Below are 115,343 nucleotides of genomic sequence, written 5' to 3' on the forward strand. Positions count from 1 at the left end.
GAACGTTTTCAACTTTCAGCTTATAAGTTAATGAATCAGTTGCTTAGAACAATTGATGTTACCAAAAACAGACCAGAAGACTTTAATGTCTTAGAAAATATTAAAGCGAATATCCATATTGTAGGTGTCGATTCCGATTTGTTTTTCACAGCAGAAGAAAATAGAGAAACGCACAAACAATTAGCATTAACCAACCCGAATGTTACGTACAACGAAATACATTCGGTACACGGTCATGATGCGTTTTTAATGGAATACGAGCAGTTAGAAAAAATTATAGAAGGCATTTTTGTGCCAGATTCAAAAAAGAAAAGAATGAAAGTATTAAAGTTTGGAGGCAAATCTTTAGGCAATGGCGAAGGATTGAATAATGTAATTAGCATTATTGAGAATAAAATAAATAATGGTGATAAAATTTCGGTTGTGGTTTCAGCGCGTGGCAATGCTACCGATGAATTAGAAGCTATTTTAAACCTTGCAGCAAAAGGCATAGACTATAAAGCACAATTTGAAACCTTTAAAAATTACCAAAAGGAACCTTTAAAAACCATCGATTTTACAGATGAATTTACGCTGCTTGATAAATTATTTGAAGGGGTAAGTTTACTAGGCGATTTTAGTGGGAAAATTAAAGATACCATTTTAGCACAAGGCGAATTGTTAGCCATTAAAATGGTTTCGGAATTACTGAATGAAAAAGACATAAAGTCAAATGCCGTAGATTCTAGAACACTTATAAAAACCGATGAAAACTTTGGGAATGCTATTCCTATAGCCAAAGTGTCTAAAGATAATGTAACGGCCTTTTTTAAAGCGCATAAAGATGCTGTAAACGTAATTACCGGTTTTATTGCGTCCAACTTAAAAGATGAAACGACTACTTTAGGTAGAAATGGAAGTAATTATACAGCGGCCTTAATTGCAAATTATTTAGATGCTGAAGAGTTACAAAATTATACACACGTAAACGGTATTTATACTGCAAATCCAGATTTGGTTGCCGATGCTCAAAAAATTAGAGAATTATCGTTTAGTGAAGCGAATGAGTTGGCCAACTTTGGAACCACCATTTTACATGCTAAAACCATAATTCCTTTAGTTGAAAAAAATATCAACTTACGTATTTTAAATACGTTTAACCCTGAAGATGAAGGGACTTTAATTACAGCAAAACCAAGCTCGAAAGAGGTAACATCGCTGTCTGTTTTGGATAATGTGGCGCTTTTAAACCTTGAAGGTCGTGGATTATTAGGAAAAAGTGGAGTAGATGCTCGAATTTTTAGAGCATTGAGTATTCACGATATTAGTGTGAGTATTATTTCGCAAGGATCGTCAGAACGTGGTATTGGTTTAATTATTAACGCCAGCCAAGCCACACAAGCGGTTATTGCTCTAGAACGTGAGTTTGAAAATGATTTCTATTCTCAGGATGTAAATAAAATTGATGTGGTAGACGATGTGTCTGTCATTTCTATTATTGGTATCGAGTTGAGTTCGTTCCATAAACCATTTAATGCGCTTATAAAAAACCAAATTACGCCGTTGTTATTTAACAATACCGTTACCGGAAGAAATATAAGTTTGGTGCTTAAAAAAGACCAATTGCATAAAGCGATGAATGTAATTCATGGTGAGATTTTTGGAATTTCTAAAAAGATAAACATTGCCATTTTTGGACACGGAGGTGTTGGAGGGGCATTGATTAATCAGATTTTAAAATCGAGAAGCGATATTGAAAAACGTAAAGCCATTAACTTAAATGTATTTGCTATAGCGAATTCTAAAAAGCAACTTTTAAGTAAAAATGGTGTCGAAACCAATTGGGAAGAGGCTATTAAAACGGTAGATACAGCAAGTTCTATTGAAGATATTATTGCTTTTGCTAAAGAAAATCATTTAGAAAATTTAATTGCTGTGGATAATACGGCAAGTCCGAATTTCTATCAAAACTATGTGCCTTTAATTGAGGCTGGTTTCGATTTGGTATCTTCTAATAAAATAGCAAACACCATTTCGCACGAGTTTTATAAAGATTTACGTGTTCAGTTAAAAGAGAATAAGAAACAATATTTATATGAAACAACGGTTGGCGCAGGGTTGCCGTTAATTGATACCATTAAATTATTGCACGAATCTGGTGAGAATATTACCAGAATCCGTGGGGTGTTCTCCGGAACGTTAAGCTATTTATTCAATAATTTTTCTGTTGAAAATAAACCGTTTAGTGAAATTATTCAGGAAACTATCGACAAAGGGTTTACAGAACCTGATCCGAGAGAAGATTTCTCTGGAAATGATGTGGCTAGAAAGTTATTAATTTTAGCTAGAGAGTTAGATTTGTATAATGAGTTTGAAGATGTTTCTGTACAGAATTTAATTCCAGAAGCGTATCAAAATATATCGGTAGAATCGTTTTTAGAACAGTTGGATGTTTTAAATGAACAATACCAAGCTATAAAAGATAAGCAAGAGCCAGGGCATGTATTGCGTTACATTGGTGATTTATCGGGAGATTTATCTCAAGATAAAGGCGTTTTGGAAGTGAAGCTCGTATCTATACCAAATGATAGTACGTTAGGACAAATAAAAGGTTCGGATGCTATTTTTGAAATATTTACTGAGAGTTATGGTGAGCAACCTATCGTGATTCAAGGTGCAGGAGCAGGAGCAGAGGTTACAGCGCGTGGTGTGTTTGGTGATATTTTACGATTGTCTAAGCATATTAATTAGGTTTGTTTTTTCATTTCCGCGAAGGCGGAAATCTAAAATCTGGCACACAAAAAAAAGCTTTGGTTTAAAACAAACCATAGCAGATAAGTGCATTAGGGATTGATGCGGCATCCTTTTTTGTTTTTCTCAAAAAAGATACAGCGGAAAGCCCGACCCGATAGGGGAATGCCCAAATAAAAATATTAAAAATAAATCTTTGAGGGTTTTACCTTTATTGAATAGTGAAAATACAATGAGCGAGAACAAAAAACATTTTGAAACAGAAGCGATACGCACACAGAGTGAAAACACACAATTTTCGGAGCATTCGGTACCTTTGTACTTAACGTCCGGATTTGTGTTTGAAGATTCTGAGGAGATGCGCGCGTCTTTTGCCGAAGAGAAACAACGTGATTTATATAGTAGATATAGCAATCCTAATGTAAACGAATTTGTAGATAAGGTTTGTAAAATGGAAGGTGCAGAGGCTGGTTTTGCTTTTGCAAGTGGTATGGCTGCTGTGTTTTCTACATTTGCAACGTTGTTGGATGCTGGAGACCATGTGGTGTCTTGTAGTTCTGTTTTTGGTGCTACGCATGGTTTGTTTACTAAGTATTTTCCGAAATGGAATATTGAATGTTCATATTTCAATATTAATGAAGTTGAAACTATAGAAAGTTTAATACAACCAAACACGAAATTTATTTATGCTGAAACGCCTACAAACCCTGGTGTTGATGTGTTGGATTTGGAGTTTTTAAGTGCTATTTGTAAAAAGCATAATTTATTGCTTGTTATAGATAACTGCTTTGCAACGCCGTATTTACAGCAACCTATAAAATTTGGTGCAGATTTGGTAATTCATTCGGCTACTAAATTAATGGATGGTCAAGGTCGTGTGCTAGGAGGCGTAACGGTTGGTAAAAAAGAATTAATTAGAGAAATTTACTTATTTTCGAGATTAACAGGGCCGTCTATGAGTCCGTTTAATGCTTGGGTGTTGTCTAAATCTTTAGAAACTTTAGCCATTAGAGTTGAAAGACATTGTGAAAATGCCTTAAAATTGGCTACATTTTTAGAGGCACATCCTAAAGTGACATGGGTAAAATATCCGTTTTTAAAATCGCATCCAAAACATGACATTGCTAAAAAGCAAATGAAAATGGGAGGAAGCATTGTGGCTTTTGAAGTTGAAGGCGGTATAGCAGGCGGGAAGGCCTTTTTTGATAGTATAAAAATGTGTTCGTTATCTGCTAATTTAGGAGATACCAGAACTATTGTAACCCACCCAGCAAGTACCACGCATGCTAAAGTTGAAGCATCGGTAAAGGCTGCAGCGGGTATTACAGATGGTATGGTGCGTTGCTCTTTAGGGTTAGAACATATTGATGATATTATTGCCGATATAGAGCAAGCTTTGGGATAGGGATATCATGAAGATGTTTTTAGTGTTGGTTTAATAAAAGTGAAAGTGCGATTTATTTGAATTTTTCGGTACGAACTTTGAGTCAATAGCATTGATTTTCGGACCTATTATGATATAAGTATGGTCTTTAGAAAATTAGAATTTGAATTATTTTAATGAATAACTATGAAATTATTAAACCTATTTTTCGCTTTTTTAGTATGTATAACAATATCTCACTGTTCGTCTAACGATAAAGGAGATGATGATGTTGTTGAAAAAGAAATACCAAAAGAAGAAGTCACTGAGGAAGAAAATAACGAGCCTAAAGGTTTGGATGCTAATTTAGCACCATCTGAAAACTTTGATTTATCTACATGGAATTTAAATATACCCATTAATGAAGGTGATGGCACATCTACCGACATTAGTGTGTCTCAGCTTAATAATAATTATGAGAATTCGAAGTTTTTTTATACCGCTACCGATGGTGGTATGGTTTTTAAATGTCCGATAGCGGGTTTTAAAACTTCAGAAGGCACAAGTTATACTCGTACCGAATTTCGCGAAATGTTACGTGGCACCAATACCGGTATAAAAACCCAAGGCGTTAATAAAAACAACTGGGTTTTTGGTTCAGCTCCAACGGCCGATATTAGTGCTGCTGCTGGTTTTGATGGTGAAATGAGCGCAACAGTTGCAGTAAATTATGTAACCACTACAGGAAATGACGGTCAGATAGGTCGTGTTATTGTTGGGCAAATTCACGCCAATGATGATGAACCCATTCGTATTTATTATAGAAAATTGAAAAATAATACCTTAGGTTCTATTTACTTTGCCCATGAACCGAGAGAAGGATATGGGGCAGAGCAATGGTATGATTTAATTGGGTCTAGAAGTAGTTCTGCCTCTAACCCGGAAGATGGTATTGCTTTAGGTGAAAAGTTTTCGTATAAAATTAAAGTGGTCAGTAATGCGTTAACGGTTACCATTTCTAGAGAAGGTAAGGCTGATGTTATAAAAACTATTGATATGGTGAACAGTGGTTACGATGAAGGTGGACAGTATATGTATTTTAAAGCAGGGGTTTACAATCAGAATAATACTGGAGATGCTGATGATTATGTGCAAGCCACATTTTATGAGCTTGAGAAAAGTCATTCCACAAAATAATACGAACTATTTCTAAAATAAGTATATTAGCAAATGCTTTCTAAAAAAACAAAATACGGACTAAAGGCGCTTACTTTCATTGCGAGAAATAAAGGTGAATTACCAGTTCAAGTTGGTGTTATTGCCAAGAGTGAAAATATTCCGCAGAAATTTTTAGAAGGCATTTTGCTGACTTTAAGAAAAGCAGGGATTCTAGGATCCAAAAAAGGAAAACACGGTGGTTATTATTTGCGCCAAGAACCTTCTGAAATAAAAATGACCGATGTTATGCGTGTTTTAGAAGGGCCTATCGCTATGGTGCCATGCGTGAGTTTAAATTTTTACGAAAAATGCGACGACTGTCCAGACGAGCACCAATGTAGCGTACATAAACTAATGATTATGGTGCGCGATAATACATTGAAAGTGCTTCGGAATAACACATTAGCTGATTTGTCTGGTGTGTAACTATTGATAACTTCATAAAATTAAAGCCTATTATTTTGACTTTTCTACATTTAAACTCAAAAACATTTAATTATTCTAAAAAAATGTTAATGAGTTGTTTGTAATGTAAATAAATGTCTTACATTTGTAATTCCTACTAAAACGGTAGGATTAATATAAAATAAGTCAAATGATAGCGCAAATGTTATTAAAAGGTAAAGAAAAGTCTACATATAAAGAGGATGCGGTAGGAGAAAAGCCAATTAGAAGTGTAGCAAAAGCATTAAGCTGGAGGTTTATTGGTACGTTAGATACGTTAATTGTTTCTTATGTTTTAACAGGAGAAATGACTATCGCAGCTTCGATAGCATCTGTTGATTTTTTAACGAAAATGGTATTGTACTTTTTCCATGAAAGACTTTGGAATTCTATTAAGTGGGGTAAATAATATATAGTAAAGCACGATGATAACAGAAAATCAAATAGAAGAATTAAATAAAGGCTTTGAAAAAGCAACACCAGCTGAAATTATTCAGAAAGCTTTTGAACTTAATACTAAAGCAGTTGTAACTACAAACTTTAGACCTTACGAGGCTGCTATTTTACATGCTGTAAATACGGTTAAAGCTAAAACGGCAGTAGTTTGGTGTGATACAGGTTACAATACACCACAAACATATAAGCATGCAGAACAAGTTATAAAAGACTTAGATTTAAACGTGTTCTTATATGTGCCAAAACAAACATCGTCTCATAGAGATGTGGTTATGGGAATTCCTAGTGTGGATGACCCAAAGCATGCTTTGTTTACAGAACAGGTGAAGTTAGAACCTTTTAAAAGGGCTATGGACGAGCATAAACCTGCAGTTTGGTTTACAAACTTGCGCCAAGGACAAACAGCATTTAGAAATAGCATTGGTATTTTTAGTTTAAGCAAGGATGGTGTTTTAAAGGTTAGTCCCTTTTATTTTTGGAGCGATGAAAAATTAGATAAATATTTGGAAGAAAATAATTTGCCAAATGAGTTTAAGTATTTCGATCCAACAAAAGCATTAGAAAACAGAGAGTGTGGTTTACACGCTTAAAAAAAAATAGAGTAAATGGTTACTGGTGTTTACTTCCAATAACCAATAACAATAATAAAGATTATGAATAAAGACACATCAAATATAAATTCGTTAGAAAACGAGGCTATATACATTATGAGAGAAGTGGCAGCGCAATTTGAAAAACCTGTGTTGTTATTTTCTGGAGGAAAAGATTCTATTACTTTGGTTAGATTGGCTGTTAAAGCTTTTTACCCAGCAAAAATTCCTTTTCCTTTAATGCATATAGACACGGGACACAATTTCCCTGAAACTATTGAATTTAGAGATCGTTTATGTAAAGAATTAGGTTTAGAGCTAATTGTACGTAACGTTCAAGATTCTATTGATGAAGGTAAAGTGAAAGAGGAATCTGGTCGTTATGCAAGTAGAAATATGTTGCAAACTACTACGCTTCTTGATGCTATCGAAGAATTTAAGTTTGATGCTTGTATTGGTGGTGCGCGTCGTGATGAAGAAAAAGCAAGAGCCAAAGAACGTATTTTTTCTGTTCGTGACGATTTTGGTCAATGGGATGAGAAAAACCAACGTCCGGAGTTATTCGATATGTTGAATGGTGATATTGAGCACGGACAAAACGTACGTGTATTCCCTATTTCTAACTGGACAGAATTGGATGTTTGGTCTTATATAGAACAAGAAAACATTGAAATACCATCAATATATTTTGCTCATAAACGTAAAGTATTCTTAAGAGATGGCATGATTTGGTCTGCAGAAGACGATGTTGTTTATAGAGATGAAAGTGAAGAAGTATTAGAAAAAATGGTTCGTTTTAGAACTGTTGGAGACATGAGTTGTACTGCAGCGGTATATTCAGATGCGGTTTCAATTTCTAAAGTTGTAGAAGAAATTAGAGATTCTACTATTTCTGAACGTGGCGCTAGAATCGATGATAAACGATCTGAAGGTGCTATGGAAAAACGTAAACAACAAGGGTATTTTTAGAATGGTTAATAGTTGGTGGTTATTAGTTAATGGTAGCCAATCAAAACTTAAAAGTTCAAAAATTATTAAAAAAAAATATGTTGTTGAAGTTTTATTGGAGATTTAGAGCAGTCTAATAACCAAAAACCAACAACCAATAACAACAAGAATGGAAGTATTAAAAATTGCAACAGCAGGAAGTGTAGACGACGGTAAAAGTACTTTAATCGGTCGCATCCTTTACGATACAAAATCATTAACTTCAGATAAGTTAAAAGCGATAGAAGACAAAAGTGAACAATTAGGGTATGATTACCTAGATTTTTCATTAGCGACAGATGGTTTAATGGCCGAGAGAGAACAAGGTATTACTATTGATGTAGCACATATCTATTTTTCAACTAAAAAGAAAAGTTACATTATAGCAGATACTCCTGGCCACGTAGAATATACACGTAACATGGTTACTGGAGCATCAACATCTCAAGCGTCTATTATATTAATCGATGCACGTAAAGGTGTTATAGAGCAAACTAATCGTCACTTTTTCATCAACAACTTGCTTAGAGTTAAAGATGTAGTAGTTGCTATTAATAAAATGGATTTAGTTGATTATTCAGAAGAGACTTATAATAAAATTAAGGCTGATTTTTCTGAATTAATGAGCAAAAGAGATTACCAAGATCAAAAAATAACATTCATTCCTGTAAGTGCATTACAAGGTGATAATGTTGTAAACAAATCTGATAAAATGCCTTGGTATACAGGTGATGCTTTATTACAGCACTTAGAAGATTTGGATAAAAAAGATATCTACAATGTAGGTACACCACGTTTCCCTGTGCAGTATGTAATTCGTCCTAAAACTGAAGATTTTCACGATTTCAGAGGGTACGCAGGAAAAGTTTACGGTGGTGAACTAAGCGTTGGAGATGATATTATTGTTTTACCATCTAAAACAAGATCTAAAATTAAAGACATTTATTTCTACGACGAAAAGTACCAAACCGCTTCTAGACGTTCTTCTGTAACAATTACTTTAGAAAACGATATTAACGTATCTCGTGGAGACATGATTGTTAAAGAAAACGATTTGCCTACTATCGATAAACAATTTACAGCCAATGTATGTTGGATGGATTCTGATAATTTAACGGTTGGAGGTAAATACATTGTACAACACGGTGTTAATAAAGTATTAGCGAAGGTTGATAGAATTAACCACAAAATTAATCCTGATTATTCAGGAATAGATAAAGAAGCAACATCATTAGGTGTTAATGATATTGCGTCGGTTTCATTTAAATTAAACAAACCTATCTTTTTTGATCAATTCAAAAACCATAGAACAAACGGTTCGTTTATTTTAATTGATCCACAATCAAATAACACGGTTGGAGCTGGTTTTATCCAGTAACAAATAATAAAAAATATTTTTCTAATAAGAAAAAGGTCAGGTATATCATGCAAAGTTTTGAAACAGAAATAGAAAATCCAATAGTACAAAAGGATATCATTGAATTAGCCAATAAAATTGAGCTATTTAACAATGGTAAAATTGATGAAGAAAAATTTAGAAGTCTTCGTTTGGCTCGTGGCGTTTACGGCCAACGTCAAGAAGGGGTTCAAATGATTCGTATCAAGATCCCCTATGGAAAAATGAAAAGTAACCAATTACGTAGAATTGCTGATGTTTCAGATGAATATTCTCGTGGTCGTTTACACATTACAACCCGTCAAGATATCCAAATTCACTATGTAGATTTACAAAGAACGCCAGAACTTTGGGCTGAACTTGAAAAAGATGAGGTTACTGTACGTGAGGCCTGCGGAAACGTGGTAAGAAACGTAACGGCTTCGGAAACTGCTGGTATTGATGTTAACGAACTTTTTGATGTATCTCCTTATGCAGATGCGATTTTTAAATTCTTTTTACGTAACCCAATTTGTCAAGAAATGGGACGTAAATTTAAAGTGTCTTTCTCTAATACAGATGAAGATACGGGATTATCGTATTTACATGATATTGGTTTTATTGCTAAAGTAGAAAACGGTGTTCGTGGTTTTAAAGTGATGGTTGCTGGTGGATTAGGTTCTCAACCTCGCCATGCCGAAGAACTTTATAGCTTTTTACCTTCAGATAAAATTATTCCAGTAATGGAAGGGGTTTTAAGAGTTTTTGATCGTTACGGTGAACGTAAAAGTAGAGCTAAAGCACGTATGAAATTCCTTTTAAAGGATATTGGATTAGAGGCTTTTAAAGGGTTGATTGATGAAGAACAAAAAGCGATTGAATTTAAAACAGTAGCTATTGATGCTGATGCTTATGTAGCATCACAACCGGTTTCTGTTGAAGCACCACAAGTTGAAATTAAAGATCAAGCAGCGTTCGATTTATGGAAATCGACTAACCTTATCCCTCAAAAACAAGAAGGGTACGTTGCTATTGGTGTTAAAGTTTTATTGGGCGATTTTTATACAGATAAGGCACGTTTATTAGCTAATTTAATTGATAACTATGCTGCGGGTGAGGTACGTTTAACTTTACGTCAAAACATTGTAATTCCTTTTGTAAAAGAAGATTTAGTACCGTATTTTTATCAAGAATTAGAAAAATTAGGTTTTGTAGAAGCTGGATATAATAAGGCTGTAGATATTACGGCTTGTCCAGGTACAGATACTTGTAATTTAGGTATCGCAAGTAGTACCGGTATTTCGGTAGAATTAGAACGTATGATTACGGCAGAGTATCCACAATATTTACAAAATGAAGATCTTGTAATTAAAATTAGTGGTTGTATGAATGCTTGTGGTCAACACAATATGGCAAACATTGGTTTCCAAGGAATGACGGTTAGAACACCTGAAAAATTAGTAGCGCCTGCGTTACAAGTTTTATTAGGTGGTGGGAATTTAGGAAATGGAAATGCACTTTTTGCTGATAAAGTAGTAAAAGTACCAAGTAAAAGAGGTCCGGAAGCATTACGTCGAATTTTAAACGATTTTGAAGGAAATGCTAATGGAAAATCATTCGTAGATTATTATAAAGTAACAGGAGAACGTTATTTTTATGATTTATTAAACGATTTACAAGATGTAACTAACTTAACTCAAGACGATTTTATCGATTGGGGAGAAGAAGAAAAATACGTTAAAGAAATTGGAATTGGAGAATGTGCTGGTGTTGTTATCGATTTAATTGCAACATTATTCTTTGAAAGTGAAGAGAAAATAGAAAATGCTAAAGCTTCTTTTGAAGATGAGGTATATTCTAGCGCTATATATTACGCTTACCAATCGCTAGTTAATTCCGCGAAAGCGTTATTATTAGCTGAAAATAAAAAGACAAATACGCACGCTGGAATTGTTTCTCAGTTTGATGAGCTTTTTGTTGAAGGTGGTAAAATTGATTTAGGAACATCATTTTCAGAATTAATTTACGAAATCAATAAAAATGCACCAACTAAAGATTTTGCATTAAGCTATATTACAAATGCCGATAAGTTTTTAGCTGCTGTAAGAGCTTACAGAGAAGCAGAGCAAGCGAAAGCATAAGGATACTAAAAAGTAACAATGAGTTCGAAAACCCCAATATTAACCATAGTAGGTGCAGGTCCAGGAGACGAAGATTTAATTACTCTTAAAGCCATTAAGGCCATCGAGTCTGCAGATGTGATACTTTACGATGCACTTATTAATGAGGCTTTACTAAAATATGCTGCGGCAGATGCCGAACTTATTTTTGTAGGTAAACGTAGAGGGTGTTATGCTTTTCAGCAAGATCAAATAAACGATCTTATTGTATCTAAAGCTAAAGAGAAAGGGTATGTGGTACGCTTAAAAGGCGGCGATCCTTTTATTTTTGGTCGAGGTGCCGAAGAGATTGATTATGTGAGACAATTTGGATTAGAAACTTATGTTGTTCCTGGTATTTCTTCATCCATGGCCGTGCCAGCTTATCAAGGTATTCCGTTAACAAAACGAGGATCTTCAGAGAGTTTCTGGGTTATTACTGGAACCACTAAAAAACATCAGTTATCTGGCGATGTGGCTTTGGCTGCAAAATCTTCGGCAACAGTTGTTATTTTAATGGGGATGGGGAAATTGAGTGAAATTGTTCGCATTTTTTCAGAAGAAAATAAACAGGATGTTGCAGTCGCTATTATTCAAAATGGTACTAGAGATAATGAAAACGTAGGCATTGGTACTATAAGTTCAATTGAAAGTATAGTGGCAGAAAAACAATTAGCAAACCCTGCTATTATTGTTATTGGCGATGTGGTAAAGGAACGTGCTGTATTATCATCGGTTTTAGAAACGGTTAATAAAAATAAGTAATATGCTAGATGAAGCGGATAAAATAAAGACGTCGAGTTTAGTAGAAAAGGAAAGGAATAATTTATATCCTATTTTTTTAAAAACAAAAAGTTTAAATGTACTTATTGTTGGTGGCGGACATGTTGCTGAAGAAAAATTAACCTTCTTATTAAAATCGAGTCCAGATGCTCATGTTACAATGGTGTCTCCAATGTTTCGCGAAGGCACTATAAAACTTGCAAAAACAGGTTGTGTAACATTAGTTGAAGATAGTTATAAAAAAAAGTATATTATTGGCAAGCATATGGTGGTTGCTACGACAGATATACCGGAAGTAAATGTTCAAGTTTGGAAAGACTGTAGAGCAGAATCTAAATTAGTTAACGTTGCCGATAATCCGCCGTATTGCGATTTTTATATGGGTGGTATTGTAACTAAAGGAAATGTGAAAGTGGCGATTTCTACTAACGGAAAATCACCTACCACAGCAAAACGTTTGCGTCAATTTTTTGAGGATGTTATTCCTGAAAACGTAGACGATTTAGTTAAAAATTTAAACGAGTTTAGAAAAACTATTAAAGGTGATTTTGAACAAAAAGTGGAAACGTTAAACGAATTCACAAAAGGACTAATAGAAAAAAAAGAGTAAAATTATATATAAAGCATAGTAAAAATGATTAAAACAGATATACTAATAATTGGCGCGGGGCCAACAGGTTTATTTACAGTATTCGAAGCTGGATTATTAAAATTGAAATGTCATTTAATTGACGCGTTACCACAGCCTGGTGGGCAGTGTTCAGAATTGTATCCTAAAAAACCAATTTATGATATTCCTGGATTTCCAGAGATTTTAGCTGGAGATTTAACTAAAAATTTATTAGAACAGGCAAAACAATTTGAACCTGGTTTTACTTTAGGAGAACGCGCCGATACTGTTGAAAAGCAAGAAGATGGTACTTTTATTGTAACTACAAATAAAGGAACAAAACACCAAGCACCAGTGGTTGCTATTGCTAGTGGTTTAGGTAGTTTTGAGCCTAGAAAGCCACAACTTGAAAACCTTTCGAAGTTTGAAGATAAAGGTGTTGAGTATATGATTAAAGAACCAGAAGTGTATCGTGATAAAAAAGTGATCATTGCTGGTGGTGGAGATTCTGCATTAGATTGGTCTATATTTTTAGCCGACATAGCAGAAAGTGTTACTTTAATACATAGACGTAATGAATTTAGAGGCCATTTAGATTCAGTTGAAAAAGTTCAAGAACTAAAAGATGCTGGAAAAATAAACCTTATTACACCTGCAGAAGTTACCGATATCTTAGGTGATGGTAAAGTTGAAGCGATAGAAATAACTAAAAAGGACGAAGAACCTTTTACTTTAGAAACCGATCATTTTATTCCTTTATTTGGGCTTTCACCTAAATTAGGACCTATTGCAAATTGGGGATTAGAGATTGAAAAAAATGCAGTAAAAGTAAATAACGCCTTAGATTATCAAACTAATATTCCAGGTATATTTGCAATTGGAGATGGTAATTTTTACCCAGGTAAATTAAAATTAATACTTTGTGGTTTCCATGAAGCAACTATTATGTGTCAGGCGGCATATAAAATTATACATCCAGGAAAGAAAAATGTTTTAAAATACACTACAGTTTCTGGTGTGGATGGTTTTGATGGAACTCGTAAAGAAGCTCCTAAAGCCGTAGTTCAAGCTATTAATTAATAATGATTTTGGCCATATTTTTGGTCCAAGTATTATCAAATAAAGCATTCAATCCTACAAGGTTTTTTTAATACTTTGTAGGATTTAATGTTTAAAAAAATGAGCTTTTTAAAAGGATTAGTTTTATTTTTATAAACTGAGAAAAAACGCCATTAATTATAATGGTTTTACAGATTTAGCAAAACAATGAAAAGTTATAATGTTTGTTTAAAAGACACAGTTAAAGCCTTTACTAAAAAAGTGTTTTATTCTTTGTTCGATTGTGATCACGAAGTAGAACACGCCGAATATTTAGAGAAAACATTTTTACAAATTCTAGATAAATTAGAAATTGAAAACGGTGAAAATATATGGGAAACCTTTAAAACAGAACTTCCAGAAATTAGAAGAAAATTAGATTTAGATGCTATTGCTTTTGAAAATAACGATCCTGCATCGCATTGTTTAGCCGAAATTTACATGGCTTATCCTGGTTTTCACGCTATTTCAATCTATAGATTAAGTCATGCACTTTATAAATTGGGTGTTTATATTTTGCCTAGAATGATGAGTGAATATATTCACGGTATTACAGGTATCGATATTCATCCGGGTGCTACTATTGGCGAATCGTTTTATATCGATCACGGTACAGGAATTGTAATTGGTGAAACTTCTATAATTGGAGAACAAGTAAAAATATATCAAGGAGTTACTTTAGGTGGTATTCAAGTTTCAAAAGACTTAGCTTCTACTAAAAGACACCCAACTATAGATGATAATGTTACCATTTACGCCAACGCAACCATTTTAGGAGGCGATATTGTAATTGGTAAAAATAGTATTATTGGAGCTAATGTTTGGATTACCCAATCGGTACCCGAAGATTCATTAGTAACATATCAAACAGAAATTAAAATTAGACCGAAGAAAAATGGCATACGGTAAAACAATATTAGACGAAATAGGAAATACACCTTTAGTTGAAGCAACGCATTTAATTAATAAAGAAGGTGTGCGTTTATTTTTGAAGTTAGAAGGAAATAATCCTGGCGGAAGTGTAAAAGATCGCGCAGCTTTCAATATGATTTCTGAAGCTTTAAAACGTGGCGATATTAAAAAAGGAGGCACTTTAGTTGAAGCAACTAGTGGAAACACCGGAATTGCTTTAGCTTTTATAGCACAACTTTTAGGTTTGAATATGGTATTAATTATGCCTGAAAATTCTACAGTAGAACGTGTTAAAACCATGCGTGCTTATGGTGCTGAAGTTATTTTAACACCGGCAGATATTGGTATTGAAGGTTCTAGAGATGTTGCTTTTAAATTACGTGATGAAAAAGGGTACACCGTTTTAAATCAGTTTGAAAATGATGATAACTGGAAAGCGCATTATAAAACAACAGGTCCGGAAATATGGAGAGATACAGAAGGAGAAATAACACATTTTGTTGCCACTATGGGAACAACAGGAACCATTATGGGAACCTCTACATTTCTTAAAGAAAAAAATCCGAATATTACAATAGTTGGAGCGCAACCGGCTGATGGTGCAAAAATACCTGGGATCAGAAAATGGTCTCCAGAGTATGTACCTAAGTTTTTTGATCGTTCAAAAGTAGATGTCGTTATAGATGTAACGGAAGAAGATGCTAAAAATATAACACAACGTTTAGCAAAAGAAGAAGGCGTTTTTGCAGGTATGAGTAGTGGTGGTTCTGTTTTCTGTGCGTTGCAAATTGCAGAGTCTTTAGAAAGCGGAGTTGTAGTTGCTATTATTTGCGACCGTGGCGATCGTTATTTGTCGTCTAGTCTATTTGAATAGTCTAATAATTTTCGCAATATCACAAGGATAACAGCAATATAGTTGTTATTTTTGCAGGAGCAAATCCACAATGGTGGTAACAGTTCATAAATGTAATTGTGTTATCAAGAAAGGCAGAGGGAATAGACCCGTTGAAACCTTGGCAACCCTTTAAGAACCAAGATAACTATCAAGGAATTAAAGAAGGTGCTACATTCTACTTAGTAATTTTTAAAATTATTAGACAGATAACGAAAAGTGTTTCTTTAACTTTTCTTGATAAAACTTATAATAGAATACGGCGTTTTAGCTAAGTTTTTCGTTCATCAGTATCTTTAATTGCTGTAAACGAAAATAATCTAAAGCGTAAAAAGAAAAGAAAACATGTCGAATATCAGAGAAGCATTAAAAGAGCGAATTTTGGTTTTAGATGGTGCCATGGGTACGATGCTACAAGCTTACAAATTTCAAGAAGAAGATTTTAGAGGCGAACGCTTTAAAGATTATCCAACACCTTTACAGGGAAATAACGATTTACTATCGCTTACCCAGCCCGAAGCTATAAAAACCATACATGGTAAGTATTTTGCCGTAGGTGCCGATATTGTAGAAACCAATACCTTTTCTGGAACTACAATTGCTATGGCAGATTACCAAATGGAAGATTTGGTTTACGAGCTAAACTACGAGTCTGCAAAAATAGCAAAAGAAGTTGCCGATGAATTTACTGCAAAAGAGCCACACAAACCTCGTTTTGTAGCTGGTTCAATAGGGCCAACAAACCGTACAGCAAGTATGTCTCCCGATGTTAACGACCCAGGATACAGAGCTATTACTTTCGATGAGTTACGTATTGCATACAAACAACAAGTAGAAGCGCTTATTGATGGTGGTGTAGATTTACTTTTAGTTGAAACCGTATTTGATACCTTAAACGCCAAAGCTGCATTGTTTGCTATAGAAGAAGTAAAAGACGAGCGTGGTATCGATATGCCAATTATGTTAAGTGGTACTATTACCGATGCTTCAGGACGAACATTATCAGGCCAAACAGCTGAAGCTTTCTTAATTTCAGTATCTCATATTCCATTACTTTCAGTAGGGTTTAACTGTGCTTTAGGGGCTAATTTATTGCAACCTCACTTAGAGACTATTGCTTCTAAAACAGATTTTGCTATATCAGCGCATCCTAATGCCGGATTACCAAATGCTTTTGGTGAGTACGACGAAAGTCCTGAAGAAATGGGAGAACAAATAGAAGAATATTTAAAACGTAATTTAATAAATATTATAGGTGGTTGTTGTGGTACTAGTCCGGAGCATATTCGTGTTATAGCAAATCTTGCAGCCAAGTATAAGCCTAGAATAGTTAATAGTTTTTAGTTGGTAGTTATTAGTAGAAATAGATAGTTAGAAAATGAATTATACAGATTTAGATGTTTGGAAAAATTCAAGGGAATTGGTTCAGTTGGTTTATCAATTAACCAAATGTTTTCCAAAAGAAGAATTGTATGGTTTAACAAATCAAATAAGGAGATGTGCTGTTTCTGTTCCTTCAAATATAGCGGAAGGTTGTGGAAGACAATCCAATAAAGAAACGATACATTTTCTGTATATAGCAAAAGGTTCTTTACAAGAAGTAGAAACCCAATTATATTTATCTTTTGATTTAGAATATATTTCGGAAGATGATTTAAAAGACATTTTAGAGAAAGTGATTTTAAATAAAAAATTGTTAAACGGTTTTATTAATTATTATAAAAAATTATAATGATGCAAACTAATAACCAAAAACTAAGAACTAAGAACCAAAAAAGAATTCTTGAAGTAGCCATATTAAATATTAAGAAAGGATTATCAAGTGATTTTGAAAATACATTTAAAATCGCTCAGAAAATCATTTCTTCAATGAAAGGCTATATCTCACACGATTTAAAAAAGTGTGTTGAGCAAGATGATAAATATATATTATTAGTGCATTGGGAAACCATTGAAGATCATGAAATTGGTTTCCGTAAATCACAAGAATATCAAGAATGGAAAACGTTGTTACATTCATTTTACGAACCTTTTCCAACAGTAGAACATTATAGATAATGAAAATAAAGCAAACTAAATACATGAAATTGTCTGGTTTAGAACCTTTAGTTCTAAGCGAAAACACCAATTTTATAAATGTAGGAGAACGTACTAATGTAGCGGGGTCTCGTAAGTTTTTACGATTAATTAATGAAGAGAAGTTCGATGAAGCTTTGGATATTGCACGTCACCAAGTAGATGGTGGAGCGCAAATTATCGACATTAATATGGACGACGGACTTATTGATGGTAAAGCATCGATGGTACGTTTTTTAAACCTTATTGCTGCCGAACCAGATATTTGCCGTGTGCCTATCATGATCGATAGTTCTAAGTGGGAAATTATCAATGCTGGTTTGCAAGTTGTGCAAGGAAAGTGTGTGGTGAATTCTATTTCCTTAAAGGAAGGTGAAGAGAATTTCATTTGGCAAGCCAAGCAAATTAAACGTTACGGTGCTGCAGTTATTGTTATGGCTTTTGATGAAGTTGGACAAGCAGATACCTACCAACGAAGAATAGAAATTGCCGAACGCTCGTATCGTGTTTTAGTTGATAAAGTGGGGTTTCCTTCAGAAGATATTATTTTCGATTTAAATATATTTCCGGTAGCAACTGGAATGGACGAACACCGCAGAAACGCTATCGATTTTATCGAAGCAACGCGTTGGGTTCGTGAGAATTTAGAAAATGTAAGTGTCAGTGGAGGTGTGAGTAACGTATCGTTTTCTTTTAGAGGAAACAACGGTGTTCGCGAAGCTATGCACTCGGTATTTTTATATTATGCCATTCAGGCGGGTATGAATATGGGTATTGTAAATCCTGCACTTTTAGAGATTTATGATGATATTCCAAAAGATTTATTAGAGCATGTTGAAGATGTTATTTTAGACAGAAGAGAAGATGCTACCGAACGGTTATTAGACTTTGCAGAAACTGTAAAAGGCTCTAAAGTTGAAAAAGGTGTCGATTTATCTTGGAGAGAAAACCCGGTACAAGAGCGTATTACACATGCTTTAGTAAAAGGTATTGATGCTTTTATTATTGAAGATGTTGAAATAGCAAGGCAAGAAGCAGCTAAGCCTATTGAAGTCATCGAAGGTCATTTAATGATTGGGATGAATGTGGTTGGAGATTTATTCGGAGCAGGTAAAATGTTTTTACCTCAGGTGGTAAAATCGGCGCGTGTAATGAAAAAAGCCGTTGGTTATTTAAACCCGTTTATTGAAGCAGAAAAAGGGGACAAGCAAGAACCTGTTGGGAAAATATTAATGGCTACCGTAAAAGGTGATGTGCACGATATTGGTAAAAATATTGTAAGTGTTGTTTTGGCTTGTAATAACTACGAAATTGTAGATTTAGGGGTTATGGTACCGCCTGAAAAAATTATAGAAATGGCCATCAGCGAACGTGTTGATGCTATTGGTTTATCAGGGTTAATTACACCATCATTAGATGAAATGGTGTATTTAGCTAAAGAAATGCAACTTCAAAACTTTGAAGTGCCTTTGCTTATTGGTGGAGCAACAACATCTAAAGCGCATACAGCTGTAAAAATTGATACACAGTATAAAAATGCGGTGGTGCATGTTAACGATGCATCTCGTGCGGTTACCGTGGTTGGAGATTTATTAAATAAGAAAACCAACAATGCTTATGTCGCTAAGTTAAAAGCGGATTATGATGATTTTAGAAACAAGTTTTTAAAGCGTGGTAAAGAGAAATCTTATATTTCTATTGAAGAAGCACGTAAGAGAAAATATAAAATAGACTGGGAAACGTCTAATATTTCTAAACCAAGAGAATTAGGTGTTCAAATTTTAAAACAGTTAAGTTTAAAAGAACTAGAACCGTTTATAGATTGGAGTCCGTTTTTTAGAAGTTGGGATTTACACGGGAAATTTCCTGATATTTTAACCGATGAGGTTGTGGGAGAACAAGCTACTATTATGTATGCTGAAGCTCAGGAGATGATTAAAGAAATTATTGCCAAGCAACTTTTAAAGCCAAAAGCTGTTTTTGGTTTGTTTGAAGCTAATACTATTAACGATGATGATATTTCGGTTCAGAAAAACGGAAAGGAAATCGCGATTTTTAGAACCTTGCGTCAGCAATTAAAAAAACGTGAAGGGATTCCAAATCATGCTTTGTCTGATTTTATAGCTCCAAAAGAGTCTGGTAGAACAGATTATATAGGTGCGTTCTGTGTTGCTATTTTTGGAGCTCAAGAATTAGCCGATAGTTATAGAGCCAAGGACGACGATTATAATGGTATTATGGCACAGGCTATTGCTGATAGATTTGCTGAAGCTTTTGCTGAATATTTACATAAAAAAATAAGATTAACACATTGGGGTTATGCTGCCGATGAAGATTTAAGTAACACCGATTTAATTAAGGAAAGTTATAAAGGTATTCGTCCGGCACCAGGATATCCTGCATGTCCTGATCATTTAGAAAAGGAAACCATTTGGGAATTGCTCGAGGTTGAAAAACTAATTGGTGTAACCTTAACGGAAAGTTTAGCGATGTGGCCAGCTGCTGCAGTTTCGGGGTATTATTTTGGTAATCCGGAAGCGAAGTATTTTGGTTTGGGGAAAATTACTGACGATCAGTTAACTGATTATTCTGAACGTAAAGGCATTGATAAGAAAACGGCTCGAAAATGGTTGCATCCTACTTTAGCAGAGCAATAGTATGGCGTTTATAGAGATAAGTTTAGGAAGCCACATGATTTCTCATGGTTATGATGCCGATAATAAAGAGGTTTTAGAACATGTTGAGGTAGCGGGGTTTTCGAAGAAAGTGGTTGCTGTATCACGAATAAAATCGTTGAGTGAAAAATATATTCTTACGGATTATTTGGATGGAAGATGGATTTATTGGGCGTACGCAGAAACTTTTGATGAGGTAAAAAATAAGCTGGTGAACCCGTGTTAGCGATTGCAATGGCATCCTTTTTTTGCTGCCACCTATGGCAAAAAAAGATATAGTGAAAAGCGCGACCCATGTGGTAACGCCCAAAAATTAAACTAAAATATTGATAAGATTCTCGCTTTGTGAGGATGACAAAAAATAAGTAATGAAAGTAACAGACCATATTAAACAGGCCAACGGAAAAACATTATTTTCTTTTGAGGTGATACCACCTAAAAAAGGTACAAATATTCAGGATTTATATAATAATATTGATCCTTTAATGGAGTTTAATCCACCATTTATTGATGTAACCACATCTCGTGAGGAGTACGTGTATATTGATAAAGGCAATGGTTTGTTGGATAAACGTATTACACGTATGCGCCCTGGTACGGTGGGTATTTGTGCGTCTATTATGCACAAGTATCAGGTAGATGCTATTCCGCATTTATTGTGTGGTGGTTTTACAAAAGAAGAAACGGAGTATGTTTTGGTAGATTGCCATTATTTAGGTTTGGATAATGTAATGGCTTTGCGTGGAGATTCGATGAAGGATGAGCCGTATTTTACACCTGTAAAGGGGGGGAATGCTTTTGCTGCCGATTTAGTAAAGCAAATTTCGAATTTGAATAAAGGTCAGTATTTACACGATGATTTTAAGGTGACTCATAATTCTGATTTTTGTATTGGTGTTGCGGGTTACCCAGAGAAACACATGGAAGCACCGTCGCTAATTAATGATTTACGTCGCTTAAAAGAAAAAGTAGATGCGGGTGCCGATTATGTGGTTACGCAAATGTTTTTTGATAATAATAAGTATTTCGAGTTTGTAGAAAAGGCTAGAGAAGCTGGAATTACAGTGCCTATTATTCCGGGTATTAAACCTATTGCGGTTAAAAGGCATTTACAAATTTTACCTCAGGTTTTTAAAATTGATTTACCTCAAAATTTAATTGAAGCTGTTGAAGACTGTAAGGATAATAAGGCCGTTAGGCAAGTCGGGATTGAGTTTGCCATACAACAGTCTAAAGAATTAAAAGCGGCCGGCGTACCGGTGTTACACTACTATTCCATGGGGAAAAGTGATAATGTTAAGGCGATTGCGTCGGCATTATTTTAGTGATAATTAAGGAATTGTACTTAAATTTTAATGTTCTGTTGAAATTTAAGTACATTTGTCGCCCTGAATTTTAATAATGAAATTACTTTATACCTGCCTGTTTTGTATTATCTTTTGTAGTGCGTTTTCGCAAGATAAAACACATACCTCTTACCTTGATTTAAGTTATTTTAAGGGCAATATTGCGCTTCATAATAACGATATTCTTCATTTAATTAAAGGTCGCCCTGAGGGATATCTTTTAAGTTGGAACAAAAAAACGTACGGTTTTAAGAACTGGGAACAGCGTTTTAATTACCCCGATTATGGATTGACTTACGCATACCAAAACATGAAAAACGATGTTTTAGGTGAAGTGACCTCGGTATATGGGCATCTTAATTTTTACTTTTTGAATAGAAACCTGATGTTTCGTATTGGGCAAGGTTTGGCGTATAGCGAAAATCCGTACGATAAGGTTGATAATTATAGAAATATAGCTTACGGTTCGAAGTTGATGAGTAGCACCATGGTGATGCTTAATTTTAAAAAAGAACGCCTTTTTGATAGGTTTGGACTTACGGCTGGGGTGTCTTTAATTCATTATTCTAACGCCAATGTTAAAGCGCCTAATGCGAGTACAAATACGCTGGCGTTAAACGTGGGACTAACTTATAATATTGATAAGGAGGAACTGGAATACCAACACACATTAAGTGCTAGCGACCGAAAGTTTACGCAACCCATAAAGTATAATATGGTGTTTAGGTCGGGTATTAATGAGAGTGATGTGGTAGGTAGCGGACAGTTTCCGTTTTATATTTTTTCGGCATATGCAGATAAACGTATTAATCGTAAAAGTGCTTTGCAGTTTGGAGCTGATGTGTTTTTCTCTAATTTCTTAAAGGAACTTATTTATTACAGAAGTGTCGCTTTCCCAGAGTTTGATATTACAGGCGACGAAGATTATAAACGTGTTGGTGTTTTTGCTGGGCATGAATTATTTCTGAATAGAACATCTTTACTCACGCAGTTTGGGTATTATGTGTATTATCCTTATGATTTTGAAGGACGTACCTATTTAAGAATTGGGTTGAAACGTTACGTAGGAAAAAATAGAAAATGGTTTGGAGCAATGACTTTGAAATCACATGGAGCAAAGGCTGAGGCTGTTGAATTTGGAATTGGTGTTAGATTATGAGAAAGCTACTTTATATACTCGTTTTTAGTTTGATTTTGGCTTGTGATAGTGAAAATGCTAGCGATTGTTTTCAGAAAACAGGGGCTATTATAGAACAAGAAATTTCTTTAGAACCGTTTACTAAAATATTAGTAAATCGGGATGTAGAATTAATTGTCACTGAGGGTGATACCCAAAAAGTAACTATTGAAACTGGAGCCAATTTAATAAACGATGTTGAAGCGGTTGTTACCAATGGTCAACTTGTTTTAACCGATAATAATACATGTAACTATGTTCGAGATTATGGCATTACAAAAGTGTATATAACGTCTCCGAATATTATAGAAATTAGAAGTTCTACGCAATATGACGTGAGCTCTAATGGTGTTTTAACATATCCGAGTCTAACGATTTTATCTGAAGATTTTGGCGTGCCTGATAGTTTTACAAGCGGAAATTTCAAACTACAGGTTGATAATACAAACTTCCGAGTGGTTTTTAATAATATTTCTAATGCTTTTATTTCGGGGAAAACACAAAACTTGAATGTGGTTTTCGCGGCAGGTACATCACGTTTTGAAGGCCGCGATTTAGTTGCGCAAAACGTAAATGTTTCCAACAGAAGTTCTAACGATATGGTTGTAAACCCGCAAGAATCTCTTACGGGTAAAATTTCTGGTATAGGTGATGTTATTTCGGTTAATAAACCAAATACTGTTACTGTGGAAGAAATTTATAAAGGGCGATTAATTTTCGAATAATTGAACCGATTGTTTAGCAATTTCTAATTCTTCGTTGGTTGGGATAATTAATATTTTCACCTTAGATTGATCTGTGTTTATCGCTCTTAAATGTTTAGATCTTTCTTTATTTTTTTCTGAATCTATTTCAATACCAAGGAAATCTAAATCTGTGCAAACCATACTGCGCATCAGTTCCGAGTTTTCTCCAATTCCAGCGGTAAAAACAATGGCGTCTAACCCGTTTAAAATAGCAGCATAACTTCCTATATATTTTTTAATACGGTAGGTATTCATTTGTAAAGCGAGTAAACAATCTCTATTGCCTTTGGCGGCCTCTATCTCTATTTCTCTTAAATCACTAAAGCCTGTTAAGCCTAGCATGCCGCTTTTCTTTTGTAAAAGTGTGTTAATTTCATTTAAGGAATAATTTAATTTGCTGGCTAAATGAAAAATAACCGATGGGTCGATGTCACCACTTCGTGTTCCCATAATTAAACCATCTAAAGGTGTTAAGCCCATAGAATGATCTACAGCTTTTCCGTTTTTAATAGCTGTTATACTGCAACCGTTTCCTAAGTGAATGGATATGATTTTAGATTCTTTTTTGCCTAAATAATGAATGGCTTGTTCTGATACATATTTGTGGCTGGTACCATGAAAACCGTACATTCTAATTTTATGTTCGGTTAAAAGGTTATTTGGAATAGCATATCTATAAGCATGTTCGGGAATAGATTGGTGAAATGCCGTATCGAAAACAGCCACCTGTTTAGCTGAAGGAAAAATAGCTTCTGCCACTTCAATACCTTCGAAATTTGCAGGATTATGCAGAGGAGCTAAGCTAAAAAGATCTTTAATGTTATCTTTTGCCCATTGCGTAATTTCGGTAGTTTCTTTAAAACGAGCACCACCTTGTACCACTCGATGTCCAACAATATCAATATCTGAGGCCGATTTAATAATGCCGGTTTCATTATCTAAAAGTTGATGGGCTAATAGTTCTAATCCTTGTTTGTGGTTGTAAATAGCCGTGATGTGCTCTATGGCATCTTTTTCAGTTTTGTATATAAATTTAGCATCATCCATGCCAATACGTTCAATTAAGCCTGAACATAAAATGGTTTCGGCTGGCATTGAAAATAATTGAAATTTTATAGATGAACTTCCTGAGTTTAAAACGAGTACTTGCATATTTTATAAATCTTGTGCTTGAATGGCTGTAATAATTACGGTACTGTAAATATCGTCGGCAGTACAGCCACGACTTAAATCGTTTACCGGTTTGTTTAATCCTTGTAAAACAGGGCCAATGGCCAAAGCTCCGGTTTCTCTTTGTACGGCTTTGTAGGTGTTGTTTCCTGTGTTTAAGTCAGGGAAAATTAAAACACTAGCACGTCCAGCAACTTCAGAATCGGGGAGTTTACTTTTTCCAATACGCATATCTACTGCAGCATCGTATTGAATAGGGCCTTCAATTTTTATATTTGGAGCCAGTTGTTTAACCAGTTCTGTAGCAGCACGTACTTTTTCTACATCGGCACCTTTTCCAGAAGCCCCTGAAGAATAAGACAGCATAGCGACTTTAGGTTCTATACCGAAGTTTTTTGTTGTAGCTGCTGATGAGATAGCAATTTCAGCCAACTGTTCCGCATTTGGGTTTGGGTTGATAGCGCAATCGCCAAAAACGGAGATTCGATCTTCTAGACACATAAAGAAAACTGACGATACAATATTAACGTCTGGTTTTGTTTTTATGAATTGAAGTGCAGGTCTCAGGGTGTGTTGCGTAGTGTGAGCTGCACCAGACACCATACCATCGGCATGTCCTTTATAAATCATCATGGTACCAAAATACGATACATCGGCAATCATATCACGAGCCATTTCTAGGTTTACATTTTTATGCTTTCTAAGCTCGTAAAGGGTGTTTACATAATCATCGAAATAAGGCGATTTAGTTGGAGATACAATGTTTAGTTTTTTAGTATCGAGTTGAATGTCATGTTTTATAAGTTGTTCTTTTATAGTGTCCTTGTCTCCAATTAATGTGAGTTCTACCACTTGCGCATCTATTAACCTAGCGGCAGCACGCAGCACACGCTCATCGGTACCTTCGGGTAAAACAATGTGTTTTTTGTTGTTTAAAGCTCGTTGCAATAAGTTGTATTGAAACATGCGAGGTGTAAAAATATCCGACTGAAATGTAATTAAGTCATTGGATAATTTATCGGTGTCCACATGCTTCTCGAATGTCGCGATAGATATTTCTATTTTTTCAATATTATCGGCGTAGATTCTTGATTTTATTTTCCCGATGGTATTGGTTACCGAGAATGTACCTCCTTTTACACTGATAATTGGGACCACACTAGAAAGCCCTTCAATCAATTTTAAAATAGATTCCTCAGGGATTAAACCACCTGTAAGCACAATTCCAGATATTTTCGGGTAGTTTTTAGAAATATGCGCTTGTAATGCACCGAGAATAATATCGGCACGATCGCCAGGTGTAATAACTAAAGCATTATCTTTTAAATGCGTGATATAATTTGGCAATTGCATGGCGCCAACACTAAAGTTTTCGGATTGATTATTTATCATATCCTTACCAAACAGAATAGTACCTTTTAGGTTTTTTACAATTTCCTTAATGGTTGGGTTGGCTAAACTTTTTATTTTCGGAATTACCGTAATATCAGTATCCGTTTTAATTCGTTTTTTTAGTTTTTCTTTTAAAACATCAATTTGATCTACGGCGACTTTATTGGTCATAATGGAAAGTACATCAACCTCTTCCTTGTAAGTGTCATATGCCAATTGTACAGAATCGACAATAGATTTAATGTCTTTTTTATCGCCTTGAGATACTATAATAACGGGTAAACCTAAGTTTTTAGAAATTAAGATATTTATGTCTAATTCTAGACTAGAATTTTCATGCGAAAAATCGGTGCCTTCAACTAGAACAAAATCGAAACGGGATTCTAGGTATTTATATTTTTTGATTATATGATCAATAACTTCCCCAGATTTACCTTGATTGTATAAATCTAGCACTTCGTTTCTGGTGTAGGCGTAAGTGTTTTTGTAATTAATATCAATTTCAAAATGTGAAATAACCGTGTTAATATGGTTATCCATTTCTCCAGCTTCAAGATCTTCAATAATAGGTCTGAAATACCCAACCTTTGCTGTTTTTCCTAAAAGCATGCGCATTAAACCGAGTACTACAACAGATTTTCCGCTGTTGGCTTCAATAGTTGCTACGTATATTCCTTTACTCATTGTGTCGTTTTTGTTCCTTTATTAATATAAGATATTGCGTTTTTAAGGCATTATCAATGATGTTATGTTATTTGTATACAAATTTATTAGGTTTGCTTGTGCTTTAAGCTGATTTTTATCATGCTTTGGCATTTTATAAAACAATTATGTGGTTAAATCTCTAAAAAGCGTTTCTAAACTCGCGTTTTTCTGATTTAGTTGAAGAATTTTCAATTCGTTATCATGGGCGAAATCGAAAACATGAGCACGCATATCTTCTGAAGTTTTAAAAAGAATTTCATAAACAAAACCATAAGTGTTTTTTACACTTTTTACTTTTGGTAATCTTAGTAAAAAAGCATCTTCAACCCTAAAGTCAAATTCTACAATAACGGTTTGTTCTTTTTCGTCTCTTAAATCATTAAGTTTTTTATCGGCTACAATTTCGCCTTTATTGATGATAATGACCCGGTCGCACATGGCTTCAACCTCTTGCATAATATGGGTGGACAAAAATACGGTTTTCGTTTTTCCAATGGATTTAATTAAATTCCTGACCTCGACTAATTGGTTGGGGTCTAAACCTGTAGTGGGTTCGTCTAAAATTAAAACTTCCGGATCGTGGAGTAGGGCATTGGCCAAACCAACACGTTGGCGATATCCTTTAGAGAGTTGTCCTATTTTTTTATGCTTTTCAGGTGTTAAACCCGTAATTTCAATCACATCTTCAATACGGTTTTTGTCTACCTTATATATAGCGGCATTAAATTTTAAATATTCTTTAACGTAGAGGTCTAAATACAACGGGTTATGTTCGGGTAAATAACCTACACTTTGTTGTACTTGTTGTGTTTTGGCAGAAATATCGTGGCCGTTAACTTGTGCCGTACCTTCGGAAGGTTGAATATAAGTGGTTAAAATTTTCATCATTGTAGATTTTCCTGCGCCATTTGGGCCTAAAAAACCTACAATTTCAGGTTTGTTCACTTTAAATGAAATATTATTTAAGGCTTTCTGTTTTCCGTAAAGCTTTGATATTCCTACGACTTCTATCGACATGTTTTTAATTGTTTGTTCAAAAATAACGATTCTGAAGCTAAAATGATTAGCAAAAGACTTTTTTAAGATGTTTTAGTGTATACGCGATATTGTTTAATATAGCGCATTAATATGGTGGGTTTTATGTAAAATCTATAAAATTTTATAGTAAAACTAAAAAAAAGTTTTATAGTGTTTTGATTTCTTAAATAATTAATTACTTTAGCCATTCAATTATTACGATGACAGTATATTTTACATATTTTAACAACTGGTTTTATTTCTTTTTTAGCGAGAAGAGCGGGGCGTTGTATGTATAATTTAAAACTATAAATTTAATATGAGTCTCGATGAAAATCGAGACTTTTTTTTGTTTAACAGGTGTTGAACATGAATAATAAAAATAAAACATTGATAAAAACGGTAGCTATACAGGGCATAAAAGGATCATATCATCATATTGTGTCAAAACAATTTTTTGAAACTCCTGTGGCTACTATCGACTGTTTATCATTCGATAGCGTGGTAGACGCCTTAATTTCGGGAGCATGTGATGCCGGAATTATGGCGCTAGAAAATTCGATTGCGGGATCTATTATTCCAAATTATGCATTAATCGATAATTATAATCTCCATGTTGTTGGCGAGCATTATTTAGATATTCAGCATAGCTTAATGGCGTTGCCAAACCAAAGTATTTCGGATATCGAAGAGGTATATTCTCATCCTATGGCACTATTGCAGTGTAAAGAGTTTTTTAGAGATTATCCGCATATAAAATTAATAGAAGATAAAGATACGGCCGAAGTGGCAGAACGTATTCAGAATAAAAAACTAAAAGGTGTTGGGGCCATTGCTAGTACTTATGCTGCTGAAATTTTCGAGCTTAATGTTTTAGCAAAAAGCATTCAAACCATTAAAAATAATGAAACGCGTTTTGCAATTGTAAAACGTACACAAACTGATCTTTTAGAGTCGGAAATTAATAAGGCGTCTATAAAATTTGAAGCCAACCATAAACGAGGCAGCTTAGCGACCATTTTAAATGTAATGAGCGATTGTAAGTTGAACTTAACAAAAATACAAAGTCTTCCAATTATTGAAACCCCTTGGAAATACGCGTTTTTTGTTGATGTAACGTTTGACGATTATGCGAATTTTAAGAAAGCAAAATCATTAATAGAAATAATGGGTGACGATTTTAAAGTTTTAGGTGAATATAAAAATGCAAAATTATGATTGAAGTAGCCGATAGATTGCATAGTGTTGAAGAATACTACTTCTCAAGAAAATTGAAAGAAGTAAATGCTTTAATAGCAAGCGGAAAACCTGTAATTAATTTAGGAATAGGAAGTCCTGACATGCAACCACCACAAAAAGTAGTGGAGGCTTTAACGGCAGGATTGTTAAGTCCGAATGCACATAAATATCAAAGTTATCAGGGTTTGCCAGAATTACGTAAAGCGATTTCTGGATTTTATAAAACACATTACGATGTTAATTTAAGTCCGAATACCGAGGTACTTCCTTTAATGGGAAGTAAAGAAGGGATTATGCATATTTCAATGGCGTATCTAAATAAAGGAGACGAAGTTTTAATTCCTAATCCTGGTTACCCAACATATCAATCGGTAACCAAATTATTGGAAGCTAAACCGGTATTTTACGAGTTGGATGCAGATACAAATTGGCAACCCGATTTAAAGGCTTTAGAGCAGTTAGATTTGAGTAAAGTGAAATTAATGTGGGTAAATTATCCGCATATGCCAACAGGAACGCAGCCTGCGGAAACATTGTTTGAAGATTTAGTGGCTTTCGCTAAAAAGCATGATATTTTAATAGTAAATGATAACCCGTATAGTTTTGTTTTAAACGACAACCCAACGAGTATTTTAAATGTTGAAGGCGCTAAAGATGTGTGTTTGGAGCTTAATTCGTTAAGTAAAACATTTAATATGGCCGGATGGCGTGTTGGGATGGTTGTTGGAGATAATAAGTATATTAACGATATTTTAAAAGTAAAAAGCAACATGGATTCTGGTATGTTTTACGGCATACAAAAAGGCGCTATTGAAGCTTTAAACTGTTCGAGCATGTGGTTTTCAACCTTAAATAGCGTTTATAAAGAACGTCGCGATTTAGTTTGGAAATTAGCAGAAGCTTTAAATTGTACGTATGATGAAAATGCAACCGGACTTTTTGTTTGGGCTAAATTACCTGCACATGTAAAAGCTGAAGAGTATATTGATTTAATATTGAAAGAGAAAAGTATATTCTTAACGCCAGGAACCATTTTTGGTACACAAGGCGAAGGTTATATTAGGTTCTCATTATGTGCACAAACGGAAGATTTACAAGAAGCCATAGCGCGCGTAAGTTAATCGTTGAATAGCATTTTAGAATTTAAGCGTTATAAAAAAGGAGATAGTAATAAAGTAAAACCCGTAACAGTTCGTTTTCCAAGAGGAAAAGGTTGGGGAGAAAAATGAAAAATATATATTCAATAGGTATTGGTTTAATAGGTGGTAGTCTTGCTAAGGATATCAAAGCACTTCGTCCAGATGTGATTATTCATGGTATTAGTAGAAAGGAAAGCACGTTAGATCAAGCTTTGGCATTAAATTTAATTGATAAGAAAGCCACTTTAGAGGATTTGAAAAATGCCGATTTGGTTATTATTTCTATTCCTGTGGACGCTACGGTTAAATTGTTGCCTACCATTTTAGATTTAATTCCGGAAACAGGCTTAGTGGTCGATGCAGGTTCTACGAAAGTAGATATTTGTAAGGTGGTTGAAAACCATCCGAAGCGTCGTAATTTTCTAGCTATGCATCCTATTGCTGGTACAGAACATTCTGGGCCAAATGCGGCAATTAGTGGTTTGTTTCAAGGAAAAACAAATATTGTTTGTGAGGTTGAAAAAACAACGTTCAAACTACAAGAAAAGGCTTTAAAATTGTTTAGTGATATTGGCATGCGCATTCGATATATGAATCCGGAAGCTCACGATAAGCACATTGCTTATGTGTCGCATTTATCACATATTAGTTCGTTTATGTTAGGTAAAACGGTGATTGATAAGGAAAGAAACGAACGTGATATTTTTGATATGGCGGGCAGTGGATTTGCATCTACGGTGCGTTTGGCAAAAAGTTCGCCAGCCATGTGGACGCCGATTTTTAAACAAAATAAAACCAATGTTATTGAAACATTAGAGGAGTATATAACTAACTTGTCTCACTTTAAGGAATTGATGGAACAGGACGATTTTGATGCCATTTATAATGAGATGGAAAATACAAACCATATTAAAGATATCTTGAACGGCATAATTTAAGTGTTTGAGCAGAGAGTGTCGAGAGAATAGAAGATAGATTGAAAGTGTAGTTTGAAAAGTTGAAGTGTTGTTAAGGTTAGATGTTTACTGAGACTGCGACTAAAAACAGAAAACGAACTACCGCGTTAGGGATTGCAGAGGAAAGCCCACAGCCTGACGAAGGAAGTGCGAGGACTTGAAACGTAAAGCCCGACCCTTGTGGTAACGCCCATATTGAGAATAATAAAAAGAAGTAAAAATAATTAGTAAATGAAACAGCTTTAGCGGCTAAATATTAAGTAAAAATGGAAAACACAAAAAAAATGAGAACCTGGTTAGATGATTTAAACTTAGATCATCCATTAGTAATAGCAGGACCTTGCAGTGCGGAAACAGAAGAGCAAGTTTTAAAAATTGCACACGAGTTAAAAGATACGGATGTAAGCTATTTTAGAGCTGGTATTTGGAAACCAAGAACGCGCCCAGGAATGTTTGAAGGTGTTGGAGCATTAGGCTTAAAATGGTTACAAAAAGTAAAGGCTGAAACAGGTATGAAAGTTTGTACGGAAGTAGCAAATGCGGCTCACGTAAAATTAGCTTTAGAGCATGATATCGATTTATTATGGATTGGTGCACGTTCTACAGTATCTCCTTTTATTATGCAAGAAATTGCTGATGCTTTACAAGGTACAGATAAACCTGTATTAATTAAAAACCCAGTAAATCCAGATTTAGCTTTATGGTTAGGTGGTATTGAAAGAATTTACAAAGCGGGTGTTAAAAATATTGGAGCAATCCATAGAGGTTTTTCTACTTACGAAAAAACAAAATATAGAAATACGCCAGAATGGCAATTAGCTATTGAATTTCAAAACAAATATCCAGATATTCCATTAATAAACGATCCGTCGCATATTACAGGAAAAAGAGATATGATTTTTGATGTATCTCAAACAGCTTTAGATTTAAACTTTGATGGTTTAATGATTGAAACGCATTACGATCCAGAAAATGCATGGAGTGATGCTGCGCAACAAGTAACACCAGCTACTTTAGTGCAAATAATGAGAGACTTAAAAATTAGAAAAGAATCTAATACTGAAGAAGAGTATAACAGTTCTTTAGATAATTTAAGAGCTCAGATTGATATTGTTGACAATCAAATTCTTGATTTATTAGGAAAAAGAATGAAAACTTCTGATAGTATCGGAGCGCTTAAAAAACAAAAGAACGTTGCTGTTTTACAATCTAAACGTTGGAATGAGATTTTAGGTAAAATGGTTTTAGAAGGTGAGCAACATGGTTTAAGTGAAGAATTTATCTTAAAAATGTTTAAAGCAGTACACCAAGAGTCTATTAATCACCAAGAAAAAGTGATTAACGGATAATTGAAACCTGTTTCAATAAAATTAAAAAGCCTCGGAACTATTTGTAGTTTCGAGGCTTTTTTTATGTGTTTGAAGGGTTATTTTGTTCTTTTAAAAATATAGCGTGTAATAAAAATACCCTGATTGTCGTTTTGTCCGGCATCACTTTCTACGGCACTATTTACAAAGGCTAATTCCCAACCTTCGGCAACCATACTGTTTATTTTAGATGAAATGACCGCATCATTAGCTGCGATGTTTTGAAACCTGATTCCTGCAATATTGTAAAAATTTAACAACTTAGTTTCGTCAAAATCCTTTACACGTATATCGTTACGTTTAGATTTGTTGCGCGAATTATCTTCTTCGCTTTGTGTTGTAGTGAATTCTTTAAAATCTTTATTTTCATTGGCGCTAATAATTCTTGAACGCCCCATACCACTAGGTATAATAGATTCTACGCTTGTTATGATTTTGTATTCAACTTGGGCGTTGGCTTCAGGTAGACAGAATATTGAAAGGGATAATACTAATAAAATCTTTTTCATATTAAACGAGTTTTTGAATTAAGCCATTAATATATGTTTCTTGATGTGGATTAAATAATTAATTTAGATTATTTTTGAAAACTATGACAGGACGCGTTTATAAATCTACAGGAAGTTGGTACACGGTAAAGACCCCATTGGGCGAAACTTACGAATGCCGTATTAAAGGAAAATTTCGATTAAAAGGCATTAAAAGTACTAACCCGATTGCCGTTGGAGATATTGTAGATTTTGAACTGGAAACCGATAATAATCAGGAGTCCGGCATTATCCATAACATTCATGACCGGTTTAATTATATTGTGCGTAAGTCGGTTAATTTATCGAAACAAACGCATATTATTTCGGCAAATATTGATCAGGTTTTCTTAATGATAACCATTAACAATCCGCCAACATTAACCAGTTTTATCGATCGGTTTTTAGTAACCGCAAATGCATATTCAATTAAAACAGTATTGCTTTTTAATAAAATTGATACTTATGATGAAGACACCTTAAACGAAGTAAAATACCTAGCGCATATTTACCGAAAGATAGGTTATGAGTGTATAGGTGTTTCTGCCGTTACCGGGAAAAATGTAGATAAGGTTAAAGCCTTAATGACAGGGAAAGTGAGTTTGTTTTCTGGGCATTCGGGGGTTGGTAAATCTACTTTAGTAAACGCTATTGAACCCACTTTAAATATCAAAACGAAAGCGATTTCTACCCAACACATGCAAGGGCAACATACAACTACTTTTGCTGAAATGTTCGATTTAAGCTTCGATGCTAAAATAATCGATACGCCAGGTATTAAAGGTTTTGGAGTTGTAGATATGGAAAAAGAAGAAGTTGGCGATTATTTTCCGGAATTTTTCGCACTTAAACAAGATTGTAAATTTAATAACTGCTTGCATATTAAAGAACCTAAATGTGCCGTGAAAGAGGCTCTAGATAAAGGCGATTTAGAATTTTCGCGTTACCGTAGTTATTTACAAATTGTAGAAGGTGAAGATGAGCATTATAGAACCGATGTATGGGAAAACCAATAACAGACTTTAGTAAAAATAGGTGTTCAGTAAAACAATTCTCAGCACGCAACGAGGCTGTTTTAAGTTAAAAATAAATTAGTATTCTTCGGAAGTTTAAATAAATGAAAGCAGTTATACAACGTGTTACCAAAGCCAGTGTCACTATTGCAGGCGAAAAAGTAGCGCAAATAGAACACGGACTCTTAATTCTTTTAGGAATTGTAAATGAAGATGAACAAGCCGATATTACTTGGCTTTCTAATAAAATTACTAATCTGCGTATTTTTTCAGATGAAAACGACGTGATGAATTGTTCTTTAAAAGATAGCGAAGGCGATGTTATTGTGGTAAGTCAGTTTACACTTCAAGCATCAACTAAAAAAGGGAATCGCCCAAGTTATATCAAAGCAGCAAAACCAGATGTTGCAATACCTTTATACGAAGCTTTTGTAGCGCAAATAGAAAGCGATTTAGGTAAAAAAGTCCAAACCGGACAATTTGGAGCCGATATGAAAGTGGAATTACTAAACGATGGCCCGGTAACTATAATTATAGATACAAAAAATAAGGTATAATGGCGTCTATTTTCGGGCATGGCATAGTGGGGTATACTTTGGTGAAGGTTTCCAATATGCAACATGTGAAATGGTTGGTAGTTGCCGCTATTTTTTCAACTATATTACCCGATTTTGATGTTATTGGCTTTAGTTTCGGCATACCTTACGCACACCCCATGGGGCATCGTGGGTTTACACATTCTATATTGTTTGCCATACTTTGGGCATTGATTTTAATGTTTTCCGTTGGAAGAAAAAATAAACTTATTTGGTTTTTAGTCATTTTTATTTCTACCGTATCACATGGTGTTTTAGATGCCATGACTTCTGGAGGCAAGGGGGTAGGGTTTTTAATTCCTTTTAATACTGACCGATTTTTTTTTCCGTTTCAAAATATCAAAGTGTCTCCTATTGGTGTTGGTAAATTTATATCAGAACGTGGTGTACAGGTTATTTTAAGTGAATTCAAGTACATTTTTTTGCCATGTTTTATTATATTAGCGCTGAGGTTTTTGGTGATAAAATTCAGAAATAGAGACGTTTAAAATAATCTCTTTTTATGTTTTGTTGGTGTCAACCTCACTAAAAACTAGTCCTAAAAACTTACGACACCTTCATGAACTTAAAAAGTATATTGTCCTCTCTATTTATTTTTACTACAATTTTAGCTTTTTCACAACAAGATTTTTACACCAGTTTTTCCATACCAGATAACCTCAAACAGAATGCCAATGCCGTGGTGCGTTTAAATGATATTGCTATTGTTTTAGAATCTTCTAGTGCCATGCGAGTTACTGAAAAAAGCATTGTAACAGTATTGAATAAAGAAGGAGATCAAGCTGTAAATACCCATTTGTTTTACGACGATAATGTAAAAATTAAAACATTAGAAGTTGAAGTTTATAATAATTATGGGAAGCTCCTAAAGAAAATAAAAAAGAAGGATTTTAAAGATGTTAGCGCGGTGCCTGGCGGAACATTGTATTCGGATTCGCGTGTTAAATATTGCGAATATACTGCGGTTAGTTATCCGTACACCATAGTATTTTCTTCGGAATTTGAAACGGCAAACACGGCATTTATTCAGTCGTTTTCTCCTTTAAGCGGTTATTTTGTCAGTGTTGAAAATAGTAGTTATACGCTAAGTTTTCCGGAAGCGCTTTCTATCAGAAAAAAAGAAAAAAACATGGAAGGCTTAATGGTTTCAAAAGATATTTCTTCTACTAAAATACATTACGTAGCGAAAGAGCTTGAAGCTTTAAAACCGGAAGATTATAGCCCGAATTTTTCAGAAATAATACCTATGGTGATGTTTGCTTCCAAACAATTTAATTTAGAAGGAGCGTATTCCGAAGTAGAAAACTGGAGCGAATTTGGCACATGGATGTATCATGATTTAATTAAAGATACCCACGATTTATCGGTTGGTACCATAAATAAAATACAGAAATTGGTTAAAAATGAGCCTGATAATATTTCAAAAGCAAAAAAAATATACAAGTACGTTCAAGATAAAGTACGCTACATCAGTGTGCAAGTCGGTATTGGTGGATGGAAACCTTTTAATGCTTCGGAAGTCGATAGGTTAGGGTATGGCGATTGTAAGGCACTTACGAACTACACCTTGGCATTACTTAAAGCTGCCGGAATAGAATCGCATTATGCAGTGGTTTTTGCTGGAGATTCACAACGTAGTTTAGAAAAAGATTTTGCGGGCATGCAGGGCAATCATGTTATTCTGAATATCCCAAATAATGATGAGGATATCTGGTTAGAATGCACCAGCCAGAAATTACCTTTCGGGTTTATTGGTGATTTTACAGATGACAGAGATGTATTGGTGATAACACCCGATGGCGGAAAAATAAAACATACTAAAAAGTATCTTGCTGCAGAAAGTTTACAAACCATAAACGGCACATGCACGGTTTTAAATACGGGAGCAATTAATGCTACGGTAGCTATTAAGTCTGAAGGAATTCAATACGATAATAAGTATTGGTTAGAGACTGAAACCGCACGCGATTTAGATATTCATTATAAAAGGCAATGGAAATACATCAATAACCTGTCTATCGATAATATGGCTGTTGAAAATAATAAAAACGATATTGAATTTACGGAGTTAATAGCCTTTCAAGCTCAAAATTATACGAAGCAAGTTGGCGACCGTATGTTAGTTAATTTAAATGTTTTTAATAGAAGTAAGCATATTCCAGATCGTTATAGAAACCGAGAATTAGCATTGAAAATTAATCGAGGTTTTACAGATGTTGATGAGGTTGAAATTATTTTACCTTCAGAATATAAAATAGAATCATTACCGAAAGGCCAAGTTTTAGAAAGCGAATTCGGAAGTTATAAAATAGAAATCACAGTTGTAGATGTCTCTAAAATTAGTTATAAACGCACATTTAAGATTAACGATGGCATATTTCCTAAAGAAGATTATGAAGCATTTAGAACATTCTATAAAGAAGTTGGTAAGCTCGATAACGCAAAAGTTGCATTAATTAAAAATTAACAGTCACTGTCAAGTTAAAAATGAGCTGGATTTAGGGAAATCTATTGTGGAATCTTATAAATTTGTAAAAGAAAGTCAGGTTGCTATTATTGATGATAAAATTTTGCACAAATGATAGAAAAAAGAACAAACAAATAGTTTTAAGTAAAAAATAATGAATATAGAAAACGCACAACAAGAAGTTGATAATTGGATTAAAGAACACGGTGTTCGTTATTTTAACGAGTTAACCAATATGGCTCAACTTACTGAAGAAGTAGGGGAGGTAGCTAGAATAATAGCCCGTAGATACGGCGAGCAAAGTGAAAAAGAAAGCGATAAAAACAAAGATTTAGGTGAAGAATTAGCCGATGTTTTATTCGTTGTACTTTGTTTAGCAAACCAAACCGGAGTCGATTTGCAAAAAGCTTTCGACGAAAGAATGTATAAGAAAGGAAAACGCGACCACGATAGACACCATAATAACGAAAAATTAAAGTAAATTAGCAGGCTTTAAGATGTTATAGAATTTTACAATGAATATTACCCTTCACAAATCGAAACTCGAATCTCGTAAATCAGAAATTACCATAACCGGTTCTAAAAGTGAATCGAATAGATTACTGCTTTTACAGGCTTTATATCCAGAATTTAAACTCGAAAACGTTTCAAATTCGGACGATAGTAATTTAATGACGAATGCTTTAAGCTCACAATCCGATGTTGTGGATATTCATCATGCCGGTACAGCCATGCGTTTTTTAACCGCCTATTTTTCAATACAAGAAGGTAGAACGGTAACCTTAACAGGTTCGCAACGTATGACGGAGCGTCCAATAAAAATTCTAGCAGAAGCCCTTCAGGAGCTAGGTGCCGAAATTAGTTATTTACAAAACGACGGATTTCCGCCTATAAAAATCATAGGTAAAAAGCTAACAAAACATAAAGTTGCTTTAAAAGCCAACGTAAGCAGCCAGTATATTTCGGCTCTATTACTTATAGCTTCAAAGTTAGAAAATGGGATCGAATTAACCTTAGAAGGTGAAATTACATCGGTTCCATATATAAAAATGACGTTAAGCTTACTCGACGAAATAGGCGTAGAGTCATCATTTGTAGGTAATGTTATTACCGTAAAACCAAATACAAAAGCATTAACACCAAAAACATTGGTTGTAGAGTCAGATTGGTCTTCAGCATCATACTATTTTAGTATTGCCGCTATAAGTGATATTGGTACCGAAATTACGCTATCATCATACAAAGAAAACTCTTTACAAGGCGATTCTGTATTAGTCGATATTTATAAACATTTTGGTGTAACAAGTACGTTTAATGGTAATTCAGTAACCCTTAAAAAAGTATCTGATAGTACTGAGCCTCTAAAATTAGATTTAAAAAATGCACCAGATATTGCGCAAACCATTGCAGTAACCTGTTTTGCATTAGGCATGCCTTGCGATTTAATAGGTTTGCATACCCTAAAGATTAAAGAAACAGATAGATTAGTTGCTTTAAAAACCGAAATTGAAAAATTAGGTGGCGAAGTAAAAATCACAGATAAGTCTTTACATTTAGCAGCATCTACAAAAATTAACGAATTTGTGCCTATTGCCACGTATAACGACCATAGAATGGCCATGGCCTTCGCACCATTAGCATTAAAAATACCAATAATTATAGAGCATGCCGCCGTGGTATCTAAATCATATCCAACGTTTTGGGACGATTTAAAAGCCATCGGTTTTAAAATAACAGAATAATAATCTCGCATTTACTTGACAACCCCTATGCTCAGATTGTATATTTGCAAGCGTTAGAATCGTTTTGAGGGCAACTTAAAACATTTAGAACACACTAACTTAAAACCTTTATTAATGAAATTATCACATTTTGGTTTCAACTTACCAGAAGAATTATTAGCAGAATATCCAGCTGAAAACAGAGATGAGTCACGTTTAATGGTGCTTAATAGAAAAGAGCAAACCATTGAGCATAAGATGTTTAAAGATCTTATAGACTACTTTGAGGAAGACGATGTTTTAATTTTAAACGACACCAAAGTTTTTCCAGCCCGTTTATACGGAAACAAAGAAAAAACAGGTGCCAGAATCGAGGTTTTTTTATTAAGAGAATTAAACGAAGAGCAACGCCTTTGGGATGTTTTAGTAGATCCAGCACGTAAAATAAGAATTGGAAACAAACTTTATTTTGGTGATGATGAAACTTTAGTAGCTGAAGTTATCGATAATACCACCTCAAGAGGACGTACTTTACGTTTTTTATATGATGGATCGTATTCAGAATTTCGTAAAAAATTAAACGAACTAGGAGAAACACCACTTCCAAAGTACATTAAACGCGATGTAGAACCAGAAGATCAAGATCGTTACCAAACCATATATGCTAAAACTGAAGGTGCCGTAGCAGCACCAACAGCAGGTCTTCACTTTTCTAGACATCTATTAAAACGTTTAGAAATTAAAGGTGTTAATTTCGCAGAGGTTACATTACACGTAGGTTTAGGAACATTTAATCCTGTTGAAGTAGAAGATTTATCGAAACATAAAATGGATAGCGAAGAGTTAAAAATCGACGCTAAAGCCGTAGAAATTGTAAACCGAGGTCTTGCTGAAAAACGTCGTATTTGCGCCGTTGGAACTACTGCTATGCGTGCCATAGAAAGTGCTGTATCAACAAGTGGAAAGTTAAACGAAGTAGAAGGTTGGACTAATAAATTTATTTTTCCTCCTTACGAATTTAGCATTGCAAACTCAATGATAACTAACTTCCACACACCAAAATCAACTTTGTTAATGATGATTTCGGCGTTTGCAGGTCACGATTTTGCTAAAAAAGCTTATGAAGAAGCCGTAAAAGAAAAGTATAAATTTTACAGTTATGGTGATGCGATGTTAATCATCTAATCCCATTCAAAATAATTTAAAAGCCTCGATAATTCGGGGCTTTTCTTGTTTTTGGGCATTTCCCTGCGGGTCGGGCTTTCCGCTATATCTTTTTGTAAAGCATCCCGTTTATCTCAAATTTAAACCTTTTTATAAAATAATTCATAAATCTAGAAATTAGTAAAATGTACTTTTACAAAAAGGATGCCGCATCAATCCCTAATGCGCTTATCTGCAAAGCTTCAGCATAAAACAACAATTATTAGAAGTTTATGTAACAAGTTCAGTCCTAAATTCGGCAAAAGCAAAAGCTTTCACTATTTTTGCAACCAAATGGAAAACAAGAAAAAAGACATACGCGCATTAACCAAAGAACAATTAAGAAATTTCTTTGTAGAACAAGGCGATAAAGCCTTTAGAGGTAATCAAGTTTACGAGTGGCTTTGGCAAAAATCGGCTTACAGCTTCGAAGATATGACAAACGTATCTAAAGAAACACGCCAAATGCTCGAAGACAATTTTGTAATTAATCACATTAAAGTAGATACCATGCAACGCAGTAGCGATGGTACAGTTAAAAATGCGGTACGTTTACACGATGGATTAATTGTAGAGTCGGTTTTAATTCCAACAAAAACAAGAACCACAGCCTGTGTTTCTAGTCAAGTAGGCTGTAGTTTAGATTGTAAGTTCTGTGCAACCTCACGTTTAAAACGTATGCGTAACTTAAATCCTGACGAAATTTACGATCAAGTTGTAGCAATCGACAACGAAAGTCGTTTATATCATGATCGCCCTTTAAGTAACATTGTGTTTATGGGGATGGGAGAACCGCTGATGAACTATAATAACGTAATTAAGGCTATCGACAAAATTACATCTACAGATGGCTTAGGCATGTCGCCAAAACGAATTACGGTATCCACATCTGGCGTTCCAAAAATGATTAGGAAAATGGCTGATGATGAGGTTAAATTCAATCTAGCAGTGTCATTACATTCTGCTATTGATGAGGTGCGCACGAAAATTATGCCTTTTAACGAAACTTTTCCGCTTAAAGATTTAAAAGAATCCTTAGAATATTGGTATTTAAAAACTAATCGAAAAATTAGCTACGAATATGTGGTTTGGAAGGGGATTAACGATAGTAAAAAGGATATTGATGCCTTTGTTCAGTTTTGTAAATATGTACCATGTAAGGTCAATATTATTGAATATAACCCGATTGACGATGGCGAATTTCAGCAAGCTTCAAACGAGGCTTTAGATAATTATATTAACGCTTTAGAACAAAACAGAATTGTAGTTAATGTACGCCGAAGTCGTGGTAAAGATATTGATGCGGCCTGCGGCCAATTAGCAAACAAAAGTTAGCAGTTTTGCAGTAAAATATTTAATATATAGCATTGTAAAACTTATATTTGAATTCACTTAATCTTAGTCCTTGAAAATAGTAGAACAAATAAAGCAACCCATCGCTTACGAAATGGATCTTTTCGAGCAAAAGTTCCAGCTGTCTATGGCGAGTAAAGTGGCTTTGCTTAACCGAATTACACATTATATTGTAAACAGAAAAGGGAAGCAAATGCGCCCTATGTTTGTGTTTTTAGTATCTAAAATGGTATCGAATGGCGAGGTGAGCGAGCGTACCTATCGTGGCGCTTCGGTTATCGAATTAATTCATACGGCCACATTGGTACATGATGATGTGGTGGATGATAGTAACCGCCGTCGTGGTTTCTTCTCCGTAAATGCTCTTTGGAAGAATAAAATAGCCGTATTAATTGGTGATTATTTACTCTCTAAAGGACTATTACTTTCTATTGATAATAATGATTTCGATTTACTAAAAATCATATCTATTGCCGTTCGTGAGATGAGCGAAGGAGAACTTCTTCAAATTGAAAAAGCTAGAAAATTAGATATTACAGAAGCTGTGTATTATGAGATTATTCGTCAAAAAACAGCCACTTTAATTGCGGCTTGTTGTAGTTTAGGGGCTGCTTCTGTTAAGCCTGAATCGGAACATGTGGAAACCATGCGTAAATTCGGAGAACTTATCGGTATGGCTTTTCAAATTAAAGATGATTTATTCGATTATAGTGATGCGCAAATAGGGAAGCCTACAGGCATCGATATTAAAGAACAAAAAATGACATTACCTTTGATTTATGTGTTAAATCAAGCTTCTAAAAAAGATAAGAAATGGCTTATCAATTCAATTAAAAATCATAATAAAGACACCAAACGTGTCAAAGAAGTTATTGGGTTTGTAAAAGATAACGGAGGTTTAGATTACGCCATAGACAAAATGAAAGGATATCAAATGGAGGCTCTAGAACTTCTTGCGAAATATCCAGAATCCGACTATAAAAATTCATTAAAATTAATGGTGAATTACGTTATAGACCGTAAAAAATAAACCACAATATTATTGTTGCTGCTGTTGTTGCTGTTGGTGATTTTGTTTAAGACTTTCACTTTTTTGAATTTTAGCTAAACTACGTTTGTAGCTATTTGCTTTTTCGGCATCTATAGCCTTGTCAATATCATTAGAGCTGTTGTCTGATTTACTCGTTTTAACAGAAACTTTTACTTGCATCTCGGCTTCTACATTGCCTTTAAAAACACCTTTAACAGGCGAGCAATCACTATAATCTCTTCCTATAGCTAAGCGCACATGGTTTTCGTTTGCAATAGCGTTGTTTGTAGGGTCGAAACCTAACCATCCATAAAACGGAATATAAGCTTCAATCCAAGCATGTGTAGCGCCTTCTCCACGTGTAATTTCGTCATTCGGACAAATGTAACCACTAACATAGCGTGCCGGAATACCAAGCATTTTTATCATACGTAGTAATACGTTGGTAAAATCTTGACATACACCAGCTTTTAACTCCCATGCTTCTTCTAAAGGCGTTTTTACATTGGTTACGCCTGGTTTGTAATCGAAATTGTTATGAACATATTCGCTAAGTGTTAATACGGCTTGAAAAGGCGATTTGGTTTTTAGCATAAGATCTAAAATAATATCTTCAATATCTTGGCTGCCAGCAAATGGTTTATGGGCTGTAAAATCAATAAAATCAATCGTGTTTCTTATCCGTTTTAGCTCCGTCCATTGAGCTGTTTTTTCAACAGTGTCTTCAGGAATAAGTTTGGGAGATGTTACCACTTCTATTTCCGAAATAATGTTTAATTCGTTATGTGGTTCCGTAATCATGAAGGTACCAACACGGTTATTGTAAAAATCGTAAAATGTTTCAATAAACGGGTTATTGGTAACGCCTATAAGGTGCGATGTTACTTTTTGATAATCGTCATTAATAGGGTGTAAACGTGTTAAGGTTGCACCATCGATAACGTTAGCACTATAATTGTATTTTGTAATATGTTTAATGAAAAATGTAGCCATAATGAAAAATGTAAATCAATTATTAGAATTGTAAACAGCATTAATATTGGACGAGATATTACTAATATCTTCCTTTATACCATTTATGAAATTATTTAAACCTTGGCTGTTAATATTTTCAATAGTGGTGTATTTTATAGAACTTTCAAGTTTTCCGATTAAAAAATCTAAATTGTTTTTTTCAAGCTCGTTAGTTTCAATTAAGCGATCAATATGTCTGCTAAGTTTGTTAACACAGTAAAAAACAGATCGAGGAAAAAGATCGTCTTGAAAAACCATGCTAATCACGTGTTCCTCGTTAAAGGTTGATTTATGCTTTTTTAAATAAAGCTGATAACCTCCAATGGATAACAATAGATTTTTCCAGTAAAAACTTTGTTCTAAGCTATCGGAAGTATTCCCGATTTCTGTAAGTTTAAGTGAGGTGAAATCGGCAATTAAGTTTACACGTTCTAAGAATTTCCCAACATTCATAAAGTAATATGATGTGCCACGTTCTTGTGTAATATCAGTTGTGCCATTATATATTAAATGGTGCTTACGTAGGTCTTCTAGGAACTGGACAGGATCTTCTTCACCTAATTTTTCGCGTAAATTTTTGTTCGTTAAAAACAAGTAATAATTATTAACACACAACCAAAGTTCTCGTGAAATATGCTCCTGAACACTGCGGGCATTTTCTCTTGCTTTAGTAACTAAGTTCACTATGGAATTAGAGTTGTTGGTATTAAATACCATAAAATCGATGCACTCTATGGCATCTTCTGTGTAGTATTCGTTATCAAATGCGGTAAAATTTTTCATGATTGGCGTCCAAGAAAATAACTCGGGCGAATCTTGATTGGCTGATAAATTCACCTTAAGCAAACTTAAAATACCACTTCCCCGTTCCATATATCTATCTAACCAAATAAGATTATTTGCTACTCTACTTAACATACGTATTTATTTTTTTTGAAAATTATTCTAAAACCCAAGTATCTTTACTGCCGCCACCTTGTGAACTATTTACAACGAGCGATCCTTTTTTAAGCGCAACTCTGGTTAATCCACCAGGACAAATATCAATGCCATCGCGACCAGAAAGAGCAAAAGGCCTTAAATCGATACAGCGTGGTGATAATTTACCATCGATGTAGCATGGCGCAGTTGAAAGTCTTAAAATAGGCTGAGCTATAAAATTTTCAGGTTTTTTCTTAACAGTATTTAAGTAATCTTCTATTTCTTCAGGTGTGGCTTCGTGGCCCATAAGCATACCGTAACCACCACTACCATCGGTTTTTTTAATAACCATGTCTTTTATGTTTTTGGTAACATAAGCCAACTCGTCTGGTCGTCCTAATTGGTAGGTTTCAATGTTTTTTAGAAGTGGTTCTTCATCTAAATAATATTTTATCATGTCTGGAACATAAATATAAATGGCTTTATCATCGGCAATTCCAGTACCTGGCGCATTTACAATATTTACATTGCCTTTGCGGTAAGCGGCCATAATGCCGGCAACGCCAAGAACACTTTTTTCATTAAACTCAAGGGGGTCTAAATAATCATCATCTACACGTCTATAAATAACATCCACTTGTTTTAAACCGTTAGTGGTTTTCATGTAAACAAAATGATTTTTAACAACCAAGTCACTACCTTCAACTAATTCAATCCCCATTAATCGGGCAAGAGTTGTATGTTCGTAATAGGCAGAATTGTAAATACCTGGAGTTAATAAAACAACATTAGGATTGCTGTTATAAGAAAGTTCTTTGAGCTTTTTGTATAGTAAGTTAGGATAATTAGAAACCGAGCGTACTTTGTTTTTTGGAAGAATTCCAGGAAATAATCGTTTAGATATCTCACGGTTTTCTAACATATAACTTACACCTGAGGGGGTTCTTAAGTTATCTTCTAGCACATAAAACTCGCCATCGTTATTCCGTATTAAATCGACTCCGGAAATATGAACATAAATATCGTGAGGTACTTTTACGCCTTTCATTTCGCGTAAAAAATTTGGACACGAGTATATTAATTCACCAGGAATTATACCGTCTTTTATAATAAATTGATCATTATAAATATCTTTAATAAATAAGTTTAAAGCTTTTAGACGCTGTTTAATACCGGCTTCAATTTTTTGCCACTCATCGGCCGTTATTATTCTTGGTACAATATCAAAAGGGAATATCTTTTCAATACCTTCGTTATCATTATACACCGTAAATGTAACGCCTTGACTCATAAATAACTGCTTTGCAAGATCTTCTTTTATAGTCAGTTTTTCTGGCGTTGTGTTTTCTAAGTATTTAATGAAACCTTCGTATTGCGATCGAAATTCGGCACTGTCGTTGTACATTTCGTCCCAGGTACTAGCTAGTTTATCGTAAGTAGAGAATAAGTTGTTGTTCATATTGTTTCAAGGATATGGTCAAATATAACGATTAGTTAAAAAATATCTATTCTTTTAGGATTATAACTAAGTAAAATTCATCATTTATTAGTTTTTGTTAGAAAATGTATAGTTTTTTAACTTTAATTAATTTTTTTGAAGTCTAATTTTACGAGTTAAATAATTTAAGATTCGAAAAGTTAATAAAAATTATGACAATTTAGTGGGCTAAATCAATTATTTAAAAATAACTTAATGTAGAAGAAAGTTTTTTATTACAACAACGTCGTTATCACGGCAGTAAAAAAATCTAGTTTTTGTTGAAGCGGTAATCTTAATGTTTTTTTATTAATTATTAAGCGTGTTGTTTTAGTAATTCTTTATTTTTGTAATAATGTTAAACCTACTTAAAGACTACATACCTAATACCGCGCTTAATCAAGTTTTAAAACTGTTAGAACACGATAATTTGGCGGTTAAAATAAAAAATGAACGTAAAACGCGACATGGTGATTATAGGCAAATGCCTAACGGAAAACATCAAATAACCATAAATTCTAATTTGAATGTTTATCGGTTTTTAATTACACTTATTCATGAAATAGCACATTTTGATACCTATAAAACCTACGGGAAAAATATAAAACCCCATGGTGTGGAGTGGAAATACACTTTTAAGCATTTAATGTTACCATTTTTAAATCCTGAAATTTTTCCTAACGATTTGTTGCCTCTTTTAGCTAGACATTTTAAAAACCCAAAGGCATCGAGTGATACTGATACCGATTTAGCCTATGCATTAAAGCAGTTTGATGCGCCTAATAATAAGCACTATGTTTTTGAAGTACCAGCAGGAAGTACTTTTAAATTATATAATGGTCGGGTTTTTAAAATGGTAAAAAAGAGGGTGAAACGCTTTGAGTGTGTTGAAATTAAAACAGGAAGGTTATATTTGTTTAATCCTAACGCAGAAGTTGAGTTGGTTTAAGTCTTAAACATATAAGGCGGCACCATATGTCAACAATAGATGAAAACTTGAGTAGCAATTGAGTTTTTATCGAAATAAAAAGATAAAGTATGAATAAAAATTATTACGCCATATTAATGGCAGGTGGAGTTGGATCTCGATTTTGGCCAGTAAGTACAAGTGAATTCCCAAAACAGTTTCACGATATGCTGGGCACTGGAGATACGTTAATACAGAAAACATTTCAACGTTTATCCATGTTAATCCCGAAAGAAAACATTTATATTTTAACAAACGAACGTTACAACGATTTAGTTTTAGAGCAGCTTCCCGAAGTGACTCAAAAACAAGTGGTTTTAGAGCCTGCCATGCGTAATACAGCGCCTTGTATTTTGTTTGCATCTTTAAAAATTCAGAAAGAAAACCCAGACGCATTAATGATTGTTGCGCCAAGTGATCATTGGATTGAGGATGAAAAAATATTTTCTAAAAATGTAGAAGAAGCTTTTAATTATTGCTCAGAAAATGATGCTTTAATGACGCTTGGAATTAAGCCAACATTCCCTAATACCGGTTTTGGATATATTGAATTTGATGAGAAATCTTCTGATAGAATAAAGTCTGTAAATCAATTTCGAGAAAAACCAGATTACCAAACAGCAAAAAGTTTTATAGAACAAGGTAACTTTTTATGGAATGCCGGAATATTTATGTGGAGCGTAAAGAGTGTTGTGCAAGCTTTTAAAAATAATCAACCCGAATTGTATCAATTGTTTGAATCTGGAATTCCGTCGTATAATACAGAACTTGAAGACGGCTTTATCAAAGAAAATTATCCTAAAGCTGAAAATATTTCAGTGGATTATGCACTTATGGAAAAATCGAATAATGTATTCGTTATAGGAGCAGAGTTTGATTGGAACGATCTTGGAACCTGGGGAAGTTTATACGATAAACTAGATAAGGATAATAATAATAACGCCATTCTTAATGCCAACAATTTAGTTGAAAACGCCGAAGGAAACATGATTAGAACTCGTAAAGGAAAAACGGTTGTAGTCGATGGTTTAAACGATTATATTATTGTAGATAACGATGATACATTGCTTATTTATCCTAAAAAGAAAGAACAAGATATTAAACAAGTTTTACAGCGTCTTAATGAAAAGTACGATAATTAGAAATTAAGTTTTTTTGAAAATTAATATAGCATGGAAGAGAATAAATTTAACTTTTCAGAAGAGGACGCTCAACTAAAAAAGGATAAGAATGTAGAGGAATCTAAAAAGGCAGTTAAAAAGGATGCCGAAGGTTTGTTAAAAAGCATTACTGTGTTTTTTAAAGAATTGTTGGATTTTAGAGACGATACCGATCGCGATGCCACTATTGAGGCAATAAAAGCCGATATTCCTTTTAAGGGCGCTACGGCTTGGATTTTAATTTGCTCTATATTTGTCGCTTCCATTGGGTTAAATGCCGATTCAACAGCGGTTGTTATTGGTGCCATGTTAATTTCTCCGCTTATGGGGCCAATATTAGGTATTGGTATGTCCATTGCTATAAACGATATTGATACGCTTAGAAAATCGTTAATAAACTTAGCAACGATGCTTGTACTAAGTTTATTAACCGCTTTTTTATTCTTTAAATTTTTCCCTTTAGGGAATCAAGAAACCTCAGAATTATTAGGACGTGTAAAGCCAGATATTAGAGATGTACTTATTGCCTTTTTTGGCGGTTTAGCCTTAATTATTGCCCGTACTAAAAGAGGAACAATTGCATCGGTTATTTTTGGTGTTGCTATTGCTACAGCATTAATGCCGCCTTTATGTACCGCGGGTTATGGTTTGGCACATGGAAATTTGACCTATTTTTTAGGAGCCATGAATTTGTTTACCATCAACACTATTTTTATAGCTTTGGCAACATTTATTGTACTTAAACTTCTTAGGTTTCCAATGCTTAAATATGCTAATTCGGCTAAAAGAAGACGTACTGCGCGTTTTGCTGCATTGGTGGCAGTGGTTGTCATGATTTATCCAACAATTACCTTTTTAAGAGTTTTAAAAAGCAGCGGTTTCGAAAATGATTATAATAATTTTATTTCAAAAGAAATTAAACTGAATCAAGATCTTTGGTTTCAAAACTCAACACTAAATACGGAAGAGAAAAAAATTACGCTTTATTTTAATGGTGAAATAGCAGAAGCTACAGAGTCCGATTTATTGAACGAGCTTAAAAGTTATGAGAAAATCAGTGATTTTAAATTAGAGATTTTTGGTAATAAAAACAGGAGTTTTGATAAAATTTCTGATGCTTATGATAGAGCTATTAGAGATTTAGATGAAAAGGATCATATTATTTCTGGTTTAAGGAATGAAGTAGAAGTTTTACGCGAAGAACTTCGTTTTGTAAATGGCGGGAGTAGCGTGGTGTCTTTCTCTAACTTATCCCGTGATGCGAAAGTTAGATTTAGCGATTTAATGTATTTTAGTTATGCAAAAACACTAGAATCTAAAGATTTTATAAACACCGATACATTGGAGGTTGCAACCGTAAAATGGAACGAAACTTTAAATGATAGTTTGATTGCTATAAAGGAAAAACAACTAAACGATTGGTTGAAAGAACAATTAAAAGCAAAACAAGTTATTATAAAAAGAGATTAATTATAAAAATAAAAGCTTTAAAATAATGTGTTGCCGGTTTTAGCTATTTTCTTCTAAGTACATTTTACGTACTTTTTTAAACAAGTTAGATGAATAAACAAAATCGGTAACCACTTTGTTATCCGTTCTAAAAATGGTGTCTTTAGAGCCTTCCCAAGCTTTTAAACCATCTTTTAAGAACACGATTTTTTCGCCAATTTCCATAACCGAATTCATGTCGTGTGAATTAATTACCGTAGTAATTTGGTATTCTTCAGTAATTTCTTTTATTAAATTATCAATAACAATCGATGTTTTTGGATCCAATCCCGAGTTTGGTTCATCACAAAATAAATACTTAGGGTTATTTACAATAGCACGGGCAATAGCCACGCGTTTTTGCATACCTCCCGAGGCTTCACTAGGCATTTTTTTATGAGCATCATCAAGGTTTACTCGTTTTAAAACAAAATCCACACGGTCCTGCATTTCGCTTTTACTCTGTTTTGTAAACATTTGTAAAGGGAACATTACATTTTCGGCAATAGTCATCGAATCGAATAATGCACTTCCTTGGAAAACCATGCCTATTTTGGCACGCATATTTCGCTTTTCATCTTCTGTAAGTTTGGAAAATATATGACCATCATAAGCAATGCTGCCAGATTCATAATCAAATAAACCTAATAGGCATTTCAGGAAAACGGTTTTACCCGAGCCACTTTGCCCGATAATAAGGTTTGTTTTTCCTTTTTCAAATGTGGTTGTAATCCCTTTTAATATATGAGCTTCACCAAACGATTTCTGCAAATCTTTAACTTCTATCATGCGCTTAATAACATTTGGGTTAGTAAATAATTTAAAAGAATAATAGCCACACTAGTCCATACAAACGATGTGGTACTGGCTTTTCCTACTTCCAAAGCGCCACCTTTCATATAGTATCCATGAAAAGAAGGTATGGTTGCTAATAAAAAGGCAAATACAAATGTTTTTATAAAAGCATAAGCAATATGGAATGGAATAAAATCCATTTGTATACCTACAATATAATCTTCTAACGAACTAAATCCACCATAAACACAGGCAGCCATACCTCCTAAAATTCCTAAAAACATGGCGATAGAAATCACAAACGGATACAGCATTAAAGCAATGAATTTTGGGAAAACTAAATAATTTAATGAGTTTATTCCCATAACTTCCAAAGCGTCTATTTGTTCCGTAACACGCATCGTACCGATACTCGATGTGATAAATGAACCCACTTTTCCAGCCATAATTATCGAAATAAATGTGGGTGCAAATTCTAAAATAATAGATTGCCTGGTAGCAAAACCAACCAAATATTTCGGAATTAACGGATTGTCTATGTTAAGTGCCGTTTGAATTGTAACTACACCACCCACAAAAAAGGCGATAAAGGCTACAATCCCTAGAGATCCAATGATTAAGTCATCAATATCTTTTAATATTAATTGCTTCATTACGCTCCATTTTGTTGGTTTACGAAACATCTCAGCAATCATTAAAAAATAAGCTCCTATATTATGTAGGTACGTCATATATAAATTTGAAATGCTAAAGTAAAAAAAGTTACTCGGATTTAACGATTATTTTAAATTATCATGTTTTTAAAATATGTATTTTTGAACCTTAAACCTATTATAATGAATAAAAATATTTTCTTTTTAGTTGTAGTCTTTGTGTTAAGTTTATCTTCTAAGGCACAAAATAAATCTGATGAAACCAATCCGAAATTGGTTGTTGGTATTGTTGTAGATCAAATGCGCTACGATTATTTAACAAGATTTGCAGACCGATACGGAGAAGGCGGTTTTAAACGTATGATGAGTGAAGGTTTTAATTGTAAAAACAATCACTTTAATTATATCCCAACATATACAGGGCCAGGTCACGCATCTATTTATACAGGTACAAGTCCAAAATATCATGGTATTATCGCAAATAATTGGTACGATAAAGAATTAAAAACCATGGTGTATTGTGCACAAGACGATTCTGTTTCTTCCGTAGGAACAAAAACAGATGCAGGAAAAATGTCTACGCAACGCATGAAAACAACAACATTTGCCGATGAGAATAGATTATTTACGCAAATGCGAGGTAAAACTATCGGTATTTCAGTGAAAGATCGTGGTGCTATTTTACCAGCAGGACACACAGCGAATGCGGCTTATTGGTTTCAAGGAAAAGATGAAGGTAACTTTATTTCGAGTACATTTTACATGGAGGAATTGCCTAAATGGGTGAAGAAATTTAATAAATCAGGTACAGCAAAATCATATCTTAAACCTTGGAATACTTTGTATGATATTGAAACGTATTTAGAAAGTGGTAGCGATTTAAATGATTATGAAGGTGGTTTTAAAGGACAAGAGACAGCTACATTTCCTTACGATTTAGATGCCTTGAAAAGCAAAAATGGCGGTTTCGATATTTTAAAAGCTACGGCTTATGGTAATAGTTTAGTAGCCGATTTTGCTTTAGCAGCATTGGTTGGTGAAGATTTAGGAAAGGATGAGTTTACCGATGTTTTAACGGTTAGTTTTTCTAGTACCGATTATGTTGGGCATAACTTTGGAGTGAATTCTAAAGAAATTGAAGATACATATTTACGTTTAGATAAAGATTTAGAACGTTTCTTTAAAGGATTAGATGCTGAAGTTGGAAAAGGAAACTATACGGTGTTTTTAACTGCAGATCACGGTGCAATTAATGTGCCTGCTTATATGAGGTCGAAAAAAATTCCAGCAGGATATTTGAATAATAAAGCCATGAGAACAAAGTTAGAGGCATTTATGCAAACAACTTTTAAAGCAGATGATCTAATTGAAAATATAAGCAATAATCAAATATTTTTAAATCGCGAAAAGATTAAAAGTTTAGGTTTAGAATTAGAAGCTGTACAAGATGCTATTGTTAACGAAATAATTAATTATACCAATGTTTACAAAGCTTACACCGCAACAACTATGGGAAAAGCTTCTTTTACAACGGGTATTGAAAAATTACTTCAAAACGGATACAACCAAAAACGCTCTGGTGATGTTTTAGTAATTCAAGATCCAGCATACATATCTTACGGAAAAACAGGTTCTACACACGGTAGTGGTTTAAATTATGATACGCATGTGCCGCTTTTGTTCTTCGGAAAAGGAATAAAACATGGTAAAACGTTTAAGAGAACAGAAATTACAGATATTGCTCCAACAATTTCAGCGTTATTAGATATTAATGCACCTAACTTTAAGATTGGAGAGCCTTTAGAATTTGTTTTAGAATAATGACGAAACGGAAAGTACTATCTATTATCGCAGTCATTATTCTTATCAGCGTTTATGGTTACGAGCATTTTTTAGTTGAAGAAGAAAAAAATGAAATTGTAATAGAAGGCAAGGTCTCTAAGAGTGATACAAACGAATACTTTTTACCAACCAGTACAACAGGGCAAATTGTACATCACGATGGATATTCACTATCTTATAGCGAACCTTATGAGCAAGCGGAATGGGTTGCTTATGAGTTGAAGAAATCTCATTTATCGAAAAATGATTTTAAACGTCCGTATTTTGAAATAGATAAAGCCGTAAAAACAGGCGCAGCAGATTGGCGTAATTATAAAAAATCGGGTTATGATCGTGGGCATCTTTGTCCTGCTGGCGACCGCCGTTACAGTAAAGAAGCGCATGATGAAACATTTTTAACCAGTAATATTAGTCCGCAAAAGCACGATTTTAATGCTGGTATTTGGAACACACTAGAACAGAAAGTTAGATATTGGGCAAGTAAATATAATGGCGTTTTTGTAGTAACAGGTGGTGTGTTAAAGGGACATATGAAAACCATTGGTGACGAGCAAGTAGCAGTGCCAAATCAATTTTATAAAGTTTTGATTGATAATAATTCGGGTAACACTAAAATGATTGCTTTTTTAATGCCTAGCGTAGAATCTAAAGAACCTTTATATAAGTTTGTTGTCTCTGTAGATGAAGTTGAAAAACTTACAGGAATCGACTTCTTTCCAGAGTTAGAAGATAGTTTAGAAAACAAATTAGAAGCTTCTAGTAGTTATAAAAGCTGGAGTTTTAATTAGTAATTCTGTTTATAATATAAAAGCCGCTTTAAGTGTAACACTTGAAGCGGCTTTTTTAATTAAATTACTTTGAGTTTTCTAGTCAACAAAAACACGTACACCTTCACTATGGCTGCTAAATTCAGGAGCATACATACTTTGTATTGTGGTGATGCCGTTACTCATATTTCCGGAGTTATTTACACGTAAATCGTATTCAAAAACATAAACGCCTTTCGGTAAATAATCAAAAAAGAAGTTTGTGCTTGCATCTTTTGTGCTTTCATAATAGCCTAACCCATCTTGCCACTTATACGTCGATATTACATTTATCGGCTCAAAACCTGCTGCACGCATATCTTTCATATGGACGAATTCCATAGCTCGGTCGCTGCGTAATTCAATACGAACTCTTACTAAATCGCCTACTTTTAAAGCGGTGTTTTTATTGATTTCAGTAATTTCTTCACCAGTATCAGTATTCGTTTTTAAGAATAGTTTCTTCTCTAATTTTAAAGGGGTTTCTGCGGAAGTAATCTGGTCTAAATCTTCAAAATATTGCCAATATAAACTTCCCCAAGCTATACCATTTCCTTTTTTAGTTAGGGTAACATCGGCCATTTCGGACTTAATTTCTGAAGTATTCCAAGACGTTTTATAATATCCCGTTCCTGCTTCAATTTTTACATTTTCTAATTTTGAAGCTTCAATTTTTTGTCCGCCCAAAACCACTTCTACCGCATCTGTAACACTTAACCAATCGCTGCCTTGCAGTAATAAAGCATACACAGCATCGGTTGTAGATTTTGTGGTTTTCCAACGGTTGGTTTGTTTGTTTTTAAGTAACCAGATTTTTAAATTGTCAATAGTTTCGGTATCGTTTTCAATTTCAGAAAAAGCTTCAATAAGTAAAGCCTGTGTTTCAATAGGCGCTTGATACCAGTACCACGAGTTGGTGTTAGCTTTCCAATACATGCCTAACTCTTGCGATGTAATACTCGTTTCTTTTAAAGATTTTAAAATTTTACTTGCTGTAGTTTTATCAGCATTTCTATGAGAAATTAAAGCCATTAATCCTTTAGCATATAAAGAACGTTTCAGCCAATATTTCTGAATTTGAGTTTGATAGTAAGCGCTAATTGTTTCAACTTCTTTCGATTTTTTCACTTCGGAAAAGAAACTTCTCATGTATAAATAATGCAGTTGCGTATAGCTTAAATGATCTAAACTTAAATCTACATTTTTATCGTATTTTCTAATATCGTTATATTCTTTAACAAATTCAGCATCTAGAAAACGAATAGCTTTGGAAATCATTTCCGCCGTATCATCTGTGTTTTCGGTAACCGAAAGTTGTTTTAAGTGCCCAAAACCAGTAATAATATGTTGCGTGATGTAACGGTTTTCGCGTCCGCCTTTAAACCACGGCCAAGCACCAGATGTCATTTGGTTGGCGTTTAATTTTCCGATAGCCGATTGCAATTCGTTATTCATTTTGTTTAAATCAAATAATAGTGCAATGCGTTTTTTCTGTTCGGTTTCGCTTTGTGCATCACGTAACCACGGCGTTTCCTGTATTAAAATGGATTTTAAATCTTCGTTTTTTTCCAAGTTTGAAAGTAGAGCATCGGTGTTTTTCCATTGATTAAAAACCTCTTGAATTCTGGGGTTTGAATTCGCAATATGGCTCGCCAGCGCATTGGCATAATAGCGACTAAAAGTTTGTTCGTTACACTCATACGGATATTCCATAAGGTAGGGTAGTGCTTGTACCGCGTACCATGCCGGGTTCGATGTGATTTCTAAAGTCAGCTTATGGTTTTTTAGCGTTTCCGAGTTATTCGTTTTCAACTTATCTAGTGTAAACGTTTTGGTTTGGTTGCTACGTACCCACATTGGTAAGGTTTCAGTAACCAACATACGATTGCTTAAAACAGGTAAAGCGTTCTGTTCGCCATCGCTATAATCGCCAGCTTTTGCTACAATTTTGTACTGCACAGCTTGCACATTTTGCGGAATAGTTAATTGCCAAGCCACTTGCGTATTACCTTTAGCATTAATGGTGAAATTTTTATTGTTGTCCGAATTTCCTAAATCAACATCAATACTTTTACCTGTAAGCGCATCGGTTAAAATAAGTTTAGCTTGTCCAGAAAGCTGGTTTTTTGTTAAGTTAGAAATTTTAGAACTTATAGAAATCACATCGCCTTCTCGTAAAAAACGTGGCGCATTCGGCGTTAACATCAACTCTTTTTGTGTAACGGTTGTTAAGGTTGTCGTTGCACTTTCTAGCGTTTTTGTATGTGCTAATAACTGTAATTTCCATTGGGTTAAAGCTTCGGGTGTGCTAAAGCTAAAACTGATGTTTCCTTTATCGTCCGTTTTTAACTGCGGAAAGAAAAACGCCGTTTCTTGTAAGTTTTTCCGAATTTGAATAGCATCGAAATTGGTTTCGTTTTCTTCTTCAGAAAGTGCTCCGGTAAGATCTTGTTTATTTTCTGTGCCGTATCCAACAACAACCGTTTCGTCTAAACTAGATACATCACTTTCCATTTCCATCATCATTTCTGGAGATTCCATACGATCTTCTACAATTTGAACACCTGCTACACCTCCTGATAATTTTTTAGACATACTGGCCATACCACGAACCATCATACTTCTAGTTTGACGCCCAAAATAAAAGCCAAACCAATTTAATTGATCGAAATTTTGTTGTGGGTATCTCACATTTTCATAATCGTTATACACTCGAAAATCACTAGTACCAAATCCAATTTGCGATCTGCTTTGGCTTTGCGTATAATTCGTTTGTGATGGCAACGGATTAAATTGCCAAGCATGATATTTAAATTGATCAAGCGAAGCATCATACATACTTGCCAATACCTCTGCACTTGCTTTTTCGCCGTAAGGGCCTTTGATTTTGAATTGCCAAGTTTCGTCGGTTCCTGGTTGAAGTTTGTCTCTAAAAGTGAGCGTTTCAATAGTTAATTTACTTTCAGGATATGGAACTAAAAGGAAAGCTGTACCCGATTGATAACTATTAAAGGCAGCAAAACTATAGTTAACTGAAATGCCTCCTAAGTCTGCTTTTTCAATAGGAATTGTTATCGTTTTTTTGTTATTATTTAGATGAACGAGCTCAGTACTTATTATTTTCTTATCCTTTTCTATAGAAACGGTAACCGTAATATTTTTGGCAGAAGACGCTAAGGTTATTTTAGCTTTGTCTCCCACATTATAGCGGTCTTTATCACTACTTATACTAAACAGTTGATTGTCGGCTAAGGTTTTGTCATGGGGGCTAAATAAGGTGGTTTTGGTTTCATCTTTTACTAACTGACCAAATTTATCCTTACTTTCTAAAGTGATAATGTATTGTCCGGAAGCCCAGCTTTTAATATGCCCTAGCTGAAGCGTTTTTTTCGTATTTGTATCAAAGGTTTTATCGAAAAGTAATTCGCCTTTTTTCCAGTTTTGGGGTTGATCTTCCTTAGTATAGGCATCATGTGGAAATAAACTTTTAAAAGCGTCTTCGGAAAGTTGTTTGTAATCTGGAGCTTGCCATGGGCGTGGTCTTAATACCGATTTTGGAGCCTCGAGTTTGTATATTTTAATACGACCATTAGCAGGAGTAAATTGGCCGTTTAGGTTTTTTGTATCAATTTTAATTTCATGATTTTTATTCGTTTTATCGAGCAGTGCATCAATGCTTAAATTCGCAACTAAGGCGTGATATCCAACACGAACAGAAGTTGTGGCGCTACGAGTTTCACCATTAATGTCGGTAACATCGGCTGTAATTTCATAATTAAAAATAGGTAAACTTGTTTTATCCACACTTTGGTCGGGCATAGCATCGAACAAAATTTCAAATTCACCTGTCTCATTTGTGGTGGTTTCACCATGTGTAATTTCTTGAGATTCACTACTAAAAAACGGACGATACCAATAATACCAACGCGGATAATTCACTTTTCGGTGTACACGGTAAACCACTTTGGCATCGGTAATATTGCTTCCGGCATAAGCTAAAGCAGTTCCGGTTACTGTAATTTTATCATTTACTTTATAAGTTTCGGTTACTGGTTTGAATGTGGTTTCAAATTTTGGACGCTTATATTCTTCAACAGAAAAGGAGGCTCTACTAGATAGGTGAATTGGCCCAGAACTATTTATAATTTCAATAGAATATGCTCCATTTAAACCGGTATTTGGTAGGATGAATTCGCCAGAAACCGAACCAAATTCGTTTGTTTTTAGGGCTAATTCATTTATGGTTTCATAATTCGAATTAAATAATTTAACCTTAACATCAAAATTGGCCAAAACTTCCGATTTATTAGCTTCCGTTTTCATTGAAATACCTTTGAAATATACGGTTTGTGCTGGACGATAAATACTTCGGTCTGTAAAAAGGAAGGCTTTGTAAGTAGTGGTCTCTTCTTGCTTGTCGTAATTTCTATTGATATAATAATCGCCGAAATAAGCCAAATCGTCATCAGATTTTACTTTTAATCTCACATTTCGGTACCACTTGCTATGGCTTTTTTCAATTTTAACATCACCTAAATTTTTAGTGGTATACTGTTCCGTTTTACTCACTTTAGAATAGTCTACATCATAAGTTAATTCAACTTTGGCATTTTCAATAGGTGCTCCTGTATTTCGGTCTATAATTTGAAATATTTTATATTCCGAAGTTTCAGTTTCAACCAAAGCCATATTAGAAACCTGAATATCTGCAAAAGCGAAGTTATTTTCACTATTGGTAGGTGTTGAAGCTACTAATAAGTACCAACCATTATCCAGTTTCGGGACTAAAATTTCGGTACTATGCGTTTGATAATCATTTTCGTCTTTTAGTTGATTATTCCATGTTTCAGTAGCTGTTAAATTATTAATAAAGGCCCATTGTTCATCCTTTTGGTAAATTTTGTTGAATTTTTCAATTTGTTTTTCACTGACTTTGTAAGCTTTAAATTGAAGGGCGTCTATGTTTTTATATTTGACTAGAACACGTGCGTTTTGTTGAATAGGAAGAAAGTTTTCAGTAGTAACTTCAAGTGATTTTCTTTCGATGGTACTTTTTAGTACAGCGCATTTTTCGGCTGCTCTGCTTTTTGGGAATTCAGAAATAACGGAATTACATATTTCAATGGCATCTTTGGCTTTCCAACGGTTTGTTTCTACGGTTAAAGGTTGATATTTCTGGCTTTCATTAAAGTAGATTGTCGCAATTTCAAAAGCATATAACCCCGAAACTTCATGAGTTTTTAATTGTGCTCTTTCTGTTTTTAAGGCTTCAAGTAATAATCGCTCTTTATCATTAAATGTGGCATGGTTTTCAACAAATTTCAGGCGTTCAATATTTATTTCCGCTAAAGCGAAAGGCGAAGCATCTTTTAAATGAAATCGTGTGACATCTTGATAGATTTTTAAAGCGTTCAATTGAAGTGATGTGGCATCTTTAGATTCGATGTTTAAGGTTGAAAAAGTTTTAGAATCCTTTAGATAATCTGGATTATCAATTTCAAATTTATATGCTGGTTTTGTAATATGAGTCTCGTCGGTTTTGTAAAAATCTAAAGCGGCATGATTTAAAAAATCGAAAAGTGTTGGTCGATAAATTTTTGAGTTTTCTTGCACATTCAGTAAAACATCATACTGCGCTAAATCTTCCTGTTGAAGCATTAAACCATTTTGTAACGAGTTTTGAAAATGGTCATGAATTTCAGTGAAAAGTGTTTGTAAATCCCAGGTTCTAAAATCTTCGGTATCTACTTTTTCGGTGGTTTTGGTACGGTTGTAAAATTTCCAACGGTTTTGCTGAAAATATTGCCAGTATAAATTAGCTAAAACACTTTCTAATATATTTTTAGTAGGGAAGTCACTGTTGTTAATTTTTAATTTAAAATCAGTTATAATCTCTAGTTGCGCATCGTCTTCTAAAACCATGGCATATTTGCCTTTATAAAGCATGGTTTTTATAATTTGCGGTTGGTTTTTGTCTTTTTTAGCTTGGGCTTCTATGGTAGCTACAACTTTTAAGGCTGATTTTGGTAACCCTTCAGATTCAAAGCTAGCCACAGACTTCCATAATTCGGAGTAGTCGGAGTTTTGTGCGGAAGATAGGTTTGAAAAAAGTAGCGTCATTAATATAAACAGTGTGTTTTTCATGGTTTTAATTTATCTCTTAAAGTATATTCAAAATCCGTTCCAAAAAATGATGAATGCGTAAACGGTTTCTTTGGATGAGTGAAGTTAACCATTTTTCGAGTAACCGAGAAAGTTTAACTTTGCCTTTTCGACCTAAATATTATGAATAAATTTTTCTTTTTACTTCTGGTTCCCTTTTGGGCGGTTTGTCAAACTTCTATAACGGATTTTGAAACGCTTATAGAGCAGAAAGAATATAAAAAAGTAGTGCCTTTATTGACTATTTATTTGAAAAACGAACCTCATGATTTAAAGGCTAAGGAGTTGCTTGGTGATGCTTATGGCTATCAAAAACAATGGGATAAAGCGAGTGGGCTTTATAAAGATTTAGTGCAAAAACAGCCAAATACAGCCAATTATCATTATAAATATGGTGGTGCTTTAGGTATGAAAGCGCTTTCGGTAAGTAAGTTTACGGCTTTAGGACTCATTGGAGATATTAAAAATGCCTTTTTAAAAGCTGCTGAATTGGATGCGAGCCATATTGAAACGCGTTGGGCTTTGGTTGAATTATATATGCAATTGCCTGGAGTTATTGGTGGAAGCATGAGTAAATCGTTGCGTTACGCCAATGAATTGGAAAATCTTTCTAAAGTGGATGGCTTTTTAGCGAAAGGATATATTTATGAGTATGACGACGATCCTGAACAAGCTGAAAAATATTATAAAATGGCTATACAGGAGGGAGGTTCATTAACTTGTTTTAATAAGTTGACTACGCTTTACGAAAATGAAAATCAACCTGAAAAAGCAATTCAGAATATAGAAGCGGCTCAGGAAAAACATCAGCGAAATGCGTTGCACTACCAAATAGGAAAAGTGGCTGCGGAATATCATATTGAACTTGAAAAAGGAGAGGCTTGTTTAAAAACCTATTTAGCACATTATTCAGCTAAAGATGGGGTGCCAAAAGCCTGGGCAAATTACCGGTTGGCACAAATAGAAATGCATAAAAAGAATAAAGCAAATGCTTTGGAATATATCGATTTAGCTATTTCTGAATTACCAAAAATTAAGGTTTTTACTGAAACAAAAGCAGCTGTTTTGAACCTATAATATTTTGATAAATTGAGTTTGAATTATGAGTTTAACCTTTCAAATTTAAAAACAGTATCATCTTGCTTAATGTTGAAAAATTTACAGTTTGAATAAGGTATAAACTGATACGTTTCGTCATAATTAAAAGTAGCATCATTCATTTTAAAAAGCGCATCAACATCGACGTTTCCGTAAGGCGAAATTCTTCGGAATCTATATATGGATGTGTCGTCTGTTTTATGTAATTCGAACCAAGCGCCGGCAGCAATACCAGAAAGCCATTGGGCTTTTTCATGTAAACCATCCACGTGTTTTACAATGGTTGTACCTACTAAATTTACTTTGTGATCTTTTAATTGGTCTAAAAAGCAACGGATGTTTTCGCTTTGTTGAGAGCCTTTAAATTCTGAAATATCTCCTTGTTGAGACACTTCAAAAGGATGTTTTTCCGTATTAGATAGCAATACATTGCCAACGGTGCTTGGCGTAAACCATTTCGATTTTATTAAACGTTTTTGCATGTTAGTATTAGTTACCGATGCAATTAAGGTATCTGTAACAAAACGGGCACAATTGGAAGCGTTTTTAATGAATGCGGCATAACGAATAAAATGCTTGTTTTGCATTTTGGTAATATGCGTTCTAGCTTTATTGTAATCTACAGCGTTGCAAACGGAGGCGACCATTTTTCCTTCGCCATGCGTTAATTTGGGGTGTGTAGCTAGAAATTCTAAAATAGCATTGATATTTACAATACGATCATTTTTTATATCGGCTATTATTGGAATTTTTAATTCGTAATCAGTATCATTTCCACGAACGCGCCCCGTAGGTTCAGGGGTTATGTAACGTCCAAAATCGTGATATTCTAAAACACCAGTTTCCTTGTTAATTAAAACCAAAGCGGCATGCCCGGCACGTAAATAATCTTTTTTTCCTACGCCTATAAATCTAAGAAATGGAGAAAACCATTCTTTAGAAACTAAAACGATGGTGTCTGGATAGGCTAGGGTTAAAATAAATGCAGTATTACTCATTTACAACTTGGGGCGTTTTAAATGTTTTGGTATCTAAAGTATTATCTTGTCTATTCTCGTAGCGCATCTCAATGTGGTCGTTTATTTTATTAACCTGAGTGATACTTGTTGTTTTTATAGCATTACGATTCATAATAACACCATAATCGCTATTGCTTTTGCCTGCGGTTTTATGAAACTTCAAGGCAGATTCCGCTGTTAATTCATTTTCAGCTTTAAAGTTTTCAAACCATTGTAAACGTTCCGCTTTCATGTTTTGATTATATAAAGTAGAGGAGGACCAAACTTTAGGTTCTAATGGAAGTTTGGTAATGTGCTTTTTGTGACCATCCCAAACCAATTCGTAAAAAGCTAAATTGGTATTCCAATCGGCTACTACGATGGTAAAAGGTTCTATATCATCTAAAAGATAATTTTTCATGCAGATTTCGATGTTATCCGCAATTAAAAAATCGTTTACTACAATGCCACGACTATATCGGTAATTGCTCTTTTTTTTATGATTTTCGAAAGCACCATTAAGCAAGCAGATGAGTCTATTTTTTTCACTGATGCCAATCCATGTGCCACCTGCTAATTCATCCTTCGGAAAAAGCAAAGTGGTGTTTTTTATCGTATAAAAATCTGGAGCTAAAGTTTTACGGTTCGGTGTTTCGTCTCTGTTAGAAGTTAACACAAAACCGTTGTTTCCTTTAGGGAAAATAGTAACTGTACACATAAAATAATAGTCTGTAAACCGATTGGCAACTTACGAAAAAAAAAGTTTTTAATTTAAAAGCTTTCGTAAAAGCGGGGTCTGTGCTTAAAACTTCCGAAGAAATGTTTTAGAAAATAAGCTTTTCATATGCGCGATTTAAGAGGGGGCCTTTTCAGTTATATGAATTCAATTTGAAAAGCGTCTAAATTCTTTTTAAAATTAACGTTGTTTTATGAACTGCTGAATATTATTTATCATTAAAAAATTCTTAGATTTGTAGTGTATTTACTGAAAATTCAATAATAAAAAATCGATTATCATGGGAAAAGGCTTTTTTAATGTACCAGTTGCTGTAAACGAACCTGTAAAAACGTATGCTCCGGGAAGTCCTGAGCGCGCGGAAGTTTTAGCGACTTACAAAACAATGTTTAATAGCAAAGTAGATGTTCCTTTATATATAAATGGTGAAGATGTAACAACGGGTAACACCAGAACAATGTCGCCTCCACACGATCATAAACATGTGGTTGGAACTTATCATTTAGCTGAACAAAAACATGTTGACGATGCGATTTCTACCGCATTAGAGGCAAGAAAAACATGGAGTAAAATGCCATGGGAACAGCGTGCAGCTATATTTTTAAAGGCAGCTGAGTTAGTTGCTGGACCATATAGAGCTAAAATAAATGCGGCAACAATGATTGCGCAATCTAAAAATATTTATCAAGCAGAAATTGATGCGGCTTGCGAGCTTGTTGACTTCTTACGTTTTAATGTTCAGTTTATGACGGACATTTATATGGAGCAACCAGAAAGTACAAGCGATGCTTGGAACCGTGTTGAGTATCGTCCGTTAGAAGGTTTTACTTACGCTGTAACACCTTTTAATTTTACAGCTATTGCCGGGAATTTACCAGCTTGTATGGCCTTAATGGGAAATGTTGTGGTTTGGAAACCTAGTGATAGCCAAGTGTATTCAGCTAAAATAATCATGGATATTTTTAAAGAAGCTGGCGTACCTGCAGGCGTTATTAATGTGGTGTTCGGAGATCCGGTTATGATTTCGAATACGGTTTTAGCAAGTCCAGATTTTTCTGGTTTGCACTTTACAGGATCTACTTTTGTATTTAAGGAACTTTGGAAACAAATAGGAAACAACATTCATAATTATAAAACCTATCCTAAAATTGTTGGTGAAACTGGAGGGAAAGATTTTATTGTAGCTCATAAAACGGCTAATTCTAAGCAAGTTGCAACGGCTATTGTTCGTGGTGCTTTTGAATTTCAAGGTCAGAAATGTAGTGCAGCATCTCGTGCTTATGTTCCGCAAAGTTTGTGGAGCGATGTTAAAAAATATGTGATTGAAGATGTGAACTCGTTTAAAATAGGGTCTCCTGCAGATATGGAAAACTTTATAACCGCAGTAATTCACGAAGGATCGTTTGATAAATTAGCTAAATTTATTGATCAAGCTAAAGCGGATGCCGATGCTGAAATAATTGTTGGTGGCGGATATGATAAAAGTGAAGGTTATTTCATTGAGCCTACGGTTATTGTTACAACAGATCCAAAATACACCACGATGTGTACCGAGCTATTTGGTCCAGTAATAACCATTTATGTTTATGAAGACGACGCTTACGCGGAAACTTTAACGTTGGTAGATCAAACTAGTGACTATGCCTTAACAGGTGCGATATTGGCTACTGATAGGTATGCAGTAACTCAGGCAACTGATGCATTGCAGAATGCCGCAGGAAACTTTTATATTAATGATAAGCCAACTGGAGCCGTTGTTGGGCAACAACCTTTTGGTGGAGCTAGAGCATCGGGAACCAATGATAAAGCCGGAAGCGCTCAAAATTTATTACGTTGGGTATCGCCTAGGATGATAAAAGAAACGTTTGTAACACCAACCGATTACCGTTACCCGTTTTTAGGAGAATAATTTAAGAGGAATTGAAGAAACTCAAAATGAGATTTTAAAAGTTCTAAATTTAATATTAACATAAAAAGACCATCTGATTATTTTCAGGTGGTCTTTTTTCGTTTTGTTGGGGTTTTGAAATTGAGTAGAATTTCAGTTATCTTCGTTTGGTGTGATGACGTATTCATCTGCATTGAGGTTTGGAAGATCTTTTTATTAAGTTTAATGAAAGAAATTCAACCTCTCCAAAATACTTCCGAAGAAATAAATTTTATCATGAAAAACAATCATATTAATTACATTGAACTTTATGCTCATAATTTAGAAGCTATAAAAACATTTTATCAATATTGTTTTGATTGGGAATTTACCGATTACGGACCAACTTATGTCGCTTTTAAAAACAGTGGGCTAGAGGGCGGTTTTGAATATAGGGAAGGCAAAATTGTAAATGGCGCCTTGGTGGTTTTATTTCATGAGGATTTAATGTCGATAAAAGCTAAAATTGAACAGGCTGGTGGACGTATTTCAAAAGGGATATTCTCGTTTCCTGGTGGTAATCGATTTCAGTTTTTAGATCCTTCGGGGAATGAATTGGCGGTTTGGTGCCCTGTTTAAATTGACCAGAGAAAGATTAAATAGTAGTAAAATCTTGATTCTGGTAGTGGATTGGTTTTTAGTATTTCAGTCATAATTATTGTTTTTAAATAAAAAGTAAGGCTTTGCTTCATATTATAAAAATTAATTACCTTTCATAAAAAATTGTAAAGTCTTAAAAAGTGGCATATTAATTGTTCGATTAATAGTTATGAAGAAATCCATTATTGTAATTATAGTATTGTTACCGCTGTTTATGTTTGGGCAGGCGAATAAATTATTCCGCAAAGCCTTAAAAACTGAAGATTTAAAAGAGCGTGTAGAGCTTCTAGATCAAGCTATAAGTATTAATCCTGATAAGTTGGATGCTTATTTTTACCGTGCAATTGCCAAAAACGATTTGGGTGATTATACGGGGGCAATTGTTGATTATTCTAAAATTATTATAGAAGAACCTGATGCAGATTCTTACTTTAACCGTGGGAATGCCCGTTATAGTTTAGCTGATTTTGAAGGCGCTAAAGCTGATTACTTAAAAGCCACCGAGTTAGACCCCTATTTTATTGACGCGCTTTATAGTTTAGGTTGCGCGCATTTTGATTTAGGTAATTATGACGAAGCTATAGAGGTGTTTAATTTGGTTGTAATTAAAGAGCCTTATTACGCAAAAGTGTACACCATGCGCGGGTTAGCGTATGAGCACCTTGATAACTTTAAAAAAGCAATAGATAATTATACAGTAGCTGTACTTATGGATCCGTCGGCAGATACTTACTATAATCGCGGTGTTTATTTGTTAGGCATTAATTATTATAAGAAGGCAAAATCTGATTTTTCGCAAGTTATTAGCCGAAACGAAAATAATAGTTTTGCGTATTTTTATCGCGGAGCTTGTCATTTTCTTTTAGGAAAATATAAAAATGCGGACACCGACTTTAGCACGGCCTTAAAATTTGATAGTTTAGATTTTGATGCGATGCTTGGACTGTCAATGATGTATTATAAACAGAACGATTTGGCAAATTCTAAGGCTTATTTCGATAAGGCAAAAGCCATCCTACAAAGCAACGGAAACACCACTTCGGGAATTGAGCTGTTTGAAAATACGTATTGGTATAAAAATCAGTTTTATTTCTTTACAGGGATTTTTAAAGAGATAGACCAACTATAATTATTGTTAATTATCCACGAAACTTTAAAGGTAAATGCACTACTTTTTTAGTGTCGTAAAAATCTTCTTCATAATAATCAGAGATATTATAGATTGTTGTGGTTTTGTAATCTTTTAATTCTTCGGTTAAATCTCCCCCTTTTAAGTATAAAATTCCGTTTTTAAGGTCATGTTTTTGTTCTTTAGCTACTTTTCCTTTAATCCAATGCACAAAAGTTGGCATCGCAGCAACGGCACGGCTAACAATAAAATCGTAAGTTCCTTTAGTGTCTTCCACACGACTATGCGTGGTTTTTACGTTGGTTAAACCTAGTCCTTCGACTACTTCGTTTACCACTTTTAACTTCTTTGCAATACTATCTACCAAGTGAAATGAGCATTCAGGAAATAGTATGGCTAAAGGAATACCTGGAAAACCACCACCAGTACCAACATCTAAAATTTGGCTACCATCTTTAAATTGAATCACCTTTGCAATAGCTAGTGAATGTAGTACGTGACGTAAATAAAGCTCGTCGATATCTTTTCTAGAAACGACATTTATTTTTAAATTCCAATCTTGATAAAGGGCCTCTAATAAGGTGAATTTTTCAATTTGGTCTTCGGTTAAATCGGGGAAATATTTTAAAATGAGTTTCATTGGTGTTCTAATTTATATATGATTTACCGAGTTGTTTTCTTAAAACACCATATACTGATGATTTCGTAATTGGCGTTCGGTAAATTGTAATGTTGTTAAATTTTCAACAAAAATATACTTTTTAACTGCATTATTTTACAAAAAATTAGGATAACTTAAATAGCATTATTCCTATCTTTGCAGCAAGGTATGATCAAATAATTTATTTTAGAAATCATATTAAAATTGATAGCATGACAAAACAAACCATTTCATTTTCTAGAAAAGACCCTGCAAAGTTTTTTAAAACGTTGAATAAACGTGTGAATGATTACTTTAAGGAGAACGAGATTAAACGTACTGGAAACTGGACTTTATATTCAAAAGCAATTGTAATGTTTGCTTTACTAATTGTACCCGCAGTGTTAATTTTAACTGTAGATATGTCGGGATGGCTACAAGCTTTATGCATGGTCATTGTTGGGATTGGTATGGCAGGAGTTGGCATGAATGTGATGCACGATGCGAACCATGGTTCTTTTTCTAGTAAAAAATGGGTGAATAAACTCATGGGAAGTAGTATTTATATTTTAGCTGGAAACGATTATAACTGGAAAGTACAACACAACGTTTTACACCATACGTACACTAATATTCAAGGGCATGATGAAGATATCGATGCGGGTAGAATTATCCGTTTTTCGAAACATTCTCAGTGGTTGAAAATTCATCAATATCAAAAGTATTATGCGTTCTTTTTGTATGGTTTATTAACTGCAAACTGGGCAATTACAACCGATTTTATACAAACTTACAAGTACCTGAAACGTAAATTGGCTTATGGTAAATTGCCAAGCCCAGCTACACAGTGGACTAAACTTATTATAGGTAAAATTGTATATTATGCTATTTGGGTAGCTTTACCTTTGGCTCTAGGGTTTGCATGGTGGCAAGTTTTAATTGGCTTTTTAATTATGCATTATACGGCAGGTATTATTTTAAGTGTTATTTTTCAATTAGCGCACGTGGTACCAACAACCGATATGCCTTTACCTGATGAAGAAGGAAACATGAAAAATACATGGGCCATTCATCAATTATTTACAACTTGTAATTTTTCACCTAAAAGTTGGTTAGCCGAGTTTTATACCGGAGGATTAAATAGACAAGTTGAGCATCACTTATTTGCTAATATTAGCCATGTGCATTACAGTAAAATAGCGCAAATAGTGAAAGAAACAGCAAACGAATTTAGCTTACCATATAACGAATACCATACGTTTTGGGGCGCGGTTGCGGAACATTATAATCAATTAAAGGTGCTAGGTCAAAAACCTAATTTAGCCTAAACTTCATATTTACTTTCTAACAAATACATTTCATGCAATTACTATCTGACAGAATTTTAAACATGGCTACCTCTGCAACGTTAGCTATGGCAGCAAAAGCACGCGAATTAAGAGGCGAAGGCAAAGACATTATTGGATTAAGTCTTGGAGAGCCAGATTTCAACACGCCAGATTTTATTAAGGATGCGGCTATACAAGCTGTAAATGATAATTACAATTCTTACTCGCCAGTAGATGGTTATGTAGAGTTGAAAGAAGCGGTTATCACAAAGTTTAAACGCGACAATAATTTAACATATACTTTACCACAAATTGTTGTTTCTACGGGAGCAAAACAATGTTTGGCAAATATAGCAGCTGTTATGTTAAATGATGGTGATGAGGTGCTTTTACCTTGTCCTTACTGGGTAAGTTATTCTGATATTGTTAAGTTAAACGGTGGTGTACCTGTTGAGGTTGCAACATCTATTGATACTGATTTTAAAATGACACCAGCACAATTGGAAGCGGCTATTACGCCAAAAACCAAAATGATGTGGTTCAGTTCTCCTTGTAATCCAAGTGGATCGGTTTACAGTAGAGAAGAATTAAGAGCTTTAGCTGATGTATTGGTTAAGTACCCTAATATTTACGTGGTTTCAGATGAAATTTACGAGCATATTAACTATGGTTCTGGTCATGCAAGTATTGCTGAGTTTGACGATATGTACAACAATACCATAACTGTAAACGGTGTGTCTAAAGCATTTGCTATGACGGGATGGCGTATTGGTTTTATTGGAGCTCCAGAAAAAATAGCTAGAGCTTGTAATAAAATGCAAGGTCAAATTACAAGTGGTGCAAACTGTATTGCGCAACGTGCTGTAATTACAGCTTTAAACGCTGAACCAAGTGCTGTAAAGTATATGATTGATGAGTTTAAAGTACGTCGCGATTTAGTTTTAGATTTATTAAGCGGTATTGAAGGCTTTAAATCTAACACACCAGAAGGGGCGTTTTACGTATTTCCAGATGTATCTTTTTACTTCGGAAAAACATTAAACGGAACAAAGATTAATAATGCAACCGATTTTTCTTTATACTTATTAGAAGCCGCTTTAGTAGCAACTGTTACTGGTGATGCTTTTGGTAACCCGAACTGTATTCGTATTTCGTATGCAGCTTCTCAAGAACAAATTATCGAAGCAATTAAACGTATTAAAGCTGTAGTAAGCTAGTAAACGTTTAATATAGAATTATATAAGGCCTGTTGGATTTTAAATCTAACAGGTCTTTTTTTTTTTTTGTTAAAATAAATAGTGGATGGCTACCAAGATAATGAGGCAAACTACTATGAAACCGATAATATTTTTTACGAGGGCTTTTTTGTTTTCTATTTTGAGTTGCGCTTTTATAGCTTCTAGTTGTCCGGGTGTTGCTTTTGGGAATGCTTTGAGTTTTATATTAGCATAACTACCCGATAAGGCACTTTTGTCTTTGCGTTTAGCAAGTAAACTTCTGTTGTTTTGTAATGATTTTATTGCAGCCATCATTGATCCTTCTCCTCCCATAATTTTTAAGTTTTAAAGTGAAACATTGCTGAAATATTCAACAAGTGGGTTTAAGATTATTGATTAATAATCTCAAGAATATAAAAAGTAGCTGCTTTAACTATGTGTAGTGTTTTAGGTTGAAATGTTACACGGGAAAATATACTTTGTGATTATAGCGTGCTTTGTTTATGGAAAGAATAGGTTGATTGTAATAAAATGATGTATAAGGCATATTATGGCGGGTACTCGCGTTAGGGATTGATGCGGCATCCTTTTTTGTGCTAAGCTTTTGTTATGTTGAAAGGCATAAAATTTGAGTTTGGACTCATGATTATTATGTTGAAAAACGTTGGGCACAAATAAAGATATAGCGGAAAGCCCGACCCAGGTTTCTGAACATGGGTAACGCCAAAATAAAATAAATTCAGAAATTAATTGATAGCAAAAGTAGCGCTCAATTTAAATGTAGGAATGGCTACTTGGAATTTTTTAGTAGTGGTGAAATTAACCATATTGTAGTGGCCGTGCATAGCGCCGAAAGGTGAGGTAAGCAGGCAGCCAGAAGTGTAGATGTGCGAATCGCCAGGTTTTAAAACGGGTTTTTGTCCAATAACGCCTTCGCCAATAACGGTTTCGATGTTGTTTAGTGCGTCTAAAATTTCCCAATGGCGTGCATAAAGTTGCACAGAGTCTTTACTTTGGTTTTCGATGGTTACCGTATATCCAAAGGCGTATTGCATTTTATAATTTTTATAAAATGAGCCTTCGAAAGTGGTGACTACCGAAATTTTAATACCACAAGTAACTTGTTGAACCATGAGTGATTATAGGGTTTACAGGTGCTAAAATAATAAATATTAAACAGTTAGAGTCAATTTTAACAGGTTTGGCTAATAAATTAGCTAAAATGCATTACAAGTCGGGTATTTTGCCGATTTGATAATATGTTTCTTAATTAGTGATGTTAACTGAGCTCGCTTCACCTAAACCTATGATTTTATCGTATCGTGCACCTAAATCTCTGTAATAAACGAGTACTTTGTAGTTGTTTTCTGTTTGCCAAAAGTTTCCAGATACGGCGCCATCGTCAAAAGTTCCGTCGGCATGGGTTACAATAAATTTATAGTTGTAAAATCCTTGTTTTAAAAGTAGGGTATTGGTAAAGCGGTTGTTGGCTTCGTCGTAAATCATTCTGGTGCTATCATCGATAGCGTAGTTGTTGAAATTACCGTAAATATGTACGGTTTTGTTGGCTAAATCGTCATTGCCAAGCAATGAGAAATGCATCCAGACGTAATCGGCTTCAATGCTAGAATCGTCGGCATCAATGTTGGTAATTAAGTAATTTCCGTTAATATCTGGGTTATAGGTATAGGGTTTGTCTGCGCGAGGTAAATTGGTGAATAGGTAGTTGTGATAAAGTTCTTTGAGGTCGATGTATTGAATACCTGTATTTGCAGCACGTACATCTTTATTTTCGAAAAAGAGAAACTCATTACCCGCCGGAAAGCTGGTTTCACTATCGTATTTGTAAATAAGTTCGCTACCTAAGGTGTATTGCGGCTTGATGTTATTGATAACATTATGTAAATTGTTGTTTTGAATAATTACAGCCTTTACCGTTTGTGCGGGGTTATTCAGTTGTAAGTTATTGGAATTTATTTTTAGTTCTACACGCTGTTTGGTTTCTATAAAGGCAATGTCTCTAGAGCGTTTTACACTTACTCCAACGGTAGCAATATCTTCATAAATCATGAATTTTCTTGAGAATAATAACTCGTCATCATCATTAAAAATTGAAATCATATAATTTCCAGAAACGAGAAGTCCTTTTGTAAATTGATTGGGAATGGTTAATTTATAATGTGAATAAATTTGATAAGTGTTAAAAGAGTTTTCGTAATCTCTAATGCGTTGATTATCAAAACCACTCAAAAACTCTGTTTTTATTAAGTTTGAAGGCGTCCAATCGTAGTTAAAATGCTCAATTTTATAGTAATAATCAGATTCGTCACCATTTAAAGCGTCGAATTCTAAAACCACATATTCTCCCAATTTTAAAATAGGTAATTGTGTTTCAGGTGTGTTGCTTTTAAAGTTGATTGTTTTTATATAATCGGGCGGATTTACTTCTTCAACTTGTGAAAAACCAAAAACAGGGAGTAGTAAGGTTGCTAGTAGGATTTGTTTGACTTTGTATAGCATATATGACAGAAATTTATGTGTAAATATAAGCAAAATCTGTGCCTAATTAAATTTACTTATTTAGAATTAATATAAATAAATAATGTAGCTTTTATTCATGAATAATTTAGGTATTTATTTGTATTTTTGCCCCGATTTTTAGACAACTAATTTCAATAAAAATAAATATGTCAAACGACATCCGTATTAAAAAAGGTCTGGACATTAAGCTTATAGGTGAGGCTGATAAAACCGTTGAACAAGCGATTATCAGTAACTACTACACTATAGCTCCAGCGGATTTTCACGGCGTTATCCCAAAACTTGTTGCGAAAGAAGGTACTACAGTGAAAGCTGGAGAAACTTTATTTTTCGATAAATCTAACGAATCGGTTAAGTTTTCTTCACCGGTTTCAGGAAAAGTTATTGAGATACAACGTGGACCGAAACGACGCATTGATGCCATTAAGATTGAAGCTGATAAATCGCAAAGTTTTGCAGATTTTGGTGCTTTTGATTTAAATAGCGCTACTGCGGAATCAGTAAAATCGCATTTGTTAGCATCAGGATGCTGGCCGTTTGTAAAACAACGCCCGTATGATGTTATTGCAAATCCTGAGAAATCGCCAAAAGCGATCTTTATTTCAGGCTATGCAAGTGCGCCATTAGCTGCCGATTTAGATTTTACGCTAAAAGGTAAAGAAGCTGAATTGCAAGCTGCCGTTACGGCCTTAGGAAAACTAACAGAAGGTGCTGTGCATATTTCTGTTGGCACTTCAAGCTCGCCATTAGCTGGTTTAACTGGTGCTACAACGCACAAAGTTTCTGGGCCACACCCGTCTGGAAATGTAGGTACACTTATTAATAAAGTGGACCCAGTGAATAAAGGCGAAGTGGTTTGGACTGTAAACGCACAAGATTTAGTTATCATTGGTGAACTTCTTTTAACAGGGAAGTTTAATGCTGAACGTATTGTTGCTTTAGCAGGTTCTTCTGTTGAAAAACCAAGATACTTTAAAACCATTTTAGGTAGCGAAATTTCAACTATTATTTACGATAAAGGGGTTTCTAAAGCAGGTAATGATCGTATTATCTCTGGAAATGTTTTATCTGGTAAGCATATCAAACCAGACGGAAATTTAGATTACTACAGCAATGTAGTAACGGTAATTCCAGAAGGTGATGATTATGAATTATTTGGATGGAATAAACCTGTTTTTAATAAGATTTCTACGTCAAGAGCATTAACTTTTTCTTGGTTAAGTCCGAATAAAAAATACGATTTAAACACCAATACTAATGGTGAACATCGTGCTTTTGTTACTACAGGTACTTACGAAAAAGTGTTTCCTTTAGATATTTTTCCAATGCAAATTTTAAAAGCTTGCATGTATAAAGATTTAGACGAAATGGAAGCTTTAGGTATGTACGAAGTAGCACCAGAAGATTTTGCATTAACAGAATTTGTATGTGTATCTAAACAACCACATCAAAAAATTATTAGAGAAGGTTTAGACTTAATGCTTAAAGAAATAGGATAATGGGTTTAAAAAATAATTTACACAAGTTAAAACTAAAGTATAAAGGCACAAAAATGGCCCCTGCATTTAATGCACTCCATACCTTTTTATACTTGCCAGATGAGACCACACATAATGGAACTCATATTAAAGCAGCCGACGATTTAAAACGTACAATGAATACTGTAATTATGGCTATGGTGCCATGTTTATTGTTTGGTATGTTTAACGCAGGTTATCAACATAATCTTCAAGTTGGAGAAATTCAAGCTGTTTCTGCTGGATTTTTTAGTCCTGAATTTTGGACACTAGATAATTTTATGATTGGTTTTTGGAAAATAATTCCATTAGTAATTGTATCATACGGTGTTGGTTTAGGGATTGAATTTTTATTCGCCATTATAAACAAACACGAAGTTGAAGAAGGGTATTTAGTAACCGGTATGTTAGTGCCGTTAATTGTACCTATTGATATCCCTCTTTGGATGTTAGCTGTAGCCGTAATTTTTGGTGTAGTTATCGGAAAAGAAGTTTTTGGAGGAACAGGAATGAATATTCTAAACCCTGCATTAACTATTAGAGCCTTTTTATTCTTTGCTTACCCAACTTGGATGTCGGGTGATAAAGTATGGGTAGAAGGTGCTGTAGAGAGAACAAACGAAATTGCAGCAGGAGCTAATCTAGATGCTATTTCTGGTGAAACCATATTAGGAACTTTGGCGCAAGGGAAAGAACTTGTTCATTCTACTGCCGATATGTTTTTAGGTTTTGTGCCAGGTTCAATAGGAGAGACTTCAACATTACTTATCATTTTAGGAGGATTATTCTTAATCTTTTCAAAAATTGGAAGTTGGAGAATTATGTTATCATCATGTGTTGGCGCATTAGTTATGGGCTTAATATTTAATGGTGTTGTAAGTTCTGGTTGGATTACTGAAACAAGTCCGTTTTACGGATTAATGAGTACCGAATTTTGGCATCACTTACTTATTGGTGGGTTTGCTTTTGGTACCGTATTTATGGCAACCGATCCTGTTACAGCGTCGCAAACCAATAAAGGGAAATGGATTTACGGTTTCTTAATAGGATTTCTTTCTATTATGATTCGTGTATTCAATCCTGCATATCCTGAAGGTGTGATGTTAGCCATTCTATTAATGAATGTGTTTGCTCCAACAATTGACCATTATGTGGTTCAAGGAAATGTGAAGAAAAGAATGAAACGTTTAAAAGCTAAAGTTGCATAACGATGGAAAATAGAACAGATAAAAATTCATATACTATAATTTTCGCCGTAGCTATGGTGTTAATTGTAGGTTCATTATTAGCCTTTACAGCGTCGTCTTTAAGACCGAATATTGATGAAAATAAACGTTTAGAAAAGCAACAAAATATTTTGTATGCAATGGGCGTGAACGAGAATGAGGAAGGTAGTGCTAACTTTGTATCAACAGATAAGGCTCCGGAATTATTCAACAAATACATTAAAAAACAATTAGTAATCCAAGGAGGAAAAGTAACCGAGGATAACGAAGCGTATTTAATTGATGTAAAAAAGGAACAAGCAAACGCTAAAGCGGGTAAAGAAAGAAGATTGCCATTAATGGAAGGCGAAAAAGATGGTAAAACATATTATATTGCTCCAATTAGAGGTAAAGGACTTTGGGATGCCGTTTGGGCTTATATTGCTATGGATGAAAACATGGTAATACTTGGTGCTTATTTTGACCACAAAGGTGAAACACCAGGTTTAGGGGCAAATATCACGCAACGTTTCTTTATGGACGATTTTATTGGAGAGCATTTATTAGATGCATCTAACAACTTTAAAGGTGTTGATGTTTCTAAAAGTAATGCTGACCCATTAAATAATGATAAAACAGATAATGAAGTTGATGCCATCGCTGGTGCAACCATTACAGGAAATGGAGTTTCGGCTATGATAAAAAGCGACTTAAAGCTTTACGAGCCTTTCTTTAAAAACTTAAAAAACAATTAATTTATGGGACTTTTACCAAAAAAAGACGCCAAGTTAATCACAGATCCATTAGCGGACAATAACCCAATTACGATTCAAGTACTTGGTATTTGTTCTGCTTTAGCAATTACAGCCGAATTAAAGGCATCTATTGTAATGGCCGTTTCGGTAATGGCCGTATTAGGTATAGGAAATGTTGTTATCTCTTTAATGAGAAACATTATTCCTTCAAAAATTAGAATTATTGTACAATTAGTTGTGGTTGCTGCTTTAGTAATTATTGTCGATCAAGTATTAAAAGCTTTTGCTTACGAGTTAAGTAAAACCCTTTCTGTATTTGTTGGTTTAATTATTACAAACTGTATCATTATGGGACGTTTCGAGGCTTTTGCATTAGCAAATAAACCTTGGAGATCTTTCTTAGATGGTATTGGTAATGCCGCAGGTTACGGTTTAATTCTTATTATCGTTGGTTTTTTTAGAGAGCTTTTAGGTTCTGGAACTTTATTAGGTTTCAAAGTACTAGGAGATCCTATTGCAAAAACAGGATTATATGCTATAGGGTATGAGAATAACGGATTTATGTTATTATCACCAATGGCTTTAATTGTAGTTGGAATTATTATCTGGATTCAACGTAGTAGAAACACAGCATTAATCGAAGATCATTAATTAGTGAGCAGTAAAATAGGTCGATAAGTAGTTTGCTACTGACGACTGAAAAAACTGAAAACTGAATACTAAAACATATGGAATATATAGAGTTATTTTTCAAATCAATATTTATCGATAACATGGTATTTGCAACCTTCTTAGGAATGTGTTCTTACCTTGCGGTATCTAAAAAAGTATCAACAGCTGTTGGTCTTGGAGCTGCCGTTATCTTTGTATTGGCAATTACAGTACCATTAAACTGGTTGTTAGATCAGTATCTTTTACAACCGGGAGCATTATCTTGGTTAGGTGAAGGTTATGCCGATTACGATTTAAGTTTCTTATCATTTATCATGTTTATTGCAACTATTGCAACCATGGTACAATTAGTAGAAATTGTGGTAGAGAAGTTCTCTCCATCATTGTACAATTCATTAGGTATCTTTTTACCGTTAATTGCAGTAAACTGTGCCATCTTAGGAGGGTCTTTATTTATGCAATCTCGCGAAATCCCAACATTAGGATTAGCAACGGTTTATGGAGTAGGTTCTGGTATCGGATGGTTCTTAGCCATCTTAGCCATTGCTGCTATTCGTGAAAAAATTAGATATTCTAACGTACCACCAGCATTAAGAGGCTTAGGAATTACATTCATCATTACAGGTTTAATGGCGATTGGATTTATGAGTTTTGGAGGAATGTTAACCGGAGGTGATGAAGAAGCACCTAAAGAGGAAAACACGGTTAAAGTAGATTCTAAAAAGGATAATAAAGAAGTGTTAGCTAACAACATAAAAGTAAATGAGTAATATGATATTAGCCGCAGGTACATTAGGAACAATAGTAGTAACAGTAATTGCTTTTTTAATCATTACGCTTTTACTAGTTGCATTATTATTATTTGTAAAACAAAAATTATCACCATCGGGTCCTGTAAAGATTACCATTAATGGTGAAAAGGAAATTGAAGTGGGCTCTGGAGGAAGTTTACTTTCTACCTTAGGAAATGCTAAAATTTTCTTACCATCAGCATGTGGTGGAGGTGGAACATGTATTCAATGTGAATGCCACGTAAACTCTGGTGGAGGTGAAGCTTTACCAACAGAAATTCCACACTTTACAAGAAAAGAATTAAAACATGGTGCACGTTTAGCTTGTCAAGTTAAAGTAAAGCAAGACATGAATATCACCATTCCTGAAGAAGTATTCGGAATTAAAAAATGGGAAGCAGTAGTAGTGCGTAACTATAACGTAGCCTCATTTATTAAAGAGTTTGTTGTGGAAATTCCAGAAGATATGGGGTACAAAGCAGGTGGATATATTCAAATTGAAATTCCTCCTTGTGAAGTGAAATATTCTGATATGGATATTACAGCGCATCCAGAAGAACACGAAACACCAGATAAATTTCAAGCAGAATGGGATAAGTTTAAACTTTGGCCATTAGTAATGAAAAATACTGAAACTGTTGAAAGAGCTTATTCTATGGCTTCTTACCCAGCAGAAGGAAGAGAAATTATGTTAAACGTACGTGTGGCTTGCCCACCGTTCGATAGAGCCAAAGGTGGCTGGATGGATGTAAATCCAGGTGTAGCTTCATCTTTTATATTCAACCAAAAACCAGGCGATAAAGTAACTATTTCTGGTCCTTATGGTGAATTCTTCATCAACGAATCAGAAAGCGAAATGCTTTACGTTGGTGGTGGTGCAGGTATGGCTCCAATGCGTTCTCACTTATATCACTTATTCAAAACCTTGAAAACAGGTCGTAAAGTAACATATTGGTACGGTGGACGTTCTAAACGTGAGTTGTTCTATTTAGAGCATTTCTATGAGTTAGAAAAAGAGTTTCCAAACTTTAAGTTTTACTTAGCTTTATCAGAGCCAATGGAAGAAGATAACTGGAAAGTAAAAGAAACTATAGATTCACCAGGAGACGGGTTTGTTGGGTTTATCCACAACTGTGTTATCGATAATTATTTATCATTGCATGAGTCGCCAGAAGATATTGAATTATATTTCTGTGGACCACCATTAATGAACAAAGCAGTTCAGAAAATGGGAGAAGATTTCGGAATCCCTGATGAACATATTAGATTTGATGATTTTGGAGGATAGTCTCTAAATTCAAGATATATAAAAAACCAACACGAAAGTGTTGGTTTTTTTGTTTTAAAAAATATGTGTTAAATGGTATTTGGGTGTGTTATCTTCAAACTCAAAGAGCTTGGTGTAATCCATGTAATTCGGAATCTTATCGAGTTCGCATAACAAAGTAATGACCGCAGAGAGGGCTTTAAATAAACTGTCCTTATCCTTGGGGTTTGTCGGTTTTTTGTTTTTGTAGTTTAAAGGCACGATATATCCTGAAGCTTTTAAAAAGGTGGATTCTATTTTTAGTAATTCTAAAGGCGAATAACCATTAAATTTCCGACCTAAAGTTTCATGTACTTTTCCTATATAATTTAAATTTATCGACCCATGATCATCCGATAAATGTTGCCAACTATCAGAATTATCCAAAATATTTCCTACGGCACATTTTTGACAGCATTCTGGATCTAATTCGTTATTATGAAAAGCGATATATAGTTTTCTAACCGCAGATTCTAATCGTGGTGTCGTTTTCATTTCTTTTAATTTTGATATTAAATTACGAAAAAAGATTTTAATTGATTAGTTACCTATATGTACTTTGTTAAATTGTTGTTTTTAAAACACGAGTAATATTGTATTTTTGTATCATGAGCAAAGCATTATCAAAACAAGAACTCCATAATCTAGCGATGAACCACGTTGGGAAAGATCTAGAGCAACGAGGATTCGAATTTATAGCTATAAACAGCAAGTTGAAAAAACATCCACAATTTGTATGTATGGATAAAACCAAACAGTATTTTTTTGTTATTGTTCGGGCGGTTGTTTTACCTGAAAACCCTAATAATTTTGATGTCGTTTGGATGGAAAGTTTTAAAAAGCATGCTAGAGAAAATGATGCAAAAGTACTTTATGCAGGTGTAGGAATTGGAAGTATACATGGTGAAAAGGAACCACTTTATTTAAATGAAGAATACTTGTTAGAATACAACGGTATTCAAGTTTTAGAAACCAACTTAAATTAGATGAAAACTACGATAAAAGTACTCGTGTGTTGTTTGTTGCTTTCGGCTTGTAAACAGCAACCCGATTCAGAAGAAAACAATGCCGCCAAAGCCCAAAATATGAGTTTACAAGGCGATGTGTTTGGAACGTTTTATCAGGTAACATACGACTCCGAAATTAATTATCAGGTAGCACTTGATAGTTTATTTTCCGTAATAAACCATGCGATGTCTACTTATATCGATAGTTCGGATATTTCTAAGGTAAATAGAAATGAGGCTGTTAAAATAGATGCTCATTTTAAAACCGTTTTCAATACGTCAAAAACTATTTTTAACGAAACTAAAGGGGCTTTCGATCCCACTATTGGAGCTGTTGTAAATGCTTGGGATTTTGGGCCAGAAGGAAAAATAGTGGACTTAGATAGCCTTAAAATAAACGAACTAATGGAATCTGTTGGGTTAGATAAAGTCAGTCTAGAGGGTAATAATTTATTGAAACCTCAATCGACATTTATTGATTTTAATGCTATTGCAAAAGGTTATGGCGTTGATGTGGTTGGAGAGTATTTAGAAAGTCAGCATATCGATAACTATTTAATAAACATTGGAGGTGAACTCCGTGCGCGTGGCACCAATGTAGTAAGCGGTAAAGTATGGACAGTAGGTGTGGAGAATCCGAATTTCAGCGGCACACAATCTATAAATAAAGTGCTTTTTCTAAAAGATAAAGCCATGGCAACATCGGGAACTTATAGAAAATTTAAATTGGATGCCGATGGCAATCGTTACGCCCATATTATTGATACTAAAACAGGATACCCAAGTAAAACGAATTTATTAAGTATTTCTGTAATTGCGGAAAATTGCATGATTGCTGATGCTTATGCAACGGCATTTAAGTCTATGGGGATTGAAAATATAAAAACGTTTTTAGAAACACACCCAGAACTAAAGGTATTCTTGATTTTTGAAAATGATAAAAAGGAGTTTGAAACCTTAAGTTTGAATGGCTTTTCTGAAAACTAAGATACTCCAAGGAATTAATAAAAAACGCGTACTAAGTATTGAGGTTACTAAAGCGCATGAATAAGTAATAGTAACCAACCTGTAACTAAAAATAAACCGCCAACAGGTGTAATTGGCCCTAAAAAGCGAAGTTTTTTTCCTTTGGCATCAGAGATTACTAAACCAAAAATACTAAAGGAAAATAATACAATCCCTAAAGTAAAACACCAGTAAGTGGCAGCAGTTATGTGATAACCACTAACACCTAAACCAAGCAATACAATGGCGTGATACATTTGATATTTTACGCCAACTTCAAAACTATGTAATTGATCGGTTGATAGGATTTTCTTTAATGCATGAGCTCCAAAAGCACCAAAAATCACAGAGAGCATTCCTAAAAAAGCGGCTGTGGCAATAATAATGTGTTGTGTCATTATAGTTCGTTTTTCTATTTGTAAACCACCGGAATAATTTCACCTGGAGCTAAACAGTATTGTGCTATCGCTTTCGCGGGAAGGGTAGCGGTATAATCTACCTCATTTACTTTAAAACCTATACTACGAAGTTTATCAAAATAATCTCGGCCATAAACACGAACATGATCATATTGTCCGAAAATTTTAGCACGTTCCGCTTTATCGGTAATAGTATAATCTTCAAAAGTAGTGGCTCTAGATAAATCTTGCGGAATTTGAAAAATGCCCATACCACCCGGTTTAAGTACACGATAAAGCTCTTGCATGGCTTTGGTATCATCTGGAATATGTTCTAGAACATGATTACAGAAAATAATATCGTAACTGTTATCTTCAAAAGGTAAATCGCAAATATCAGCCTTTACATCAGCAATTGGCGATAGCAAATCGGTTGTGGTATAATCTAGGTTTTTAAGGGATCTAAAACGTTTCAAAAAACATTGTTCAGGCGCAAAATGAAGTACTTTTTTTTCCGAAGAAAAGAAATCGGTTTCATTCTTAAGATAGAGCCAAAGCAATCTATGGCGCTCTAAACTTAAGGTAGAAGGCGATAGTACATTGTTGCGCTGGTTTCCGTAGCCATAAGGTAGAAAGCTCTTAAAACTTTTTTCGTCAATAGGATCGGTAAAGGTATTTCCTTTTAAAAAGAAAGCTAAAACCGGACGAATAACATAACTTAACCTTATTAATAAAGGCCTTGGAATGGTGTTTAATATGAGTTTAAAGAGTTTTTTCAATGTTTAGGCTTCTTGATCTACTGTTGATGAAATTAAGTTTGAAATGCCATCCCAAAGCGCAATACGATATTTTAGTGCATCTTTTGCGGTTTCTAAAACATCATCCCATTTCTGAGAATCGTTTTGGCATAATTCTTCAACCATTTTTAAAGATAATGGGCCATGCTCATCACCATCTAATTCTATATGGCGTTCCAAATAATAAGTAAGTTTACTATAAGAGGCTTTGTGTTGTTGTTCAGATTGTTTTATAATTTGAAAAAACATATCAGGAATGACATCTTCTCTTCCGAAGGTAAAAGCGGCAGCAATTTTATGCGGTGCATTGGTGTCAATGGTTTTAAAAGAGAAATCTACAAAATCTTGGGTTTCTTTTGGTAAATTTAAAGCAGTTAGTGCATTAGAAACTGAAGTGCCAGCTACTATATTTTTTATAAATTTATTTATATCTGTTGTGCTTGCCCCAATTTGTTGCATGGCGTCTAAGTACATTTCAAAATGACTATAAGGTTGGCCTAGCTCGTTAACATCACTTTCTTCACCTAGAACAATTTCATTTATAAAACGCGCCGTAGAAGGATGTTTTACAGGTGTCCAAGGTACCGATGTGTTGGTTAAATGATTTTGAAGCGCTTTTAACAAACTCATAAAATCCCAAACAGCAAAAACATGCTGTTCCATAAAAGTTTTAATATCTTCAACCGACGCTAAATCACTGTATAATTTATGCGAATTGAGCTGTTCTCGCAATGGTTTTAAAGCGAGTTCAATAGATTTTATGTATGTATTCATTTAAAGAACTAATGCTTTTTGACGAAATTCATCTTCCTCATTAGAAACAATACCTAAAGCATCATAAATATAAGCAAAGGTTGAAAGTAGTTCTGGTTTTCCATCAACTAAGGCGACATCGTGCTCAAAGTGAGCCGACGGTTTGTTATCTAAAGTAGTGATGGTCCAACCATCAGAATGTTGTTTAATGCGGTGTGTGCCTAAATTAATCATTGGCTCAATAGCCACAACCATCCCGTTAACAAATTTCTTACCGCGACCACGTTTTCCGTAGTTTGGCATTTCAGGATCTTCGTGCATTTTTGCTCCTAATCCATGACCTACAAGTTCTCTTACCACACCATAACCATGATCTTCACAGTATTTTTGAATGGCATAACCAACATCTCCAACACGGTTATTCGCTTTAAATTCGCGAATACCAACATATAAAGATTCTTTGGTGACTTGAAGTAATTTTTCGGTTTCAGGTTCTATTTCTCCTACAGCAAAAGTGTAAGCATGATCGCCATAAAAACCATTTTTTAAGGCACCACAATCTATAGAAATAATATCACCTTCAACTAAAGGCGTGCTGTTTGGAATACCGTGAACCACTTGAGTGTTCGGGCTCATGCAAAGTGTATTTGGAAAATCGTAAAGGCCTAAAAAACCGGGTATAGCGCCGTGATCTCTAATATGCTCTTCAGCTATTTTATCTAGTTGAAGTGTTGTAACGCCTGGCTTTAAAGCTTTGGCAACTTCTCCTAATGTTTTAGATACTATTAATGCACTTTCGCGCATTAGTTCAATTTCTTCTTGGGTTTTTATAACTATCATATTCAAAAAAATAATGGCAAAGGTACTTAAAATGCTGTAATTGCCTATGTTTAAAATGAAGACGCTCGGATTTGGGAACTATTTTAAGAAACCAAATAAGCCTTTTTTCTTCTGTGGAATTACTGGTTTTTGATTGGTGAGTATTTGATATACTTCTCCCCAACCAATGAAACCTCCAATGTTTCTATCGTCAATAAATAAATCGGCATGAATTTTTCGACTTACATCGGTTGTATATTCCTCGTCTTCAAAACTGTGATTTACTGCGTAAAAATGGATGCCGTTATCTTTGCAGAAAGCCACGGCATCGTCTAATTTTTCGCCACATCTATAGGTCCATAAAATGAGACGGTGCCCATCTTCTTGCAGTTTTTTTAAAGTTTCGAAAGCAAATAGCATAGGCTTTCCTATTTTAGGATAAGCATCTTCTACAATAGTGCCATCGAAATCTACAGCTATAATTTTTGTGTTGCTAAAATTCATTTTATTAAGGGCAAGCAATACGCTTTAAGTTGTTGTAATTTGTATTTATACTAAAGGATGTTGCGTCATGGCAGCTGGTTGTTCCACACCCATAAGTTTTAATATGGTTGGAGCCATATCGCCTAAAACACCATCTTTAATACTTTTTAATTCGTTGTCTACTAATATAACCGGTACAGGGTTTGTGGTGTGCGCTGTGTTTGGCGAACCATCGGGGTTAATCATGGTTTCGCAATTTCCGTGATCGGCAATTACTAGAGTAGTGTACCCGTTTTTTAAACCTGTTGTAATAACATCGTTCACACAGTCGTCTACCGCTTCACAAGCTTTTATAGCAGCTTCCATAACACCAGTATGCCCAACCATATCACCATTAGCAAAGTTTAAGCAAACAAAATCTACTTCACCTTTTTCAAGTTCTAGCACTAAAGCATCCTTTAATTCGTAGGCACTCATTTCTGGTTTTAAATCGTAAGTGGCTACTTTTGGAGAGTTCTTTAAAATACGCGATTCACCTTCAAAAGGCGTTTCTTGTCCGCCAGAAAAGAAAAACGTTACGTGTGGGTATTTTTCAGTTTCAGCAATTCGAATTTGTTTCTTTCCGTTTTTGGATAAAACTTCTCCAAGCGTTTCGGTAATATTATCTTTATTGAAAATTACTTTTATGCCTTTAAAAGCATCGCTATAATTTGTGATGGTTACGTAGTATAAATCTATTTTTTTTGTGTTGTATTCCGGGAAATCTTTTTGATTTAACATTTCGGTTAATTCGCGACCTCTATCAGTTCTAAAGTTGAAAAAGATAAGTACATCGTCCTTTTCCACTTTGGCAACAGGCGTATTGTTTTCAGTAATAATTAATGGCTTGATGAATTCATCAGTAACATCATTATCATAATTAGCTTGAATTTCAGCTGTTGGATTTTCTGTTAGCTTTCCAACGCCATTCGCAATAGCGTCATAAGCCAATTGTACACGTTCCCAACGGTTGTCTCTGTCCATGGCGTAATAACGGCCGGTAATAGTTGCTATTTTAGCTTTTGTCCCTTCAGTGTATTTTTGTAAATCTTCAACATAACCTTTACCCGATTTTGGGTCTACATCACGACCATCTGTAAAAGCGTGTACATAAGAGTTTACACCGGCTTTGTTTGCAGCATCAATAAAACCACGTAAATGGCTAGTGTGTGCATGTACGCCTCCATCGCTTAATAAACCTAAAAAATGTACGTTTTTATTGTTGTCCGAAGCATATTTTAAGGCGTCGACTAATACTTTTTCATCTTTTAGAGTGTCTTGTTCAATAGCTAAATTAATTTTTGCTAAATCTTGATACACAATTCTACCGGCTCCTAAATTCATGTGGCCCACTTCACTGTTTCCCATTTGGCCTTCTGGCAAACCTACGTGTAAACCGTCGGTGCGTAACGTGGCGAATGGATATTTTTTATATAGTGAGTCTATGAAAGGTGTTTTGGCGTGGTCGATAGCAGAAACTTTAGGGTCTGGAGAATTTCCCCAACCGTCAAGAATCATTAAAATAACTTTTTTATTCATTTTTTTTCAGTTTTAATAAACGTTACAAATATACATAACTTGGTTTAAGTTAGGGGTAAGTGCGGCCTTAAAATCTAGTATTTTGAAGCATCTTTATTATATGATTGAATTGCCACTGATGCTGTGATTATTGATGGAATTTGTATTGAAATTCTGTTTTTTTCATTTTTTGTGTAACACTTCTAAGTTTCTGTCGTCTTTTAAGTATATCAAAAAACATAATCAATTTAATTAAATCAAAAATCTTTCATCATGAAAAAATCAATCATTATTTCTGCAATCGCATTAAGCTTTACATTTGGAACAGCACATGCAACCCCATTTACTTCAACTGATAATGCACCGGAAATTGTTCGGTATTATAAGGTAAATTCATTTTGTGTTTCTATCGCTTTAGGTGATATTGATACGGTTATGAAACTGCTTTCTATAGGCGAAGATGTGAATCAGGTTTCTAACGGTATGACGCCTGCCATGTACGCGGCGAAATATAATAGAACCGAAATTTTAGAATTACTTATTAAGCATGGTGCTAATTTAAAGGCGAAAACGGCTAAGAAAATGACAGCTGCTAAATATGCTGAAATTCACGGTGCTGATGAAGCTGCACAAATTATAAAAACCGCTTTAGTAGAAAACAAGAAAAAATAATTAGTAGGAATAATAATTATTTTGAGTTAGTCACTCGTTATAAAGGCTGTCTGTAAAGGCGGCCTTTTTTTGTTTAGATATTTAAAAGCAGTTATAAATATGAATAATAAAAAAAGCAGCTACAAAATTGCAACTGCTTATTTCAATAAAAAACTAACTCAAACTATATAATATTTAACTCAAACTCTCTTAATAAGGGGCACTTTTGTTCTAATTAAAATTAGAAGGTTTAGTAATAACTCCCTTTAACAATATTATCGCATTTTTAACTAGATGACTATAATTTATGGTTCAATCAGTATAAATTATAAGTTATTTCTTATGTTTTTATGAATAAATTAATGTTTTTATTGGTTTTAGTGAAGTTTTAAGGTTAATTCTTCAAAATCATGAAATATGTAGGATTTATTAATTTGAAGGTTTTATGATTGTATAGGGGCGTGTTTTAACGTAAGTTTCTTTTCATAGGAAATAAAAAAACCGGCAAATCGAATTTTCGATTTGCCGGTTTTTAGAATATCAAATATAAATTTATTTTTTACTTTAACTAGTAACCTGGGTTTTGCGGTAAATTAGCGTTTAACCCTGTTTGAGAAGTAGGTAAAGGGAATAAATAATTATCCCTAGAAAAATTACGGATTGATGCTGGCTGAACAATCACAGCTCTTCTTTCTCCTACACCTGTTTCTGCTACACCTTCTCCATATCCATAAACTTCAGGTTTGTAAATAGCAGTATTATTCTCATATACAGTGCCTTCAATAACCGCGCCGAAAATAGTTTCACCCAATTCAGCTTCGGCTAAGCCCCAACGTTTAAGGTCGTTAAATCGAGTTGCGCCTTCGGCAAATAATTCAATCGTACGCTCTCTTCTTATTTCGTTTAGCATATCTAAGTTGTTTGCAGCTACAAATGCATTAGTTAAAGCGGGTAATCCTGCTCTATCTCTTACTAAATTGATAGATTCATTAAGTTCTCCATCAGTAATTGCGTCGTTTAACTCATATAATGCTTCTGCATACATTAAGTATACTTCAGCAAGGCGTATATGCGGCATATCATAACTCTCAGTCGCTGTAGCTCTATAAGCCTCATCTGTACCCCATTTCCAACTCATAAATTTGGAATTAAAATATCCAAATTTATTGGTGCCATCTAATCTTAATTCAGGATCGTTATCAATAGTTGGAATAACACCTAGGAACTTATGATTGGTAAAATACGATCTCATTCTTAAGTCTCTATTTTCGAACTCATCTTCTGGGTTGGTATAACCTGCGAAACCGCTTAGTGGCTTATCAATAGGTAAACCTGATGTAGTTAAAAACATGTCCATCATTTTTCTACTAGGCTTTGTTCTACCTTGGTAAACGTGACTCACTAAAGTTCCGGCTTGTCTAAATGTAAAATCGAATTTACTATAAAAGATAAATTCTTTATTAGTTGCCTTATCTAAACCAGCAGGGTTAGAACCAGAACCTTCTAAGTTGAATAAGAAATTGTGGCTTAAATTATCAAGGACGTTATTGTAATTCCAAAGTTCATAACCGCCTTGGTCCATTACTGTTTTAGTTAATGTAATAACTTCTTGTAAATACGGTTCTATTTTAGATGGATCATAGCCTTCGCTACCTGCCCCTTCAGATACACCGTCACCGTCTGTACTTATACCAACGTTTTTCATCCATGTGGCTTCGTGTAATAAAACATCAGCTTTAAATGCCATAGCAGCCCATTTACTGATTTTTCCTTTGTCGTCAGAAGCAATATCTTGTTCTCTAGGTAACCCAGCTATTGCATCGTCCAAATCTGTAATGATTTGTGCTACTACTTCGTACCTACTATTTCTGGTTCCATAAAGTTCTTCAGAATTTTCAGTTAATGGTTCAGTAATTAATGGTACGCCACCATATCGCTGTATTAAAAAGAAATATTGCCATGCTCTATGAAATTTAGTGGCAGCTACATATTCTACGATACTTTCTTCACCATCGTAATTTTCTGCTCTAGAAATTAAAAGATTAATATCTCTAATGGCTTCATAAGTGTCTGAATAGTAGTCGTCATTCGCTTGAGCTTGAGTTAATCCTCTACTGTATACTTGCATTTCACTATCCTCATCATAGCCTATTAAGTCTGATCCATGATCAGAATAAATACCCTGGTCTTCCCAATCTAACAAATAAGTATAAAATCTATTTGCTGCTGCATTAAAATGTTCGGCTTCGTTGAAATAAACTTCGTCAGTAATTTCAGCTGGAGGTGTTAAATCTATAAATTCTTCTGCGCAGGATGCTAAAAACACCATCAAGCACGGTAATATTATATATCTTAATTTTTTCATTTGTTTAGAATTTAATTATTTCGTGTTCTTCTTAAATAGATAATTTTAAGCCTAATGCCCAAGTCCGCATAAACGGATAAGCACTTGCATTTGTGTCTGCCTGAAATTCAGGATCGTAACCGTCTTTTACTGTGGTTAATTCAAATAAATCATTTCCTGAGAAATAAACACGACAGGTATTTATTGGTGTGTTTCCTAGTTTTAGACCTTTAATATTATAACCAATAATTAAAGATTTAAGTCTTAGGTAACGGTTATTTTGAAGGATATGATCCTTAAATTGATAGTTCCATTGAGATAATCCACGTTGCGTAGTTAATCTAGGGAATTCTGCGTTACGGTTGTCTTCGGTCCAGGTTCTACCTAACCATGTGTTAGATTGATTTTGCCATTCAGCTTGGAAAGGTTGTGCAAAAAATCCTGTTCTGTAAACTTTCTGCTCTAAAGTACCTTGAAAAAAAGCGCTTAAATCCCAATTTTTATACTTAATATCAAAATTTATTCCATATACATAGTGCGCTGCGTTATCACCTTGGTAAGTTAAATCACTTTCATTTAATTTGCCATCTTCATTAGAATCAACAACTCTCATATCTCCTGGTCTTAAGGCATCGTTAGATGTTTGCGACGGTAAAATACCACCTGGCTGCAAGCTTGAGTAATATGCATCTACTTCTGCTTGAGAATCAAAATATCCGTTTGTTTCGTATAAATATAAAGAGTTAATAGGTCTTCCTAAAATATTTTCAGATTCTGAAGCTTCATTTAACCCGGCAACAACAGATTGAGCTCCGTCATATTTAGTGATTTCATTACGAGTATCACTTATGTTGGCACTTACAGTATACTCGAAATCTTCAATTTGATCTCTCCAACCTATCATAGCTTCCCACCCTTTAGTTTGTAAAGTACCAATATTAGTATAAGGAGCCGTAGTACCTAATACATCTGGTGTTATACCTCTAACAAGCATACCTTTATTATCTTTTTGAAAAAAGTCTAAAGAACCAAATAGTTTAGAGTTAAACATTCTGAAATCTAAACCAATTTCTTTGGTTGCAATACGCTCCCACGTTGTAGTACTACTAAATAAACTACTTGCTCGAGAAGTTACTTGCTGACCAGCATCTGTTTGTCCAAATACAGTGTTACCAAAATCTACTGTAGATAAGTACCCGAATTCACCAATTCCAGATGTACTACCTAATTCTCCATAACCACCTCTTAGTTTTAGGAAGGAAATAATCTTGCTATCTTGTAAGAACTCTTCCGAGCTTAATACCCAACCAGCAGAAATACTTCCATAATTAGACCATTTTGCGCCTTCAGCAAATCTTGACGACCCATCACGTCTACCTTGTAATTCTAATAAGTATTTACTCTTATAATCATAATTTACACGACCAATATATCCGTAGAACCCCCAAGTATTACCACCACCTTCAGTAGTAATTTGTTGGTCTGTTGCACCTAAATCTAAATCATATACACCATAGTCAACAAATCCGTTTCTTCTTGCTCTTAAACCATTGCTTGTGTTTTTCTCAGCTTCAATTGCTACAAGTCCAGAAATATTATGGTCTCCAAAGCTATTGCTATAGTTTAAAGCAGCTTTATAGTTTTTATAAGTAATAGTCCCCGTTTCTTCTTCAATAAATGAAGTAGGATTAACTTGGCCTGGTGCTACATCTCCATACCAGTTGTAAGTAGGTACGGTTATCTCATAGGTTTGATCTTCTGAATGTTGTTTGCTAATTGAATAAGATCCAGAAACATTTAACTCGTCAGTTATTTTGTAAGTAGCTATTGCTGCTACTTTGAATTGCTGGTTCTTGTCATTTGTACGACCACCACCAATGGCATTAGCAACAGAGTTTTTTCCACCACCAATATTACCACCAAAATTACCATAGTATTGTCCAAGTGGGTTATACGTAGGGAACAATGGGGCATCATAAGTAATAGCTTCACTATCTACACCGCCTGAAGGTCCAGAATAAATATTGTCAAAATAAGTAACGTTAGTATTAATGTTCAATCTATCACTTATATCAACGTTATAATTTAAAGAGAAATTATACCTGTCTACACCATCATCGGCTACTAGTAGACCTCCTATATTTTGATCATAACCTGCGGAGATGCGGAAATTAGAGTTTTCAGTACCACCAGAAACACTAATATTATGTTGGCTAGAGTATGAGTTACCAAACATTTCGTCAAATCTAGGAGAGTTTCCTAAATAAACACTTCCGTTAATTGGTAAATCATAAATTCCTTCTTCTCCGTTAGCAATTCGTTGTACCGTTGCACGGTCACTCCAAAAGAAATAACGAGGGGGTTTACTTGAAGCTATATCTTCATCTACAGCTGCTAAATAAAGTTGTCCATATTCCGACATAGATGGTGATGGCGGGCGAATACCAATGGTTCCCATACGGAGCACAGAACTTACATCAACCTTAACGTCACCACGACCTTTTTTAGTAGTAACTAAAATAACACCACCGGCGGCACGAGAACCATATACCGATGCTGACCCACCTTTAAGTACACTTATACTTTCAATATCATTCGGATTCATATTATTAAAAGAATCTGAGTTTATAGAAGGTACACCATCAATAACGATAAGTGGGTCTATACCATTAATGGAAGAAGCTCCCCTAATTAAGAAATTAACACCTTCATCGCCTGGTCTAGATGATGAACGCGTAACTGTTAAACCAGGAGTCCTACCTTGAAGCGCTAATGCAGGACTACCTTGTGCTAAATCTTCAAAAGCTTCAGATTTAACTTGTTCTACAGAACCAGTAAGTGTTTCTTTTTTCTGAGTACCATAACCAACGACAACAACCTCATCTAGAGCGGCTACGTCAGATTCTAAGGAAACATCGATTTTAGAGTTACTTCCAACAATAATTTCCTTTGTTACATACCCCATGTAAGAAAATGAAAGGGTAGCATTGTTTGATGATACATTTATACTATAATTACCATCAAAATCGGTTACGGCACCTGTAGAAGTTCCTTTTACAATAACATTTACTCCGGGAATACCCATATTATCTTCGGAGCTGACTACTGTACCTGTAATAGTTTTGTTTTGTTCTGCAGTAGGTTTTGTATTGGCATACCCTACGCTTGTCATACTGAAAATAAGTAAACCTATTATCCAAAATAGATTTACAGGCTTTTTCAGCGTGGTCTGAAATTTAATTTTTTTCATCATAAATATAGTTTATTTTAATTGGTTAATTCCAAATTAATAGTGTCGCTTTTTTATAATTAAAACACAATTAACTCAGAACTATTTAAATAGTTTGTATGTTACAATAGTATTTATATTTTGAAGACTATACTATAACTTATAGATCAATCAGCATAAATTATGACTCATTTTTGGTGTGTAGGAACGGGATGTAACCTAGTTGATTAGGTGTTTTTGCAACTTGTACGTTTTGTAATTATGTAAGAGAGGTATGACGCAGATCTATGTTAAGCTGTAAAAAGGAATCCTGTATTCAGGTTTTTGAATTAGAAAGAAAATACAGACTAATACCGCTTAAAAAAGCTATAATTTATACCTTTGGAATGATAATTTAATCGATACTTCAGTATTAATTAATATAATTGTATAGAATTAAAATATTCTAAATATCAAAAGCTTTTAGTTTGAATTAAACCTTAATAAAATGCGTATTATTAAATCAACTTTATTTATAGTTTTGTTATTTTGTTTTGCTTGTCAATCCAAAAAAAAAGAAGCTGTTTTAACAGAAGGTTCTGTATTTAGTGTCAATGCTATTTTAAAAGATAATGTTGAAAAAATAAAGCAAGTTGAAACAAAATATACTGTTTTTGATAGTTTTCCGAGAAATATACCAAAAGGTGAAACGCATTGGAAATTAAGACATGTGCGCGATTGGTGCAGTGGTTTTTGGCCAGGAATATTGTGGTATGCTTATGAGTTTTCGGGGGATGCCGATTTAAAACAAGCTGCTGAAAATTTCACATTACCTATAAAAACCATTGCATACACGCCAGCCACAGACCATGATATCGGGTTTCAGGTGTATTGTAGTTTCGGTAACGGCTATCGCTTAACCGGAAATGAGACTTACAAAGAGATTATGTTAGCTGCAGCCGATACTTTGGCAACTTTATACAACCCTAATGTGGGTTCAATACTGTCTTGGCCTAGTAAAAATGAATATTCACATAATACCATCATTGATAATATGATGAATTTAGAGTTGCTGTTTTGGGCTTCAAAAAACGGAGGAAGTAAAAGCTTGTACGATATAGCCGAAAGTCATGCGGAAGTTTCCATGAAAAACTTAGTACGTCCCGATTATTCAACATACCATTTGGCGTCTTTCGACGATAAAACTGGAGCGTTTATTAGAGGTGTGGCACATCAAGGATATGCTGACGATTCTATGTGGGCGCGCGGACAAGCTTGGAGTATTTATGGCTTTGCTTGTGCATACAGAGAAACGGGGAGAGATGATTTTTTAAATACAGCCATAAAAGTTACCGATAAATTTTTAGAACGTTTGCCGGAAAATGGTATTCCGTTTTGGGATTTCGACGATCCAAAAATCCCAAATGTGCCTAAAGATGCTTCTGCGGCAGCGGTTGCAGCTTGTGGCATGTTAGAGTTGGCAGGGTTAGTGAAAACAGAATCATTGAAAACAAAGTATTATAATGCTGCAAAAAATATAATTAGCATATTGTCGTCTGAAGCTTATTTGAGTGGAACCGAAAATCATGCATTATTACTGCATTCTACAGGGCATCATCCAAAGAATAAGGAAATGGATGTTCCAATTATTTATGCCGATTATTATTACCTGGAAGCCTTATTACGATTAAAGAAACTAGAAAATATTTAATAAACACAGCATTTTAAAATGAAAAAACTCGGTTTTATTCTTATTTGTATCACATTAATTTTTAGTTCTAGTCTTTTCGCGCAGACTGTACCGTATTCTATTGGGCGTATAGTGGTAAGTTCTGATGGTAATGAGCACGATCACGACGATTGGGCGGCAACACCTTTTACATTGGCGCTTTTGGCAGCAAAAGGACTTCAGGATAAACTAACGGTTTACACGTTTAGTGATCATATTTGGGGGAGCGATTATCAAAAGAAAAAAGGAAAAGCCGAAATGTTAATCAGTGCTTTAGAAGGTCAAAAAATATATAATTTTAAAAAGAGTAATTTCTTAGAAGCGGTTGCCGATTCTACAAAAGCCATTAATGCCATTGTAAAAGAAATTAATAAATCTAAGGCGAGCAATCCGTTAACTATTGTCGCTGCAGGGCCTATGCATGTTGTGGGATCTGCGATTTCACAATCTAAAAAAGCAAAATTAAAATATGTAAGAATTATTTCTCATTCGAATTGGAACGATAGACATTCTGATAAACCTTACGATTGGGAAGAACATTCTGGTTGGACTTGGAATGAAATTAAAGAAAATTTTGAGTCTTACGGGTTGATTTGCGACAGAATAACCGATCAAAATGGAGGGAAAGATTATGAAGGTATGAAAGCGCCAAAAGCCATGTTCGATTGGATAAATACTTCACCAATAAGAAATACTTCGGAAGAAGCTAAAAAACAATTAGATTGGTTGTATCAAAGGCAATTAACTTGCATTAAAAAAGGAGATTTTGATCCGTCGGATGCTGGTATGATTATTTATCTATTAACCGGAAAACAAAAAACAAGTCCTGAGGATGCAAGAGCAATTATCGAAAATCCAGTACATTAAACAAAATTCAAAAATGAAAAGAAATTTCAGCCTATTTATTATCATATTTATTAGTTTTCATTGTTTTTCTTCTGAAATAAGTTCTACGGAAGCAAAAGCTAATTTTGAAACTTCAATTAAAACTATTTCCGAAGAAAATGAAACCGTAAAAAAGAAGTGGAATGGTTTTAAAATAAAGGAAGGTACCTTAAATGGAGTGGCTTATAAAGTGGTGTTTCCGAAGAAGGCGAACGCAAGTAAAAATTGGATATGGCGGGCTCGATTTTGGGGGCACGAACCACAAACCGATATCGCACTTTTAAATGCGGGGTTTCATGTGGTGTATATTGAAGTGGCTAATTTATTCGGAAGTCCGAAAGCTATTAATATTTGGAATGATTTTTACGATTTCATAATAGAAAAATATAAATTAAACCCTAAAGCCGTGCTAGAAGGCATGAGTAGAGGTGGTTTAATTATCTTTAATTGGGCGAACCAAAATGCCGAAAAAGTAGCCTGTATTTATGCCGATGCACCAGTTTGCGATTTTAAAAGTTGGCCTGCTGGGCAAGGTTCTGGAGATGGTTCTAAAAAAGCATGGGAAGCCTGTTTAGGCAGCTATGGTTTTTCCGAAGAAGTAGCGTCTCAATTTTTGGGAAATCCTATAAATCACATGGAGTATATTGCGGTTCAAAAAGTGCCAATTTTAATTGTTGTTGGCGATGCAGATAAGGTTGTTCCTGTGGCAGAAAATAGTGCTTTATTAGAGCAACGTTTAAATAGTTTAGGTTGGGAGTTAAACATGATTCACAAACCAGAAGTAGGGCATCATCCACATTCTTTAAAAGACCCAAAACCTATTGTAGATTTTATTTTGAAGGCAACTATGAATTAGTTTAATTTCGTTTTTTTTATATAAATAAGTCATCAAATAATTTACAGAATCACGTGTAAATTAAAGTATTTTATTTTTGTTTAAAATAGATCAACGGCTTGTTAGTAGCCCATTTCATTAATATAGCGCATAAATAAGCTATAGTTTATATGGAAAGGCTCATGATTTATACCGTAAAAAGTCTATTATTTTTATTATTGTATCTATTATGTTTTTTTAGAATAAATAATAAAAAATTCAAGGATGAAAAAATCAGGTATTTGTGCAATGTTGTTTGTTTTTCTTTTAGGAACAGCATGCGGTTCTAAAGTAGAAAAAACTGTAGTTGTAGAGGCGAATATCGATTCAGAAAATATAACAGATGAAGCCCGTATGGAATGGTGGCAAGACGCCCGATTTGGTATGTTTATTCACTGGGGAATTTATACGGTTCCTGCTGGTTTTTATAACGGCGAAGCACAAACAAATAGTGCCGAGTGGATTATGAATAAAGGCAAAATTCCGGTTGCTGAATATGAGAAATTTGCCGACGAATTTAATCCAACAAAATTTAATGCCGACGAGTTTGTGGCTTTAGCCAAACAAGCCGGAATGAAATACATGATTATCACGGCTAAACATCACGATGGATTCTCCATGTTCGATTCTAAAGCCACCGATTATAACATTGTAGATGCCACGCCTTTTAAACGTGATATTTTAAAAGAATTATCTATCGCCTGCCAAGAGCAAGGCCTTAAATTCGGTTTTTACTACTCGCAAGCTCAAGATTGGCACCATCCGGGTGGTTTAGGGAACAGTTGGGACAAATCTTTTGAGCGTGTTAGTAGCGACGCGTATGTTTACGAAAAAGCATTGCCAGAAGTAAAACAGTTACTTACAGAATATGGCCCGATATCAAATTTTTGGTGGGATACACCTCGTGAAATGACAAAATCTGTTGTCGATAGCTTGCATCATATTACCACGGCATTACAGCCATGGATTATTACAAACGACCGTTTGGGCGACGATTATCCTGGAGATCATAAAACTTTTGAAAGAAACGGGCCAAGACATCAACCCGAAGCTAAATATTGGGAATTATGCCAACCCGTTAGCGGCAGTTGGGGGTACCGTAGCGACGATGATAATTTCAAATCTATACCAACTTTAATTCATAATTTAATAGACCAGAGTAGTAAAGGCGGAAATTATTTATTGAATGTAAGTCCAACACGAGAAGGCATTTTAAGAACTGAAGCTGTAGAACGCATGAAAGCCATTGGTGCTTGGATGGATACAAATTCCGAAGCGATTTACGGAACACAAGCAAGTCCAACTTCTACCGAACCAGACTGGGGACGTATTACCATGAAAACCATTGACGATAAAGCATTACTTTATCTTCATGTTTACAACTGGGAAGATGGAGCAGCGTTGCCAATTCGATTAAAAAATAATGTAGAATCTTGTTATTTACTTACTGATGAAAGCAGAACGTTTAAAACCGAAACTTTAGATCATGGAATTCAAGTGAAATTAACAGGAAAAGCACCAGATAGCGTAGCTTCTGTTATTGTTTTAAAGTTGAAGGAAATGCCCAATGCATTACCTGTAAAAGCTTTAGGTCAAGATGAAAACGGACTGGCTGTACTTACGGCTTACAGAGCGCAATATGAAAACTTACAAGGACCAGGCGCCCTATACAAAGAGGAGTGGGACTGCGTTAGTCATTGGGATAGCGAAACAGCTCGAGTATATTGGTCTTTCGAAATTGATAAACCAAGCACATTTAATGTGGAGCTTGGCTATTCAGGAAGTGAATCTACTGAAATTACAGTAGCACTTGCAGGAACTTCTAAAAACGTAAACGTTACCGCAACAGGAAGTAATCCAAAACGATTTAAAAAAGCAGACTTAGGACAATTTACAGTGGATAAACCTGGTAAATATGAGTTGTCCTTAATGCCTGTATCTGGAAAATGGAATGCCATTAATTTGAAGGATATTAAACTTCAACCTGTAAAAAAATAATCGACGTTTAATCGAATTTATAAAATGATGAAATATATTTTTCTTTTGTTTATTGGATGTTTGTTCTCTTGCGGTGCACAAAATAGTCTTTATAATAATTTAGATGAAGCACCTATTGATGGCGGTTTGCAAATGGATGATTATTGGGTTTGGGGAAGTTCTGTTATTAAGGGAGACGATGGTTTGTACCACATGTATGCTTCTCGATGGCCAAAAATGTTACCGTTTCACCCAGGTTGGATGGTGGCTTCAGAAATTGTGCATGCCACATCAAAAACTCCAGAAGGACCTTATCAATTTCAAGATGTCGCTTTAGGCGATCGTGGTACACAATATTGGGATGGAAAATCTTGCCATAACCCTAAAATTGTAAAATATAAGGACACTTACATTTTGTACTACATGGGATCTACACATCCTTTTGAGGCTGTTACAGAATCTAATGTTAGCGATTTCGATTTATCAAGTAAATGGTGTATTGCCGCACGTTGGGGAAAACGTATTGGTATAGCAATATCTAAAAGTCCCAATGGCCCATGGAAACGTCAAAATGCACCAATTTTAGAAGTGGAGCCAAATTCATATTATAGTTTTTTAACCTCCAATCCATCACCTTTAATTAAGGAAGATGGTTCGGTAGTTTTACTTTTTAAAGGAAGAAGTTATAAGGAAGATGGCGTTTCGCAAAGCGATATGAGTATTGGTGTGGCTACTGCGCCGAGATATGACGGAGAATATACCGTAATTGGCAACGAACCACTATTTTCTATGGAACGTTTTGGTGAAGTTGAAGATCCACATTTATGGAGTGATGATGCCGGTTACCACATGATAGCCAAAGACCAAAGAGGTTTAATTACAGGAGGAAAAGGCGACGGATTGGTAGCACATTCTGAAAATGGTATCGACTGGGTAATTGACGAAAATCCAAGAGCTTACACAAAAACGGTAAAATGGAATAACGGAAAAACCATTAAACAAGGGCAATTGGAAAGACCTTTTGTTTTTGTGGAAAACGGAAAACCTACACATATTTTCTTTGCCACCATGGATGGTCCTGGTGGATTTAGCAACGGTACAAAAACATGGAATATGGTTATTCCCTTAAAAAAATAACATAACTAATTTAAATATTTTAATAAAACTAATACAAACATAACATGGACAAAAAAATATTATTATGGTCTATTACTGCAGCTTTAGCAGGATTTTTATTCGGATTTGATGTTGTAGTAATATCGGGAGCCGATAAAAAACTACAAGCCTTATGGGAATCATCAGATGCTTTTCACGGCTGGGTAGTCATGGGTATGGCACTTTGGGGAACCGTAATTGGAGCCATTTTTGGAGGCTTTCCAACAAACAAATACGGACGTAAAAACACCTTAATTGCTATTGGTGTATTATTTGCTGTTTCAGCCATTGGTTCTGCTTTATCTAACGATCCTTATGTATTCGCTTTTGCTCGTTTTATTGGTGGTATTGGCGTTGGAGCATCAACCATTGCGGCTCCTGCTTATATTTCTGAAATTGCTCCTGCTAAAGATCGTGGGCGTTTAGTAGCCTTATATCAATTCAATATTGTTTTTGGTATTTTAATTGCTTTTTTATCCAATTACTTATTAAGTGGTATTGGCGAAAATGCATGGCGTTGGATGCTTGGTGTAGAGGCTATACCAGCAGTTTTATATATTTTATTTGCATTAAAAGTACCTAAAAGTCCACGTTGGTTATTATCTCAATCTAGAACTGAAGAAGCTAAAGCAGTTTTAAAATTAATAGATCCTAATGCAGATGTTAACGAACAAATTAGAGAGTTTACAGCACATTCTGATGCTAGTGATAAAACCGAAACTATTTTTATAAAAAAATATAGATTTCCATTAACCTTAGCGTTTTTAATTGCTTTTTTCAATCAGTTATCAGGTATTAATGCCTTCTTGTATTATGCACCACGTATTTTTGAAGAAGCTGGTTTGGGAGAAAGTACAGCACTTTTAAGTAGTGTTGGTATTGGTGTTACTAACCTTGTTTTTACTTTATTGGGCGTGTTTTTAATTGATAAATTAGGAAGAAAGACCTTAATGTATATAGGCTCGGTTGGATACATTATTTCATTGGGATTAGTATCTGCAGCATTCTTTTTAGGATGGACGGGAATGGCAGTGCCTATTTTCTTATTTCTATTTATTGCAGCACATGCTATTGGGCAAGGCGCTGTAATTTGGGTATTTATTTCAGAGATTTTTCCTAACCATTTACGTGCATCAGGACAATCTTTCGGGAGTTCAACACACTGGGTGTTAGCGGCTTTAATTCCTTCTTTAATTCCATTTTTGTTTAACCACCCAATGATTGGTGCTGGTGTTGTATTTTTGGTATTCGCAGGTATGATGGTTTTACAATTATTGTTTGTTGCTTTCATGATGCCTGAGACTAAAGGAAAAACTTTAGAAGAATTAGAAGATATCATTTTAAAGAAAAAATAATAAGTCAAGTTTTATGAAAAAGTTAATCGGATTTTTACTCGTTTTTTGTGCATCGTTATCGCTTTATGCGTCAAAAATTGATACGTTGGTTGTGCATAGTACAGTCATGAATAAAGACATAAAAAATGTGGTTATAACCCCTGATTCTTATAAAAAAAACGGACCAAAATTGCCAGTCGTTTATTTACTTCATGGCGCAGGTGGCGACCACAAGGCTTGGTTAAGTAAAGCTCCAAATATCGAAGCTTATGCCGATTTATATAATGTAATTATTGTGTGTCCTGATGGGCATAAAACCAGTTGGTATTTTGATAGTCCAATAGATAGTAATATGCGATATGAAACTTATATTTCTAAAGAACTTGTTGCAGGTGTTGATAGTAATTACAATACTGTAGCCGATAAAAACCATCGTGCCATTACGGGCTATAGTATGGGCGGTCATGGCGCTTTATATTTAGCGTTTAAACATCACGATGTTTGGGGAGTTGCCGCAAGTATGAGTGGTGGTTTAGATATTCGAGGATTTTCTCATGGATGGGATCTTCCAAAGCGTTTAGGTGTTTATGCCAAAGAACCAGAAAATTGGGAGCAGAATACCGTTATTAATATGACGCATTTGCTCGATGGTAAAAATCTGAAGTTTATGTTCGATTGTGGCGTAGACGATTTTTTCTACGATGCTAATGTGCGTTTGCATAAAAAACTTTTAGAACGCCGAATTCCGCACGATTATATCGAAAGACCAGGTGCACATACCAATCAATATTGGGCGAATTCAATAATTTATCAAATGGTATTTTTTAACGACTTTTTTAATTCAACTAAAAAATAAGTATGCATTTTAATTTTGTAAAATATCTAGCTGTTGTTTGTCTTTTAGTAGGTTTTTCTTGTAAAAATGAAACAAAAACAACGGTTGAAAGTAAAGGTCAAGAAGAAAGTAAACAACCTAATATTGTGGTGCTTTTGTGTGACGATTTAGGCTATGGAGATTTGTCGTCTTTTGGGCATTCCATTATACAAACACCGCATTTAGATGCATTGGCCGAATCAGGAATTAAATTAACTAATTTCTATTCAACAGCTCCGGTGTGTTCACCTTCTCGTGTAGGGTTACTTACTGGCAGAAGCCCAAATAAAGCTGGTGTTTACGATTTTATTCCTGGCCCTAAAAAGAGTGAGGATAATCGTGATTTAGTGCACATGCAAGCCGATGAGGTTACTATTCCTGCCTTGTTGAAAAAGGCGGGTTATGATACTTGCTTATCAGGAAAATGGCATTGTAATTCTCGTTTTAATTCTAAAGAACAGCCACAGCCTAACGATTTTGGATTCGATCATTGGTTTTCAACACACAATAATGCATCTCCAAGTCATCAAAACCCAAAGAATTTTGTTAGAAACGGTGAGAAAGTCGGCGAAATAGAAGGTTTTAGTAGTCAAATTGTAGTTAGTGAAGCTATTAATTGGCTTGAAAATAAAAAAAGTGATAAGCCTTTTTTCTTAGAAGTGGCATTTCACGAACCGCACGAACCTATTGCTTCACCAGAAGATTTAGTTCAAAAATATTTACCATTAGCAGAGAATCTTCAACAGGCAGAATATTTTGCAAATGTTGAAAATGTAGATATTGCTGTGGGGCGTTTGGTAGCGTTTTTAAAGGAAAAATATAGCGATAATACTTTAGTGATTTTTACTTCGGATAACGGACCAGAAACTTTTATGAGATATTCGAAAGCGAAACATTCTTATGGAACACCTGGAGAATTAAAAGGTATGAAACTTTGGACTAACGAAGCTGGTTTTAGAGTGCCTTGTATTGTAAACTGGTTAGGAAAAGAAACTTTTACCGGAACCTCAGAAAAAGTGGTGTCTGCCTTAGATTTTTTACCAACGTTTGTTGATATCGCTGGTGCGGAACTACCTAAAAGAACCCTAGATGGGCAATCCATTAAAAAGTTTTTAAATACAGGTGATTTAGAGCGCGAAAAGCCATTAATATGGGCATTTTATGATGCTATTAATGAGCGCCGAGTTGCTATGCGAAGTGGCGATTGGAAAATTATGGCACGTTTGGAGTCGGACAATAAAGTGCTTCCAAATATTCATAACCTATACGATGGTAATGAAGCTTATGTTAAAAATGCTGAACTCACCAATTTTGTATTATTCAATTTGAAAAATGACATTAGTGAATCTGAAGATTTAGCTTCTAAAGAACCAGAAGTTTTTGAGAAAATGAAAGCAGAATTTTTAGTGCAGTATAAAGATTTATTAAACGAAAGTCATATTTGGGTTCGTAACGAATAGATATTTAGTGAAATGAAAAAAATAGTCCTAATTATTAGTGTTAGTTTCTGTTTTGTACAGGTAAATTGTGGGCAATTTATATTTCCTAAAATAAAAGCTTTGTGGGGTTAAAAATAGAAAGCCTTCAGGATAGAACAGATATTGTGTTTTCATCGGATGTTATTGGTAAATACGCTTTTCAAAACATCAATTTTAACGGCACATTCGGGATGGTGACTTCCGAAGAAAACAAAACAACACTTTTTTTAGGAGCAGGGAAGTTTATTGAGAAAGATGGTTTTTCTATTAAAATTTTAGGTAAAAAATCGGGTGCGGCAACTTTAGTTTATGGCGATAATATGCAATTAACTTGTGATGATGTTATATTGCTAACCATTCCAGATACTTATAAAAAAGGCGAAGTGGTTTTAACTTTTGGTTTTAAACAATTAAGAGGTGAGCGTTTAAAAATGAATGGTGAAAATGTGGTTAACTTTAAAGTGCCAGCCATGAATTTTCAAGAGGTTTCAATAGGATTAAAATAAAAAATAATGAAGAAAATATTAAAAGATTATAGTTTAGTGTTGCTTTGTTTGATGTTGTTTGTTAGTTGTAAAAAAGCTGAAATAACAGCAGTTAGTTCCCCAAACGGTATTAATAATATCACATTTTTGAATGATGAAAATAGTGATGAGATAACCTTTTTAGTAAAATATGGAGAGCAAGTGGTTATTCAATCTTCAATATTGAAGTTATTATCTAATGAGATTGATTTTTCTGGTGATTTGTCCATATTAAAAACTGAAATATCCTCAGAAAATAATGAGTGGCAATCTAATTTTGCTGAGTTAAGCAGAATTACAGACCACTATAATCAAATAAAAATATTTTTAAAATTGGGTGAAGCTCAGGTAAATATTATTGGTAGAGCATACAACGAAGGTGTTGCCTTTGCCTATGAAATTCCGGAGCAACAAAATATTGAAGAAATAGGCTTAGCCGAAAATATTCACTACAACTTTAAGGAAGATTATAACGTTTGGGCTACACCAAAGCGTGGTCCAGGTGTTTTAACGGCACAAGGTGAGTATAAAAAACTCCCATTATCTAAACTCGAAAAAGGTTGTGAGCGTCCGCTTGTAATGGAAATTCACGATAGTTTAAAAATTGCTTTAGCTGAGGCAAAGTTGGTGGATTATGCACGTTTAAGTTTCGATAAAGGGACGTCTTCAAAATATAGTATTCTTTCTAGTTTAGATGGTAAAATGGGGAAACAAGAACAAGATACCATTTCTGGAGCTATCATTTCTAAACGCGTAGAAGTTGGAGCCAAAGTGCATAAAAAATTACCTTTTCAATCTCCTTGGCGTGTAGTAATGATGGCGAAAAACGAAGGTGAATTATTAGAAAATAATTATTTAATTCAAAATTTAAACGATCCTTCTGCTATTGCTGATGAATCTTGGATTAAGCCAGGTAAAGTTTTAAGAGAAACCACGCTTACTACACAAGGCGCTTATGCTGCTATCGATTTTGTGGCCGAACATAACATGCAGTATATTATGTTTGATGCGGGTTGGTATGGCGATGAAATGAAGAACAGCTCAGATGCGACAACGGTAACTTTAGACCCAAAAAGATCTAAAGGCCCATTGGATATGGAAGCTGTAACAGCTTATGGAAAAGAAAAAGGCATTGGTTTAATTTTATATATAAACCGTCGTGCTTTAGAAAAGCAAATAGAAGAAGTTTTACCATTATTGAAAAAATGGGGTGTTGCCGGAATTAAATACGGTTTTGTTCGTGTAGGCGATCAAGATGCTACGGCATGGATGCACGAAGCTGTGAAAAAAACGGCGCAATATGAAATGATTATTGATGTACACGACGAATATAGACCAACAGGTTTTTCTAGAACGTATCCAAACTTTTTAACTCAAGAAGGTATTCGTGGTGATGAAGAATCTGTTCCTAATGCACATACTCTAATAAGCATGTTTACGCGCACGCTTGCTGGAGCATCGGATAATACGGTTTGTTATTATAATTCTCGTGTTAGCAAAATGGGGTCTCACGCCTCTCAATTAGCAAAAACGGTTTGTATTTTTAGTCCGTTACAGTTTTTGTATTGGTATGATAAAGCACCATTAGCTCCAGTTAAAGAAGATGTACTTTGGGGTGATACCAAGACTATTGGTAACGAACCCGAATTAGAGTTTTTTGATAATGTACCAACCACTTGGGATGAAACTAAAGTATTAGAAGCTGAGATTGGAAAAATAGGAGTAATAGCAAGAAGAAAAGGAAACGACTGGTATATTGGTGGAATTAATGGAGAAACGGCTCGAAACGTGGTGTTAGATTTTTCTTTTTTAGATGAAAATCAAAGTTACAGAGCCAAAGTATATACAGACGACGAGACTATCGAAACTAGAACGCATGTTAAAATAGAGGCGATTGAAGTTTCAAATAAATCAAAATTAAATTTAAACGTAAAAAGCAATAACGGCTTTGCTATGCGTATTACTAAACTATAATTAACTAGAATGATGAGTCAAAAATCTATTTTAAAATTATTAACGGTATTTCTTTTAATAGGAATTGTTTCCTGTAAATCAAAAGAAAAAAAAGAGGTTGTAGTGGTTAAAAAAGAACTTCCTGCTAAACGACCAAATATTATTTTTATGATGTCTGATGATCATGCATATCAGGCCATTAGTGCGTACAGCAATCATTTAATTGAAACGCCAAATATAGATCGTATTGCAGACGAGGGAATTAAATTTACTAATGCCTGTGTTTCAAACTCTATTTGCGCGCCATCTAGAGCTACTATTTTAACAGGTAAACATTGCCATATTCATGGTAAAGTAGATAACGTATTTCCTTTCGATGAGTCACAAACTACCTTTCCACAGTTAATGCAACAAGCAGGTTACAAAACGGCTATGTTTGGTAAATTACACTTTGGAAACAATCCTAAAGGTGTAGATGAATTTAAAATTTTACCAGGGCAAGGGCGTTACTATAATCCTATTTTTAATACCAACGATGGCCAAATTACAGTAGAAGGTTATGTAACGGATATTATTATGGATATGACTTTAGAATGGTTAGAAAAAAATAAAGACGACGAGCAACCATTCATGTTATTTTCAATGCAAAAAGCGCCACATAGAGAGTGGTTGCCAGCACCAAGACATTTTAAAGAATACACTAAAAAAACATTTGTTGAGCCAGAAACGTTGTTCGATGATTACGAAGGTAGAGGTACTGCAGCAAAAACTGCAGAAATGAATTTGTTAAAGCACATGAACTGGGCTGGAGATGCTAAAATTTATCCTGAGCTTATGGCAGAGCTAGGTTTAAAAGATGAGTCTGGTTGGGATTTAGAAGCTTTTGAGCGTGAAGTAGGCGCCATGAATGCAGAACAACGTGCTGTTTGGGATTCTGTTTATCGTCCTGTTATGGAAGATTTCAAAGCGAAATATTCAGAAATGGATGATAAGGAATTAATGAAATGGCGCTACCAACGCTACATGCAAGATTACTTAGGTTGTATAGCATCTGTTGATGAAAATGTTGGGCGTTTGTTAGATTACATGGAAGATTCTGGTTTAGATGAAAATACTATGGTGATTTACACATCCGATCAAGGATTTTATTTAGGAGAGCACGGCTGGTTTGATAAGCGTTTTGTTTATGATGAATCGTTTAAAACACCATTGTTAATTAAATGGCCAAACGTTATTGAGCCAGGAATTACAAATACCGAAATGGTACAGAATTTAGATTTTGCACAAACCATTTTAGAAGCTGCTCAAATTGAAGCACCTAGCGATATGCAAGGTGAAAGTTTAATACCTCTTTTATTAGGAAATCAAGAAGAATGGACTAGAGAAGCCGTGTACTATCATTATTACGAATATCCTGGTATTCATATGGTGAAAAGACATTATGCCATTATTACACAAGAATATAAGCTAGCACATTTTTATTATGATGTGGATGAATGGGAACTTTACGATCGCAAAAATGATCCACAAGAAATGAAAAATGTAGTAAACGATCCTGCTTACGCTGATGTCGTTGTAAAGCTTAAAAAGCAACTAGCGGAATTACGTGAACAGTATGGAGATAGTTCGGAGTTAGATCAAGAAATTCTTAGAAAATACCTTGAAGCTCAGAACAACCCAGATATTGAAACGGTGCCGTTGCATTAGAAATAATATTTAAAATATGGAGTCTGAATTTATATTTAGACGTCATACAATAGAAATCATAAAACAGCTTTTTAGTTAGATGAAATTATCAAAATTAACCCCCTTATTAATCCTTTTATTTTTAGTTGGAAGCTCTATTTATGGGCAAAAAGCAACAAGCCATCCAAAACTTTATGCTACTAAATCGGATAAAGCTTCTATAGTCGCTAAAATTAAAAATGAAGCTTGGGCAAAAGCCTCTTGGGAAAATTTACTTTCTACAATAGATCCGCATGTAAATCGTCATGTTGAAGATCCGGAATGGATAGTTTCTCGATTAGCGATGTATTGGAAAGATGGTGCTCATTTCACACAATGTTATATTAAAAATCAAAACTGGGATTATGGTGAAGGCAATGCGCCATTACCAACCGTGCGTTTACCGGGTATGCGTACTTGGAACGATTACATAAACGTGCCTTTAGAAGATCGAATTCCGTATAACGAATCGGGAGATTTACTTGGTATTAGTCGTTCTAGTGCCGATAAAACGCCTGTTTTAATTCCGTATAAGGAAACCGGACACATGATACGTGCTAATAATATGGAAATATTAACGTTGGCCGAACAAGCGGCGTTTGCTTATTATGTAACCGAAGATGAAAAATATGCTAAATTTTCTTCAGATATTTTATGGACGTGGTTATTAGGTACTTATTATATGGAACCGCCTTTAGATCCTAAGAAATCAACAAAAGGTCCTGGAGGTTACGAGCCAGGTGGTATCATGGGGTATTATGATTATGAAGTGATTCACGATGACAGACAAATGCCAACCGCCATTGCTTACGATTTTCTTTATGATTATTTAAATGAAAACCCGCATGAGCATTTAAAAGCTATTAATAAAACACCAGCCGATGTTGCAGGTGTTGTTTTTAAACGTTTTATAGATATCGGACTTATTCGTGGTGGAAAAAAAGGAAACTGGAACGTAAACCGTTACAAAAATGTTTTGGGTAGCATGCTTGTTTTAGAATCTAACGATTTTTATGAAGACGGAAAAGGAAAGGAATATTACATTCCGTTTTACACCGAAAAATCGAGCGATTACTGTGCGGCTTTGCCAGAAATAATGGATTATTACAATACAACAACAGGCTTGTGGCCAGAATCTCCAGGCTATGCTTCAGGAATGATTCCTTTGGTTTTAGAAATGGGGGTTAAATTATACAAATCTGGAATAAATACTTTGGCTGGAAATCCAATTATTTCTAAAGCAGCATTGGCAAATCTTGGTTGGCTTGATGCTCGCGGAAATTTAGTGGTTTTTGGAGATATGCGTGGAGGTCCTGCAAATATTTCATCTTTTGAGTCTTTATTAACTTATGCCACTTGGGAAGGTGATACGGAAACTGCCGAAAAAATGGCAACCGTTATCCGTAAAAATATAGCTTCTGGTCAGTACGATAGAAATGCATCAAATTGGCAAGGTATAGTGTTAAATCAGCCTTTGCAAGGTTCGGGAAGCGATTTACCTTTTCATAAAGCAGCATATTCTCCATTTCATAAACATATTATTATGCGAAATGGAAACGACGAAAATAATGGACTTATGTTTACGCTTTATGGTGGAAAACATAGATCGCATTTGGCTAAAAATGGTTTAGCCATGCAGTTTTACGGCAAAGGTTGGTCTTTAGCGCCAGATGCTTCGGCTTATGAATCATATTGGTCTGACGATGCTGAATATCACAGAGGAATTACAGGTTCTAACACCATTGTACCAGGTTATAATGAAGGCGATATTACGATAAATGCGATGGATCCAGCGGTGGATACTGCAAGCGGATTTTATAACACTTCGGAAACCTCTCAAAATGTATCTTTTGCTGATGTTTCTGGTGGAGAAAAACGTCGTTTAGTGGCTATGATTCGTACTTCGGAAACAACAGGGTATTATGTAGATGTGTTTAGATCAAATCAAGCTGATAACGATTATATTCATCATAACTTAGGAAATGTGGTGACGCTTAAAAATACATCAAATGAAGCTCTAAATTTAGAATCAGTTAATGATTTAGGTGTGAAATATGATAAGAATTATAGGTTTTTCAAAAACCAAAGAAAAGTAAACTATTCTGAAGATTTTAATGCCACTTGGGATATCAACAGCATATCACCTGCATTACATGTTAACATGTGGATGATGGGGCAGGAGAACAGATCGCTTTATGCAGTAGATGCTCCGCCAACAACATTACGTAGTGATATCACGCCTGGGCAGGTGAATAAAAGCCCACAAACAACACCAACTTTAATTGTACGTCAGAATGGAATTAACGGAGCTAAAAATCCGTTTGTGTCTATTTTTGAATCTTATGAAACGGGAGAAAAATCTATTCAATCTATTGAAAAAATTGAAACCTCTGAACATTTTGTTAGTATTGTTGTAAATTCTAAAAACACAACACAATTCATTCTAAATGCGACGGATAATAAAGTATATGAAGCTGACAAAAAAATAAAATTTCAAGGTGTTTTTGGTGTGACTTCCGAAGAAAACAATAATTTTCAATATCTGTATTTAGGGAAAGGAACGTTAATTCAAAAAGACGATTTAAAAATTGAAGCGGTTGATGAAGCTGTTTCAGCAGAATTAAAATTTGAAGATGGTAAATACTTCTACTCTTCGGATAAACCTGTTGTTATTCAACTTAAAAAAGGGCATTCTAAAACGTATCAAGCAGGTCAACATATTGAAATTAAATAGTATAAAATGGACATGAAAATGAAAACGAAACTTTTTGTAATACCCATGGTGCTTGGGATGATGCTTTTTGCACCGCTGTTAAAAGCACAAGAATCTGGGCACCCTAGAATTTATGCTACTAATGCTGCTAAAAAAGATTTTTTAAACAGTATAAAATCTATTGAATGGAAAAAAAGCTTGGTTGATAAGAAAATAGCTAGCCTTGAAAAATATTTAGAATATGTTGATAACGACCCAACATGGCTAGTTTCTAGGTTACAAATGAATTGGAAAACAAAGCATAATAAAGTGTTTTTAAAAGGGGGTGAGTTTGCTTATTCTGAAGGAACTGCGCCTGTGCCAACCGTTCGTTTTTCTGGAACACGAGATTGGGCCACCGAATATTCTTCACCTAAATTAGAAGACGTTGAACCTTATTTTGATGATCCTCGCGGATATTATTTAGCCCATAAAAAAACAAAGAAAAAAGAATGGCTTCACCCATCAAAAATAGGTCACGCCATTGAGGGCACCAACCGCCATATAATGAGTTTGGTTGAAGATGCATCTTTTTTATACTGGGTTACTGGTGATAAAAAATATGCTGAATTTGCAAAGCCCGTTTTTGAAACTTATATCGAAGGCATGTATTACAGAGATGCACCAATCGATTTAAAAAACGGGACACAACAACGTATTTCTGGCTTGGCCACCTTTGAAGTTATTCATGAAAAGATTCTAATTAGTTTATTAACTACGTATGATTTTCTGTATGATTATTTTGAAGATGAAAACGTAAACTTAGACCACAGCGCGGCCGTGTTTCAAAAATGGGGAGACCAAATTGTAAATAATGGTATTCCTGATAATAATTGGAATCTTTTTCAGGCACGTTTTTTAACTTACGTTGCGTTAACTTTAGATAGTAACGATGCTTACGCAAATGGAAAAGGACGCGAATATTTTTTAGACCGTACCTTTAATACATCAACAGAACGCCAATTATCTATAAAAGAGTCGTTGTTAGTTTACGATCAAGAAAATGGAATGTGGCCAGAATGTGCTTCGTATTCCGTACATGTTATTACAACTTTACTCAACATTTTTACGCTTTTAGATAACTCGACCAATAACAACGAACTTTCTAAATTTCCGATTATAGAAAAAGCCGCTTTGGCTTCTTTTCAATACCTGTTTCCAAGTGGTTATACAGTAGGTTTTGGCGATTCTAATCATAAAACATTACCACCCGAAAATTTTGAACTTTTAATTTCAAATTATAGTAAATATAATAATGAAGAAAAAGAAAACATCATTTCAGGTTTATTAGAGCAAATGATTGATAAGGGCGAATATCAAAGAAAAGCAGACGATTTATTTCAACTGTTTTTCTATGTCGATCAATTAAAAACATCGGAAACTAGCGAGAATGGTTTAGATAAATTAACCTCGCCAACATTTTACGCTTCAAACGTAAGTATGTTTAATCAAAGACTGGGGAAAGGTGATGATGCTATGATGGTTTCAACGGCAGGTTCTTACGGAAATCATTCGCATGCCAATGGTATTTCAATAGAATTGTTTGCTAATAAATATGCTTTAGGTTTAGATATGGGGAAAGGTTCTAGTTATTGGCATACCGACCATAGAGAATACTATTCTAGATTTCCGGCTCACAATACGGTGGTGGTCGATGGCGCTTCAGATTATAATGCGATGCGAGGTTATCATCCGTTTAAATTAGATAATAATTTCCCGGCAGTTAGTACCATTCCAACGTTTGATAAATTGACTTATTCAAAAGTCTCTTTTTTCGAACCAAAAACAAAAGCAGATCAACAGCGCTTTACGGCCATTATAAAATCGAATAGTTCAAAAGGTTATATTTTAGATGTATTTCGATCTAAAAAGCAAGAAGGTGGTACAGAACGTCACGATTATTTTTATCATAATTTAGGTCAATCACTTCAAATTTTAGATGCCAATTCTAAAGCATTGTCTTTAAAGAGTACAACAGATTTTGGTAGTAAACAAGGCGATATAAAAGCTTATGATTATTTAACGGAAAAGAAAAAAGTAGAAACCTCTAAAGATGTGCAAGCACTTTTTAGGTTAAAAACGAGTGATGAGGCCGATAATTTAATGAAAGTTTGGATTAAAGGAAGTGAAAAACAAAGTGTTTATACAGCTTTAGCTCCAAAATCTAATGCGCTTAAAAAAGGGTCTGGCACTGCACCTGCAGAAGTTATTGGAGACCCAATACAAACGTTAATTGTAAAGCGAAATGCATCGGCTTGGGAAAACCCTTTTGCAGTGGTTTTTAATCCGTATTTTGACGGAGAAGAAAATCCGGTTTCTAATGTTTCTTATGGTTCTATTAAACAAAATCCGAGTACGCAAATTATAGATGTTACTTTGAATGATAATGCAACCGATCATATTATATTAAATACCAAAGCGGAAGATGTTGTTGAAAAAGACGGGTTGTACCAAAAAGGACTTTTATCGGTTACACGAAAAACTAAAAACACTAAAGATTTAGATTATTTCTTTGTTTCAGGCATGTATAAATATGCGCAAAACGGATGGGAAGTTGTGACTTCAGGAGAACCGGTAACGGTATCTGTTGAACGTTCGGGAGATACCTTTGTTATTGAAAGTAGTGGAGCTGCTGTAATACGAGCACCTTTTTTAAATGGAAAAAAATCGGCCGAATTAAGAATTTATGAAGATGGAAAGTTGGTTTCCTCTAGACAAGGTCAAATAAACAGATCTAATCCAGAGCAGCTAGAATTTAGAATATCTAAGGCCTATAGTAAAGTTTTAATTGTTTATTAAATTAATATAAGAAAAGAACTATGAAAAAAATAAGTTTTCTAATAGCCTGTTTGGTTATAGTGTTGTCTTGCGAAGCATCAAAAGACATCAAAACTATTTATGTGTCGCAAACTGAGGTTGATAGCCCAGACGGAAGTAAAAATGCTCCTTTTTCCAGTTTAAATGATGCTGTTGAAAAGGCTTCGCAAATTATGGCTGGCAATGCGCAAAGTAAAATCATTATTCAACTTTTGCCAGGCGAATACCGTTTGGATAAAGCTATAACTATTCCGGCGTCACTAAGCGGTTTAACTATAAAAGGAACCAATGCTTCGGAAGTAAGTATAAAAGGATCTCAGATTTTAGAGGCTAATTGGAAAGCTTATAATGATCATGTTTTTGTAACGGAAGTTGCTGCAGATTTAGATTTCGATCAGGTTTTAGTGAATGGAAAACCACAAATTTTAGCGCGTTATCCAAATTATGATGAGAGCGCTCAATATTGGCAAGGTTTTGCAGCCGATGCTATTTCTAAAGCGCGTGTTGCTACATGGACAAATCCGAAAGGAGCCTTTTTTAATGCATTACACAGCGGAAGATGGGGCGGTTTTCATTTTGAGATAACAGGCGTTAATGAAGATGGAACACCAATTTTAAGCGGTGGTCATCAAAATAATAGAGGTTCTAGACCCCATGCAGAATACCGTATGGTAGAGAATGTTTTTGAAGAATTAGATAGTGCAGGTGAGTGGTTTTTGGATAAAAACGAACATAAATTATATTATTGGCCAGAAAACAAGAGTACGATTAACGATTTAAATGTTGAAGTTTCAGTACTAAAAGATTTAATTCAAGTGGTTGGAACTTTAGAAAATCCAGTAAAAAACGTAACCATTTCTGGTATTAAGTTTGAAAACACCACACGAACGTTTATGGAAGAGTTCGAGCCATTATTACGTAGCGATTGGACTATTTACCGTGGGGCTGTTGTCTTTTTTGAAGGTACCGAAAATTGTAAAGTAGAGCATAGTGAGTTTACCAATTTAGGTGGTAACGTAATTATGGCTAGTAAATATAATAAAGGACTAGAAATTAAAGATAATTACATTCACGATTGTGGCGCAAGTGCTGTTTCATTTATTGGTGATGTGTCGGCTGTAAGATCACCAGCTTTAACTTATAAGGAGTTTGTTCCTGTTACGGAAATGGACACGATTTCTGGACCTAAAGGTGAATTATATCCGCGTGAATGTTTGGTAGATAACAATTTAATTCACCGTATTGGTCGTGTTGAAAAACAAACGGCTGGTGTGCAAATTGCCATGGCTATGGATATTACCGTAAGTCGTAACAGTATTTACGATGTACCAAGAGCCGGTATTAATATTGGCGATGGTACTTGGGGCGGCCATATTTTAGAGTTCAACGATGTATTTAATACGGTTCTAGAAACGAGTGATCATGGTTCGTTTAATTCATGGGGAAGAGACCGTTTTTGGCACCCAAACCGTCGTATTATGGATAGCTTAACTACAGCTAATGCAGATATGCCAAAATGGGATGCCATAAAAACGACCATTATTAGAAATAACCGTTTTCGTTGCGATCATGGTTGGGATGTCGATTTAGACGATGGCTCATCAAACTATCATATTTATAATAATTTGATGCTAAATAGCGGACTAAAACTGCGTGAAGGTTTTAACCGTGTTGCCGAAAATAATATTATGGTGAACAACTCATTACACCCACATGTTTGGTTTGAAAAAAGTGAAGATGTTTTTAAGCACAATATTGTTCAAAAAAGCTATCAAGATGTAAGATTGTCTGGTTGGGGAAAAGAGATGGATTACAACTTTTTTCCGAATGAAGAATCGATGTTGAAAGCACAAATTTACAATAGAGATTTACATAGTGCTTTTGGAGATCCGATGTTTAAAGATCCAGCATCATTAGATTTTTCGGTTGCTGAAAATTCGCCTGCATTAAAAATAGGTTTCAAAAACTTTCCTATGGATCAATTTGGAGTTCAGAATGCAGAGTTGAAAAAGATGGCCAAAACTCCAGAAATTCCTGTAATGAAAGAAGCTTCCGAAGAAAATAAAAAAGGAAGTCTTGTTGTGGCTTGGTTGCGTAACGAATTGAAAAGTGTAGAATCGGAACAAGAACAATCGGCTTACGGTTTAAATACTCCAGAAGGTGTTATTTTGCTAAAAGTTTGGAAAGATAGCCCTGCGGTTAAAAATGACGGACTTAAAAAAGGCGATGTTATTCTTGAAGCAGCCGGCAAAAAAGTGAAAACAGTAAAAGAATTTTTTCAAATAAATGTTGAAAATAAAACAGATAAATTAGATTTGGTAATTATGCGAAATCAATCAGAAAAGAAAATAACTATAAACACTAAATAAATGAAAAAGAAAAATTTGAACAAAGTATTGTTACTAGCATTGGTGGTTGCTTTAAACGTAAATGTAGGATTTGCACAAAGCTCTAGCAAGAAAAAACTCTCTGATGATGAGCGTATGGAATGGTGGCGCGATTCTAAATTCGGGATGTTTATTCACTGGGGAGCATACTCTATTATTGGTGGCGAACGCGGTACTAAAATAGCTGGTGGTGGTGCAGAATGGGCCATGGACAAATTAGATTACACTATTGAGGATTATGAGAAATTTCCTGAAATGTTTAATCCTGTAATGTTTGATGCCGATGCTTGGGTAAGTATGGCAAAAAACGCAGGGATGAAGTATATTGTACTAACATCTAAACATCATGAAGGTTTTGGTTTATGGGATTCTAAAGTGTCTGATTATGATGTTATGGACAAGTCGCCTTTTAAACGTGATATTGTTAAAGAATTAGCCGAAGCTTGTAAAAAACAAGGTATTAAATTTTGTTTATACTACTCTATTGTAGATTGGCATCACCCACAAGCGCAGGGTAATTTATATCCAAACTACAACATTTCTCAACATGATGATCCATCGGTTGTAAATCCAGAGTTTCCAGAGTATTATGAAAACTATATGAAACCTCAGGTGGGTGAATTATTGAAAAATTACGGCGATATTGGAGTTGTTTGGTTTGATGGCGATTGGATTTCAGATTATACAACAGAAATGGGGAAAGATCTTTATAAATATATTCGTGAGATTCAACCTAATACTATTGTAAATAATAGAGTTGATAAAGGAAGAACAGGAATGGATGGCATGAATAATCAACCAGGAGAGTTTGCAGGAGATTTTGGAACCCCAGAACAAGAAATTCCAGATACAGGTATTGATTCTGATTGGGAAGCATGTATGACCATGAATGGGTCTTGGGGCTATAAACCATCGGATAATAACTGGAAAAGTAGTGAAGATTTAATTGAAAAATTAGTAGATATTGTTTCTAAAGGCGGTAACTTCTTGTTAAATATTGGACCTGATGGTTTCGGAAGATTTCCAGCTGAAAGTATTCGTCGTTTAGATGCTATGGGAGAATGGACTAAAGTAAATGGTGAAGCTGTTTATGGCGCTTCTGCAAGTCCTTATGAAAAACCAAAATGGGGACGTTATACTCAAAAAGATGGTGTGGTTTATGCACATGTTTTCGATTGGCCAAAAGATGGTGTATTAAAGTTAAATAAAGAGATTAAGGTTAAAAAAGCAACCTTATTAACAGCTCCAAATAAAACATTAAATGCATTAGGGACATCAAGAGAGGTGTTGGTAGATGTGCCAATGTTGGCGCCAGATTCTACGGTTTCTGTTGTTAAAATTGAGTTAGCTAAATAATTTAATTTTAGTTAGATTAAAAAAATAATGAACAAATAGACAACCTTCGGGTTGTTTATTTGTTTAAATATAATAACACTAAATATAGAAAAAGATGCATGTTTACAAGAAACTAATAATTTTCACAATGGTTTTGGCTTTAAATGTAGGTGTTGGGTTTGCTCAAACCATTCCTTACGAAAAACCAGAATGGGGCGCATATACTAAAGGGGAAGAAGGCTTTT

At 34.6% G+C, this 115,343-nt stretch carries 96 protein-coding genes and 1 riboswitch (2 of these 97 cut by a window edge); of the genes, 71 read left to right on the top strand and 25 right to left on the bottom strand.

Going from position 1 to position 115,343, the window contains the following annotated elements; genetic code table 11:
* The 22 genes from thrA to QWY92_RS14820 all read left to right on the top strand — a co-directional run.
* A protein-coding gene (gene thrA / locus QWY92_RS14715) for a bifunctional aspartate kinase/homoserine dehydrogenase I (RefSeq protein WP_290272585.1) crosses the window boundary here: on the top strand, nt 1–2,730 show its 3' portion. It extends 669 nt beyond the left edge of the window; only the last 2,730 of its 3,399 coding nucleotides appear in the window; its start codon lies beyond the left edge, outside the window; it ends in the stop codon at nt 2,728–2,730.
* Between the two features lie 232 nt (nt 2,731–2,962).
* Nucleotides 2,963–4,135 carry a trans-sulfuration enzyme family protein gene (locus QWY92_RS14720; protein WP_290272586.1) on the top strand — a complete coding sequence of 391 codons (1,173 nt, stop codon included), beginning with the start codon at nt 2,963–2,965 and terminating at the stop codon, nt 4,133–4,135.
* A gap of 165 nt (nt 4,136–4,300) precedes the next feature.
* Nucleotides 4,301–5,290, top strand: a complete 990-nt coding sequence (locus tag QWY92_RS14725) for a polysaccharide lyase family 7 protein (RefSeq protein ID WP_290272587.1) — start codon at nt 4,301–4,303, stop codon at nt 5,288–5,290.
* 33 nt (nt 5,291–5,323) lie between these two features.
* A complete protein-coding gene (locus QWY92_RS14730) occupies nt 5,324–5,737 on the top strand; it encodes an RrF2 family transcriptional regulator (RefSeq protein WP_290272588.1) in 414 nt (137 codons plus the stop codon).
* A 169-nt stretch (nt 5,738–5,906) separates the two neighbouring features.
* Nucleotides 5,907–6,164 (top strand): DUF2061 domain-containing protein, encoded by a 258-nt coding sequence (locus QWY92_RS14735; RefSeq protein WP_290272589.1) that lies wholly within the window; start codon nt 5,907–5,909, stop codon nt 6,162–6,164.
* A 16-nt stretch (nt 6,165–6,180) separates the two neighbouring features.
* Nucleotides 6,181–6,801: a phosphoadenosine phosphosulfate reductase domain-containing protein gene (locus tag QWY92_RS14740; RefSeq protein WP_290272590.1), complete on the top strand. Its 621-nt coding sequence runs from the start codon at nt 6,181–6,183 to the stop codon at nt 6,799–6,801.
* A 63-nt stretch (nt 6,802–6,864) separates the two neighbouring features.
* Nucleotides 6,865–7,770: a sulfate adenylyltransferase subunit CysD gene (gene cysD / locus QWY92_RS14745; RefSeq protein WP_290272592.1), complete on the top strand. Its 906-nt coding sequence runs from the start codon at nt 6,865–6,867 to the stop codon at nt 7,768–7,770.
* Nucleotides 7,771–7,918: 148 nt separating this feature from the next.
* On the top strand, nt 7,919–9,166 hold the full coding sequence (locus tag QWY92_RS14750; protein WP_290272594.1) for a sulfate adenylyltransferase subunit 1: 1,248 nt from the start codon (nt 7,919–7,921) through the stop codon (nt 9,164–9,166).
* 47 nt (nt 9,167–9,213) lie between these two features.
* Entirely contained in the window at nt 9,214–11,304 is a 2,091-nt protein-coding gene (locus QWY92_RS14755; protein ID WP_290272595.1) for a ferredoxin-like domain-containing protein, read from the top strand.
* Nucleotides 11,305–11,322: 18 nt separating this feature from the next.
* Nucleotides 11,323–12,087, top strand: a complete 765-nt coding sequence (cobA, locus tag QWY92_RS14760; RefSeq protein WP_290272596.1) for a uroporphyrinogen-III C-methyltransferase — start codon at nt 11,323–11,325, stop codon at nt 12,085–12,087.
* 1 nt (nt 12,088) lies between these two features.
* The gene (locus QWY92_RS14765; RefSeq protein WP_290272598.1) at nt 12,089–12,715 is read left to right on the top strand and encodes a precorrin-2 dehydrogenase/sirohydrochlorin ferrochelatase family protein; all 627 of its coding nucleotides are present in this window, start codon (nt 12,089–12,091) and stop codon (nt 12,713–12,715) included.
* Between the two features lie 24 nt (nt 12,716–12,739).
* Nucleotides 12,740–13,795, top strand: coding sequence for an NAD(P)/FAD-dependent oxidoreductase (locus QWY92_RS14770; protein ID WP_290272600.1), 1,056 nt, complete (start codon nt 12,740–12,742; stop codon nt 13,793–13,795).
* 186 nt (nt 13,796–13,981) lie between these two features.
* Entirely contained in the window at nt 13,982–14,722 is a 741-nt protein-coding gene (gene epsC, locus QWY92_RS14775) for a serine O-acetyltransferase EpsC (protein WP_290272601.1), read from the top strand.
* The gene (gene cysM, locus QWY92_RS14780) at nt 14,709–15,599 is read left to right on the top strand and encodes a cysteine synthase CysM (protein WP_133966987.1); all 891 of its coding nucleotides are present in this window, start codon (nt 14,709–14,711) and stop codon (nt 15,597–15,599) included. The genes epsC and cysM overlap by 14 nt, the downstream gene beginning before the upstream one ends.
* A 98-nt stretch (nt 15,600–15,697) precedes the next feature.
* Nucleotides 15,698–15,833: riboswitch (SAM riboswitch) on the top strand.
* Between the two features lie 129 nt (nt 15,834–15,962).
* Complete coding sequence (locus QWY92_RS14785; RefSeq protein WP_290272603.1) at nt 15,963–16,961, top strand: homocysteine S-methyltransferase family protein; 999 nt, start codon at nt 15,963–15,965, stop codon at nt 16,959–16,961.
* Between the two features lie 34 nt (nt 16,962–16,995).
* A complete protein-coding gene (locus QWY92_RS14790) occupies nt 16,996–17,349 on the top strand; it encodes a four helix bundle protein (protein WP_290272605.1) in 354 nt (117 codons plus the stop codon).
* Nucleotides 17,349–17,675 carry an antibiotic biosynthesis monooxygenase family protein gene (locus QWY92_RS14795; RefSeq protein ID WP_290272606.1) on the top strand — a complete coding sequence of 109 codons (327 nt, stop codon included), beginning with the start codon at nt 17,349–17,351 and terminating at the stop codon, nt 17,673–17,675. The genes QWY92_RS14790 and QWY92_RS14795 overlap by 1 nt, the downstream gene beginning before the upstream one ends.
* Nucleotides 17,675–20,350, top strand: coding sequence for a methionine synthase (gene metH / locus QWY92_RS14800; protein WP_290272607.1), 2,676 nt, complete (start codon nt 17,675–17,677; stop codon nt 20,348–20,350). The genes QWY92_RS14795 and metH overlap by 1 nt, the downstream gene beginning before the upstream one ends.
* Nucleotide 20,351: 1 nt before the next feature.
* A complete protein-coding gene (locus tag QWY92_RS14805; RefSeq protein ID WP_290272608.1) occupies nt 20,352–20,594 on the top strand; it encodes a hypothetical protein in 243 nt (80 codons plus the stop codon).
* 142 nt (nt 20,595–20,736) lie between these two features.
* Complete coding sequence (metF, locus tag QWY92_RS14810) at nt 20,737–21,693, top strand: methylenetetrahydrofolate reductase [NAD(P)H] (RefSeq protein WP_290272609.1); 957 nt, start codon at nt 20,737–20,739, stop codon at nt 21,691–21,693.
* Between the two features lie 76 nt (nt 21,694–21,769).
* Entirely contained in the window at nt 21,770–22,873 is a 1,104-nt protein-coding gene (locus tag QWY92_RS14815; RefSeq protein ID WP_290272610.1) for an acyloxyacyl hydrolase, read from the top strand.
* Nucleotides 22,870–23,616 (top strand): head GIN domain-containing protein, encoded by a 747-nt coding sequence (locus tag QWY92_RS14820; protein WP_290272612.1) that lies wholly within the window; start codon nt 22,870–22,872, stop codon nt 23,614–23,616. The genes QWY92_RS14815 and QWY92_RS14820 overlap by 4 nt, the downstream gene beginning before the upstream one ends.
* Here the strand turns inward: QWY92_RS14820 and QWY92_RS14825 are convergent.
* From QWY92_RS14825 to gldA, 3 genes are all read right to left on the bottom strand, one after another.
* On the bottom strand, nt 23,602–24,789 hold the full coding sequence (locus QWY92_RS14825; protein WP_290272613.1) for an acetate/propionate family kinase: 1,188 nt from the start codon (nt 24,787–24,789) through the stop codon (nt 23,602–23,604). The two genes, QWY92_RS14820 and QWY92_RS14825, sit on opposite strands and share 15 nt — an antisense overlap.
* A gap of 3 nt (nt 24,790–24,792) precedes the next feature.
* Nucleotides 24,793–26,883 carry a phosphate acetyltransferase gene (pta, locus tag QWY92_RS14830; RefSeq protein WP_290272615.1) on the bottom strand — a complete coding sequence of 697 codons (2,091 nt, stop codon included), beginning with the start codon at nt 26,881–26,883 and terminating at the stop codon, nt 24,793–24,795.
* Between the two features lie 144 nt (nt 26,884–27,027).
* The gene (gldA, locus tag QWY92_RS14835; RefSeq protein ID WP_290272616.1) at nt 27,028–27,921 is read right to left on the bottom strand and encodes a gliding motility-associated ABC transporter ATP-binding subunit GldA; all 894 of its coding nucleotides are present in this window, start codon (nt 27,919–27,921) and stop codon (nt 27,028–27,030) included.
* Nucleotides 27,922–28,290: 369 nt separating this feature from the next.
* Between gldA and QWY92_RS14840 the strand changes: the two genes are divergently transcribed.
* The 4 genes from QWY92_RS14840 (at nt 28,291) to QWY92_RS14855 (ending at nt 32,604) form a co-directional block, all read left to right on the top strand.
* The gene (locus tag QWY92_RS14840; protein ID WP_377879002.1) at nt 28,291–29,139 is read left to right on the top strand and encodes a prephenate dehydratase; all 849 of its coding nucleotides are present in this window, start codon (nt 28,291–28,293) and stop codon (nt 29,137–29,139) included.
* Nucleotides 29,136–30,281: a pyridoxal phosphate-dependent aminotransferase gene (locus QWY92_RS14845; protein WP_290272618.1), complete on the top strand. Its 1,146-nt coding sequence runs from the start codon at nt 29,136–29,138 to the stop codon at nt 30,279–30,281. The genes QWY92_RS14840 and QWY92_RS14845 overlap by 4 nt, the downstream gene beginning before the upstream one ends.
* A gap of 104 nt (nt 30,282–30,385) precedes the next feature.
* The gene (locus QWY92_RS14850; protein WP_290272620.1) at nt 30,386–31,237 is read left to right on the top strand and encodes a prephenate dehydrogenase; all 852 of its coding nucleotides are present in this window, start codon (nt 30,386–30,388) and stop codon (nt 31,235–31,237) included.
* A gap of 284 nt (nt 31,238–31,521) precedes the next feature.
* Nucleotides 31,522–32,604, top strand: coding sequence for a bifunctional 3-deoxy-7-phosphoheptulonate synthase/chorismate mutase type II (locus QWY92_RS14855; protein WP_290272622.1), 1,083 nt, complete (start codon nt 31,522–31,524; stop codon nt 32,602–32,604).
* 77 nt (nt 32,605–32,681) lie between these two features.
* On the opposite strand, the gene QWY92_RS14860 is transcribed toward QWY92_RS14855, so the two are convergent.
* Nucleotides 32,682–33,131 carry a hypothetical protein gene (locus QWY92_RS14860; RefSeq protein ID WP_290272624.1) on the bottom strand — a complete coding sequence of 150 codons (450 nt, stop codon included), beginning with the start codon at nt 33,129–33,131 and terminating at the stop codon, nt 32,682–32,684.
* 83 nt (nt 33,132–33,214) lie between these two features.
* Here QWY92_RS14860 and rsgA point away from each other — a divergent pair, with 83 nt between their 5' ends.
* The 9 genes from rsgA to QWY92_RS14905 all read left to right on the top strand — a co-directional run bounded on the left by rsgA (nt 33,215) and on the right by QWY92_RS14905 (nt 42,532).
* Complete coding sequence (gene rsgA, locus QWY92_RS14865) at nt 33,215–34,165, top strand: ribosome small subunit-dependent GTPase A (RefSeq protein ID WP_290272627.1); 951 nt, start codon at nt 33,215–33,217, stop codon at nt 34,163–34,165.
* 101 nt (nt 34,166–34,266) lie between these two features.
* On the top strand, nt 34,267–34,719 hold the full coding sequence (gene dtd, locus QWY92_RS14870) for a D-aminoacyl-tRNA deacylase (RefSeq protein WP_290272629.1): 453 nt from the start codon (nt 34,267–34,269) through the stop codon (nt 34,717–34,719).
* Nucleotides 34,719–35,246 carry a metal-dependent hydrolase gene (locus tag QWY92_RS14875; protein ID WP_290272631.1) on the top strand — a complete coding sequence of 176 codons (528 nt, stop codon included), beginning with the start codon at nt 34,719–34,721 and terminating at the stop codon, nt 35,244–35,246. Before dtd ends, QWY92_RS14875 begins: the two co-directional genes overlap by 1 nt.
* A gap of 71 nt (nt 35,247–35,317) precedes the next feature.
* Nucleotides 35,318–37,225, top strand: coding sequence for a DUF3857 domain-containing transglutaminase family protein (locus QWY92_RS14880; RefSeq protein ID WP_290272634.1), 1,908 nt, complete (start codon nt 35,318–35,320; stop codon nt 37,223–37,225).
* 154 nt (nt 37,226–37,379) lie between these two features.
* Entirely contained in the window at nt 37,380–37,706 is a 327-nt protein-coding gene (locus QWY92_RS14885) for a nucleotide pyrophosphohydrolase (protein ID WP_042503119.1), read from the top strand.
* A 34-nt stretch (nt 37,707–37,740) separates the two neighbouring features.
* On the top strand, nt 37,741–38,967 hold the full coding sequence (locus QWY92_RS14890; RefSeq protein WP_290272639.1) for a 3-phosphoshikimate 1-carboxyvinyltransferase: 1,227 nt from the start codon (nt 37,741–37,743) through the stop codon (nt 38,965–38,967).
* 114 nt (nt 38,968–39,081) lie between these two features.
* A complete protein-coding gene (gene queA / locus QWY92_RS14895; RefSeq protein ID WP_290272641.1) occupies nt 39,082–40,131 on the top strand; it encodes a tRNA preQ1(34) S-adenosylmethionine ribosyltransferase-isomerase QueA in 1,050 nt (349 codons plus the stop codon).
* A gap of 312 nt (nt 40,132–40,443) precedes the next feature.
* Entirely contained in the window at nt 40,444–41,484 is a 1,041-nt protein-coding gene (gene rlmN, locus QWY92_RS14900; RefSeq protein ID WP_290272643.1) for a dual-specificity RNA methyltransferase RlmN, read from the top strand.
* A 70-nt stretch (nt 41,485–41,554) separates the two neighbouring features.
* Nucleotides 41,555–42,532 carry a polyprenyl synthetase family protein gene (locus tag QWY92_RS14905; RefSeq protein WP_290272645.1) on the top strand — a complete coding sequence of 326 codons (978 nt, stop codon included), beginning with the start codon at nt 41,555–41,557 and terminating at the stop codon, nt 42,530–42,532.
* 9 nt (nt 42,533–42,541) lie between these two features.
* Here QWY92_RS14905 and QWY92_RS14910 read toward each other — a convergent pair whose 3' ends face one another.
* The 3 genes from QWY92_RS14910 to QWY92_RS14920 are packed head-to-tail and all read right to left on the bottom strand — an operon-like array spanning nt 42,542 to nt 45,926.
* Nucleotides 42,542–43,525 (bottom strand): transglutaminase family protein, encoded by a 984-nt coding sequence (locus tag QWY92_RS14910; protein WP_290272647.1) that lies wholly within the window; start codon nt 43,523–43,525, stop codon nt 42,542–42,544.
* 15 nt (nt 43,526–43,540) lie between these two features.
* A complete protein-coding gene (locus QWY92_RS14915) occupies nt 43,541–44,464 on the bottom strand; it encodes an alpha-E domain-containing protein (protein WP_290272649.1) in 924 nt (307 codons plus the stop codon).
* 22 nt (nt 44,465–44,486) lie between these two features.
* Nucleotides 44,487–45,926, bottom strand: a complete 1,440-nt coding sequence (locus QWY92_RS14920) for a circularly permuted type 2 ATP-grasp protein (protein ID WP_290272651.1) — start codon at nt 45,924–45,926, stop codon at nt 44,487–44,489.
* A gap of 373 nt (nt 45,927–46,299) precedes the next feature.
* On the opposite strand from QWY92_RS14920, the gene QWY92_RS14925 reads away from it, so the two are divergent.
* The 3 genes from QWY92_RS14925 to QWY92_RS14935 all read left to right on the top strand — a co-directional run bounded on the left by QWY92_RS14925 (nt 46,300) and on the right by QWY92_RS14935 (nt 49,541).
* Nucleotides 46,300–46,893 (top strand): SprT-like domain-containing protein, encoded by a 594-nt coding sequence (locus QWY92_RS14925; RefSeq protein ID WP_290272653.1) that lies wholly within the window; start codon nt 46,300–46,302, stop codon nt 46,891–46,893.
* A gap of 89 nt (nt 46,894–46,982) precedes the next feature.
* Nucleotides 46,983–48,053 (top strand): mannose-1-phosphate guanylyltransferase, encoded by a 1,071-nt coding sequence (locus QWY92_RS14930; protein ID WP_290272654.1) that lies wholly within the window; start codon nt 46,983–46,985, stop codon nt 48,051–48,053.
* A gap of 30 nt (nt 48,054–48,083) precedes the next feature.
* Entirely contained in the window at nt 48,084–49,541 is a 1,458-nt protein-coding gene (locus tag QWY92_RS14935; protein ID WP_290272656.1) for a DUF389 domain-containing protein, read from the top strand.
* A gap of 39 nt (nt 49,542–49,580) precedes the next feature.
* On the opposite strand, the gene QWY92_RS14940 is transcribed toward QWY92_RS14935, so the two are convergent.
* On the bottom strand, nt 49,581–50,348 hold the full coding sequence (locus QWY92_RS14940; RefSeq protein ID WP_290272658.1) for an ABC transporter ATP-binding protein: 768 nt from the start codon (nt 50,346–50,348) through the stop codon (nt 49,581–49,583).
* The gene (locus tag QWY92_RS14945) at nt 50,345–51,085 is read right to left on the bottom strand and encodes an MlaE family ABC transporter permease (RefSeq protein WP_290272659.1); all 741 of its coding nucleotides are present in this window, start codon (nt 51,083–51,085) and stop codon (nt 50,345–50,347) included. The genes QWY92_RS14940 and QWY92_RS14945 overlap by 4 nt, the downstream gene beginning before the upstream one ends.
* Nucleotides 51,086–51,190: 105 nt before the next feature.
* Here QWY92_RS14945 and pafA point away from each other — a divergent pair, with 105 nt between their 5' ends.
* Both pafA and QWY92_RS14955 read left to right on the top strand, forming a co-directional pair.
* Entirely contained in the window at nt 51,191–52,828 is a 1,638-nt protein-coding gene (gene pafA, locus QWY92_RS14950; RefSeq protein ID WP_290272661.1) for an alkaline phosphatase PafA, read from the top strand.
* The gene (locus QWY92_RS14955; protein ID WP_290272663.1) at nt 52,828–53,637 is read left to right on the top strand and encodes a DNA/RNA non-specific endonuclease; all 810 of its coding nucleotides are present in this window, start codon (nt 52,828–52,830) and stop codon (nt 53,635–53,637) included. Before pafA ends, QWY92_RS14955 begins: the two co-directional genes overlap by 1 nt.
* A 78-nt stretch (nt 53,638–53,715) precedes the next feature.
* On the opposite strand, the gene QWY92_RS14960 is transcribed toward QWY92_RS14955, so the two are convergent.
* Complete coding sequence (locus tag QWY92_RS14960; protein ID WP_290272665.1) at nt 53,716–59,799, bottom strand: alpha-2-macroglobulin family protein; 6,084 nt, start codon at nt 59,797–59,799, stop codon at nt 53,716–53,718.
* 141 nt (nt 59,800–59,940) lie between these two features.
* Here QWY92_RS14960 and QWY92_RS14965 point away from each other — a divergent pair, with 141 nt between their 5' ends.
* Complete coding sequence (locus tag QWY92_RS14965; protein WP_290272667.1) at nt 59,941–60,894, top strand: tetratricopeptide repeat protein; 954 nt, start codon at nt 59,941–59,943, stop codon at nt 60,892–60,894.
* A 23-nt stretch (nt 60,895–60,917) separates the two neighbouring features.
* On the opposite strand, the gene QWY92_RS14970 is transcribed toward QWY92_RS14965, so the two are convergent.
* Together QWY92_RS14970 and QWY92_RS14975 are read right to left on the bottom strand one after the other, a co-directional pair.
* Complete coding sequence (locus QWY92_RS14970; RefSeq protein ID WP_290272668.1) at nt 60,918–61,913, bottom strand: DUF6695 family protein; 996 nt, start codon at nt 61,911–61,913, stop codon at nt 60,918–60,920.
* The gene (locus QWY92_RS14975; protein WP_290272670.1) at nt 61,906–62,631 is read right to left on the bottom strand and encodes an NRDE family protein; all 726 of its coding nucleotides are present in this window, start codon (nt 62,629–62,631) and stop codon (nt 61,906–61,908) included. Before QWY92_RS14975 ends, QWY92_RS14970 begins: the two co-directional genes overlap by 8 nt.
* A 298-nt stretch (nt 62,632–62,929) precedes the next feature.
* Here QWY92_RS14975 and pruA point away from each other — a divergent pair, with 298 nt between their 5' ends.
* The 3 genes from pruA (at nt 62,930) to QWY92_RS14990 (ending at nt 66,305) form a co-directional block, all read left to right on the top strand.
* A complete protein-coding gene (pruA, locus tag QWY92_RS14980) occupies nt 62,930–64,558 on the top strand; it encodes an L-glutamate gamma-semialdehyde dehydrogenase (RefSeq protein WP_290272672.1) in 1,629 nt (542 codons plus the stop codon).
* A gap of 255 nt (nt 64,559–64,813) precedes the next feature.
* Entirely contained in the window at nt 64,814–65,155 is a 342-nt protein-coding gene (locus tag QWY92_RS14985; RefSeq protein ID WP_290272674.1) for a VOC family protein, read from the top strand.
* Nucleotides 65,156–65,345: 190 nt separating this feature from the next.
* Nucleotides 65,346–66,305 (top strand): tetratricopeptide repeat protein, encoded by a 960-nt coding sequence (locus QWY92_RS14990; RefSeq protein ID WP_290272676.1) that lies wholly within the window; start codon nt 65,346–65,348, stop codon nt 66,303–66,305.
* A 10-nt stretch (nt 66,306–66,315) separates the two neighbouring features.
* Here the strand turns inward: QWY92_RS14990 and rsmG are convergent, their stop codons facing one another.
* On the bottom strand, nt 66,316–66,945 hold the full coding sequence (rsmG, locus tag QWY92_RS14995) for a 16S rRNA (guanine(527)-N(7))-methyltransferase RsmG (RefSeq protein ID WP_290272677.1): 630 nt from the start codon (nt 66,943–66,945) through the stop codon (nt 66,316–66,318).
* A 233-nt stretch (nt 66,946–67,178) separates the two neighbouring features.
* Between rsmG and QWY92_RS15000 the strand changes: the two genes are divergently transcribed.
* Together QWY92_RS15000 and QWY92_RS15005 are read left to right on the top strand one after the other, a co-directional pair.
* Nucleotides 67,179–68,273, top strand: a complete 1,095-nt coding sequence (locus QWY92_RS15000; protein WP_290272679.1) for a fatty acid desaturase family protein — start codon at nt 67,179–67,181, stop codon at nt 68,271–68,273.
* A 32-nt stretch (nt 68,274–68,305) separates the two neighbouring features.
* Nucleotides 68,306–69,490, top strand: a complete 1,185-nt coding sequence (locus QWY92_RS15005) for a pyridoxal phosphate-dependent aminotransferase (RefSeq protein ID WP_290272681.1) — start codon at nt 68,306–68,308, stop codon at nt 69,488–69,490.
* A gap of 69 nt (nt 69,491–69,559) precedes the next feature.
* Here QWY92_RS15005 and QWY92_RS15010 read toward each other — a convergent pair whose 3' ends face one another.
* The 3 genes from QWY92_RS15010 to QWY92_RS15020 form a co-directional block, all read right to left on the bottom strand.
* Nucleotides 69,560–69,823 (bottom strand): hypothetical protein, encoded by a 264-nt coding sequence (locus QWY92_RS15010; RefSeq protein WP_290272683.1) that lies wholly within the window; start codon nt 69,821–69,823, stop codon nt 69,560–69,562.
* Nucleotides 69,824–70,236: 413 nt separating this feature from the next.
* Nucleotides 70,237–70,623 carry a Co2+/Mg2+ efflux facilitator ApaG/CorD gene (gene apaG, locus QWY92_RS15015; protein ID WP_290272686.1) on the bottom strand — a complete coding sequence of 129 codons (387 nt, stop codon included), beginning with the start codon at nt 70,621–70,623 and terminating at the stop codon, nt 70,237–70,239.
* A gap of 133 nt (nt 70,624–70,756) precedes the next feature.
* Nucleotides 70,757–72,010, bottom strand: coding sequence for a type IX secretion system plug protein (locus QWY92_RS15020; protein ID WP_290272688.1), 1,254 nt, complete (start codon nt 72,008–72,010; stop codon nt 70,757–70,759).
* Nucleotides 72,011–72,177: 167 nt separating this feature from the next.
* Here QWY92_RS15020 and QWY92_RS15025 point away from each other — a divergent pair, with 167 nt between their 5' ends.
* The 6 genes from QWY92_RS15025 (at nt 72,178) to nqrF (ending at nt 78,259) form a co-directional block, all read left to right on the top strand.
* Nucleotides 72,178–73,530 (top strand): Na(+)-translocating NADH-quinone reductase subunit A, encoded by a 1,353-nt coding sequence (locus QWY92_RS15025; protein WP_290272690.1) that lies wholly within the window; start codon nt 72,178–72,180, stop codon nt 73,528–73,530.
* Nucleotides 73,530–74,756 (top strand): NADH:ubiquinone reductase (Na(+)-transporting) subunit B, encoded by a 1,227-nt coding sequence (locus tag QWY92_RS15030; protein WP_290272692.1) that lies wholly within the window; start codon nt 73,530–73,532, stop codon nt 74,754–74,756. Before QWY92_RS15025 ends, QWY92_RS15030 begins: the two co-directional genes overlap by 1 nt.
* 2 nt (nt 74,757–74,758) lie before the next feature.
* On the top strand, nt 74,759–75,508 hold the full coding sequence (locus QWY92_RS15035; RefSeq protein WP_290272694.1) for a Na(+)-translocating NADH-quinone reductase subunit C: 750 nt from the start codon (nt 74,759–74,761) through the stop codon (nt 75,506–75,508).
* A 3-nt stretch (nt 75,509–75,511) separates the two neighbouring features.
* Nucleotides 75,512–76,159, top strand: a complete 648-nt coding sequence (locus QWY92_RS15040) for an NADH:ubiquinone reductase (Na(+)-transporting) subunit D (protein ID WP_290272696.1) — start codon at nt 75,512–75,514, stop codon at nt 76,157–76,159.
* A 77-nt stretch (nt 76,160–76,236) separates the two neighbouring features.
* A complete protein-coding gene (gene nqrE, locus QWY92_RS15045; RefSeq protein WP_290272698.1) occupies nt 76,237–76,950 on the top strand; it encodes an NADH:ubiquinone reductase (Na(+)-transporting) subunit E in 714 nt (237 codons plus the stop codon).
* Between the two features lies 1 nt (nt 76,951).
* On the top strand, nt 76,952–78,259 hold the full coding sequence (gene nqrF, locus QWY92_RS15050) for an NADH:ubiquinone reductase (Na(+)-transporting) subunit F (protein ID WP_290274116.1): 1,308 nt from the start codon (nt 76,952–76,954) through the stop codon (nt 78,257–78,259).
* A gap of 54 nt (nt 78,260–78,313) precedes the next feature.
* Here nqrF and QWY92_RS15055 read toward each other — a convergent pair whose 3' ends face one another.
* Nucleotides 78,314–78,772 (bottom strand): Na(+)-translocating NADH-quinone reductase subunit F, encoded by a 459-nt coding sequence (locus QWY92_RS15055; protein WP_290272700.1) that lies wholly within the window; start codon nt 78,770–78,772, stop codon nt 78,314–78,316.
* 113 nt (nt 78,773–78,885) lie between these two features.
* Between QWY92_RS15055 and QWY92_RS15060 the strand changes: the two genes are divergently transcribed.
* A complete protein-coding gene (locus tag QWY92_RS15060) occupies nt 78,886–79,263 on the top strand; it encodes a DUF8840 domain-containing protein (RefSeq protein WP_290272702.1) in 378 nt (125 codons plus the stop codon).
* Nucleotides 79,264–80,271, top strand: coding sequence for an FAD:protein FMN transferase (locus QWY92_RS15065; RefSeq protein ID WP_290272704.1), 1,008 nt, complete (start codon nt 79,264–79,266; stop codon nt 80,269–80,271).
* Nucleotides 80,272–80,318: 47 nt separating this feature from the next.
* On the opposite strand, the gene QWY92_RS15070 is transcribed toward QWY92_RS15065, so the two are convergent.
* The 6 genes from QWY92_RS15070 to gpmI all read right to left on the bottom strand — a co-directional run bounded on the left by QWY92_RS15070 (nt 80,319) and on the right by gpmI (nt 85,117).
* Nucleotides 80,319–80,687 carry a DUF423 domain-containing protein gene (locus tag QWY92_RS15070; protein ID WP_290272706.1) on the bottom strand — a complete coding sequence of 123 codons (369 nt, stop codon included), beginning with the start codon at nt 80,685–80,687 and terminating at the stop codon, nt 80,319–80,321.
* A gap of 14 nt (nt 80,688–80,701) precedes the next feature.
* Complete coding sequence (locus QWY92_RS15075; protein ID WP_290272708.1) at nt 80,702–81,466, bottom strand: class I SAM-dependent methyltransferase; 765 nt, start codon at nt 81,464–81,466, stop codon at nt 80,702–80,704.
* Between the two features lie 3 nt (nt 81,467–81,469).
* Entirely contained in the window at nt 81,470–82,258 is a 789-nt protein-coding gene (locus QWY92_RS15080) for a DUF3050 domain-containing protein (protein WP_290272710.1), read from the bottom strand.
* A complete protein-coding gene (gene map, locus QWY92_RS15085; protein ID WP_290272713.1) occupies nt 82,259–83,077 on the bottom strand; it encodes a type I methionyl aminopeptidase in 819 nt (272 codons plus the stop codon).
* Nucleotides 83,078–83,155: 78 nt separating this feature from the next.
* Complete coding sequence (locus tag QWY92_RS15090) at nt 83,156–83,560, bottom strand: BT0820 family HAD-type phosphatase (RefSeq protein ID WP_290272714.1); 405 nt, start codon at nt 83,558–83,560, stop codon at nt 83,156–83,158.
* Between the two features lie 45 nt (nt 83,561–83,605).
* Entirely contained in the window at nt 83,606–85,117 is a 1,512-nt protein-coding gene (gpmI, locus tag QWY92_RS15095; protein WP_290272715.1) for a 2,3-bisphosphoglycerate-independent phosphoglycerate mutase, read from the bottom strand.
* A 252-nt stretch (nt 85,118–85,369) separates the two neighbouring features.
* Between gpmI and QWY92_RS15100 the strand changes: the two genes are divergently transcribed.
* A complete protein-coding gene (locus tag QWY92_RS15100; protein ID WP_290272716.1) occupies nt 85,370–85,768 on the top strand; it encodes an ankyrin repeat domain-containing protein in 399 nt (132 codons plus the stop codon).
* Nucleotides 85,769–86,315: 547 nt separating this feature from the next.
* Here the strand turns inward: QWY92_RS15100 and QWY92_RS15105 are convergent.
* Both QWY92_RS15105 and QWY92_RS15110 read right to left on the bottom strand, forming a co-directional pair.
* A complete protein-coding gene (locus QWY92_RS15105) occupies nt 86,316–88,112 on the bottom strand; it encodes a RagB/SusD family nutrient uptake outer membrane protein (protein ID WP_290272719.1) in 1,797 nt (598 codons plus the stop codon).
* Between the two features lie 31 nt (nt 88,113–88,143).
* On the bottom strand, nt 88,144–91,344 hold the full coding sequence (locus QWY92_RS15110) for a SusC/RagA family TonB-linked outer membrane protein (RefSeq protein WP_290272722.1): 3,201 nt from the start codon (nt 91,342–91,344) through the stop codon (nt 88,144–88,146).
* 463 nt (nt 91,345–91,807) lie between these two features.
* Between QWY92_RS15110 and QWY92_RS15115 the strand changes: the two genes are divergently transcribed.
* The 16 genes from QWY92_RS15115 to QWY92_RS15190 all read left to right on the top strand — a co-directional run.
* Nucleotides 91,808–93,010, top strand: coding sequence for a glycoside hydrolase family 88 protein (locus QWY92_RS15115; protein ID WP_290272724.1), 1,203 nt, complete (start codon nt 91,808–91,810; stop codon nt 93,008–93,010).
* An 18-nt stretch (nt 93,011–93,028) separates the two neighbouring features.
* A complete protein-coding gene (locus tag QWY92_RS15120) occupies nt 93,029–93,895 on the top strand; it encodes a hypothetical protein (RefSeq protein WP_290272726.1) in 867 nt (288 codons plus the stop codon).
* Between the two features lie 13 nt (nt 93,896–93,908).
* Complete coding sequence (locus QWY92_RS15125) at nt 93,909–94,769, top strand: alpha/beta hydrolase family protein (RefSeq protein ID WP_290272728.1); 861 nt, start codon at nt 93,909–93,911, stop codon at nt 94,767–94,769.
* Nucleotides 94,770–95,012: 243 nt separating this feature from the next.
* Nucleotides 95,013–96,785: an alpha-L-fucosidase gene (locus QWY92_RS15130; RefSeq protein ID WP_290272729.1), complete on the top strand. Its 1,773-nt coding sequence runs from the start codon at nt 95,013–95,015 to the stop codon at nt 96,783–96,785.
* Nucleotides 96,786–96,809: 24 nt separating this feature from the next.
* The gene (locus tag QWY92_RS15135; protein ID WP_290272731.1) at nt 96,810–97,901 is read left to right on the top strand and encodes a glycoside hydrolase family protein; all 1,092 of its coding nucleotides are present in this window, start codon (nt 96,810–96,812) and stop codon (nt 97,899–97,901) included.
* Nucleotides 97,902–97,945: 44 nt separating this feature from the next.
* The gene (locus QWY92_RS15140) at nt 97,946–99,274 is read left to right on the top strand and encodes a sugar porter family MFS transporter (protein WP_042504843.1); all 1,329 of its coding nucleotides are present in this window, start codon (nt 97,946–97,948) and stop codon (nt 99,272–99,274) included.
* A 13-nt stretch (nt 99,275–99,287) separates the two neighbouring features.
* Nucleotides 99,288–100,109, top strand: coding sequence for an alpha/beta hydrolase (locus QWY92_RS15145; protein WP_290272734.1), 822 nt, complete (start codon nt 99,288–99,290; stop codon nt 100,107–100,109).
* 2 nt (nt 100,110–100,111) lie between these two features.
* On the top strand, nt 100,112–101,587 hold the full coding sequence (locus tag QWY92_RS15150; protein ID WP_290272736.1) for a sulfatase-like hydrolase/transferase: 1,476 nt from the start codon (nt 100,112–100,114) through the stop codon (nt 101,585–101,587).
* 101 nt (nt 101,588–101,688) lie between these two features.
* Nucleotides 101,689–102,111, top strand: coding sequence for an endo-acting ulvan lysase-like protein (locus QWY92_RS15155; protein WP_290272739.1), 423 nt, complete (start codon nt 101,689–101,691; stop codon nt 102,109–102,111).
* 6 nt (nt 102,112–102,117) lie between these two features.
* A complete protein-coding gene (locus tag QWY92_RS15160; RefSeq protein WP_290272741.1) occupies nt 102,118–104,103 on the top strand; it encodes a glycoside hydrolase family 97 protein in 1,986 nt (661 codons plus the stop codon).
* Between the two features lie 9 nt (nt 104,104–104,112).
* On the top strand, nt 104,113–105,789 hold the full coding sequence (locus QWY92_RS15165; protein WP_202964415.1) for a sulfatase family protein: 1,677 nt from the start codon (nt 104,113–104,115) through the stop codon (nt 105,787–105,789).
* Nucleotides 105,790–105,868: 79 nt separating this feature from the next.
* Nucleotides 105,869–108,541 carry an endo-acting ulvan lysase-like protein gene (locus QWY92_RS15170; RefSeq protein ID WP_290272744.1) on the top strand — a complete coding sequence of 891 codons (2,673 nt, stop codon included), beginning with the start codon at nt 105,869–105,871 and terminating at the stop codon, nt 108,539–108,541.
* An 18-nt stretch (nt 108,542–108,559) separates the two neighbouring features.
* Nucleotides 108,560–111,358: a heparinase II/III domain-containing protein gene (locus QWY92_RS15175; RefSeq protein WP_290272746.1), complete on the top strand. Its 2,799-nt coding sequence runs from the start codon at nt 108,560–108,562 to the stop codon at nt 111,356–111,358.
* Between the two features lie 20 nt (nt 111,359–111,378).
* Nucleotides 111,379–113,745, top strand: coding sequence for a PDZ domain-containing protein (locus tag QWY92_RS15180; protein WP_290272748.1), 2,367 nt, complete (start codon nt 111,379–111,381; stop codon nt 113,743–113,745).
* On the top strand, nt 113,746–115,119 hold the full coding sequence (locus QWY92_RS15185; protein ID WP_290272750.1) for an alpha-L-fucosidase: 1,374 nt from the start codon (nt 113,746–113,748) through the stop codon (nt 115,117–115,119).
* Nucleotides 115,120–115,246: 127 nt separating this feature from the next.
* Nucleotides 115,247–115,343, top strand: partial view of an SGNH/GDSL hydrolase family protein gene (locus QWY92_RS15190; RefSeq protein ID WP_290272752.1) — the beginning only. Its footprint extends 815 nt past the window's final position; the window shows 97 of its 912 coding nt (coding positions 1–97); its start codon is at nt 115,247–115,249; its stop codon lies beyond the right edge, outside the window.

This window comes from Algibacter miyuki, assembly GCF_030409805.1.
GTDB classification, from domain to species: domain Bacteria; phylum Bacteroidota; class Bacteroidia; order Flavobacteriales; family Flavobacteriaceae; genus Algibacter; species Algibacter miyuki.

Bases quoted from the DNA above. Each gene is read 5' to 3' on its own strand.
- QWY92_RS15120 (WP_290272726.1), top strand. From the start codon at position 93,029: ATGAAAAAACTCGGTTTTATTCTTATTTGTATCACATTAATTTTTAGT.
- QWY92_RS14750 (WP_290272594.1), top strand. From the start codon at position 7,919: ATGGAAGTATTAAAAATTGCAACAGCAGGAAGTGTAGACGACGGTAAA.
- QWY92_RS14860 (WP_290272624.1), bottom strand. From the start codon at position 33,131: ATGAAAAAGATTTTATTAGTATTATCCCTTTCAATATTCTGTCTACCT.
- QWY92_RS15030 (WP_290272692.1), top strand. From the start codon at position 73,530: ATGGGTTTAAAAAATAATTTACACAAGTTAAAACTAAAGTATAAAGGC.
- QWY92_RS14740 (WP_290272590.1), top strand. From the start codon at position 6,181: ATGATAACAGAAAATCAAATAGAAGAATTAAATAAAGGCTTTGAAAAA.
- QWY92_RS14920 (WP_290272651.1), bottom strand. From the start codon at position 45,926: ATGAACAACAACTTATTCTCTACTTACGATAAACTAGCTAGTACCTGG.
- QWY92_RS15065 (WP_290272704.1), top strand. From the start codon at position 79,264: ATGAAAACTACGATAAAAGTACTCGTGTGTTGTTTGTTGCTTTCGGCT.
- QWY92_RS14825 (WP_290272613.1), bottom strand. From the start codon at position 24,789: ATGCAAGTACTCGTTTTAAACTCAGGAAGTTCATCTATAAAATTTCAA.
- metF (WP_290272609.1), top strand. From the start codon at position 20,737: ATGAAAGTAACAGACCATATTAAACAGGCCAACGGAAAAACATTATTT.
- QWY92_RS15150 (WP_290272736.1), top strand. From the start codon at position 100,112: ATGCATTTTAATTTTGTAAAATATCTAGCTGTTGTTTGTCTTTTAGTA.
- QWY92_RS14795 (WP_290272606.1), top strand. From the start codon at position 17,349: ATGATGCAAACTAATAACCAAAAACTAAGAACTAAGAACCAAAAAAGA.
- cysM (WP_133966987.1), top strand. From the start codon at position 14,709: ATGGCATACGGTAAAACAATATTAGACGAAATAGGAAATACACCTTTA.
- QWY92_RS14915 (WP_290272649.1), bottom strand. From the start codon at position 44,464: ATGTTAAGTAGAGTAGCAAATAATCTTATTTGGTTAGATAGATATATG.
- QWY92_RS14960 (WP_290272665.1), bottom strand. From the start codon at position 59,799: ATGAAAAACACACTGTTTATATTAATGACGCTACTTTTTTCAAACCTA.
- pafA (WP_290272661.1), top strand. From the start codon at position 51,191: ATGAATAAAAATATTTTCTTTTTAGTTGTAGTCTTTGTGTTAAGTTTA.
- QWY92_RS14885 (WP_042503119.1), top strand. From the start codon at position 37,380: ATGAATATAGAAAACGCACAACAAGAAGTTGATAATTGGATTAAAGAA.
- QWY92_RS14845 (WP_290272618.1), top strand. From the start codon at position 29,136: ATGATTGAAGTAGCCGATAGATTGCATAGTGTTGAAGAATACTACTTC.
- QWY92_RS15105 (WP_290272719.1), bottom strand. From the start codon at position 88,112: ATGAAAAAATTAAGATATATAATATTACCGTGCTTGATGGTGTTTTTA.
- gldA (WP_290272616.1), bottom strand. From the start codon at position 27,921: ATGTCGATAGAAGTCGTAGGAATATCAAAGCTTTACGGAAAACAGAAA.
- QWY92_RS15180 (WP_290272748.1), top strand. From the start codon at position 111,379: ATGAAAAAAATAAGTTTTCTAATAGCCTGTTTGGTTATAGTGTTGTCT.
- QWY92_RS15055 (WP_290272700.1), bottom strand. From the start codon at position 78,772: ATGAAAACGACACCACGATTAGAATCTGCGGTTAGAAAACTATATATC.
- rsmG (WP_290272677.1), bottom strand. From the start codon at position 66,945: ATGAAACTCATTTTAAAATATTTCCCCGATTTAACCGAAGACCAAATT.
- nqrF (WP_290274116.1), top strand. From the start codon at position 76,952: ATGATATTAGCCGCAGGTACATTAGGAACAATAGTAGTAACAGTAATT.
- QWY92_RS14815 (WP_290272610.1), top strand. From the start codon at position 21,770: ATGAAATTACTTTATACCTGCCTGTTTTGTATTATCTTTTGTAGTGCG.
- QWY92_RS15170 (WP_290272744.1), top strand. From the start codon at position 105,869: ATGAAATTATCAAAATTAACCCCCTTATTAATCCTTTTATTTTTAGTT.
- QWY92_RS15005 (WP_290272681.1), top strand. From the start codon at position 68,306: ATGCAATTACTATCTGACAGAATTTTAAACATGGCTACCTCTGCAACG.
- QWY92_RS15020 (WP_290272688.1), bottom strand. From the start codon at position 72,010: ATGCTATACAAAGTCAAACAAATCCTACTAGCAACCTTACTACTCCCT.
- QWY92_RS14725 (WP_290272587.1), top strand. From the start codon at position 4,301: ATGAAATTATTAAACCTATTTTTCGCTTTTTTAGTATGTATAACAATA.
- QWY92_RS14790 (WP_290272605.1), top strand. From the start codon at position 16,996: ATGAATTATACAGATTTAGATGTTTGGAAAAATTCAAGGGAATTGGTT.
- QWY92_RS14940 (WP_290272658.1), bottom strand. From the start codon at position 50,348: ATGATAGAAGTTAAAGATTTGCAGAAATCGTTTGGTGAAGCTCATATA.
- QWY92_RS15130 (WP_290272729.1), top strand. From the start codon at position 95,013: ATGAAAAAATCAGGTATTTGTGCAATGTTGTTTGTTTTTCTTTTAGGA.
- QWY92_RS14850 (WP_290272620.1), top strand. From the start codon at position 30,386: ATGAAAAATATATATTCAATAGGTATTGGTTTAATAGGTGGTAGTCTT.
- QWY92_RS15115 (WP_290272724.1), top strand. From the start codon at position 91,808: ATGCGTATTATTAAATCAACTTTATTTATAGTTTTGTTATTTTGTTTT.
- epsC (WP_290272601.1), top strand. From the start codon at position 13,982: ATGAAAAGTTATAATGTTTGTTTAAAAGACACAGTTAAAGCCTTTACT.
- QWY92_RS15165 (WP_202964415.1), top strand. From the start codon at position 104,113: ATGATGAGTCAAAAATCTATTTTAAAATTATTAACGGTATTTCTTTTA.
- QWY92_RS15100 (WP_290272716.1), top strand. From the start codon at position 85,370: ATGAAAAAATCAATCATTATTTCTGCAATCGCATTAAGCTTTACATTT.
- QWY92_RS14720 (WP_290272586.1), top strand. From the start codon at position 2,963: ATGAGCGAGAACAAAAAACATTTTGAAACAGAAGCGATACGCACACAG.
- QWY92_RS14985 (WP_290272674.1), top strand. From the start codon at position 64,814: ATGAAAAACAATCATATTAATTACATTGAACTTTATGCTCATAATTTA.
- QWY92_RS15135 (WP_290272731.1), top strand. From the start codon at position 96,810: ATGATGAAATATATTTTTCTTTTGTTTATTGGATGTTTGTTCTCTTGC.
- map (WP_290272713.1), bottom strand. From the start codon at position 83,077: ATGATAGTTATAAAAACCCAAGAAGAAATTGAACTAATGCGCGAAAGT.
- metH (WP_290272607.1), top strand. From the start codon at position 17,675: ATGAAAATAAAGCAAACTAAATACATGAAATTGTCTGGTTTAGAACCT.
- QWY92_RS14935 (WP_290272656.1), top strand. From the start codon at position 48,084: ATGGAAGAGAATAAATTTAACTTTTCAGAAGAGGACGCTCAACTAAAA.
- cobA (WP_290272596.1), top strand. From the start codon at position 11,323: ATGAGTTCGAAAACCCCAATATTAACCATAGTAGGTGCAGGTCCAGGA.
- QWY92_RS14955 (WP_290272663.1), top strand. From the start codon at position 52,828: ATGACGAAACGGAAAGTACTATCTATTATCGCAGTCATTATTCTTATC.
- QWY92_RS14975 (WP_290272670.1), bottom strand. From the start codon at position 62,631: ATGTGTACAGTTACTATTTTCCCTAAAGGAAACAACGGTTTTGTGTTA.
- QWY92_RS15080 (WP_290272710.1), bottom strand. From the start codon at position 82,258: ATGAATACATACATAAAATCTATTGAACTCGCTTTAAAACCATTGCGA.
- QWY92_RS14730 (WP_290272588.1), top strand. From the start codon at position 5,324: ATGCTTTCTAAAAAAACAAAATACGGACTAAAGGCGCTTACTTTCATT.
- QWY92_RS15125 (WP_290272728.1), top strand. From the start codon at position 93,909: ATGAAAAGAAATTTCAGCCTATTTATTATCATATTTATTAGTTTTCAT.
- QWY92_RS14925 (WP_290272653.1), top strand. From the start codon at position 46,300: ATGTTAAACCTACTTAAAGACTACATACCTAATACCGCGCTTAATCAA.
- QWY92_RS14875 (WP_290272631.1), top strand. From the start codon at position 34,719: ATGGCGTCTATTTTCGGGCATGGCATAGTGGGGTATACTTTGGTGAAG.
- QWY92_RS15040 (WP_290272696.1), top strand. From the start codon at position 75,512: ATGGGACTTTTACCAAAAAAAGACGCCAAGTTAATCACAGATCCATTA.
- QWY92_RS14990 (WP_290272676.1), top strand. From the start codon at position 65,346: ATGAAGAAATCCATTATTGTAATTATAGTATTGTTACCGCTGTTTATG.
- QWY92_RS14785 (WP_290272603.1), top strand. From the start codon at position 15,963: ATGTCGAATATCAGAGAAGCATTAAAAGAGCGAATTTTGGTTTTAGAT.
- rlmN (WP_290272643.1), top strand. From the start codon at position 40,444: ATGGAAAACAAGAAAAAAGACATACGCGCATTAACCAAAGAACAATTA.
- QWY92_RS15175 (WP_290272746.1), top strand. From the start codon at position 108,560: ATGAAAACGAAACTTTTTGTAATACCCATGGTGCTTGGGATGATGCTT.
- QWY92_RS14805 (WP_290272608.1), top strand. From the start codon at position 20,352: ATGGCGTTTATAGAGATAAGTTTAGGAAGCCACATGATTTCTCATGGT.
- pta (WP_290272615.1), bottom strand. From the start codon at position 26,883: ATGAGTAAAGGAATATACGTAGCAACTATTGAAGCCAACAGCGGAAAA.
- QWY92_RS14755 (WP_290272595.1), top strand. From the start codon at position 9,214: ATGCAAAGTTTTGAAACAGAAATAGAAAATCCAATAGTACAAAAGGAT.
- QWY92_RS14930 (WP_290272654.1), top strand. From the start codon at position 46,983: ATGAATAAAAATTATTACGCCATATTAATGGCAGGTGGAGTTGGATCT.
- QWY92_RS15110 (WP_290272722.1), bottom strand. From the start codon at position 91,344: ATGATGAAAAAAATTAAATTTCAGACCACGCTGAAAAAGCCTGTAAAT.
- QWY92_RS15010 (WP_290272683.1), bottom strand. From the start codon at position 69,823: ATGGGAGGAGAAGGATCAATGATGGCTGCAATAAAATCATTACAAAAC.
- QWY92_RS15140 (WP_042504843.1), top strand. From the start codon at position 97,946: ATGGACAAAAAAATATTATTATGGTCTATTACTGCAGCTTTAGCAGGA.
- pruA (WP_290272672.1), top strand. From the start codon at position 62,930: ATGGGAAAAGGCTTTTTTAATGTACCAGTTGCTGTAAACGAACCTGTA.
- QWY92_RS14970 (WP_290272668.1), bottom strand. From the start codon at position 61,913: ATGAGTAATACTGCATTTATTTTAACCCTAGCCTATCCAGACACCATC.
- QWY92_RS14770 (WP_290272600.1), top strand. From the start codon at position 12,740: ATGATTAAAACAGATATACTAATAATTGGCGCGGGGCCAACAGGTTTA.
- QWY92_RS15090 (WP_290272714.1), bottom strand. From the start codon at position 83,560: ATGAATTTTAGCAACACAAAAATTATAGCTGTAGATTTCGATGGCACT.
- QWY92_RS14965 (WP_290272667.1), top strand. From the start codon at position 59,941: ATGAATAAATTTTTCTTTTTACTTCTGGTTCCCTTTTGGGCGGTTTGT.
- QWY92_RS14735 (WP_290272589.1), top strand. From the start codon at position 5,907: ATGATAGCGCAAATGTTATTAAAAGGTAAAGAAAAGTCTACATATAAA.
- QWY92_RS14855 (WP_290272622.1), top strand. From the start codon at position 31,522: ATGGAAAACACAAAAAAAATGAGAACCTGGTTAGATGATTTAAACTTA.
- QWY92_RS14880 (WP_290272634.1), top strand. From the start codon at position 35,318: ATGAACTTAAAAAGTATATTGTCCTCTCTATTTATTTTTACTACAATT.
- QWY92_RS15145 (WP_290272734.1), top strand. From the start codon at position 99,288: ATGAAAAAGTTAATCGGATTTTTACTCGTTTTTTGTGCATCGTTATCG.
- cysD (WP_290272592.1), top strand. From the start codon at position 6,865: ATGAATAAAGACACATCAAATATAAATTCGTTAGAAAACGAGGCTATA.
- QWY92_RS15060 (WP_290272702.1), top strand. From the start codon at position 78,886: ATGAGCAAAGCATTATCAAAACAAGAACTCCATAATCTAGCGATGAAC.
- QWY92_RS14765 (WP_290272598.1), top strand. From the start codon at position 12,089: ATGCTAGATGAAGCGGATAAAATAAAGACGTCGAGTTTAGTAGAAAAG.
- QWY92_RS15000 (WP_290272679.1), top strand. From the start codon at position 67,179: ATGACAAAACAAACCATTTCATTTTCTAGAAAAGACCCTGCAAAGTTT.
- rsgA (WP_290272627.1), top strand. From the start codon at position 33,215: ATGACAGGACGCGTTTATAAATCTACAGGAAGTTGGTACACGGTAAAG.
- nqrE (WP_290272698.1), top strand. From the start codon at position 76,237: ATGGAATATATAGAGTTATTTTTCAAATCAATATTTATCGATAACATG.
- gpmI (WP_290272715.1), bottom strand. From the start codon at position 85,117: ATGAATAAAAAAGTTATTTTAATGATTCTTGACGGTTGGGGAAATTCT.
- QWY92_RS14820 (WP_290272612.1), top strand. From the start codon at position 22,870: ATGAGAAAGCTACTTTATATACTCGTTTTTAGTTTGATTTTGGCTTGT.
- QWY92_RS14840 (WP_377879002.1), top strand. From the start codon at position 28,291: ATGAATAATAAAAATAAAACATTGATAAAAACGGTAGCTATACAGGGC.
- dtd (WP_290272629.1), top strand. From the start codon at position 34,267: ATGAAAGCAGTTATACAACGTGTTACCAAAGCCAGTGTCACTATTGCA.
- QWY92_RS15185 (WP_290272750.1), top strand. From the start codon at position 113,746: ATGAAAAAGAAAAATTTGAACAAAGTATTGTTACTAGCATTGGTGGTT.
- QWY92_RS15070 (WP_290272706.1), bottom strand. From the start codon at position 80,687: ATGACACAACACATTATTATTGCCACAGCCGCTTTTTTAGGAATGCTC.
- QWY92_RS15035 (WP_290272694.1), top strand. From the start codon at position 74,759: ATGGAAAATAGAACAGATAAAAATTCATATACTATAATTTTCGCCGTA.
- QWY92_RS14910 (WP_290272647.1), bottom strand. From the start codon at position 43,525: ATGGCTACATTTTTCATTAAACATATTACAAAATACAATTATAGTGCT.
- QWY92_RS14890 (WP_290272639.1), top strand. From the start codon at position 37,741: ATGAATATTACCCTTCACAAATCGAAACTCGAATCTCGTAAATCAGAA.
- queA (WP_290272641.1), top strand. From the start codon at position 39,082: ATGAAATTATCACATTTTGGTTTCAACTTACCAGAAGAATTATTAGCA.
- QWY92_RS15160 (WP_290272741.1), top strand. From the start codon at position 102,118: ATGAAGAAAATATTAAAAGATTATAGTTTAGTGTTGCTTTGTTTGATG.
- apaG (WP_290272686.1), bottom strand. From the start codon at position 70,623: ATGGTTCAACAAGTTACTTGTGGTATTAAAATTTCGGTAGTCACCACT.
- QWY92_RS15025 (WP_290272690.1), top strand. From the start codon at position 72,178: ATGTCAAACGACATCCGTATTAAAAAAGGTCTGGACATTAAGCTTATA.
- QWY92_RS14945 (WP_290272659.1), bottom strand. From the start codon at position 51,085: ATGACGTACCTACATAATATAGGAGCTTATTTTTTAATGATTGCTGAG.